Source organism: Companilactobacillus sp. HBUAS59699, from assembly GCF_036913575.1.
In the GTDB taxonomy this organism is placed as follows: domain Bacteria; phylum Bacillota; class Bacilli; order Lactobacillales; family Lactobacillaceae; genus Companilactobacillus.
In genome coordinates this window covers 230,686-330,536 of the sequence record NZ_JAYKTV010000002.1, presented here as the reverse complement: position 1 = coordinate 330,536, position 99,851 = coordinate 230,686, and the positions used below count along the sequence as shown (strand labels likewise).

The 99,851-nt window shown below is 37.6% G+C and carries 93 protein-coding genes, 1 tRNA gene and 1 other annotated feature (1 of these 95 running past the window's edge); of the genes, 67 read left to right on the top strand and 27 right to left on the bottom strand.

Annotation, left to right across the window (positions count from 1 at the left end; genetic code table 11):
- A partial coding sequence (locus U8519_RS05255; protein WP_334329258.1) for a hypothetical protein occupies window positions 1-2,226 on the bottom strand: 2,226 nt, incomplete at its 3' end.
- Window positions 2,227-2,620: 394 nt separating this feature from the next.
- Entirely contained in the window at window positions 2,621-3,700 is a 1,080-nt protein-coding gene (locus tag U8519_RS05250; RefSeq protein ID WP_334329257.1) for a GDSL-type esterase/lipase family protein, read from the bottom strand.
- Window positions 3,701-3,880: 180 nt separating this feature from the next.
- Between U8519_RS05250 and U8519_RS05245 the strand changes: the two genes are divergently transcribed.
- The gene (locus U8519_RS05245; RefSeq protein WP_334329256.1) at window positions 3,881-4,612 is read left to right on the top strand and encodes a GntR family transcriptional regulator; all 732 of its coding nucleotides are present in this window, start codon (window positions 3,881-3,883) and stop codon (window positions 4,610-4,612) included.
- On the opposite strand, the gene U8519_RS05240 is transcribed toward U8519_RS05245, so the two are convergent.
- A complete protein-coding gene (locus U8519_RS05240) occupies window positions 4,609-6,510 on the bottom strand; it encodes a glucose PTS transporter subunit IIA (protein ID WP_334329255.1) in 1,902 nt (633 codons plus the stop codon). The two genes, U8519_RS05245 and U8519_RS05240, sit on opposite strands and share 4 nt — an antisense overlap.
- Window positions 6,511-6,667: 157 nt before the next feature.
- A complete protein-coding gene (locus tag U8519_RS05235; RefSeq protein WP_334329254.1) occupies window positions 6,668-7,441 on the bottom strand; it encodes a WxL domain-containing protein in 774 nt (257 codons plus the stop codon).
- 208 nt (window positions 7,442-7,649) lie between these two features.
- On the opposite strand from U8519_RS05235, the gene U8519_RS05230 reads away from it, so the two are divergent.
- Entirely contained in the window at window positions 7,650-9,335 is a 1,686-nt protein-coding gene (locus U8519_RS05230) for an N-6 DNA methylase (RefSeq protein WP_334329253.1), read from the top strand.
- 24 nt (window positions 9,336-9,359) lie between these two features.
- On the top strand, window positions 9,360-10,871 hold the full coding sequence (locus U8519_RS05225) for an N-6 DNA methylase (RefSeq protein WP_334329252.1): 1,512 nt from the start codon (window positions 9,360-9,362) through the stop codon (window positions 10,869-10,871).
- A 12-nt stretch (window positions 10,872-10,883) separates the two neighbouring features.
- Here U8519_RS05225 and U8519_RS05220 read toward each other — a convergent pair whose 3' ends face one another.
- Window positions 10,884-11,606 carry a WxL domain-containing protein gene (locus tag U8519_RS05220; RefSeq protein ID WP_334329251.1) on the bottom strand — a complete coding sequence of 241 codons (723 nt, stop codon included), beginning with the start codon at window positions 11,604-11,606 and terminating at the stop codon, window positions 10,884-10,886.
- A gap of 169 nt (window positions 11,607-11,775) precedes the next feature.
- Here U8519_RS05220 and U8519_RS05215 point away from each other — a divergent pair, with 169 nt between their 5' ends.
- From U8519_RS05215 to U8519_RS05165, 11 genes are all read left to right on the top strand, one after another.
- Entirely contained in the window at window positions 11,776-12,402 is a 627-nt protein-coding gene (locus U8519_RS05215) for a GyrI-like domain-containing protein (protein WP_334329250.1), read from the top strand.
- 109 nt (window positions 12,403-12,511) lie between these two features.
- On the top strand, window positions 12,512-12,781 hold the full coding sequence (rpsN, locus tag U8519_RS05210) for a 30S ribosomal protein S14 (RefSeq protein WP_334329249.1): 270 nt from the start codon (window positions 12,512-12,514) through the stop codon (window positions 12,779-12,781).
- Between the two features lie 60 nt (window positions 12,782-12,841).
- On the top strand, window positions 12,842-13,555 hold the full coding sequence (locus U8519_RS05205; protein ID WP_334329248.1) for a hypothetical protein: 714 nt from the start codon (window positions 12,842-12,844) through the stop codon (window positions 13,553-13,555).
- Between the two features lie 1,191 nt (window positions 13,556-14,746).
- Complete coding sequence (locus U8519_RS05200; RefSeq protein WP_334329247.1) at window positions 14,747-14,893, top strand: teichoic acid D-Ala incorporation-associated protein DltX; 147 nt, start codon at window positions 14,747-14,749, stop codon at window positions 14,891-14,893.
- 26 nt (window positions 14,894-14,919) lie between these two features.
- Window positions 14,920-16,440, top strand: coding sequence for a D-alanine--poly(phosphoribitol) ligase subunit DltA (dltA, locus tag U8519_RS05195; RefSeq protein WP_334329246.1), 1,521 nt, complete (start codon window positions 14,920-14,922; stop codon window positions 16,438-16,440).
- Complete coding sequence (dltB, locus tag U8519_RS05190; protein WP_334329245.1) at window positions 16,433-17,644, top strand: D-alanyl-lipoteichoic acid biosynthesis protein DltB; 1,212 nt, start codon at window positions 16,433-16,435, stop codon at window positions 17,642-17,644. Before dltA ends, dltB begins: the two co-directional genes overlap by 8 nt.
- A gap of 19 nt (window positions 17,645-17,663) precedes the next feature.
- Window positions 17,664-17,900, top strand: coding sequence for a D-alanine--poly(phosphoribitol) ligase subunit DltC (dltC, locus tag U8519_RS05185; RefSeq protein ID WP_442892121.1), 237 nt, complete (start codon window positions 17,664-17,666; stop codon window positions 17,898-17,900).
- Window positions 17,901-17,903: 3 nt separating this feature from the next.
- Window positions 17,904-19,160, top strand: a complete 1,257-nt coding sequence (gene dltD, locus U8519_RS05180) for a D-alanyl-lipoteichoic acid biosynthesis protein DltD (RefSeq protein WP_334329244.1) — start codon at window positions 17,904-17,906, stop codon at window positions 19,158-19,160.
- Between the two features lie 492 nt (window positions 19,161-19,652).
- Window positions 19,653-20,852, top strand: coding sequence for a quaternary amine ABC transporter ATP-binding protein (locus tag U8519_RS05175; protein ID WP_334329243.1), 1,200 nt, complete (start codon window positions 19,653-19,655; stop codon window positions 20,850-20,852).
- Complete coding sequence (locus U8519_RS05170) at window positions 20,845-21,693, top strand: ABC transporter permease (RefSeq protein ID WP_334329242.1); 849 nt, start codon at window positions 20,845-20,847, stop codon at window positions 21,691-21,693. The genes U8519_RS05175 and U8519_RS05170 overlap by 8 nt, the downstream gene beginning before the upstream one ends.
- Before the next feature lie 10 nt (window positions 21,694-21,703).
- Window positions 21,704-22,612 carry a glycine betaine ABC transporter substrate-binding protein gene (locus tag U8519_RS05165; protein ID WP_334329241.1) on the top strand — a complete coding sequence of 303 codons (909 nt, stop codon included), beginning with the start codon at window positions 21,704-21,706 and terminating at the stop codon, window positions 22,610-22,612.
- Here the strand turns inward: U8519_RS05165 and U8519_RS05160 are convergent.
- Entirely contained in the window at window positions 22,581-22,781 is a 201-nt protein-coding gene (locus U8519_RS05160; protein WP_334329240.1) for a hypothetical protein, read from the bottom strand. The genes U8519_RS05165 and U8519_RS05160 overlap by 32 nt on opposite strands.
- 606 nt (window positions 22,782-23,387) lie before the next feature.
- On the opposite strand from U8519_RS05160, the gene U8519_RS05155 reads away from it, so the two are divergent.
- The 6 genes from U8519_RS05155 to U8519_RS05130 all read left to right on the top strand — a co-directional run bounded on the left by U8519_RS05155 (window position 23,388) and on the right by U8519_RS05130 (window position 29,599).
- A complete protein-coding gene (locus U8519_RS05155; RefSeq protein ID WP_334329239.1) occupies window positions 23,388-24,248 on the top strand; it encodes a helix-turn-helix domain-containing protein in 861 nt (286 codons plus the stop codon).
- An 11-nt stretch (window positions 24,249-24,259) separates the two neighbouring features.
- Complete coding sequence (locus U8519_RS05150; RefSeq protein ID WP_334329238.1) at window positions 24,260-26,557, top strand: nitric-oxide reductase large subunit; 2,298 nt, start codon at window positions 24,260-24,262, stop codon at window positions 26,555-26,557.
- 129 nt (window positions 26,558-26,686) lie between these two features.
- Window positions 26,687-27,265, top strand: a complete 579-nt coding sequence (locus U8519_RS05145) for a VIT1/CCC1 transporter family protein (protein ID WP_334329237.1) — start codon at window positions 26,687-26,689, stop codon at window positions 27,263-27,265.
- A 79-nt stretch (window positions 27,266-27,344) separates the two neighbouring features.
- Window positions 27,345-27,773: a CopY/TcrY family copper transport repressor gene (locus tag U8519_RS05140; RefSeq protein ID WP_334329236.1), complete on the top strand. Its 429-nt coding sequence runs from the start codon at window positions 27,345-27,347 to the stop codon at window positions 27,771-27,773.
- A gap of 68 nt (window positions 27,774-27,841) precedes the next feature.
- Window positions 27,842-28,582: a sulfite exporter TauE/SafE family protein gene (locus U8519_RS05135; RefSeq protein ID WP_334329235.1), complete on the top strand. Its 741-nt coding sequence runs from the start codon at window positions 27,842-27,844 to the stop codon at window positions 28,580-28,582.
- A 48-nt stretch (window positions 28,583-28,630) separates the two neighbouring features.
- Window positions 28,631-29,599, top strand: a complete 969-nt coding sequence (locus U8519_RS05130; RefSeq protein WP_334329234.1) for an alpha/beta hydrolase — start codon at window positions 28,631-28,633, stop codon at window positions 29,597-29,599.
- A gap of 687 nt (window positions 29,600-30,286) precedes the next feature.
- On the opposite strand, the gene U8519_RS05125 is transcribed toward U8519_RS05130, so the two are convergent.
- The 3 genes from U8519_RS05125 to U8519_RS05115 form a co-directional block, all read right to left on the bottom strand.
- Entirely contained in the window at window positions 30,287-31,504 is a 1,218-nt protein-coding gene (locus tag U8519_RS05125; protein WP_334329233.1) for an MFS transporter, read from the bottom strand.
- Window positions 31,505-31,652: 148 nt separating this feature from the next.
- Entirely contained in the window at window positions 31,653-32,828 is a 1,176-nt protein-coding gene (locus U8519_RS05120) for an MFS transporter (protein WP_334329232.1), read from the bottom strand.
- A gap of 79 nt (window positions 32,829-32,907) precedes the next feature.
- On the bottom strand, window positions 32,908-33,381 hold the full coding sequence (locus tag U8519_RS05115) for a nucleoside 2-deoxyribosyltransferase (RefSeq protein ID WP_334329231.1): 474 nt from the start codon (window positions 33,379-33,381) through the stop codon (window positions 32,908-32,910).
- 423 nt (window positions 33,382-33,804) lie between these two features.
- On the opposite strand from U8519_RS05115, the gene U8519_RS05110 reads away from it, so the two are divergent.
- The 3 genes from U8519_RS05110 to U8519_RS05100 all read left to right on the top strand — a co-directional run bounded on the left by U8519_RS05110 (window position 33,805) and on the right by U8519_RS05100 (window position 36,893).
- Window positions 33,805-33,957 carry a hypothetical protein gene (locus tag U8519_RS05110; protein WP_334329230.1) on the top strand — a complete coding sequence of 51 codons (153 nt, stop codon included), beginning with the start codon at window positions 33,805-33,807 and terminating at the stop codon, window positions 33,955-33,957.
- 258 nt (window positions 33,958-34,215) lie between these two features.
- Window positions 34,216-36,048 (top strand): ATP-binding cassette domain-containing protein, encoded by a 1,833-nt coding sequence (locus U8519_RS05105; RefSeq protein WP_334329507.1) that lies wholly within the window; start codon window positions 34,216-34,218, stop codon window positions 36,046-36,048.
- 71 nt (window positions 36,049-36,119) lie between these two features.
- Window positions 36,120-36,893 (top strand): PhzF family phenazine biosynthesis protein, encoded by a 774-nt coding sequence (locus U8519_RS05100; RefSeq protein ID WP_334329229.1) that lies wholly within the window; start codon window positions 36,120-36,122, stop codon window positions 36,891-36,893.
- Between the two features lie 33 nt (window positions 36,894-36,926).
- Here U8519_RS05100 and U8519_RS05095 read toward each other — a convergent pair whose 3' ends face one another.
- The 4 genes from U8519_RS05095 to U8519_RS05080 all read right to left on the bottom strand — a co-directional run bounded on the left by U8519_RS05095 (window position 36,927) and on the right by U8519_RS05080 (window position 40,841).
- Complete coding sequence (locus U8519_RS05095) at window positions 36,927-38,414, bottom strand: SLAP domain-containing protein (protein ID WP_334329228.1); 1,488 nt, start codon at window positions 38,412-38,414, stop codon at window positions 36,927-36,929.
- Window positions 38,415-38,650: 236 nt separating this feature from the next.
- Entirely contained in the window at window positions 38,651-39,511 is an 861-nt protein-coding gene (locus U8519_RS05090; protein WP_334329227.1) for an amino acid ABC transporter substrate-binding protein, read from the bottom strand.
- A 19-nt stretch (window positions 39,512-39,530) separates the two neighbouring features.
- Complete coding sequence (locus U8519_RS05085; RefSeq protein WP_334329226.1) at window positions 39,531-40,172, bottom strand: amino acid ABC transporter ATP-binding protein; 642 nt, start codon at window positions 40,170-40,172, stop codon at window positions 39,531-39,533.
- A gap of 15 nt (window positions 40,173-40,187) precedes the next feature.
- Window positions 40,188-40,841 (bottom strand): amino acid ABC transporter permease, encoded by a 654-nt coding sequence (locus U8519_RS05080; protein ID WP_334329225.1) that lies wholly within the window; start codon window positions 40,839-40,841, stop codon window positions 40,188-40,190.
- 195 nt (window positions 40,842-41,036) lie between these two features.
- Window positions 41,037-41,262, bottom strand: a binding site (T-box leader).
- Window positions 41,263-41,435: 173 nt separating this feature from the next.
- Between U8519_RS05080 and U8519_RS05075 the strand changes: the two genes are divergently transcribed.
- The 11 genes from U8519_RS05075 to U8519_RS05025 all read left to right on the top strand — a co-directional run bounded on the left by U8519_RS05075 (window position 41,436) and on the right by U8519_RS05025 (window position 51,038).
- Entirely contained in the window at window positions 41,436-41,753 is a 318-nt protein-coding gene (locus U8519_RS05075) for a PadR family transcriptional regulator (protein ID WP_334329224.1), read from the top strand.
- On the top strand, window positions 41,743-42,399 hold the full coding sequence (locus tag U8519_RS05070) for a DUF1700 domain-containing protein (protein ID WP_334329223.1): 657 nt from the start codon (window positions 41,743-41,745) through the stop codon (window positions 42,397-42,399). The genes U8519_RS05075 and U8519_RS05070 overlap by 11 nt, the downstream gene beginning before the upstream one ends.
- Window positions 42,399-43,322: a hypothetical protein gene (locus tag U8519_RS05065; RefSeq protein WP_334329222.1), complete on the top strand. Its 924-nt coding sequence runs from the start codon at window positions 42,399-42,401 to the stop codon at window positions 43,320-43,322. Before U8519_RS05070 ends, U8519_RS05065 begins: the two co-directional genes overlap by 1 nt.
- Before the next feature lie 58 nt (window positions 43,323-43,380).
- Window positions 43,381-44,187 carry a DUF975 family protein gene (locus tag U8519_RS05060; RefSeq protein WP_334329221.1) on the top strand — a complete coding sequence of 269 codons (807 nt, stop codon included), beginning with the start codon at window positions 43,381-43,383 and terminating at the stop codon, window positions 44,185-44,187.
- Window positions 44,188-44,439: 252 nt separating this feature from the next.
- Window positions 44,440-45,639 carry a Firmicu-CTERM sorting domain-containing protein gene (locus U8519_RS05055; protein WP_334329220.1) on the top strand — a complete coding sequence of 400 codons (1,200 nt, stop codon included), beginning with the start codon at window positions 44,440-44,442 and terminating at the stop codon, window positions 45,637-45,639.
- A gap of 45 nt (window positions 45,640-45,684) precedes the next feature.
- Complete coding sequence (gene xrtG / locus U8519_RS05050) at window positions 45,685-46,284, top strand: exosortase family protein XrtG (RefSeq protein ID WP_334329219.1); 600 nt, start codon at window positions 45,685-45,687, stop codon at window positions 46,282-46,284.
- Complete coding sequence (locus tag U8519_RS05045) at window positions 46,284-47,639, top strand: TIGR03111 family XrtG-associated glycosyltransferase (protein WP_334329218.1); 1,356 nt, start codon at window positions 46,284-46,286, stop codon at window positions 47,637-47,639. Before xrtG ends, U8519_RS05045 begins: the two co-directional genes overlap by 1 nt.
- A gap of 3 nt (window positions 47,640-47,642) precedes the next feature.
- On the top strand, window positions 47,643-48,077 hold the full coding sequence (locus U8519_RS05040; protein ID WP_334329217.1) for a 6-carboxytetrahydropterin synthase: 435 nt from the start codon (window positions 47,643-47,645) through the stop codon (window positions 48,075-48,077).
- Entirely contained in the window at window positions 48,070-49,668 is a 1,599-nt protein-coding gene (locus U8519_RS05035; RefSeq protein ID WP_334329216.1) for a TIGR03766 family XrtG-associated glycosyltransferase, read from the top strand. Before U8519_RS05040 ends, U8519_RS05035 begins: the two co-directional genes overlap by 8 nt.
- 126 nt (window positions 49,669-49,794) lie before the next feature.
- Window positions 49,795-50,154: a carboxymuconolactone decarboxylase family protein gene (locus tag U8519_RS05030; protein WP_334329215.1), complete on the top strand. Its 360-nt coding sequence runs from the start codon at window positions 49,795-49,797 to the stop codon at window positions 50,152-50,154.
- Window positions 50,154-51,038 carry an alpha/beta hydrolase gene (locus U8519_RS05025; protein WP_334329214.1) on the top strand — a complete coding sequence of 295 codons (885 nt, stop codon included), beginning with the start codon at window positions 50,154-50,156 and terminating at the stop codon, window positions 51,036-51,038. The genes U8519_RS05030 and U8519_RS05025 overlap by 1 nt, the downstream gene beginning before the upstream one ends.
- 459 nt (window positions 51,039-51,497) lie before the next feature.
- Here U8519_RS05025 and U8519_RS05020 read toward each other — a convergent pair whose 3' ends face one another.
- On the bottom strand, window positions 51,498-52,148 hold the full coding sequence (locus tag U8519_RS05020; RefSeq protein WP_334329213.1) for a metal-dependent transcriptional regulator: 651 nt from the start codon (window positions 52,146-52,148) through the stop codon (window positions 51,498-51,500).
- Window positions 52,149-52,277: 129 nt separating this feature from the next.
- Here U8519_RS05020 and U8519_RS05015 point away from each other — a divergent pair, with 129 nt between their 5' ends.
- Together U8519_RS05015 and U8519_RS05010 are read left to right on the top strand one after the other, a co-directional pair.
- Window positions 52,278-52,799, top strand: coding sequence for an HdeD family acid-resistance protein (locus tag U8519_RS05015; protein WP_334329212.1), 522 nt, complete (start codon window positions 52,278-52,280; stop codon window positions 52,797-52,799).
- Between the two features lie 51 nt (window positions 52,800-52,850).
- Window positions 52,851-52,924, top strand: a tRNA-Thr gene (locus U8519_RS05010).
- Between the two features lie 151 nt (window positions 52,925-53,075).
- On the opposite strand, the gene U8519_RS05005 is transcribed toward U8519_RS05010, so the two are convergent.
- Window positions 53,076-53,762, bottom strand: a complete 687-nt coding sequence (locus U8519_RS05005; protein WP_334329211.1) for a YjjG family noncanonical pyrimidine nucleotidase — start codon at window positions 53,760-53,762, stop codon at window positions 53,076-53,078.
- A 139-nt stretch (window positions 53,763-53,901) separates the two neighbouring features.
- On the opposite strand from U8519_RS05005, the gene U8519_RS05000 reads away from it, so the two are divergent.
- The 3 genes from U8519_RS05000 to U8519_RS04990 all read left to right on the top strand — a co-directional run bounded on the left by U8519_RS05000 (window position 53,902) and on the right by U8519_RS04990 (window position 59,986).
- A complete protein-coding gene (locus tag U8519_RS05000; protein WP_334329210.1) occupies window positions 53,902-55,833 on the top strand; it encodes a translation factor GTPase family protein in 1,932 nt (643 codons plus the stop codon).
- Between the two features lie 168 nt (window positions 55,834-56,001).
- A complete protein-coding gene (locus U8519_RS04995) occupies window positions 56,002-58,179 on the top strand; it encodes a collagen-binding domain-containing protein (protein WP_334329209.1) in 2,178 nt (725 codons plus the stop codon).
- A 133-nt stretch (window positions 58,180-58,312) separates the two neighbouring features.
- Window positions 58,313-59,986, top strand: a complete 1,674-nt coding sequence (locus tag U8519_RS04990; protein ID WP_334329208.1) for a collagen-binding domain-containing protein — start codon at window positions 58,313-58,315, stop codon at window positions 59,984-59,986.
- A gap of 34 nt (window positions 59,987-60,020) precedes the next feature.
- On the opposite strand, the gene U8519_RS04985 is transcribed toward U8519_RS04990, so the two are convergent.
- Window positions 60,021-61,088 (bottom strand): acyltransferase, encoded by a 1,068-nt coding sequence (locus U8519_RS04985; RefSeq protein WP_334329207.1) that lies wholly within the window; start codon window positions 61,086-61,088, stop codon window positions 60,021-60,023.
- Between the two features lie 112 nt (window positions 61,089-61,200).
- Here U8519_RS04985 and U8519_RS04980 point away from each other — a divergent pair, with 112 nt between their 5' ends.
- Window positions 61,201-61,866, top strand: coding sequence for a CPBP family glutamic-type intramembrane protease (locus U8519_RS04980; protein ID WP_334329206.1), 666 nt, complete (start codon window positions 61,201-61,203; stop codon window positions 61,864-61,866).
- A gap of 48 nt (window positions 61,867-61,914) precedes the next feature.
- Here the strand turns inward: U8519_RS04980 and U8519_RS04975 are convergent, their stop codons facing one another.
- From U8519_RS04975 to U8519_RS04965, 3 genes are read right to left on the bottom strand one after another with little or no spacing between them, the layout of a single operon-like run.
- Window positions 61,915-63,243 carry a glycosyltransferase gene (locus tag U8519_RS04975; RefSeq protein WP_334329205.1) on the bottom strand — a complete coding sequence of 443 codons (1,329 nt, stop codon included), beginning with the start codon at window positions 63,241-63,243 and terminating at the stop codon, window positions 61,915-61,917.
- A 9-nt stretch (window positions 63,244-63,252) separates the two neighbouring features.
- Entirely contained in the window at window positions 63,253-63,753 is a 501-nt protein-coding gene (locus U8519_RS04970) for a hypothetical protein (protein WP_334329204.1), read from the bottom strand.
- A complete protein-coding gene (locus U8519_RS04965) occupies window positions 63,750-64,559 on the bottom strand; it encodes an EAL domain-containing protein (RefSeq protein WP_334329203.1) in 810 nt (269 codons plus the stop codon). The genes U8519_RS04970 and U8519_RS04965 overlap by 4 nt, the downstream gene beginning before the upstream one ends.
- Window positions 64,560-64,770: 211 nt before the next feature.
- Here U8519_RS04965 and U8519_RS04960 point away from each other — a divergent pair, with 211 nt between their 5' ends.
- Window positions 64,771-65,076 (top strand): hypothetical protein, encoded by a 306-nt coding sequence (locus U8519_RS04960; RefSeq protein ID WP_334329202.1) that lies wholly within the window; start codon window positions 64,771-64,773, stop codon window positions 65,074-65,076.
- Here U8519_RS04960 and helD read toward each other — a convergent pair.
- Window positions 65,049-67,337 carry an RNA polymerase recycling motor HelD gene (gene helD, locus U8519_RS04955; protein WP_334329201.1) on the bottom strand — a complete coding sequence of 763 codons (2,289 nt, stop codon included), beginning with the start codon at window positions 67,335-67,337 and terminating at the stop codon, window positions 65,049-65,051. The genes U8519_RS04960 and helD overlap by 28 nt on opposite strands.
- Window positions 67,338-67,633: 296 nt before the next feature.
- Here helD and trpS point away from each other — a divergent pair, with 296 nt between their 5' ends.
- The 5 genes from trpS (at window position 67,634) to U8519_RS04930 (ending at window position 72,415) form a co-directional block, all read left to right on the top strand.
- On the top strand, window positions 67,634-68,659 hold the full coding sequence (gene trpS, locus U8519_RS04950) for a tryptophan--tRNA ligase (protein ID WP_334329200.1): 1,026 nt from the start codon (window positions 67,634-67,636) through the stop codon (window positions 68,657-68,659).
- A 704-nt stretch (window positions 68,660-69,363) separates the two neighbouring features.
- Window positions 69,364-69,807 carry a MarR family winged helix-turn-helix transcriptional regulator gene (locus U8519_RS04945; protein ID WP_334329199.1) on the top strand — a complete coding sequence of 148 codons (444 nt, stop codon included), beginning with the start codon at window positions 69,364-69,366 and terminating at the stop codon, window positions 69,805-69,807.
- Between the two features lie 28 nt (window positions 69,808-69,835).
- The gene (locus U8519_RS04940; protein ID WP_334329198.1) at window positions 69,836-71,335 is read left to right on the top strand and encodes an MDR family MFS transporter; all 1,500 of its coding nucleotides are present in this window, start codon (window positions 69,836-69,838) and stop codon (window positions 71,333-71,335) included.
- Window positions 71,335-72,057 carry a DUF4811 domain-containing protein gene (locus U8519_RS04935; protein ID WP_334329197.1) on the top strand — a complete coding sequence of 241 codons (723 nt, stop codon included), beginning with the start codon at window positions 71,335-71,337 and terminating at the stop codon, window positions 72,055-72,057. The genes U8519_RS04940 and U8519_RS04935 overlap by 1 nt, the downstream gene beginning before the upstream one ends.
- Before the next feature lie 142 nt (window positions 72,058-72,199).
- Window positions 72,200-72,415 carry a hypothetical protein gene (locus U8519_RS04930; protein ID WP_334329196.1) on the top strand — a complete coding sequence of 72 codons (216 nt, stop codon included), beginning with the start codon at window positions 72,200-72,202 and terminating at the stop codon, window positions 72,413-72,415.
- 113 nt (window positions 72,416-72,528) lie between these two features.
- Here the strand turns inward: U8519_RS04930 and U8519_RS04925 are convergent, their stop codons facing one another.
- A complete protein-coding gene (locus U8519_RS04925) occupies window positions 72,529-74,883 on the bottom strand; it encodes an isopeptide-forming domain-containing fimbrial protein (protein WP_334329195.1) in 2,355 nt (784 codons plus the stop codon).
- Window positions 74,884-75,207: 324 nt separating this feature from the next.
- Between U8519_RS04925 and U8519_RS04920 the strand changes: the two genes are divergently transcribed.
- The 5 genes from U8519_RS04920 to U8519_RS04900 all read left to right on the top strand — a co-directional run bounded on the left by U8519_RS04920 (window position 75,208) and on the right by U8519_RS04900 (window position 79,356).
- Window positions 75,208-75,846, top strand: coding sequence for an ABC transporter ATP-binding protein (locus U8519_RS04920; protein ID WP_334329194.1), 639 nt, complete (start codon window positions 75,208-75,210; stop codon window positions 75,844-75,846).
- Window positions 75,847-76,620 carry an ABC transporter permease gene (locus tag U8519_RS04915; protein WP_334329193.1) on the top strand — a complete coding sequence of 258 codons (774 nt, stop codon included), beginning with the start codon at window positions 75,847-75,849 and terminating at the stop codon, window positions 76,618-76,620.
- A 51-nt stretch (window positions 76,621-76,671) separates the two neighbouring features.
- Complete coding sequence (locus U8519_RS04910; protein ID WP_334329192.1) at window positions 76,672-77,634, top strand: aldo/keto reductase; 963 nt, start codon at window positions 76,672-76,674, stop codon at window positions 77,632-77,634.
- A gap of 151 nt (window positions 77,635-77,785) precedes the next feature.
- Window positions 77,786-78,343, top strand: coding sequence for a hypothetical protein (locus tag U8519_RS04905; protein WP_334329191.1), 558 nt, complete (start codon window positions 77,786-77,788; stop codon window positions 78,341-78,343).
- An 89-nt stretch (window positions 78,344-78,432) separates the two neighbouring features.
- Window positions 78,433-79,356: a Ppx/GppA phosphatase family protein gene (locus U8519_RS04900; RefSeq protein ID WP_334329190.1), complete on the top strand. Its 924-nt coding sequence runs from the start codon at window positions 78,433-78,435 to the stop codon at window positions 79,354-79,356.
- On the opposite strand, the gene U8519_RS04895 is transcribed toward U8519_RS04900, so the two are convergent.
- Window positions 79,353-79,865 (bottom strand): YbhB/YbcL family Raf kinase inhibitor-like protein, encoded by a 513-nt coding sequence (locus tag U8519_RS04895; protein ID WP_334329189.1) that lies wholly within the window; start codon window positions 79,863-79,865, stop codon window positions 79,353-79,355. The genes U8519_RS04900 and U8519_RS04895 overlap by 4 nt on opposite strands.
- A gap of 43 nt (window positions 79,866-79,908) precedes the next feature.
- On the opposite strand from U8519_RS04895, the gene U8519_RS04890 reads away from it, so the two are divergent.
- From U8519_RS04890 to U8519_RS04830, 13 genes are all read left to right on the top strand, one after another.
- Window positions 79,909-80,865 (top strand): hypothetical protein, encoded by a 957-nt coding sequence (locus U8519_RS04890; RefSeq protein ID WP_334329188.1) that lies wholly within the window; start codon window positions 79,909-79,911, stop codon window positions 80,863-80,865.
- 39 nt (window positions 80,866-80,904) lie between these two features.
- Entirely contained in the window at window positions 80,905-81,606 is a 702-nt protein-coding gene (locus U8519_RS04885; RefSeq protein WP_442892129.1) for an NAD-dependent protein deacylase, read from the top strand.
- A gap of 59 nt (window positions 81,607-81,665) precedes the next feature.
- Window positions 81,666-83,684: a methionine--tRNA ligase gene (metG, locus tag U8519_RS04880; protein ID WP_334329186.1), complete on the top strand. Its 2,019-nt coding sequence runs from the start codon at window positions 81,666-81,668 to the stop codon at window positions 83,682-83,684.
- Complete coding sequence (locus U8519_RS04875) at window positions 83,684-84,448, top strand: TatD family hydrolase (RefSeq protein ID WP_334329185.1); 765 nt, start codon at window positions 83,684-83,686, stop codon at window positions 84,446-84,448. Before metG ends, U8519_RS04875 begins: the two co-directional genes overlap by 1 nt.
- A 3-nt stretch (window positions 84,449-84,451) precedes the next feature.
- Window positions 84,452-85,018, top strand: coding sequence for a ribonuclease M5 (gene rnmV / locus U8519_RS04870; RefSeq protein ID WP_334329184.1), 567 nt, complete (start codon window positions 84,452-84,454; stop codon window positions 85,016-85,018).
- Window positions 85,008-85,898 carry a 16S rRNA (adenine(1518)-N(6)/adenine(1519)-N(6))-dimethyltransferase RsmA gene (gene rsmA, locus U8519_RS04865; protein WP_334329183.1) on the top strand — a complete coding sequence of 297 codons (891 nt, stop codon included), beginning with the start codon at window positions 85,008-85,010 and terminating at the stop codon, window positions 85,896-85,898. The genes rnmV and rsmA overlap by 11 nt, the downstream gene beginning before the upstream one ends.
- Window positions 85,899-85,977: 79 nt before the next feature.
- Window positions 85,978-86,265 carry a Veg family protein gene (locus U8519_RS04860; protein WP_334329182.1) on the top strand — a complete coding sequence of 96 codons (288 nt, stop codon included), beginning with the start codon at window positions 85,978-85,980 and terminating at the stop codon, window positions 86,263-86,265.
- A gap of 136 nt (window positions 86,266-86,401) precedes the next feature.
- Window positions 86,402-87,820 (top strand): leucine-rich repeat domain-containing protein, encoded by a 1,419-nt coding sequence (locus U8519_RS04855; protein ID WP_334329181.1) that lies wholly within the window; start codon window positions 86,402-86,404, stop codon window positions 87,818-87,820.
- Between the two features lie 158 nt (window positions 87,821-87,978).
- Window positions 87,979-88,821, top strand: coding sequence for a pur operon repressor (purR, locus tag U8519_RS04850; protein ID WP_334329180.1), 843 nt, complete (start codon window positions 87,979-87,981; stop codon window positions 88,819-88,821).
- A gap of 75 nt (window positions 88,822-88,896) precedes the next feature.
- Window positions 88,897-90,285, top strand: coding sequence for a bifunctional UDP-N-acetylglucosamine diphosphorylase/glucosamine-1-phosphate N-acetyltransferase GlmU (glmU, locus tag U8519_RS04845; protein WP_334329179.1), 1,389 nt, complete (start codon window positions 88,897-88,899; stop codon window positions 90,283-90,285).
- Between the two features lie 12 nt (window positions 90,286-90,297).
- Window positions 90,298-91,278, top strand: coding sequence for a ribose-phosphate diphosphokinase (locus tag U8519_RS04840; protein WP_334329178.1), 981 nt, complete (start codon window positions 90,298-90,300; stop codon window positions 91,276-91,278).
- 275 nt (window positions 91,279-91,553) lie between these two features.
- Complete coding sequence (locus tag U8519_RS04835; RefSeq protein ID WP_334329177.1) at window positions 91,554-91,745, top strand: hypothetical protein; 192 nt, start codon at window positions 91,554-91,556, stop codon at window positions 91,743-91,745.
- Window positions 91,746-91,840: 95 nt separating this feature from the next.
- Window positions 91,841-93,256 carry a DASS family sodium-coupled anion symporter gene (locus U8519_RS04830; RefSeq protein ID WP_334329176.1) on the top strand — a complete coding sequence of 472 codons (1,416 nt, stop codon included), beginning with the start codon at window positions 91,841-91,843 and terminating at the stop codon, window positions 93,254-93,256.
- Window positions 93,257-93,293: 37 nt separating this feature from the next.
- Here the strand turns inward: U8519_RS04830 and mscL are convergent, their stop codons facing one another.
- The 5 genes from mscL to U8519_RS04805 all read right to left on the bottom strand — a co-directional run bounded on the left by mscL (window position 93,294) and on the right by U8519_RS04805 (window position 98,042).
- A complete protein-coding gene (gene mscL / locus U8519_RS04825) occupies window positions 93,294-93,707 on the bottom strand; it encodes a large conductance mechanosensitive channel protein MscL (RefSeq protein WP_334329175.1) in 414 nt (137 codons plus the stop codon).
- A gap of 85 nt (window positions 93,708-93,792) precedes the next feature.
- The gene (locus tag U8519_RS04820; RefSeq protein ID WP_334329506.1) at window positions 93,793-93,954 is read right to left on the bottom strand and encodes an MmcQ/YjbR family DNA-binding protein; all 162 of its coding nucleotides are present in this window, start codon (window positions 93,952-93,954) and stop codon (window positions 93,793-93,795) included.
- Between the two features lie 101 nt (window positions 93,955-94,055).
- Window positions 94,056-95,756: a glycerol-3-phosphate dehydrogenase/oxidase gene (locus tag U8519_RS04815; RefSeq protein WP_334329174.1), complete on the bottom strand. Its 1,701-nt coding sequence runs from the start codon at window positions 95,754-95,756 to the stop codon at window positions 94,056-94,058.
- A 115-nt stretch (window positions 95,757-95,871) separates the two neighbouring features.
- On the bottom strand, window positions 95,872-97,212 hold the full coding sequence (locus tag U8519_RS04810) for an HD domain-containing protein (protein ID WP_334329173.1): 1,341 nt from the start codon (window positions 97,210-97,212) through the stop codon (window positions 95,872-95,874).
- Window positions 97,212-98,042, bottom strand: a complete 831-nt coding sequence (locus U8519_RS04805; RefSeq protein WP_334329172.1) for a lipoate--protein ligase family protein — start codon at window positions 98,040-98,042, stop codon at window positions 97,212-97,214. The genes U8519_RS04810 and U8519_RS04805 overlap by 1 nt, the downstream gene beginning before the upstream one ends.
- A gap of 64 nt (window positions 98,043-98,106) precedes the next feature.
- Between U8519_RS04805 and U8519_RS04800 the strand changes: the two genes are divergently transcribed.
- The 3 genes from U8519_RS04800 to U8519_RS04790 form a co-directional block, all read left to right on the top strand.
- Window positions 98,107-98,547, top strand: a complete 441-nt coding sequence (locus U8519_RS04800; protein ID WP_334329171.1) for a DUF1934 domain-containing protein — start codon at window positions 98,107-98,109, stop codon at window positions 98,545-98,547.
- Between the two features lie 46 nt (window positions 98,548-98,593).
- Window positions 98,594-99,238, top strand: a complete 645-nt coding sequence (rpoE, locus tag U8519_RS04795) for a DNA-directed RNA polymerase subunit delta (protein WP_334329170.1) — start codon at window positions 98,594-98,596, stop codon at window positions 99,236-99,238.
- Between the two features lie 162 nt (window positions 99,239-99,400).
- Window positions 99,401-99,851 carry the beginning of a CTP synthase gene (locus U8519_RS04790; RefSeq protein ID WP_334329169.1) on the top strand. 1,163 nt of this gene lie beyond the right edge of the window, so the window shows 451 of its 1,614 coding nt (coding positions 1-451); the start codon lies at window positions 99,401-99,403; its stop codon lies beyond the right edge, outside the window.

Below are 99,851 nucleotides of genomic sequence, written 5' to 3'. Positions count from 1 at the left end.
AGTATCGTAACCAGAAATAGGATCAGGATAAACAGTAGTTGAATTTCCGTAATTTCCTTCAGGAATAGTCAAATCAGAAGTAGAACCATCAGGATTAGTAACAGTCACTGTAGACTCATCGTTAGTAACACCAACTAGTTCTATCTCATTCGGTGAAAAGGTATAAGGAGAAGTATCCGAGTCGCCATTGTAAGTTACACTGATAGTATTTACTGATCCGTCTTTAATTTCATAACCAGTTGGTAAGTTATCACTTGTTAAGGTGATTTGTTTAGTAACACCAACTTCTCCGTCTGGTATATCAATTGTAATATTCTGATCGGTTATGTTTGTAGGAATAGAAACTCCTTTTTTACCAGTTGCCTTTTCACGGGAATAAGTTATAGTTTCATTTGCAGTTGCCATGGTTTGTCCCAATGTGGCTGATACAAGTTGATTTGGGTCTGTTGTATATTTTTTACCATCGAATGTAATTATTGATGGTACTTTAATATTGGTTACGGTCTGACCTACAGTTCCTGTGACTGGCACCGTGATTGTCATATTCGGTTGATTAGTTTTGATTGTTACCAAATTAGTTATGGTTTCATCTGTACTGGCGCCTTGAGGAGTATATTTCAATAAAATGCTATCAGATACTACATTACCGTTATATAGTGAGCTCAATCCACCAGTTGCGTTACCGGAATCATCAAATGTTGGAACACCTAGAAATTGTTTATTGTCTTGATCACTTACCCATTTAGAGCCCAAACTTGATGTTAATGCAGTTCCGGGACTAAAGTATAGTTTTTGAGGCATGGTAATACTATCTAGGTTGGTGCCATCAAACATTCCTTCACCGATAGAAGAATCCCCAGTGTTAGGCATACCATTTGTAGGAGTATTTGTTTTTCCGAAATTTATACTCCAATTTAAAACACCGAGAGACAATTTTTTTAATGAACTAGCGTTTTTAAACATTCCTCTTAAGTCAGTGGCATTGGAAGCTTGCCATTTTGTCATGGCATCCAGATTGACTAGAGAAGAACAATTTGCAAATGTAAAACTAGCATTAACTATATCTTTAAAACCGGTTGTATTAGAAAATTCAATTGTTTTTAACTTGTAATCATTTTCGAACATATGGCTGATATTTTCGGCTTTTATTAAATTAGCAGCAGATAAGTCTATATCTTCAATAGAATAGTCATTTTTAAACATTCCCTCTAAAATCTGAGGATGTTCTGCATCGGCCGTAAAAGTTAAATTGGAAAGATTATTAATTGTTTTCAGATTAGTCATATTAGCAAACATATAAGAAGAATCGATGGGTGCAGTAATCTGCTTGTTAATGTTAACGGTAGTAATATCGCTAGTATTACCACCCCAATGTTCTGTATCTCCACCTTTGAAGTCTGTTAAATCACCGTTGATATTCAAGGTAGTTGTATCACTATCATAAGTCCAACCAGCACCGGAATTTGTTTTAGTAACGACATCTTCAGCAACTGGAGCGACTACATCTTCAGCGGCTAATTGTGCGGCGGGATCAGTGGCGTCTAAGGCGTCAGCTGACACTTCAAGTTGTTCACCTGCTTTATCAGCGTCTGCAGCATCTTCTTTAGCTGCTGCATCAGATTGGCCGTCTACTTTTCCAGTATCAACTGATCCATCGATTGAGTCTGTATCACTTGCAGAGCCTTTGTCAGTAAGTGTTTCAGGTGCAGCTTCTTCACCTTCAACCGGAGTTGCTGTTGGGTCAGTATCTGTTGTACTTGCTGGAGCTGCGGCAGACAATGCACTGAGCTTTAGATTGCCAGTAACATCGCCACCTGCAACATCAGTTTTTTCTACAGTTGAATCTGGTTCGGCAACTTTATCAGTAGTGTCTGTGTCAGCTGTTTTATCGTCTACTGTGACAGTATCAGCACCTTTGTCAGTACTGCCATTCACAGGTGTATCATCTTGCTTAGGTGCCTCGTTAACTACAGCATTATCTGCAGGAGCGGCATCTTTTGATGGGGTAGTGGTCTCTGTACTTGCAGGAGAGGAACTAGCTACAACGGTTGATGGTGTTGTTGATTCGGTAGTTGTATCGGCCTTAGCGACATAACTTGGTGCCGACATCAGTAACAATCCTCCGGCAATTGAAAGGCTACTTACAACGATCCAATTCTTTTTTGATTTAACTAATTTTTTTCTCATTACAGCGTTTGGATCGCGTTTTAATTGTTGAAACCTCATAATTTTTACCCTCTATTCTTATATAATTTAGTAATCCCTAACATGATATGGATAAATTATAATATTTAAATATTCTATAAATATTTCAGATATTGTAAGAATTATTTTGTTAAAGTGGATACTTTTTGAAACTTATTCAAAATTAATTCGTTTTTTTTTGATAAATTAACAATATAAATATATTAGCGAAAAAAATCACAACTTGATTAAACAGCTTAATATAGGTGGATTTTACCTATATACGTCATGTATAGGCTATGTTATAGACGACGTTGTCACTTTATAATTGATGAATTATAATTTAATGATAAGTACAAAAAAGAGAGAATATCGAGTGTATTTCTACATTCAATATTCTCTCTTAGCCTATCTAATAGTAATAGTTAGTCTTAATCTAATAATTGATATACTCACCGTTCAAGCTATTCTCTAGAAATTGTGCGATCAAGTTACCACCTGATTCTGAGAAATGAGCGTGGTCGCCGCAATCAAATTCTTTGGCTAATTTTTTTTGCGAATCATCACAAACAAAGGTTGCCAAGTCGACAGTATTGGTTAAACTTAAGATGAAATCATTTATTTGGGTACGTAGTGCCTCTTTCTCTGAACTCCAAGCGTCGTGACCGTCAATGATAGTCCCTTGAAATGGCGGTATGGTCAGGCAGATCAGCTCGATATTATTAGCTTCACAGTATTGAGCAATTTTGTTATAACCGTCGATCATATCTTCTACGGTCGGTAATTCAGATGTAGGCGTTCCAGTACCTGGTAGTAGCAAATCATTTGTACCTTCGAGTAAAATAACTGTGTTAGGGTGAAATTCGTCGATCATCTTTTCGAAGCGATCAATTCCTGCTGGTCCAAAGCTGTTTGACCATTTGGAAGTACTATTTCCCTTATGCAATAGTCGATTACCTGAAATGCCGTAATTTGCTGTTACGGTATTTTCACCAGCCAATATTTTTGCCAGAGGGGAGGTAAATCTGCCCTGATTGGTCAGAGAATCTCCGAAAAAGGCAACTTTATTAGCAATTTGGTCGGTATCGGCTTGAATTGCAGAAACTCCATAGAAGAAGTGATTATCTCCATCTATGTAGTTGTCGGAATCAACTAGGTCAGTGCAGATGGTTGATCCCAGGGTATGAATTGAATGGTTAAATGATTTGATTTCAATAGTAAGAAGCGATTTACTGATCAAGTTGATCGGCAGCCAGTCACTCCAGAGGCTTTGCTTAGAAGCTACACTGAAACTGGTGTTGTTATTCATCGTTATATCATACGTTTTATCGTCAGCAATTACTTTAATGCTCTTTATTTCCAAGGGAATCTTGCCGTATTGATTGTTTACCAACAATCTAATGCGACTAGTAGCCAGTGGCTGAAAAACGGTAATGTTCTGAGTGCCACCGTGGTTGATATGTTTGATATTTGGGAAGTACGAGAATTCTTTGGTCCAAGTATTAATGATTGCCATAAAATAGTCACCACTCTCTGAGTTCAGTATGTAATAATATATTTATTATTATTCTATATAAGTTATGCTATATGATAGACTCGTATGTTATAATTCTAATGTAAAACACTTGTTTAAACACTTATTATACAGCATGTTTAAACATATACCACACAATTTGTTTATTGAGGAGAAGGTCCAATGCCTAAAAAATTATATTCGGATATTTATGATACATTAAAGCAAGAGATCAATAAGCAAGTCTACCAACCACGTAATACTTTACCAGGTGAAGAAGAACTAGCGTCACGTTTTGACGTGACTAGAAACACTGTTCGACGTGCTCTAAAAGAATTACAAAGTGATGGGCTTGTTTATGCTGTAAAGGGACGTGGTGTCGTTGTTTTAGAACCAATTCGCGACGACCGTGTTGTCTTTCAAGCGGAAAATACTGAGGGATTCGAGGCACTTAGAAATTTCCCTCAAAACAAGTTTATTCAACGCCTAGGTACTGATGTATTGACGTTTAAAGAAGTCGAGATCGATGAAGACTTGGAGAAGCTAACATCTTTCAATTCGGGCGATATCGCTTATTATATCGAACGTTTACGATTGTTTGACGGTAAGGCTCTAGCGGTCGACAATAGTTACTTCCGCAAGAGTTTGTTAGGTGATATGACTCGTGCAGATGCAGAGAATTCGATCTATGAATACATCCGTGAACATGAATTATTCAAGATTGCGGCTGAACGTTCAACTACCACGGTTGAATCAGCCACTAAGCGTGATCTGCAAGTCTTAGATGTCGGTGATATGAACTGTGTTGGAGCACTCACTAAGTTCGTTTACACTGACACGGGACGTTTGTTTGAACATACGCAGACTCGCTATGTGCCTAATCACTTCTCAATGGTCGATTTCAAATCATTCTAACTCACGATAGGATTGGCGTTGTCTTCGGCTTGATAGCCCCAGATCATTACCATAACGAAGGTAATTACTAGTGTGGTAATGTGTGCGACGACGTACCCTAATAGATTAGAAGTCACGCCTAAACTAGGATTGATAAAGGCTGGGAAGCCGATCAGAGATCCCGATAAGGCATAGGCATCGACCTTGAAGATGCCGGTTAATAAACCGCCAATGGCACTACCAATATTTGATAAGAAGAAGATTCGCTTATAGCGAAGTGTGATACCGTAGATTGCTGGTTCAGTAACGCCGCAGAAGGCTGAAATTGTTGCTGCCCAAGACAGATCACGGTATTTTTTGTCTCTAGTTTTTAGTGCTACTGCCATTGCGGCAGCACCTTGAGCGACCATCGTGACAGAAATCATGGCATTTAAGTAGCTGTGACCGCTGATCGCTAGGTCATTGACCACGATAGGAATGATTGCCCAGTGCAGACCGAAGACGACGGCTACTTGATACAATCCGGAGACTAAGAAGCCGGTCAAGGCTGGATTTACGAAGTAGATAGATTCGATGCCGTGTGACAAGAATTGACTGAGTGATAGTACGATCGGACCAACACCAACGTAGATCAAGAGACTGAGGATGATCACTTCTATGATCGGTAAGAAGATTGATCTTATCAGTGAGGGAATGATTTTTTTGAGCCATTTTTCTAAGTAACTACCGACCCAGGCGGCAAGGATGATCGGGAAGACTGACGAGCTATAGCTCATGATGTGCGTGGGAATTCTAAGCACGGTCAGTTGAATTGAGTTGTCACTTGCTGCGATCAGTGATGGATAGGTAAGGACGCTCCCTACGACGGCAATCGTGATTGGATTTGAGCCTAACTTTTTAGCTGCAGTGAATCCTAGAATGATCGGTAAGAAGTAATATAGTGAATCTGCAATCGATGAGAATAGCAGGTAAGTGCCACTGGCCTTGTCGAGAATTCCGTAACCTGTCAGTGCACCTAAGATTCCTTTCATAATACCTGATCCACCGAGCAATCCGATGATAGGAATCATTGAGCCGGTCAGAACACCAATAAAAGTATTGAAACTATCTTTGATTTTTTCGAAGATAGTTTTTTTGTTTTTATCGTCTAGAGTGGCAGTCGGAGTATTGTTGAAACTTGGTCCGAGTTTTTCCAGCACGGCATTGTATATCTCGGTCACCTTTGAACCGATCACGACTTGATATTGTCCCGAGGCTCTGGCAATGTTGATGATTCCATCGAGCTTACGAATAGCATTGTCATCCGGCAAGCGGTCGTTTTTTAAGTAAAATCTTAGTCTGGTAATACAGTGGATGACGGAATCAATGTTTTCTGATCCTCCGACATTTTTTATGATGGCAGCAGCTAATTGCTGATAATTATCGGATTCAGTTGGATCGGTATTTTCAGCGTAAGCTTTGGATGTAGCTGTTGCAGCAATTTGCCCACCTACGGTTTCACCAGTTTTGACGGTAATGCTTTTTAAGTAATCATCGGTGTTAGTAATGATCACCATGACTGTTGTATCCTTATCAGCGGCTTGGATCAATTTAAGATTCATGTTGCCTATCAATTGCCCGGCGGTAACTTCATCATGGATTTTGATTTTTAAATCAAATGGCAGACCATCTAGGGAAACAGTGTCTATTCCGAGATGTACTAGTATTTCAGCACCATCATCAGTTGTTATGCCTATGGCGTGCTTAGTCTTGGCGATAAGAGTCACAGTTCCAGATACTGGCGCATGGATTTCACCATTAGTAGGTTTGATCCCGAAGCCGTCACCCATCATTTTTTGGGAAAAGACCGGGTCGCTTACGGATGATAATTCAATGACGTTCCCAGAAACAGGGGCAAGAATATCTAATGAATGTGCCATAATAACCCTCCCATAAAATTTTTTGTCTAAAAATACAAAAACGTTTTCAATATTTTACTCTATTGTATAACCTTTATAAAAAAATTAATAGCAAAGTATGGAGTTGTGTTTAAACAAAAAAATACTCCAACGACTTAGTCGTTAGAGTATGGGATTTCTATTCAACTACTGGAGCAGCATTTAAAGTCCATGTAACTACAGCGTTATATTTTTTAACTGTACCACTTGTATTGTCGTTATCTTGGTTAGGAATCTCTAAAGTTGCGGAATCCGGTGTAGTGAACAATGCTTGAATAACACCTGTACGATATGATCCTGATTGGAGATTGATCAATGTTGGATTGCTACCAGTTGCACTGTCTAAATCACCAGCTTGTGTTTTTAGATCTTTTGAAGTTGATGAGATATTTTCTTTGTTTTGGTCAACCAATGGTAATGAACCCAAGTGCAAAATAGTATTTAGTGATTTTTCACCTGAATTGTAAGGATTGAGTTGTGAAATCGAAGCACTGAGTGAGAATCCAGGGCCAGTACCATCATTGTTTGTCTCTGTACGTGAATCGATCATCTTAAGGACACCCTCAGAATTACCATCTTCACCAGATGGAGTTGTACTTGGGATATCGTCTGAGGCAACTAAGTTAGATTGCAACTTAGCGGTTGAACCGAGCATCGTTGCACCGAAGGCGAAGTCTGGTACACGTTCGAGTGTTAAAATTCCTGACAAGATCTCAACTGAAACTGTAGAAGTAGCAGTGGGGATGGTGCCATCAGAAGCGGTAGCTGTTTGTGTGTCGCCTGTTGTATCTGTTACAGGTAAGGCGCTTTGAACGTCAGCAGCTTGGACGGGGGAAGCAGTTGTGCTTAGTGCACCGAAGAATATACTAGCAATGAGTAGAGATTTAGCAATCAAGCTTTTGTATGATATCATTCGTTTTCCCCCTTTATGTGTATTTGTATTCATAACTACAGCAATATTATCTAATAAAATAATAGCAAAAAACCTCTATGAATATATTTCTAAATTCATAAATCTTTCTTTCGAGATTTGGGATACAATACATTTAGTTGAACAAAAAATCGGGAAAATATTTTTTTTCATCCGAAAAATAATAAAAAAATGACAATGGAGATAGTAAATGAGATCAAAGCATGGTTTCGGAAATGTTAGTAGATTTCTTAATATAAAACTGATCTATCATGTAATAATGATACTTTTAGTCACACATGATGATCGAGAAAAAAATATTGAATATCTTCGATCTCATCCGAAAGAATTACCGACATTATTCAGAATTAAAGTTAAAGAGGCAAATTTGAACTTCTCAGATCATTTCCCACAGACGATCGATCTGCAGATGATCCGCGAATTGTGTGATGAGATCGAAAATCACAGTGCGGATGAAGATTATCGGAACTTGATGAATTTGGTCTGTCCACAAATGTATGATATGGACAAATCCTTAGTCATGGAATTGGCTAATATTCAAGCTGACGAGACTATTTGGAATGCAGATTTTTCGTATAGCTATTTATTGATTAGTATTTTAGAAAACAATAACGAGCAAGTAGTTTTTGAAAAAGCTGAAGATATCTTTTATGATTTTATGCTGGCAACAGTGTACTTGAAGGATGCTCCTAATGTTCATTTGTATTACGAACACGGCATTAATGAAGTTAAACGGCAATTCGATAAGGCTGTGGCGGCATTTTCAATAGATACGTTGACATTAAGAATTTTTTATCCGGATGATTTTCGTAAGTATGTACCGAGCCCTCACGATAATTTTTATAAGGATTACGAGAGTATAGGAACCAGTATGAACAAGTTAAAGTCTGATGGATGTGGTTTTTTCTCCGTTTCAGCAGATTGTCTGGCATTTAATAATTCTATAAAAAATGAATTGGTCAATAAAAATTGGGTTGAAACAGTCATTCAATTGGGAAAGACAGAGTATCGTAGGCGACCAGCAATATTGATATTGAATAAAAATAAAAAAACAAAAAAAATCCGATTTATTGATGCCTCTGAATTTGATTTTTGTTATAAGAGTAGTAGTGAAATCAATCCTATAAAGAAAAGAATAATTGATGCGGTACATCGAAAGACTAACTATGCTGGCTTTGTCCGCAATGTTGATGTAGATGAAGTTGTGGATAGAAATTATAATTTATTACCGATAAACTATGTTAATACTGTCAAAGTGGTAAATCCGTATCCAATAAATGGACGGAGTGAAAGAATCGACCTAACTGAACTGAATAGCATCGAGACGGTAAGGTTGGGAGAAATAGTTAAGATAAGTGAAAACTTTGTTCCCTTTACTATCAGTAAATATGGGAAGAGTTATCGAATAAGAAATGGTACTTTTGATTGGAAACATACTGGGCGATATAGAACCCTCCACGGATTCTCACCGGATGTCAATTTAGTAAAAAAATCAGATATTCTGGTAAGAATTCATTATGATACTTGGAGAATTTCATATGTGGATAAGGATAAGGATGATACTATCTATGATGGCATAACTCTTCGTGTTACGGATGCTAGATTTGATAGTGAATGGCTTAGTCGATACTTAAAGTCACCTATTGCACATGAGCAATATCTCGTAGGGAAAAACAATTTAAACGAGGTTGATAAAAAAGCACTTTTGAATATTAAAATTCCGCGAATACCACTCAAAAGACAAATATCCGCATTGAAGAATTACCAAAAAAAAATAAACATTATAAAAGCAACTCGTCAAGAGTTGTGGAAAGAACTGAATGAATCTCAATTGGAATTATATAGTGAGATGAATCTGGATCAATTTTTTAGATAACATAGATAATATGAGGGGTATTTGATGAATTGGAAATCTGATTATAGTAGACTTTCAGAATTGATAAAGAGTTTAAAAGACAAATATCATTTAGTAATGATACTATTCGTTATTCACAATGATAGACAAAAAATGTTGTCATATCTTGAGTCTAAACCAGAAGAATTGGTGTTGTTATTTAATAAAAAAGCTCAAAAACTGAACTTTGAGTTTACTGGTAATATTCTTAAAATCATCGATGTAGATAAAGTTCAAAAGATCTGTCAAGAATTGGAGAACATCCCCGATAGTAGGGATGCCGAAGTTGCATGGGATCAATTTGATGGCCTTGATGACCTTGATGATCTTAATTATCTTAATTATAGAGATATGATTGCTAGTATAATGTTGAAAATTGCAAATATTCAACCAACTGATACGGTTCTTGATGGTAATTTTTGGTATGGCAATATTCTGAAATCTATTCTGAAACAAAATAAAAATCAAGTGATTTATGGATATGAAAGTGGCCTGTTTTATGACTTTAGTCGTATTGCCACATACTGTATTGATAGTACTAATGCCAATTTAAAACATGAGAAATTGAAATCGAGTGAAACCAAGTTTGATAAAGCACTAACGATATTTCATTCCCCAGATAGTTACTATGAAGTAACAGATGTTGATTCTCCTATTACCAGCAAGATAGAATTTTTAAAAAAATCAAAGGAATCTAAAAAAGATATCTTTGAAGACATTTCCACTACCATGTCACAATTGAAGGATGATAGTCGTGGGATTTTTGGTATGGAGGAATACTTTTTAAAGGATAGTCAATTAAAGGACAAATATATTTCTAATGGTCAGATAGATACAATAATTCAACTAGGAATTGAGACCATAGAGCCAAATCTAATTTTAATTATAAAGAAATCTCAAGTTAGAACTGATAAAAGTATTCGAATGATCAATACTGTATCTAAATCTCATTCAATATTAGACAGATATAGGATTATTAAGTTAGACAGGCAGAAGATCGATAGAGTGGTTAGGACAGTAAATAAAGATAATGAATACGCTGGCTTTGTTCGTAACGTTCCTCTAACTGAAATTTCTAAAAATAACTATTCGTTGATACCTAGAAATTATATTCAAAACAGGACTTATAAATTGAAAAAGGGATATTCGGTCAGAGTTGATGATTCTAAGATAGACGATACAAAGGCATATGTTTTTTCGGATGTGGCAAAAATAGAACAGAAATCCTATAAGGCAGATCCTAAATACTTAAATCAACGTTGGTTAGAGGAGTTCATTGGCAGTCCTGTGGGAAGGGCTCAGTCTGAAAAAATGGATACTCATAATATCAGAATCCCTATTGTACCCTTGGAGCAACAAAATGCTTCAGTGCAGAAGTTTGATGATATTAAGAAAAAATTCGACAATGTTAATAATAATCTTGATGAAATGGCTGAAGAAGCGCTGCAACAATTCTATGATGATAGTGGAGTTGGCAATGTTATAAAAATAGAAAAAAATAAAAATCTTCCTGATTAGAGGAAGATTTTTTTAGTTTGTGGAAGGTGTTGGAGTTAGTGTCCAAACAATAGAACTGGAATATTTTTTGACTGATTTACTTGATACATCAGCATTCTTAGGTACGTAGAGGCTGGCGGAATCAGGAGTGGTGAAGCTAGTTCTAATGATTCCAGATTTGTAAGAACCGGCAGCGAGATTCATCACGCTAGTTTCTTGATCACTACCAGCATTTAAAGTGGCCTTGTTAGTAGAGAGCTTATTAGAACCAGTACTGATGTTGTCACCATCACCGTCAAATAATTCCTCAGAACTAAGATTCATTGAGAAACCATCGATATTAGTTCCATTAGAGCTGAAACTATTTAGACGAGCTGACAAGTTAAAACCGGGTGTTTGTCCATCAGAATTCTTACGTGATTCCGTAACTTGGAGAATACCTTGGGAATTACCGTCTACGATAATATTTCCGTCATCGGAATTATCCTTTAAATCGACTGTGGCACCAGAAGCACCGCTACCAAAGTTGAAATTTGGTACGGCATCAAGTGTTAATAAATCACTGACGACTGTTACGCTGACATTTGAAGTTTCTGACGATGTGGTTGTTGCGGTTCTATCGTTACTGTCAGCAATATCAACATCGCTGGAGCTTAAAGTATCATTATTGACTGTATCAGCTTGAACGTTGGCAGGATACATTAGTAGTGCACTTAAACCGATTATTACACTAGTAATGACATTTGATAATTTCATAATATATCCTCCCGCAGCTGAATCATTAGTTTAATGATATCACGAATCACAAAAATCGTCCTTTTTTATGTCAACTTTTGTAAAAACTTTTTACAAAATCTGGAAAATAACAAAATCGGTTGCTATTTTTGATGTGATATTATTAGAAATAAACCTCTGAGGTGGAAAAATGAAATACGAGTGGCGTAAACAAGAGAAGAATTTGTATTTACCTAAACAGAAACCAGTTTTAGTGTCGGCGCCAGAGCAGCGATTTGTTTCTTTACACGGGATAGGTGATCCGAATGGGGATGAATTCAAAGAAAGAATCACAACACTGTATCCTATCTCTTATGGAATCAAGGGAAAATATAAAAAATATTGTCAAAAGGCTGACAATATTGAGTTTGACGACTATGTTGTTTTTCCATTAGAAGGTGTTTGGTCTCTGACGGAGAAGGGACAACAACTAGATCATCTAGATAAGAAGGAATTTGAATATGATATTATGATGCGAATTCCGAAATTTGTTCCTAATGAGGTGATAGAAACAGCCATCGCTGAAGTAAAAGAGAAGAAATATCAACCGTTGATGGAAGAATTGAAGCTAATCACTCGTCCAGCTTATGATGCTATCGAAATATTGCACGTTGGTAAGTATGATGACGAACCAGCTAGTTTTGAATTAATGGATAACTATGCAGAGGAGATCGATCGCCAACGGAAATCAAAAATCCATCGAGAAATATATTTGTCAGATGCTAGAAGGGTTGAGCCCGAGCGTTTGAAGACGGTTTTGAGATATGAAGTCAAATAAGTTGCTGTGGAAAGATTAATCTGTTAATGTATAAGCCGATTCTAAAAATACTAGTATTGACTTCCTATATAAGTATCACAAAAATAGGAAAAGGTTAGGTATTATATTTATGGCACGTAAAGCAAAGATTGAACGTGAAAAAAGATTACAACGGACTGTTGAACGCTATGCAAACTTGCGTAGAGAATTAAAAGCAGCCGGAAATTATGAAGAACTCAGTAAATTACCAAGAGATTCATCGGCAACGAGATTACATTCTCGTGATTTGATCGATGGCCGTCCTCGAGGTTATATGGGCAAATTTAAGATGTCTCGCTTGAACTTTCGTAAGTTAGCTCATGCCGGACAGATCCCTGGTGTAAAAAAAGCTAGTTGGTAGAAAAGTCGTCGTTTATTCGGCGGCTTTTTTATGTACAATGGAAGTAAGGTGAATAGGAAAATGACAGAGATAACTTATTATTCAATTTTAGAAAATAATCAATTGAAATTGCCGTGGAGTAATGATGATAGGCTAGTTCAGCGACATTTAGAAAATGACAAGGGAGCGCAATTGGCAGCACTGGTCGGTGAGGAAATGCCAGTGGATAAATTATTTAATACTGGGGTAATAACTATTTATACACAGGATCTGTTGGAAAACTTTATCAACAAGCGCAAAAATAAAAGTTATTATCTTCAGAATGCCTTCTTCCTGATCGATGATTTGGATAAGAAATTCAAATTTAGAGGCGCTAGGTATCTACGCGTCATTTATTTAGTTGCGGCTATGTCGCAAAAGAATGCTTTTACACAAAAGATGAATTGGTTATTGAACTTTGTGTCTATTTTTGATGACATGGATGATATCAGATCTTTGATCAAAGAATACAATTTGAAGGGATGGTCGGACTTTGACTACAATTTCTTGGAGAATCTTCTAAAAGGTCCGCACGAAGCCCCAGTCTGGTCCAAACAAAAGATCAATCTTCAATTTACATCGATGCGCTATCAGTATTATTTTGAGGTGGCGCAGTCTTTTCAAGATATCAATGAGTTATTGAAGGTTGATGATGGTCATATAAAGTTGGACAGACTACAAAATGAACATTCGTTAGAATTGCTACACATGAATTATGAGTTATCTAAGTTTTTCCCGGATTCTGATGGTAAATAGAATTTTTTGCATTTCTATATCCGCTTCCGGACATCAGTAATTCCATCTGTAGCAGGACCGATCTGAGCCGAAAAGCGGTCTCAGATCTCGCCTTATTGCTTTGCAAAGACCGCAAATCAATAAGGACGTCCAGTGCTGTAAATGTGGGAAAACTACCCGCATTAACAGCACTTTTGCTACTGATTCCATTACTGCTGACCAGAAGCTAAATTATCTACTATATTTAAATAGCACGTACGATAGTATATTCAAATTATCGTACGTGCTATTTTAGTTCGTCTTAGTATCAAAGAGCTAAATAATCTACAAATTATACAAACTTAGCTGATGGTGGACAACAATGGAATCAGTCGTAAAAGTGTTCTTAGTAATTTATCGCTTAGAACATTGGATGACTTGGAAGACTACAGGCTTCCAAGTGAGGTCGAAGACGTTCCTCAGGCTGAGACCGGTCCAACGGCAGATGGAATTGTTGTCCACCATCAGCGGCATCCAACACAAAAAATTTAGTACAACCAAAAGAAGAATACGTAATTTATCTTATAAGGAGATAATCAAATGGCTAATTATCGTAAAACTACAATGGGAGACTTGGAAAGATTGCTATAACGCCAAGCTTACAAAAATGTAAGTTAGTTGTAAGAAAAAACAAGCGACTTACAGAAAATGGAAAACTATTATAGAAAACGTATCAAATCTTGGACGCAGATTTGTCTACCGCTCACGTATCGAGCAAATTATTTATTTGAACTTTACGCGAATGAAAAATAAGCCGTTAATTGTATCGTTTTAAATAGTGATAATTTTTTCGGTCATTTTATATAAAATTTGTATATATAAATTTAGAATATTTCGTTTTAGTGGGGAATTGAATCATTTTTATCGGTAATAATCGAGATGATTCAGATATTTTTTTAGAATTAACAGCAAAAAATAAACTTTTTTCAAAAAAGATGTTTAAACATATGGTGGATAAACCGACTGTGACAGTATGTTTTGGTCAAAAATGACAAAATATTTTTACAAAAATGCAGTTATATGTTTAAACAGGCGTTATTATAATACTTATAAAAGTTATATAGATAAAACGTTAATTCATAATTTCTATTAATTATTTTGTTTGACACTCTATATATCTGAATGGTTATATAAGTTTTACGTGGCGGAATTAAGGGAAAGGTGTAAATTATAATGAAAAATTTACTTATATTTTTAAAAAAACCAGTTAGTATGTTTGTAATTAAAACCATCGCTTTTTTCGCAATCTTTTTAGTTCTTCTATACATCTATGGGTATAACGGTGTAGGTAGCGTCAAATTTATTTACAATGACTTTTAAATCAAGATTGAGAGAAGGGAATAGTCATGAATTCAATTATTGAAAAGATTACGGATGTTATAAACGAATCACCCGATAAAGTCTGTTACCAAAACGGGTCAGTAACAGCAACTTATCGTGATTTAGGACAAAAATCTGATCGAATTGCTAATTTTTTACAAGATAAGTTCTTGCCTAAGAAGAGCCCAATCGTGATATATGGTGGGCAGCAGTTTGAAATGCTTGTGATGTTCCTTGGAGCAATCAAGGCCGGACACCCATATATTCCAGTTGATGACGGCTCAGATCCACAGCGTATTATCCAGATCGATTCAGTTGCACATCCATCATTAGTTCTAAATTGGAGTGATGTTGAAGATTTTGGAATTGAGACACCGATCGTTTCAAAAGAAGAATTGATCGAAGCAATGAATTCTGAAAATGATATCTACGATGCTAATAAGAGTATCGGTCCAGAAGATGATTTTTACATTATTTTTACTTCTGGTACGACTGGGACTCCTAAAGGAGTTCAAATTTCTACTAACAATTTAGCTGATTTTATCAATTGGGTAAATAGTAAGTTTGATTATACAAAAGATACCAATCTCATGTTACAGGCACCATTCTCGTTTGATCTTTCTGTCTTTGATATTTATCCGGGATTGACTAATGGGTCGACTTTGACAGTTATTGATAAAGATACAACTAAGAATTTTGGTAAACTACAAAACGCTATTACAGAATCAGATTTTGACACTTGGATCTCCACACCATCGTTCTTTGAAATGTGCTTATTATTCAGAGGCTTCGATGGATTGAATATGCCAAAACTGAAAAAATTCATTTTCTGTGGCGAAGAATTGACACATGCGACAGCAACTAAATTACTAAAGAAGTTTCCTAAGGCCAAGCTCTATAACACTTATGGACCAACTGAGAATACTGTCGCTATTACTTCGATCCTGATTGATCATGAGATGTTAGCAAAATACGATCGACTACCAATTGGATACTTGAAGTCCAACATGAATCACATTATTTATAATTTCGAAAAGGGTGACGATGGTTATCTAACCGGTGAATTGCTGGTAAGTGGGCCGGATGTTTCTAAAGGTTATTTGAATAATCCAGTTCAGACTGAGAAGGCTTTTGAAGTTATCAACGGTGAGACTTTCTATCACACGGGAGATATGGTCAGTGAAGCACCGGATGGATTGCTATTTTACAAGGGAAGAACCGACTTCCAAATCAAGATGCACGGTTATCGTATCGAACTAGAAGAAGTAGATTCGATGCTAGGTAATCTTGATCAAGTAAAGCAATCTTGTACAGTTCCGCTATATAACAATAAGAAGCAAGTAAGTAAGATGATTGCTCATATTGTTTTGGAAGACAAGTTCAAGACGGTTGACGAGCTTGAATTGAATTCTGAGATCAAGAATGAGTTAAAGACAACAACGATGGATTATATGATTCCGAACGTATTGAAGTTTGTAGAACAATTGCCGATCAGTAAAAATGGAAAGATTGATAGAAAGGCACTAATAGGCGAGATTAATGCATGACATCACACCTTACAGTTCGCCACATTATTTCATCTATCTATTTGTACTTCTACTTCCTATTATCATCGGTTTACTATACGGCAAACGTTTCAGAATCTATGATTTCTTTGCAACAGTAATAATTCTAGCCATCACATTCTTCGGAGGTGATGCTAGGCAAGGTATTTCGTTAATATTCTATGTGCTATTTGAAATGATTGTTGTCTTTGCATACAAGTTTTATCGAAAGAATCACAATAACTTTTGGGTATTCAGTTCGGCGGTAGTTTTAGCGATTATTCCACTGGTTTTTGTAAAGTTAGATCCGCTATTAAAGAATGCGACGATTTCCTTGTTCGCATTCATGGGAATAAGTTATTTAACTTTTAAAGTTGTCGAGATTATTATGGAACTTCGTGATGGCACGATCAAAGAGATCAAACCAACTGAGTTCGTTAGATTCATACTATTCTTCCCAACTATTTCATCTGGACCGATCGATCGTTTCCGTCGTTTTCAAAAAGATGTACTGAAAGTACCGAGTCGTGAAAAGTACTTGGAACTACTACACACTGGTACTAACAGATTGATGTTGGGATTAGTTTATAAGTTCATTTTGGGATACTTCTTCGGAACATTGTTATTACCGAAAGTTTCGATACTAGCACTGTCATACGGAGATCAAGCACCATTAGGAATTTCCTGGGCATTAGTAGCTTACATGTACACGTATAGTATGTATCTGTTCTTTGATTTCGCTGGTTATTCACTCTTTGCGGTTGCCATCAGTAATTTCATGGGTGTAGAAACACCTATGAACTTCAAACAGCCATTCAAATCAGTTAACATCAAGGACTTCTGGAATAGATGGCATATCACACTATCATTCTGGTTCAGAGATTTCATCTACATGCGTTTGATCTTCATGATGATGAAGAAAAAATGGATCAAGAATAGGATCACAATGGCCAATCTGGGCTATGTAACATTGTTCCTGATTATGGGATTCTGGCATGGTGAAACTTGGTACTACATCGTATATGGTATTTTTCACGCCTGTGCGATGATCATCAACGATGCTTGGTTGAGATACAAGAAGAGACATCGTCAACAGATCCCTAGCAACAAATTTACAAAGGCTCTAGCAATCTTCATAACTTTCAACGTAGTTTGCTTCAGTTTCCTAATTTTCTCAGGATTTTTAAACACATTATGGTTTAGCTAATTAAAGGAGAGTATTCATTATGGAAATCACACAAAAAATTATCGACATTCTAAAAGACGTAACAGGCTTGGACAATATTGGCAACGACGCTGATCAAGATCTATTCGCAACTGGCATCCTAGATTCAATGGCAACAGTTGAAGTTCTAGTATCATTACAGGACCAATTTGGAATTGAAGTCCCTGTTTCAGAATTTGATCGTTCACAATGGTCAACAATTAACAAAATTTCAGAACGTGTAAAAGAATTGGAATAAACTATGAAAAAAAAGTTATGGATGATTTTTGGACCTGTAATAGTTGCGATTGTTGCGTTGTTTATTCTTTTATGGACTCCGATTAATTTCAAAACAGTTACTTCACATAAGATAGATCAGGCTTCGACTTCACTCGATGTCAGAGTACTCAAAGGTGAAAGTGTTAAGAATGCGGCCGAAAAAGAAAATTACATTCCTATTATCGGATCATCTGAACTTTCTAGAATGGACCCATTCCATCCGTCTTCTATGGCACAAAAGTACCATTGGAAGAATAAGCCGTTTCTACTAGGTAATCCTGGTACGGCATCGCTGACACAGACATTGAATGTCAGTGGAATGAGTAATTTGAAGAATAAAAAAGCTGTCGTTATTATTTCACCACAGTGGTTTACGAAGAAAGGTGTACCTTCAGATGCATTCAAATACTTCCTATCACCACTACAGTTGACGGGATTCATCAGTAATTCTAACCATGGTGATAAGAAGATGAATAAGTATATTGCCAATCGAATTCTTAGTCTAGACAGTAGTTTAGGAACGATTGAGACCAATGCCTTGTTGAGAATTGCTGACGGTAAGCAGATCACTAGCTTCCAAAGATTGTATATTGGCAATCTAACTAGAAATAGTTTGAAGAATCAAGATGCCTTGTTCGGCACGATCTCCTTGAATGATCATCAAGACAAAATCGACAAAGCAGCCTCTAAATTGCCTGATGATTACGATTACAAGGATTTAAACAAACTAGCTGTGAAAATGGCGAAGAGACATTCGCGTGAGAATGATCTGCAAATCGGTGATTCCTTCTACAAAAAACAATTGTATAGAAGAATTCACAGATATAAGAATGCTCACACCAAAGTTAATTACAATCAGTCACCTGAATACAATGACTTTGAAGCCATGCTCTACATGTTCAATCAAAGTCACACTGAAGTAATGTTTGTTATTCAACCAGTAAATCCTAAGTGGATCAAATATACTGGTATGCCGAAGAATTCATTGGCTAACTTTAGTAAGAAGATAACTTATCAACTTAAATCTCAAGGTTTCAACAATGTAGTCGATTTGACTCACGAGAAGAATCCTAACTACATCGCTGAAGATACGATCCATATGGGATGGCGTGGTTGGTTACTCTTAGATAAGCATCTAGAACCTTACTATAAGGATAAGAATGCGGACCCAAGTAAGACTAACTATAAGATGAATAGTTACTTCTTAACTAAGAAGTGGGCTAATAATATGAATTTTTAAAACTTCCCAAGCCTGGCAGGTAAGGGAAGTAAACCGTAATACCTTTTCCGTAGTACTGTTTCCCCCCTCAAAAACAGTGCATGCCCGTGAGAAGATATTGAGATCTCCACACTAAAAGTGGAATCTCAGTATCTTCTTTTTTTTATTTTTTTTGATAACTAAATTGAAAGCCTTGTAAATCGTATTGTAGTAGTATATACACACTTGTGAAAAAAACTCTAAAATGCCCGTGTGCGGGCATTTTGAGTACACATAGTTTGCAAAAATCAACTGTGTTTGTTACGGTAATATGTGTGTTGCTATTATTTTTGCCTTATGAATAGTAGTGTTTTTAATTGAAAAATCAAAGAATTTAAGTAGTATTTTGACATTTAGCTCCTGAGTATAGCATTGCTTTACTCGAGAGCTGATTTTATCTAATGAGGTTACGCATAAATATTTTTATATGCGGGTGAAAAGAACTTTCACTCTATTCCAAGAATGGGGGATTTGATGACAGTAAAAGTTGAGGTTAAAAATTTAACTAAGATTTTTGGTAAGCATGTTGGTCGAGCAAAAGAACTAATTAAGCAAGGCAAGACCAAATCGGAAATTCTAAAAGAAGCGGGTGCCACTGTTGGTGTTGATCAAGCAAATTTTGAGATCAATGACGGTGAGATATTCGTAATTATGGGTCTGTCCGGTAGTGGTAAATCTACTATGGTTCGTATGATCAATCGTTTGATCGAACCGACAGACGGAGAAGTATTGATCGACGGTGAGAACTTGATGAAGATGGATAAGAAGTCACTTCGTGAAGTACGTCGTAAAAAAATGAGTATGGTTTTCCAAAACTTCGGATTACTTCCTAACCGAACAGTCTTGGAAAACGCTGAATATGGATTAGAAATTCAAGGTGTCGACAAAGAGACACGTGAGAAAAAAGCTAATGAGGCTTTGGAACAAGTTGGTATTACAGGTTATAACGATGAGTATCCTGATCAATTATCTGGTGGTATGCAACAACGTGTTGGTCTAGCTCGTGCTTTGGCAAATGATCCTGAAATATTATTGATGGATGAGGCCTTCTCAGCGCTTGATCCATTGAACAGAACTGATATGCAAGATCAGCTTTTGGATATTCAAGAGCGATTGCATAAGACAATTATCTTTATCAGTCATGATTTGAACGAAGCTTTGAAGTTGGGTGATCATATTATGATCATGCGTGATGGTGAAGTCGTTCAAACCGGAACGCCTGAAGATATTTTGACACATCCAGCTAATGAATATGTTGAAGAATTCATTGAGAACGTTGATCGTAGTAAGGTTCTTACTGCTGGTAATGTTATGATCCGTCCAGTTACGATCAATATTGATAAGGCTGGTCCAAGATTGACCTTGAAACGAATGAAGAATAATGAAGTTTCAACTGCTTACGTTGTTGATAATAAACGTAATTTGGTTGGTATTGTTGATGCTAATGATGTTATTGGCTTGGTACGTAAGGACAGCAGTGATCTTAGATCGATCGTTAAGTCTGACGTACCGACTGCTCACGTTGATACACCTATCAATGACTTGATGGATGATATTTCTCAAACGGGTATTCCATTTGCGGTAGTTAATGATGATGGACAACTCAAAGGTATTATTGTTCGTGGTGCCGTACTTGGTGCCCTTGCAGGAAATGAGGTGAGCGATTTTGAATAACATTCCACAAATACCATTAGCTCACTGGATCGACGGTTTCGTTGACTGGTTAGTTTCCTTCACAGGATTCTTTAATGGTGTAACTAATTTTATCGGTGGGATCAACAATGCCTTTCAATGGGTGTTTGATCTTATTCCAATCTGGCTATTTATCGTTTTGATCTTGGCATTAACTTATTATGTCAATCGAGATGACCAACGTTGGAGTCTACTAGGTTTTGAATTCTTTGGTTTATTATTGATTTGGAACTTGGATTTCTGGCGTGATATGACGCAAACTTTAACACTAGTTTTAACTTCTAGTTTGATTGCGTTAGTTATCGGTATTCCGTTAGGAATATTGATGTCGAAGAGTCGCATTGCTGAAATAATTTTGAAACCAATCCTTGATTTCATGCAAACAATGCCCGCCTTCGTTTACTTGATTCCTGCTGTTGCCCTATTCGGTATCGGTATGGTCCCAGGTATTGTTGCTTCAGTTATCTTCGCGATGCCACCAACAGTTAGAATGACTAATATGGGTATTCGTGAAGTTCCTAGTGAATTGATCGAAGCTGCGGATTCATTCGGTTCAACTGAATGGCAAAAATTATTTAAGGTTGAATTGCCATTAGCTAAGACTAGTTTGATGGCTGGTGTCAATCAAAGTATGATGCTTTCATTATCTATGGTTGTTACTGCATCAATGATCGGTGCTATGGGTCTTGGTACTAAGGTTTACTTTGCCGTGGGTAGAAACGATGCTGGTGGCGGTTTTGCTGCTGGTATTGCTGTTGTTATCTTGGCAATCATCTTGGACAGACTTACACAGTCATTGACACGTGATCATAAGAGAGGATAGGAGGGATTGTTTGAAGAAAAAATTAAAATATTTAAGTGTTTTCTTTGTAGCATTACTGATTATTCCATTAATCACCGCATGTAGTTCACAGACGCAACCATATGACAGTAGTAAGAAGCTTGGTGGACAGATCAACTATACGATCACTGGTATTGATGCCGGTGCTGGTATTATGTCATCTACTCAGACAGCTTTGAAAGACTATGGCTTGAGTGACAAGAACTGGCAATTACAGACTAGTTCAACTGCTGCTATGACAAGTACTCTGGACAAAGCTATCAAAGAGAAACGGCCAATCGTTGTTACCGGATGGCAACCACATTGGATGTTTACTAAGTTTCCCATTAAATTCTTAAAAGATCCTAAAAATGTTTATGGTAAAGCTGAAAGTATTCATACCATTGTACGATTAGGATTGAAGAAGGATGAACCTGAAGCATATACGATTTTGGACCGTTTCCACTGGAAACCAGCTCAAATGTCAGAAGTTATGTTGAAGGTCAATAATGGAATGGATCCTAAAAAAGCTGCTAAGGAATGGATCAAAGCCAATCCGAAGTTAGTTGATGAGTGGACTAAGGGTGTTAAGAAGGTTCACGGTAAGTCACTGAAGATGACTTACGTTGCCTGGGATTCTGAAATTGCTTCAACTAATGTTGTCGCACAGGTATTACGTGATCAAGGTTATAAAGTTACGATCCAAGCTATGGAACAACAACCGGTTTGGGCATCGATCGCTACGAAAGCTGCTGATGCACAAGTTAGTGCCTGGTTGCCCAAGACTTCAGGATTGTACTACAAAGATTACAAGGGACGCTTTGAAGATTTGGGACCTAATTTGAAGGGTGCTAAGGTTGGACTTGCAGTTCCTAAATATATGAAGAATATTAATTCGATTGAGGATTTGAAGAATAAGTAGGCTGATTAGTAGTTGGATGGTGATGCCGCTGAGGATGGACAACAATTCCATCTGCCGTGGGACCGGCCTTAGTCTTCGTCTTCGGCCTCGCTTGGAAGCCTGTAGTCTTCCAAGTCGTCCAGTTTACTAAGCGATGAATTGCTAAGTAAACTATCACGGCTGATTCCATTGTTATCCATCCTCAGCTAGTTTTTTGTTTGACTGCTAGTAGGTGGTAACATGGTAGTTATCAATTATTTATACTTTTAAACTCAATAGAGTGTCTCGTAATTTATGAGATACTCTATTTTTTTGTTTAATAGGCGAATTTAGCTGGAGGGCAGTAGTAATGGAATCAGTAGCAAAAGTGGTGTTAATGGGGGTGGTTTTCCCACATTTACAGCACTGGACGTCCTTATTGATTTGCGGTTTATGCAAAGCAAGAAGGCAAGATCTGAGACCGCTTTTTGGCTCAGATCGGTCCTGCTACAGATGGAATTACTGCTGACCGGAAGCGGAACACTAATTAGAATATTTTTTTATTTCACAATCTTATCAATTGAAAAACCAAAACATCTGGCATCGCTATCAAAGACACTTGTGAAAAAGCAACTATATATATTATTGGAATATTTTTTATATAAAATAGTATTTACAAAATTGATAAAGCCTATTAGTATAAGGGTATAATCAGTTTTGATACTTACCAGGGATTTTAGTTATTATGGCAAGGAGGGGTAGATGAGTATATAATTCTATTCATGAAGATATTTATATTTTATATAGAGGTGTTCTTATGAACATACAGAGTTTTGTGAATAGAAGAAAACAATTAGGTTTGTCACAGAAGGAATTGAGTAATGGTATTTGTACTCAAGCAACTTTAAGCAAATTTGAAAATAATGGAAAGATTCCGTCATTAAAGATCTTGATTCAGTTATGTAATCGTTTGGACTTGTCGTTAGACGATGTCATGGGCGTTAATGACAGTACTTCTAAGAAGCTTGTTAAGTCGATGAATAATGTCGAGTTTAATTTGATTACTAGTGAGTACAAGGAATCATGGAACATTATTAATAAGATCGATCAGAGTCTCCTTAAGGATGATAATGATGCGTTGATGCAATATTACTATCTCAAAGGTTACTTGAATGTTTTGGATAACGGTGACTTGTTTGAGGCTGTGTTCGATTTTAATCAAATTTTGACTAGTTTGGATTCAGATGGGAAGACTATCTTTACTTTTCTAGCATACACAGGTATGGGGATGGTGTACGCCAAACAAGAGGATTCCGCCAAAAGTGAATATTATTTCAGTAAGGTATTTAATGATATTTATGGGATGTCGATCGAGAATGTCACACAGATCTGGCGTTACATCAGTATTATTTTTTATTGTGCAATTTATTATTCCAATCAAAAAGATTATGAGACGGCCAACACGCTACTTAACTATGGTGTGAAGGTTTGTTCTGATAATCATGTGACATATTATATTGCTCGGTTATATGCTCAATTAGCCATTAATGATTGTGCCGTCAATGGTCCAAGTGATCAGACGTCAGAATTATTTACTAAAGCACGTGTCTTTTCAGAATTTAATAACAACCAAAATGAATTGGTAACGATCAAGGAGCTGATTAAAAACTGTAAGTAGGGGGAAATTTTATGACTTCTTACAAGAAGCTAAATAAGATTTTACTTTGGGTTTTAGTCATCGCTTTCTCGATTTTAATTGCCGGGGGACTTTTGATCTTCAAGAATGAAGCACCTCGTCCATCTAAGATTGTTAATGAATCTGGTAGTACAGTTGTCACTAAGGGTGAGCTGGTATCAGGTCAAGCTGTTTTTGAAAAATACGGTCTAACCGATTATGGTACTTATTTAGGAAATGGTACTTATTTTGGACCGGACTACACAGCTGAAGCACTACATATTTATTTAAAAGGTATGGATGAATTCTATGCCAAGAAGAACTTTGATAAAGATTTCAAAGCTCTTACGACGGAACAAAAATCTGGTATCAAAGGTGTTGTGAAGGAAGAAATTCGTAAGAATCGTTACAACGCCAAGACAAATCAGTTAGTTTTAACTGATGCACAGGTTTCTGGATTGAATTATTTAACGAAATACTATCGTCATGTTTTTAAGAACAATCCCGATGAAGCGGGCTTACCTGAAAACATGATCAAGAATATGACGAATGACTTCATGGAGAACGGGGACAAAGTCGATCAACTGACTTACTTCTTCTTCTGGGGTGCCTGGTTGTCATCAACTAATCGACCAGGACAACAATATTCTTACACTAATAATTGGCCATATGATCTTGATGCCGGCAACGTTATGACATCAGATGCGATGGTTTGGACTGCTATGTCAGTGGCACTGTTAGTCGCTGGAGTCGGTCTGGTGATCTACGTTTATAAGAAGTATCACTTTGATATGCAATATGCTGAAGATTTCACAGATATCAAGGGTATCAAGACAGATGAGCCTATTACTAGTTCACAGAGAAAGGCTGCGAAGTACTTCTTGATCGTTATGCTGATGTTCTTCGTACAAGTATTATTAGGTGAACTGCTAGCACACTATTATGTTGAGAATTCCTTCTTTGGGATTCCGCTACAAAACATCTGGCCATTTAACTTAGCTAAGACTTGGCACTTGCAACTAGTTATCTTCTGGATCGCTACGGCTTGGTTAGCTACGGGAATTTATATCACTCCCCGTATTATCGGTCGTGAACCTAAGCGTCAAGGATTATTAGTTGATATCTTGTTCTATGCATTGCTAGTTGTTGTCGGTGGTTCGATGCTTGGTGAGTGGGGTTCAACACTCGGTATCATCAACGACAAGTGGTGGTTGTTTGGTCACTACGGTTGGGAATACGCTGAAATGGGTAAGTTCTGGCAAGTTCTCTTCATCATCGGTATGGTTCTATGGGTCATTATTTTATTGCGTGGATTCTTGCCAGCAATTAAGATCAAAAAGAATCTCGACCGTTCACGATTACTACAATTATTACTTTGCGGATCGATCGCTATTCCAGCTTTCTACCTTGCATCATTATTTATTTTGCCTAATTCACACGTTACCTTTGCGGATTATTGGAGATGGTGGATCGTCCATCTATGGGTTGAAGGTATTTTCGAATCATTTGCGGTTATCTTGATCGGTTATTTGATGGTTGATATGAAGTTGACTACGATCAAATCGACAATTAGAGCTTTGTACTTCCAATTGATCCTCTTACTAGGAACTGGTGTTGTCGGAATGGGACATCATTATTTCTGGGAAGGTGATCATTCGATCTGGTTAGCACTAGGTTCATGTTTCTCAGCTCTAGAAGTTATCCCACTATGTCTCTTAGTTTGGGAAGCTTATACACATTACCGTGTGTACAAAGATTCTTCGATGGATTTCCCATACAAGGGTACATTCATGTTCCTAGTATCTACAGGATTGTGGAATGCTATCGGTGCGGGAGCATTAGGATTCTTGATCAATGCTCCAGCCATTAATTATTTCGAACACGGAACACAATGGACTTCAGCACACGCTCACGGTTCAATGGCTGGTGTCTATGGTTTCTTCTCAGTCGCTATTATGCTATTTGCCATGCGTCATTTGACGAAACCAGAGTTCTGGACGAAAAAAGTTGAGAAGTGGATCAAGTGGGCATGTATTGTTATGAATATCGGTTTAGCCGGTATGACCTTCATTACTCTAATGCCAATGGGCTTCTTGCAATTGAAAGATGCACTGGAACACGGATACTGGCATGCACGTTTGGCCAGCTTCTACCAAGATCCAGTTATCATGGGCTTGACGATCGCTCGTTCAGTTCCAGATATTATTTTTACAGCTGGAGTGGTAATCCTTCTCGTGGTCTTCTTCAGAGGAATGTTCCACTTGAAACCAGCTTCAAAAGAAATTAATCCAGTTGATTATGATATTAAATAATTATGTTGGCCCACGATTTTCGTGGGTCTTTTTTTGAAGGGGCATTAAAAAATTAAACAAATTAAATTGATATAAGTTAGTAATATTCCAATGGTGTATAGTGTAGTTAATACATAGGGGTACGGTTACATGAAAAAAATTATAAAAAGGTCATTTTTTAAAAATCATTTTTGGGACAGACTAAATGTTTTAAGAGCCGGAATTCTAGGCGCCAATGACGGAATCATCTCAGTGTCAGGAATCGTGCTGGGAGCTGCCGGTGCTAACTTTGACAACAATACTTTGTTGATAACTGGTATTTCAGGGATGCTAGCAGGAGCTTGCTCAATGGCTGGTGGCGAATGGATGTCTGTCAGTACACAACATGATGTGCAAGAGAAAAAAATCGAATCTCAATCGGAGAGGACTAAGACCAAAATCCAACGAGAAGATATGTTAGTACCGCTACACGCTGCGGCAGCTTCATTTTGTTCTTTTATTCTCGGGGCGATAATTCCGCTGATTGCAATGTGCGTGTCAACTGACAAGTGGCGTGTTGCTAATACGGCGGTAGCTATGGTCATCGCTTTGACATTGAATGCCATTGTCAGTACTGCCAATACTGATATTTCGACGAAAAAAACAGTATTACGGAATATCTGCATCGGTGTTGCCACAAGTGTCATCACATATGTTATCGGCAGTATATTTAATGTTTCAATCAGCTGAAATGACAATTTAGAGTAAGAATTTTTATTGTTGAAATATAATCTCACTGGTAGAATTAACTTTAAAGGTAGTGATAATTATGCTAGAGACGACAAATATCAACATTACAGATGCAGAATGGCGGATCATGCGTGTCATTTGGGCACTAGATACTGTTACATCACGGCAATTGATCAATGTTTTAGGCGAGTCAATGGATTGGAAGCCGGCTACGATCAAGACACTTTTGCACAGATTAACTGATAAGGGAATTATCAAGACGGAAAAAGATGGCAATAAGTTTATTTATTCAGCAGTCATGGATGAAAGTCGGACAGTTGATCTGGCATCTAAAAAGTTCTTCAATCAAGTCTGTGCTAAAAAGGTTGGTTCAGCAGTGGCTTATATCATTGATGAATCAGAATTGACTCAGGATGATATCGATAAGATCCAAGATAAGTTAGATCATAAACAGGCAGTTGCAGAAATCAATTGTAATTGTGTACCTGGAGAATGTGATTGTAATTAAGCGAATCTGTTTAGATTCGTTTTTTTTGTGTAAAATTAAATAGTGAGTAATGAGAAAGAAGGCATATTTTGAGTACGACCATTGTTATTGTGATTGCAGTAATGTTATTTGGTGCTTTTATCAGAACTGTTTTTGGATTTGGTGACGCCTTGGTAGCAATGCCAATGTTGGCGCTGATCTCGTTTGATCTGAAAACCTCAACGGCATTGATTGGCTTCATTGGATTGTTGGTGGCCATACCAGCGACATTTAAATATCGTTCTGAGATCAATTGGTCAGTTATTAAACGATTAGTCATCGGATCCTTATTCGGTGTGCCAGTGGGAATAATCTTGGTCAAATATATCGATGTCAGTACAGTGGGCCGTATTCTAGGTGTCTTCTTATTGATATATAGTAGCTACAGTTTGATTCGAACTATGCGAAGTCAGATGATTCAATTAAAACTGCACTCAAAAATTTGGGATTATCTTTTTGGATTATTCTCCGGAATTTTGGGCAGTGCTTTTGATAGTCATGGAGTTGCAGTGGCTATTTATGGAACCTTGAAAGATTGGTCTGCCAATGAATTCAGAGGAATTTTACAATCACACTTTATGTGCGTAAGTGTAATAGTTGTCTCCAGCCAGATGATCTCAGGATTTTGGAATATGGAAGTCGTTAAATTAGTCTTGATCACAATACCGTTTTTGTTTGTTCTAATACCATTTTCGAATTGGGTCAGCACTAAGATCGACAGTGCATCTATGGTCAAGTATGTTTATGGGTTGTTATTATTATTTGGAATTATGTTAACAATTAAGGGATAATTCTTAGTAACTAATATGTATAATGTAGTTGAAAAGCTGTACGGGGAGATGATCAATATCAAAAAAACGGGAAAGATTCTTGGAACTGCTGGTGCTGGATTCTTAGCACTGAAGGAATTTCAAGCAATCAAAGAAAAACGTAGTTTAAGAAGTTTGTTGATTGAAGAGTCATTAGACGCAGTGAATTTGTTTCCAACTATTCGTTCACAAGAAGAGATGGAACAATACATTGGTAAGTATTATAAGCCGTTTAAATTACCAGAAGAGGCTAAAGTACGATACAGGTTCAAGTATTTGAAGGGCTTCGATGATACTTTAGAGTATGTTCCTAAGGAACAGTCAAGTAAGGTTATCTTTTATGTGCATGGTGGCAGTTATTGGTTCCAACCAGTTAACTTCCAGTACGCAATGATGAACAAAGTTTCAAAAATGGCAGATGCCAGAGTGGTGATGCCAATTTATCCTAAAGCTCCGATTCATAATGCCCATGAGGCTACGGCAATGGTCTTATCTCGATATTTATATTTGATCAATGAAGAACTAGTTGATCCTAAGGACATTGTTATGTTAGGTGATTCAGCCGGTGGCGGGATGGTATTGTCACTATTGCAACTGATGCGCAATCGGAAATATCCGTTGCCAGAAAAAGCAATATTGATCTCACCTTGGTTGGATGTTTCTACTAGCAATCCAGAGATGGAGCAATTACAAGCAGTTGATCCAATGCTGCATATCAAGGATCTGCAATTTGAAGGTAAGGTTTATGCGGACGGGATGAGTGTTAAGGATCCACTGGTAAGTCCTATCTATGGTGATTTGACTAAGCTGCCACCGATTCATTTGTTTATTGGAACGCATGATATTTTTTATGCTGATGCTAAGAAGATAAACGAGATAGCATTCGAAGATAATGTTGATTTGACGATGTATACATATCCTAATATGGACCATGTTTTTCCAGCTTATCCGATTCCTGAAGCTAAGGAAGTTTTGAAGAAGATTGCTTCTTTGATTTAGGGGTTTGGGGGGCGTTCTATTGCCGTCTGCGGTAAAAAAAGAAAAATCCTGCTGTGGGACCGCCTGGAGCTAAGATCTCCAGGCTCGATTTCGAACTTCGCAAGGTTCGCGAATTTCGAAATACGTCCTGTGCTGTATGAACGAGAAGACCTCTCGTTCGACAGCACTTGCACAGCTGGATTTTTGCTTTTTTTACCTCCGACTCTGCTTTGAATTAATTTTTTTGTTGCACATTTGTGGTGTTCGTTCAACAATTGATCTTGCTTGTTTGCTTTGCAAACTTTGCAAATTTGTTAAAAGGCTGTATCTCAAAATTAGTTTGAGATACGGTCTTTTTTGATAAATTAAGACTAAACAAAAAAATCTCTTTGCATTTACCAAATGAAGTTACATTCGACAATCACAAAGAGAATATATTAAATACTATTTTAGTTTGCACATATGCTAATAATATTTAAGTAACTACTAACTATTAGATAAGTAAAACAATACTAGCTGGTGATGATCAATAATGGAATCCGCCGTAAAAGTGTACTTAGCGATTTATCGCTTAGTACACTGGACGACTCGGAAGACTACAGGCTTCCGAGCGAGGCTTAAGACGAAGACTTAAGCCGGTCCTTCGGCAGATGGAATTGTTGACCATCACCAGCGGCATTCGATCACTATCCCAATACCATCCAAGATCTAAGCTTTTTTATAATTAGCTTCTTTTAGATTGCTTACCGTCAACATTACTATCAAGCTGACAATGTATAGCGATGAAATAAACATCATAACTGTCATTACGTTGTAGTTATCCAAGATCCAACCGATGGCTAAACTTGAGAATCCACCGATACAGCGTCCAGTATTCATAATAACGTTGTTGGCCGTAGCACGAATCTCAGTTGGATACAATCTACTTACTACCGCACCATATCCGGCGAACATTCCGTTAGAGAAGTAGCCGACGATTGCTCCGACGATGATCAGTGAAATCATGTTAGTTGGTAAAGTCAATACGTAAACCCCGATAGCTGAACATACTAAGAAGATTCCAAAGGCCATGCGTGGTCCAAGTGTATCTAGGATCCAGCCGAAGGTTAACATTCCGGCACACATTCCGAGGATAGTAGCGATCATCCAAGTTGAACTAGCAACGGTTAGGTTTAATTGTTTTTGCATAATTGTTGGTAACCAGTTCATTAGTCCGAAGTATCCAGCAATTTGTACGATTGCCATGATCATTAAGGCAATTGTTTGGTGAGCAATTTTTGGTGTTGCGAATAATTCTTTGATACTGCCATGTTTTACTTTGGAGGATTTGATGAAGGTATCACTTTCTTTTAAGTGATGTCTGATGAAGAAGGTAATGATAACAGGCAAGATTCCGAATAAGAATAGTGCGTGCCAACCTAGAGTTGGAATGATGAAGGCGGCTAGTAGAGCGGCCATGATAGCACCGCCTTGTCCAGCCATGCCGACCCAACTTGATACACGTCCTAGTTTTTTCTTTGAGAAACTTTCGGCAAGAACCGTCATACCGATTCCGTACTCACCGCCACCACCGATTCCGGCGAAGAAGCGGCAGATGTAAACTGCAGTCAAGCTGTGGGCGAAGAACATTGCCCCAGTAGCGATAGCGAAGATGAAGATCGTGTAAGTAAATGTCTTGATACGGCCGACTCTGTCAGCTAAAATTCCAAAAAAAATACCACCTATTAACATACCGATATTAGTGATCGTGGAGATTAGTCCAGCTTGCGTTCCACTTAATCCGAATTTGGCAATGATTGAAGAGAGGGCGAATGATAAAAACATAACGTCCATATTCTCTAAACCGAATCCTGCTGCTGTGGAAGCAACCACTTTAGCTCGATAGCTATCTAGATGGTTTGAATTATTGTTTTCGACTATTTTCATAGTATATTTTCCTCCAAAATGAACGCTCTCTGTCGTTCCTTATTTTGCTTGACCGTATAATAGCACGTGAGAAAGATATAAACAAGTACATTATTTTTTTAAAAGCCTATCAAAATATTGATTTAATAGTATTTTGAGGCTTGAATATTTATTCTCTAATTAATTTTGATTTATTAATTATTATTCCTGTCAGTGTCAAAGCTGTTGCTAAAACCGCTAGAACGATCAGGATGATCGAACTCTGTTGTAAAAGTCCAAAGGCGACTGGTCCAAAAGCTGCGAGCAAGTATCCAGCTGACTGTGCCATACCTGATACTTCAGCTGTTTGATAGGGATTAGTTGTCTTGTTGGTGAAGAAGAAAATGGCTGTATTAAAGGCAATACCTTGAGCTATTCCGACAAAGATCGTCAAGATGACCAGATAAGCAGCCGAAGTCGTATTGACTAAGAATGCTAATGGTGCCACGACATAGCCTAGAAAGACGAATGTAGTGAGAGTTCCCATACCGATTTTTTTCGGAGCTAGCATTGGAACTATGAAGGACAATGGCAATCCGGCTAGCTGAAGAATCGTCAGCAAGTTACTAGAGAAGACAGTGGAAACACCATGTCCGCTGAGTACCTTTGGTAGCCAAGTTAAGATTGAATAATAAACGGTTGATTGAAGGCCGAAGTACAAGGTGATCAGCCATCCGATCGATTGTCCCCAGACGCTGCGATATTTAGGCACTTCCTTTTCTTTGGCGTCTTTATCTTTACGATTGCTGAGGATATTAGGGATCCAGAAGACTAGGGCAATAACGCCGACTAATGAGAGAATAGAAAGTGTAGAGTTGAGACTCATTTTGGTGATCAAAAAACCTGATAGAGCTGTACCAATTGCCGCAATCAGCAACATGGACATGGTATATAAAGCAGTACCCTTGGGAATGTCATTCGGCATGCGGTCCTTGATGACGGCTGGCAATAACACATTACCACTGTCGATACCGACACCTACGAGAGCAGTTCCTAGGAATAGTGCCCAGACGGCGGGAATGATTCGGAGATAACTTCCGAAGATCAGTAAAAGAAAGAATATGAAGATAGTTACTTCATTTCCACGATTCTTAGATACTTTGACGATTATCGGTGAAAAAATAGCAAAAGCAATCAGTGGAATTGAAGTTATTAAACCTGCCATGGAACCAGGAATATTAAGATTTTTTTCGATGCTATTTAATAATGGCGGCATGATCGTAATGGGAAGACGCAAGTTAGCGGCAATCAACATCATACTGAATAAAAAATAGTTCTTGGATATTTTGGGTGTTGAAGAATTCAAAATATGTTCCCCCTATAAAATAGTTACTATAACAGTGTAAAACAAAAAGAAGATTGAACCAAATCAATGGTTCGATCTTCTACAGAACTTCAACGTCTTCATAATGTGTCATAAGGGTATTGAAGTTATAATCTTTAATGAGTTTGATGTGATCTTCACCTTTGAAGAAAGCAGTGAAGCTACCGGCTAACATGAGGTTCAGCGGTTGGTCAGGTTCGAAGCGAATGCCGATAACGGGGATGTTATTTGCAAAGGCGTAGCCGCATTCCCAAACAGTTCCAGAGTCGGGTTCGAATTCACCCTTTTCATTCTTATAATCCAGCATGGCAATTACAAGGTCAGAAACATTGATGTTGTTGATATCATGTTTGAAGACAGCGGTCTGCCATTCGAATGTTCCCATTTTGGCGTCTTGATATTCATCATTTCCTGGTCGGAAAATATCACCAATAGTTGGATTGCTTTGAAGCAATTTTTCGATTTCATCCAGTCTGCTGATTTGTTCTTTACTAAAGAAAGGACCTGCTAAATATACACGATTTTTTTTATCCATTAAAATGTTGGTTTCTCCTTAATAATCTATATAATATATTATACGTTATAACGACTTGTTAATTCCATAATACCGTTATATAGATTATTATTTTCGGATGAAAATTATCTTCCAATTAAGTTCGAAAGATGATATAACAGTAGTAAGCACGGAGGACGATACCATGAAGAAACAAAAGAACTTACGTGATGATAAACGCAACGTAAGTTATCTTGCAATCGTGGGGATATTGATAGCATTTTTGCTATTGATCTTTTAGGTATATGACGTGCTATAGTTGGGTAAGATTAGGAAATTATTTTTTTAGTTCTGATTACAGGGAATGTGCGGAAACACATTCCTATTTATTTTGCATTTTTTATCAAATATTATGATATAATAAATTTCCTTTTTGGGAAAAATAAAATATATTGGGGGTTCCAAATGTCTAAAAAACAGTTCATCGAAATAGTTAATGACCGTGAGAACAATCTTAAGAACATTAGTTTGAAGATTCCTAAGAATAAGTTAACAGTCTTTACGGGTGTATCTGGATCTGGTAAATCGTCGATCGTTTTCGATACGATTGCTCAATAAGCTGGTCGTCAATTGAATAGTACTTATAACAGTTTCACAAGATTGTATCTTCCTAAGTACAAACGTCCTGATGCTGATGAGATTCACAATCTATCGACCGCAATTATTATCGATCAGAAGCCACTTGGTGGTAATGCTCGTTCTACGCTAGGTACCATTAGTGATATCAGTCCGCTATTTAGAATTTTGTTTTCCAGATTTGGAACACCTAAGTATGGCAATGCTAGTAATGCATTCTCGTTCAATGATCCAGAAGGTATGTGTCCACAATGTGAAGGGATCGGCCGTAGCTATGTCATCAAACTTGATGAAGCACTGGATTATGATAAGTCTTTGAATGACGGAGCAGTTTTATTACCAGGTTATAGTAGCAATTCCTTTTATTTACAGACCCTATTGAATTCTGGATTGTTTGATAATAATAAACCAGTTAAGGATTTCACTGATGACGAGATGGATAATTTACTCAATGGTGAAGCAGAGATCAAGGTTCAATACAAAGGTAACGAGTTGAAGACTAACTATGAGGGTATCGTTAAACGATTCTATCGGACGAACATCCAAGATAACAAGACCATGTCTGATGGTGCACGTAAGAAGATTGAAAAATTTGCGGAAATGTCTACTTGTACTATGTGTCATGGAACTAGATTCAATCAACAAGCTTTGGATTCTAAGATCAACGGATACAATATTTTTGATCTGACTGATATGCAATTAGATCAATTGGTCAATACACTAGACGAGTTCACGGATGAACGAATGGAATCAATCATTATCGACTTGAAAGCTAGAATTCAGGATCTGATCGATATTGGTTTGGACTATTTAAATTTGACACGTGAGACATCTACCTTATCTGGTGGTGAGAGCCAACGTGTTAAGACGGTTAAATACTTATCCAATAGTCTAACGGATCTTATTTATATTCTGGATGAACCTAGTACAGGATTGCACCCGAGGGATGTTCATCGCCTGAATAATTTATTACTGAAATTGCGTGATAATGGTAATACCGTTCTGGTCGTAGAGCACGATCCGGATGTTATCAAGATCGCTGATTACATAGTGGATGTTGGACCTCGTGCCGGTATTCATGGTGGCCAAATCAATTTTACTGGAACATATGCTGAATTGTTAGAATCAGATACTTTGACGGGTAAGTATTTGAATCATGATCTGCCGTTGAACCAGCAACCTAGAACTGCCAAGGATTTTGTCAGCAGTTCTAAATCATCACTTCATAATTTGAAAGATATTCAACTCAGCATTCCTAAAGGATTGTTCTCGGTCATTACCGGAGTAGCTGGATCAGGTAAGAGTACACTGGTAGAACAAGTCTTTGCACAAGAGAATCCTGATGCTGTCGTGATCGATCAAAGTCCGTTGCACGCTAATAGCCGTTCTAATTCAGCTACTTATACAGGGATCATGAATGAAATCAGAAAATTATTTGCTCAAGCAAACAACGTCGAGAGTGGTTTGTTCAGTTATAATTCCAAAGGTGCTTGTCCAGAGTGTAAAGGTAAAGGCGTGGTCGAATTAAATATGTCATTCATGGATAATTCGGAGATCGAGTGTCCAAAGTGTCATGGCGGTAGATTCGATCCAGCAGTTTTACAATACAAGTTTAAAGATAAGAACATAGTCGAAGTAATGGATATGACGATTGAAGAAGCATTCTCATTCTTTGATGATAAGAAGATCAGTTCTAAGTTAAAGAACATTCATAATGTCGGATTAGATTATTTATCGATGGGGCAGGCGCTGAATACCTTGTCAGGTGGCGAAAGTCAACGTTTGAAGATTGCTAAAGAGTTGAATAAAAAAGGTAATATTTTTATCTTAGACGAACCAACGACCGGCTTGCATATTTCAGATACAGAGAATTTGATTCGAATTATTAATGATATGGTCAATAAGGGTAATACCGTGGTAGTCATTGAGCATAATGTCGATGTCATGCGCAGTGCTGACTGGATCATTGATATTGGTCCAGACGGAGGATCTCGTGGTGGTGAGATCATGTATGAAGGTCCAGTTGCTGGAATTACTGAGATTAAGAAATCTGTTACAGGTAAATATATTTGATAACGAAAGGACAACGATGAGTTGTTCTTTTTTGCTATACTGGTAAACATATCAATAATAGGAAGTAAAAAATGAAAAGTTACATAGTAGATGCATTCACAGATGAGATTTTCAAAGGCAATCCGGCAGCAGTAGTGGTCATGGATCATTGGCCAACAGATGAAGTATTACAAAAGATAGCAATTGAAAATGGCGTGGCAGAAACTGCCTTTACGGTTAAAGAAGGTAATTCATACAAATTAAGATGGTTCACTCATAAATGTGAAATTGAACTCTGTGGCCACGCAACTTTAGCGACGGCATTTATCTTGATGAACTATTATGAAGCAAACGTTGATCTTCTAACGTTTCAAACCTTAGGTGGAAAATTAATTGTACGGAAAACTTCAGATGGTTATGAGATGGAGTTTCCTTCATTTGAATTCAAACCAGTTGAAGTCACGCGAGCGATGGAAGAGAGCATTGGCGCAAAGATTCAGGAAGCTTACTTAGGTAGAGACTTACTATGTGTTGTCGACAGTCCAGAAATCATTGCTAATCTGAAGCCAGATTTTGATAAAATTGTGGCATTGGACGGTGTGCTACTCAATGTAACTACTAAAGGTGAACAGTATGACTGTGTCTCAAGAACATTCACACCCAAGCACGGTGTTTTAGAAGATCAGGTCTGTGGCAGTGGTCATTGTCACATCATTCCTTATTGGGCTAAGAAATTAGGCAAGAAAAATATCACAGCTTTTCAAGCTTCGCAGAGAACCGGAATCTTATACGGTCGCTACGAAGGTGAGAAGACATTCTTAGCTGGCAAAGCAGTGTTGTACTCGAAGTCAGAAATCAATATCTAAAAAAATAATCGCAACCAAACGGCTGCGATTATTTTAGTATTCTGTAACATCATTGGCACTAACGAATTCATTAGTAGCAACGCGATAGTACTTGGTGTTGTTGATGTACATATAGCGATCACTGTACCAATCACTATTCTTTTGTAAAGCACGGTTAGTTACTTTTTTGCCACTCGATTTTAATAACAATGCGATATGGTCGCTGTTAACGTGGACATTATTTTTACGATTGTAGTAAATGTAAATATCGCTAGCTTTTATCCATTGATTAGTAGCAACACGATAATACTTGATACCGTTGATCGTCATTTGTTCATCTGCGTACCAGTTAGTTCCTGGTGCTAGCTTGCGATCTGCAATAGGTGAACCATAGTCATCGTAGATTTTAACAGCTGCTGCATCTTTGTAAGTTCCTAAGTGTAATTCGATACCTTCAATATTACGAGTTATACCAGAACTACCACTACTCGATCCGGAATTATTATGGTTAGTCTCTTTTTTTGGTTCATAGACCAGATGAATTGTTATAGTTTTACTTGAGTTACCACTACCTGAAATATAACTTTCATCATCGTTATTATACACTTGGTGATTGTATGTTCCTGTCAGTGCAAAACTTTTAGCTAGTAAATTGATAACTGCATTAGCATCTGTAATGGATACAGAATCTGTATCTGAATAATAATTTTTTAGAAGTTCTGCATCATTATTTAGAATGTCACTAGTAACAGTTGTAGTTTGATCATCATCTTGATAAGAAATATCTTTTAAAGACATATTGGAAGGAATGTTACCAGATAGATTATCTTTAACGATAGCATCAATATTATTCACTGTATTTCCTTGGTAAACATTATTATCGGTTTCTTCTGTACAGGAACCACCCGGATCTAATTCTAAGGTTATGGGATCCTTCAACTGTTTGCCTTCAGTATCAGTCTGATCTATTTGTATTTTAATTGGATCATAATAGTAAACTTTGAAGTATACTGAAGATCCTGGGTTTATATGATTAAGATTTTTGAGAGTATTTAATTCATCAGTTATAAAACTTATTGAATTTGTTTCATTAGTATCAGTACGTGATCCCGCAAGCTCTACGCCAAGCATAAGTGCTGTTGGAAAATATGTTTCACCGTCATAACTATAAGTTGTATAGATTGATTGAGGCATTGGTATCAACATACCATCAGTACTGGGACGAATAAGCTTATATTGATAATCTGCCAGTTCCGTTTTTAAATTAGCATCGATCGTATTGGACGTGATATTGTCATACGGTATTTGTATATCCTTTATGGCTGGAAGTTCTGTGTCACCCTCGTATTGAGTGATGTGAACGGTAACGTCACTATCAGCCGTTGAACCAGGTTGGGTGTCAGCCTTAACTGCAGTTTGAGAAAATCCGATAAAGATTAATAAAGCTGTTAAAAATAAAATTGATTTAATCAATCTATTTTTAGTACTAGATTTATTTTTGAAGAAAAAATTCTTACGATTCTTTATTTGTTCAAATCTCATAAAATCACCCCTTATTTGCCTCAAGTCTACCACGAAAAATATTAAAAAAATGATATATTTTCATTTAAAAGAGCATAAAAAATAATGTTGACTGATTGCCAATTTTGAAGCAACTTTTATAAATATAAATCAAATAAAAACAGCCTACCATGACAATACGTGATAGGCTGTTAACACTTAATAGTAATACAACTCTAGTTGGCCATCCTCAGCGGACATCCAAACCTTCAAATAAGCTATTTCTTTTCAGGCTTGATCAATGAATTATCATTAGTACCGAACCATTTCTGATTGATCTTTTGTAATTCACCATCGTTAGCCAATTGTTGTAAGGATGAATCAATCTTCTTCTTCAAAGTCTTATCACCTTTACGCATACCAACGGCGAAATCTTCACCATCGAATCCACCAACAGTAGTTTGATATGAATCTGGATCTTTTTCGTGTTGAATGTAATAACCAGAGTAGACACTATCAATCAACATTCCTTGAATTCGACCGGCATTCAGATCCATGAAGGCATTGTTGAAGGAATCGTACATGACTGGTGTCTTATCCTTGATGTAATTTTTCAACATTGCGGGATGTTCGTCCAACAGACTGGCACCGGAAGAACTAGTTTGAACTCCTAGAGTTTTGCCTTTCATGCCAGCGAAACTATTGATTCCTTCACTCTTCTTAGTTACTAAGACTTGTCTGTTAGCCATGTAAGGACGCGAGAAGGCAATTTGTTTGAGTCGCTCAGGTGTGATCGTATAACCATTCCAAATCAGATCAATGGTACGGTTACGTAATTCAGTTTCCTTCATATTCCAATCGATCGGTTGGAAGTCGGCCTCTATGCCGTATCGCTTGAAAACAGCTTTGGCTAGATCGATATCGTAACCGACTAGTTTACCGTTCTTTTCTCGGAATCCCATTGGTACGAAAGTATCGTCAAGTCCGATAATGACACGTTTACGTTTTTTGATAGCTGCCCAAGTGTCAGCGGTATTAGCTTCTTGAGCAACGGACTTCTTATCCCCACAACCGCTCAAACTAAGTACCATAATGAAACAGGCTAAGAGGGTAACGATTTTGATGATTTTTTTATTCATAATATTAATCCCCCTCTGTTTAATTATTTGCGATTGGTTTAACTTCTAGTAATTGATCAGCAATTTTTTTAGCGAATGCTGGATCGTGGGTAATGACGATTTGAGTGATACCAGTTTGTTTCAAGTTAAGAATAACTTCTGCCACAGCATCACGAAGACTAGGGTCAAGGGCTGAGGTTGGTTCATCGTAACAGAGAATCTTTGGTTGCATTGCCAAAGCGCGGGCGATAGCAACACGTTGTTTTTGACCACCTGATAATTCAAATGGATATTGTTTAGCTAGATCAGTCAATTCAAGTTGTTTGAGAATCTTTTCAGCATTTTGAATGGCTGTTTTTTTGTCTTGTTTGAGAACCATCATTGGAGCTAACGTGATGTTTTCAAGGACTGATAGATGAGGGAAGAGATTGAAGTCTTGGAAGACAACGCCGACAACACGTTCTTTGGCAGAATCGTCAGCTGGATCAAATGGTTGATCATTTAATAGGAAAGAACCCGAATCAACTGTTTCAAGACCAGCGATACAACGTAGCAAAGTTGTCTTACCAGCACCGGAAGGTCCAACGATACTTAGAATTGAATTGTCTTGAACCTCAAGATTGAGGTCATTTAGAATAGTTTTTCCATCGAAACTTTTAGTAATATTTTTGAGTTTAAGCATAATTTTTTCCCTCCATTAATCTCTATAATAACTGAAACGTTTTTCGAGTAGTCTGAGAACCCATGTACATATCAATGTTAATAGTAGGTAGATAACACCAACTAGGACTAGTGGTACTAATGTGACATCACGTGAACTGGCGATATTTCCGGCCCGAAGCAGGTCGCCTAATCCGATTACGTATACTAATGATGAATCTTTAACTAAGTTGATAACTTCGTTACCAATTGAAGGTAAAACGATTTTGACAACTTGTGGTACGACGATTTTTCTGATGGTTTGGAAGTAACTTAATCCCAATACCTTGGCACCTTCGAACTGTCCATCACTGATAGCACCAAAGCCACCACGGAAGATCTCAGCGAAGTAAGCTGTGTAGTTCAGAATAAAGGCAAATAGCGCTGCATCGTATCTTTCGAAAACGATATGTGCGAAAGGCATGTTTGGTAAACCGTAGAAGACGAAGATCAATTGCAAAAGAAGTGGAGTTCCACGCATTACCCAAATGTAAAATGAGATCAACCAACTCAGTGGTTTGAATTTAGAGTTTCTACCTAGAGAAACTAAGATTCCTAATGGAAGTGAACAGATCAACGTCCAAAAGAAAACTTTCAATGTCATAACGGTACCGCTCAATAGCGATGGTAAGATTTCAAAAATGTAGTTCATAATTATTTCCTCCCCTATACTCCAATACTTGTTTGAAACATGTTTGTTCTTGCACCTACAAAAAAATCCCCTTAGCAAAAAATTGCTAAGAGGACGACTTGTCGTGGTTCCACCTCTGATTCGTTAGTATCTTGCGACACTAACCTCAGGAAGTTATGTAATAGTGGTACAAAAAAGCCCTCTTAGTCAAAAGACTAAGAGGGCGACTTGTCGCGGTACCACCTCTGATTTCTAATACCTCACGATATTAGACTCAAAAAGTTATTACATAACTTCAGTGGTAACGGAACTACCGAAATAACTTACTTTGATTTCAGTTATTCAACTTACAGATGTGTTTCATTCACAAAGTGGATTGACTTGCACCACCGTCAACTCTCTGAACCAACTTAGCGAATTACTCTTCTGTCGTCGTTTTTTGTATGTGTTTGAATGTTGAGACCATAATATAGCCAAAATTATCGATTGTCAAGAATTAATTTGTGAAAATCTGATTGACATGGATTATAGAATGCGTTATATTATGTGTGCAATGATATTATACGTTGTATAGTATTGATGGCTCGTATAGTATTAAGAAATGAGGAAGATAATATGGCAATTCAAGTGTCAACTGAGATTCTTGAAGGATCTGTCCTATCATTATTAACTCGAGAGGATTACTACGGTTACGCAATCACTAGAGAAGTTCAGAAGGTATTTCCAATTTCTGAATCGACCATGTACCCGATCCTGAGACGGTTAAAGAAGGAAGGCTGGTTAGAAACATATGATCAGGCTTACGAAGGTAGGAACAGACGTTACTACAAAATCACAGCACAAGGAACCAATGAATTAGTACGGATACGTGAAAATTGGCGGGAATTGAAACAGGCGACAGATGCTATATTGGAGGGAAAAGATGGAAACTAAAGCTGTTGAATCATACATCGATGAGTTTGAAGTTTATTTAGGCCAACTAGATGACGATGAACGAAAAGATGTTCTAGAATTTTATCGAGAATTTATTATCGATGCTAATCTTGATACATCAGATAAGATCATCAATGAACTAGGGACACCGAAGCATTTGGCTCGAAAGGTGCTAACAGACTATTCGATCAAGATGTCTGAAGAAGACTATCAGAATATTGATAATGGTAATATTCCAACTGAACAAAAGGCCAAGAAGAATGTCCGTATGATCTGGTTGATCATTCTGGGATTATTCGCCACACCAGTAGCGATACCCGTAGCACTCGCATTGGTATTACTTTTGGTATCGGTTGTGGGAATCGGAATTATTTGTATTTTGTTGTTTGCCTTTTTAGTAGCACTATCAGTTCTCCTAGGAATCGGCGCTATCTTTATGGGAATAGCTGTTATTGCACAGTCCGTTGCCACCACTCTGTTCTATGTCGGAGTAGGTCTATTGATTTTAGGTGTCGACTTCTTCTTGATCCCAATCACGATAGCTATTTTCAAATGGCTGTTCCAACTAGTAGTTATCTTCTTCCGCTGGGTCGGCAAAAAACTCTTGTATGGAAGAAAAACACCAAGTAGAGGAGGTCAAAAATAATGCGTAAATATTTCGTAACGGGATTATATTTAATTATCATTGGCGGCCTGCTTCTAGGTGGTGGTTTGGTGATGAATGCCGAGAAGACGATCGTCTGGAATCATGGATTCCATATTTCTAAACAGATAGATAGAACCGAAGATGTCAAGAAGTTTGATAGGATCAAAGTCGATAGTGATGCCAATTCAGTAAATATTGAACGTGGCGATCGCTATAAGGTTCACATCGTTGGTGATAAGTTACGCAGCAGTGACTTCTATGTTTCTGATGGCACACTTCATATCACCGGCAATAAGCAACATAGTTACAGTGATATTGTTTCAGGCTACAAGAATCCCAATATTACCATCACTATTCCTCACGGAGTGACTCTGAAAGAGTTGAATCTAAACATGAATCAACTGAGCATGGATGTTAATGGCATCAAGGTCGGTAATTTGGTAATTGCCAATGGATCGAATGGAATGCTTAACTTTATTGATTCTGATATTAAAAATGCTAAGAATATTGAATTAGATGCGAGTGATATAGAGTTTGAACAGACAGATGTTGAGAACTTTGAATTGAAGAGTGCCACGAATTCTGATATTCAATTGGTCGAAAGCAACTTTAAGAACTCCAGTATTAAAACTACAAATATCAACTTCAATGCCTACAAAGGAATTCTGGAAAATTTAACTTTTGCAACAAGAAATGGTCACGCTGAAGTTAATGAGTCAACTTTGAGAGGTCACAATTCATTTGAGATGAAGAATGGTAGTTTTTCAGCTAGATCTACTAATGTCGATGGCTTAGATCTAACGACTGTAAATGGCAATGTAAGTTACTATGACGAGGGTCAAGGCAAGAGTTATCAACACAACGCTGACGAGGAGAACTTGCTCAAAGTCAATACCATAAATGGCTCGATCGAAATTAAGTAGTCTGGAATAGAAACTCACAATCGATATGTTATAATATTCGATACTGTGAGGGATTTTAATGAATAATAATAATCGTGTTAATTCTTTAGAAATCAGAAGAATAGCACACAAAGAATTTTTCAAAGATATCAAAGGTAATATTGCCTTAAATATTTTTCCAATCTTGATGCGTTTGGTAGCAATGTACTTCGGGACACAGATCTATAATTCATGGTTGGCACAGCTTGGTGTCAGCATGAGTAATCCCGAAGAAGCTAGTAAGCGACTGACTGAGATCACACAGCAGATGGCGACTGATCCCAGTACCGCAACTAAATACGCTCTAAGTCTTACGCCAGGAAGTAATGTGGTAGTGTATGCATTCTTATTCTTCTTTGTTTTGATCTGTGCCGGCGTTGGTTACACGATGGTCGACAAAATGCGTAATCCTGATTACGAGATCAATGCTTTTAAAGATAGTTTGCAAGTCTTTAGTAATCGATATTTCTTCCCCGTGTTGTTCATTACGGCGTTGTTAGGTATTTTCGTTGAAGCGGGATTATCATTTTATTTGATTCCAGGAATTTGGTTCTTCCTAATGTTCAGTCAGAGCTTCTATGTCTTCAAGGATGACGTGGATAAGACTGGTAAGTGGTCGTTGAGAATGGCATTTGCCAGCTTTAGCAGAAGTGCCCGTGTGATCCGTGGGCACAAGACAATGTTGTTATTCATCTGTATTGAATTCTTCCTATGGGAAATAGTTAATTTGATGACACATGAAATATTGTCGATCTGGTTACATCCATATGAACAATTGACTCTGGCAGCATTTTACACGAAAATTTCAGAGCTAGATAAGGCGCAGAGTAATAAAGCAGCGGCTTAAATTAGTAATTAAAGTAAACACATCGAAAGATGTGTTTTTTTATTTTTTTAAAATAACTATTGACTATCTCATGACAACTAATTAGAGTAGAAGGACTACGATATAAAATATATTAAATACAAAAATTATATTCTTTATACGAAATATAATTTGCGTTAAAATGATACTGAGTATAAATAAATATTTTTATAAGTATTGAATGACTTAAGATAACATGATAACTGAGGTCTCTGAGGGGAGGAATTTAATACTATGAAATTACGTAAAATGTTAGTAATTGGATTAGTGGCACTGGGTCTAGCAGGTTCGACAGCATTCATGAATCCTGCAGCAGTAAATGCGGATTCGACTAGTTCAGTAGCGATTGACGGTAAGTTTTCGGATTGGGATAATGCCAATTTAACTGAGGGTTATAACGGTTATACAGCAATCACTAGTGATGGTCAGTATGTCAATGTCTATGTCAAGATGAAGTATGCTGCAGTACCGGGACATGGTGATTATATCTTTACGATCAACGGTAAGGATTACCATGTTTGGTCTGGTGACATGCCAAATAGTGCCAGTGATGGCGATAAGCAAATTACAATGACCGGTGGTTCTGATTACGATGGAACACAATATGGAACCGTTGGTAATGGTTATGCTTCAACTGACAGTGACGGTCACAGTATCGCTGAATTCCAGATTGATTTGAGTAAATTCAACTTACCTGATTCCGACTTAGGCAAGCAGATCTCGATGAGAAACCCTAACATTGGTAATGATTCCGCAACTACTACAGTTAACTCGATCGGTGGTAGCGGAACTACTGCTACTGGAGCAATTGCTGATAAGGGTGATACGTCCGCAAAAGATGACACAACGACGGATGCCAATGCTGATAATTCTAATGATAATTTGAACATCAATATTGACGGTAAGTATCAAGATTGGAAGAATATGACTTTAACTGAAGGTTATAACGGTTATACAGCTATGGTCAGTGACGGTAACTATGTCTATGTTTACGTCAAGATGAAGTACGGTAACTTCCCAGGTTATGGTGATTACAACTTTGATATTGGCGGCAAGAAGATCTATGTTTGGTCAGACAATATTCCAAGTAATTTGAGCTCAGGTGAGACAAAGTCTGTAAGCTTTACGGCTGGTGATTACAGTGAAGGTCACCAATACGGTACTGTCGGTAACGGCTATGTTACTAATGATGGTCAACACAGCGTTGGTGAATTCAAGGTCGATCTAACTAAGCTCAAGCTATCTAATATGGCTGGACAAACTATTACAATGTACAACCCTAATATTGGTAATGAAAAAGTCACAACTGCCGGTGGTTCCACAGGCCCAATTTTGATTTCAGGCGTTGGAGCTTTAGTTGCTATTTTTGGCTACATCAAACTTAAGAAAGCCGGATACTTGAAGCATGAAGATCCACGTATCTCTGGTAAATAATTTGATGACGACATTCAAAAAAATAAATAATAGGACTGATATTAAATGAATATATATATCCTACTAGGTATTGTAGTATGGCTGTATATGTTATCAGTACTAAAGCGAGCCCAGCTTTCTGCTTTCTTCTTCATCGTTGGTAGTGCTGGACTTTTCTTTATTCTCACAGCTATTAGTAAACCTTATTGGGTCTGGTTTTTTACGCATGCGGTGATTCATGGTGTTGATCTCTTCAGCCGGATCACTGATTGGAGCACGGTCATGTTGAAGACGGGGTTAGTTTACATTGCTAATGGATCGAATCCAGTCGTTATGTCGATTGATTATGAATGCTCAGGAATCATTGAGACTTGCGCATTCATCTCATTAGTCGTGTTCTTTCCCATGTACAAACGCAAAGAAAAAGTATTCTATGGATTATTTGGATTGATCTTCATTTATTTAAGTAATGTTTTACGATTGATCGTAGTTATTTCAATTGTCCATTTTGGTGGTGGACAGGCATTCTTCTTAGCGCACTCAGTCATTGGGCGTTTAGTCTTTTATATACTGGTCATTGCACTTTATTACAATGTTTTCACGTACTCTCAATTGGCACGTGGAATTTATCGAGAGTTCATAGATTGGAGGGGTCATAAGGAGTGATGTACTGGATCAATTTGGCGCTGACCCGAATGGGTTTTTGGATCACATGGGCGCTTATTCCGATTGTAGTAGAAATAATCCCTGCAATCATTTCGACAATTAAGTTGATGCACATGCATCTGCATCAAAAAAAATTAATACCTCCAGGGAAATGGCCATACGTCTCAATCATCGTACCAGTTTATAACTCTGAAGATACATTATTTGATTGTATTCGTTCGATCAATAATCAGACTTATCCCAAAGATGCAATGCAAATAGTACTTGCTAACAATCAAAGTACAGATGATAGTTTTGGCGCATATGCTAAGGCTCAGAATACTTTTCCAGAGTTGATCTTACGGTATGTTAATACCGACAATGGGAAGGCTAAAGCCTTGAATACCGCCATTTATGAAAGTATCGGTACTTATATTATCAATATCGATAGTGATGGTGTGCTTGAACCGCATGCAATAGAGAATATGGTCTTGCGTTTTGAAAATGACTTGAGTATTGCCGCTATGACTGGTGCTATTTTGCCGAGAGAAGATTTGGTAAAAAATGTCAAAGGTTTCTGGCATCGAGTCTTAGCCAAGAACGAATATTATGAGTATGCACAAGCTTTCTTATCTGGACGAACGATCGAATCTTCAAAAGATCAGCTATTTACAATGTCAGGTGCTTTTTCCGCCTTTCGTCGAGAAGTGTTGATGGAAACATTCCTCTACGATATCGATACGATCGGCGAAGATACTGATATGACCTTTCAGATCAGAACGCGATTAGGTAAAAAAGTAGTTATTTGTGCTGATGCAATTTTTTATGTTGAACCGATATCAGGGTTCTCAGAACTCTATACTCAACGACAGCGTTGGCAGCGTGGTGAGATGGAAGTTACGGAGAATTATATGAATCAGACAGCTGGTTTGAATCGTTTCTTCAAGAACTTTTTAGTACGTCGTATGATTATCGATCATACTTTTAGTTTTCCTAGAATGATCTGGTTCTTTGCCAGTTTTGTTTTGATAGCATTCGGATATTCTCCGATAATAATGGTTTTGTCGTATCTATTGATATATGCGCTTTACGTCTTTGTCGCGATAATCAACTACTTGAGTGTGGGAGTTTTGTTGCGCAAATACCCTGAAGAACGAAGTTATTATTTGAAGCTTTGGTGGGTGACTTTGACACTGCCAATTTATATGTTTATCTGTTCTTGGATTCGCTTGATTGGTATTATTAATGGGATGACGACCAAGGCTTCTTGGAAGTTGCGTGGTATTAATACTGAGATGAATCAATTAAAGAACGTTGTCCAAGATGATGTAAAAACCGTTAAAGAACAACGCCGTAAGGACAAGGAAGGAAAATAATTCATGATAAAGCAACGATCATATAAGATCAAGTCGTATGTCAATGCTAGTCATGCGGTTCGTTGGAAGTCAGGTACAGGTAAGAAACACAACCATACTTGGGAGATAACTTGTGAGTTGCATGCGTTTGAAGGAATGGTTTCTTTTTTTGATATTGAAAAATCTTTACACAGGGCGATCGATGCGTTGTCTGGTAAGTATCTAAATGACTTGCCAGAATTCAAAGTTGTTAATCCGACGGTTGAAAATGTTACTGAATATCTCTTCAACGAGATCGATGCTATTTTGCGTGCTAATGGTGCTATGTTGATGCGGATCGAAGTCAGTGATTCGCCAACCAGAGCGTACTGTATCGATGTAACTGAACGACAATTGCCGACTGAAGCAGAAGTTAAGCAAGAACAAAAGAAAAAAAATCAGGAAAAATCAGATGCGTAGATTTTATAATTTTAGTCACACAGTTATTAATATTTTTTGGGGAGTCTTGTTTTGTTTGACTCTCTTTTTTGCGTTAATATCACCTAATATTATTATTGGCGATAATGATACCTTTGGAACCAGCACGACAATGGTGACGACTAGTTTAGTAATTGGCATCATCGCAATTGCCGTCATGAATTACGCTTATCCAAGAATTCACGCATTACTGTATAAGATATTCATTACGCATCAGATATTAACGGCAAGTATAATCTTAGGCATTGTGGTGATACTACAAATAGTTTTCGTTTATTATGTTCATCCGGAAGCAGGTTTTGATGCTGGAGCGTTGCACTATGCGGCCATCAGTGCGCAAAATGCCAAAGAGCCCAATATGACAGCCTATTACAGTTTGTATCCTAATAACTTGCTGACGACGTTAGTCATGCATTGGCTGACAGTGATCAGTGGACAAACATCCTGGCAGTTCTTCGACTATGCGACCTTATTTCTAGTCGATTTATCAGCGGCCTTTAACTTAGCCAGTGTGGCGATTGTAAAGAAACGTGCTTTAGGAACTGCTCTTTACATTCATAGTGCTTGGTTAGCAGTCTTTCCAAGTATTATTATGCCTTATACCGATGCTTGGGTTTTGCCATTTGTTTCGTTATACATACTGTGCTATTTCATCATGAAGAAAGTAGCCGGCTCGAATACGATGATTTCACAAATTGTCTTGGTATTAGCCGCAATCGGGTTTGGTGTCAGCGTAGTCTTGACATATTTTGTTAAACCATCAGCCATCGTCCCAGTTATCGCAATCGTGATAATTGAATTGCTATCGTGGTTAGTTCAGAAGAAACACTTTACGATGCGCCAAGTTATTTTGTCATTAGCGATGTTGATCTTGATCGGCGGCAGTGCTGGTTTAACGTATGAAGTAGCTAATAATCAAACTAGAAATCAAACTTACATGAAGATTGACAAGTCATTAGCCATTCCACCGATCCACTTCATGGCGATGGGCGTTTATGGTGAAGGTGGATACAATACCAAACAAGCTATTCAAATGTCAGTTTTAAGGACCAAAAAAGAAAAAACTGACTATTCGATCAAAATGTTAACGAAGCGTCTGAAACAATTAGGACCATTTGGTTATGCCAAGTTTTTGATTATGAAGCAACGCAATAATACTGCTGATGGAACCTTTGGCTGGTTGAAGGAAGGACATTTCTTCCGTGAGAATCAAAAGCCTAACAATAAGGGGATCAGTAATAAGATTAAGAATTATGTCTTCCTGTATGGGCGACACATTGCTGACTTCAGATTTGCGGCACAATTATGGTGGATCAGTTTGTTAGTTATCATCGCGTTAGGGTTCGGTCCTAGAACAGATACGATTCAGTTGTTGAAACTATCGTTAGTCGGCGGGTTCATGTTTCTACTGCTATTTGAAGGTGGACGGAGCCGTTACTTGATCCAATATTTGCCATGCATATTGTTATTGAGTACATTGTCATTTGAACGAATGATTGCTAATATTAAGCGACTGTTTGGATGGTATGAATTCAAAGTTGATGAAGCTGAAAAAGCAGATAATGATAAATAAAATTATTAAAGGGTGTCCAATTTGTGGAAATTGGACACCCTTTTTTGGATGAGAATTCTAAATGCGCTCGCTTAATTTTTTGGTAAGCGGTATCATAAATTCGTATAAAAAACTGGAGGTAAGATAATGTCACTATATAGCGAGAAGTTAGATTCAATTCACAAGAATTACGGATTATTAACAGAATTGTCAGGTGAACCAGGCAAGGACTTTTTGAGCTTGCACGTTTCAGCACTAAAAGATGGAGCCTTATCACACAAGAATAAGGAATTAATGTGCTTGTGTGTCGCAATTTCAGTTCGTTGTGAAGGTTGTATTCTAGATCATCTGAACAATGCTATTGAGGCTGGAGCTACCAAAGAAGAGATTACCGAAACAGTTAATACGGCATTAGTTATGAGCGGTGGGCCAGCTTATGTATATGGCGGAACAGCTCTAGAAGCAATGAATGAATTGTTTGATAAGAAAAAGGCAGATGATAAATAATGTCTGATGATGTTTTAGCTGAAATCAAGAAGATCAGTGCAGAGTGGAAGCACAATGATGACATTCGTGATTCCGGACTGCCGACTGATCCTTCGGATGTAATTCGGTATGATAATTTAAGTTATGGACCTTTTGGGAATGAAAATCTATTAGATATTTATGTTCCTAAGTCTGCTCAAGGTAAGGTTCCGGTCATAATCAGTTGTCACGGTGGTGGATTCTTCTACGGAACTAAAGAAACCTATCAAGCTTATGGATTGTATTGGGCACAACAAGGATTTGCCTTTGTTAACTTCAATTATCGTTTAGCACCAAAGACAGTCTTTCCAGGTGCATTAGTTGATACTGATGCAGCTATTCAATGGGTCGCTGAACACGGTGCAGACTATAATCTAGATTTAGATAAGGTCATATTGATCGGCGATAGTGCTGGTGGAACCTTGGCATTCCAATATATCACAGCTTATACACAAGAGGATTACCGCAAGCTATTTGGATTTAAGAAACCTAAATTGAATATTGTTGGTGTCTTAATGAATTGTGGAGCTTACTTCTTGGATCACAATGGCAAGATGAGTGGTGGTATGACGGCTTACTTCACTGATAAAGTACAACGTGAAATGCAACCGGAGTTATCTCCGGAAAACTATGTGGATAATTCTGTACCGCCATTAGCAATTGTTACTGCAAACCGGGATTTCTTGCATGATCAAGGTGTCAGAATGGATCAATTCTTGATCGATCACGGTATTGAACACGAATTTCATATTTATGGGGATGATGAAAATATTCGGACTCATAATTTTGAATTGAATGTTCGTGATAAAGTGGCTATGGAGTGTAACGCTGACGAGAAGAAATTTTTTGAAAGGGTTACTGGGTAGTTAGGGTAGGTAGTGGTGCCGCTTTCGGTCAGCAGTAATTCCATCTGTAGCGGGACCAGCTCGAGCCAAAAAGCGGTCTCGACCTTCGCTTTATTGCTTTGCACAAACCGCAAATCAATAAAGTCGTCCAGTGCTGTAAATGCGGAAAATCACCGCATTAACACCACTTTCGCTACTGATTCCATTACTGCTGACCGGAAGCTAATTTATTATTTTGTTTTAAATTAGATAATAAGATTACTACTTAGTAATAGAGGTTATTCTGGTACTATCACAAATCTAGCTGAGGATGGACAACAATGTAATCCGCCGTGATAGTGTTCTTAGCGATTTATCGCTTAGAACACTGGACGACTTTGAAGACTACAGGCTTCAAAGCGAGGTCGAAAACGTAGTTTGAGACCGGTCCTACGGCAGATGGAATTGTTGCCCATCCTCAGCGGCAACAGAACCTCAACCCTAACGTTCCTCGACAAAAATATAATCGATAGCCTTGGCTCCGATAGTTAACTTAGATCCGTCTTGTTTTTCCACAACCAAGGAATTGTCAAACTTCTCGTGCTTGATAATCTTGATAGTGTCGTCAATTTTGACATTAAGGCTGCTGAAATATTGTAGGAAGTCATAATTATCTGAAATACGAACGATTTGAACCTTATCGCCATCAGGTATCATGCTTAGTAACTTGTCGTCAGCATCAGTTTCACCTTGACCGTTACCTGGAATAATACCGCCGTGTGGGCAACGTTGAGGATGCCCTAAGAAGTCATTTAGGTGATCCATCAAATCCTTGTCAGATGAATGTTCTAGGGCATCAGCGTGATTGTGAACATTGTCAACTGGATAGTTGAGACATTGATTCAAGAACACTTCCCATAGTCGGTGTGTTTTGACCAATTTTTCTGAGACGTGATTTCCCTTTGGTGTAAGAGTTATTTTGTTGTAAGGTGAGTGCGTCAAGTAGCCATCAGCGGCTAGAGAATTAAGCATTTCTGTTACAGATGGAGCACTGACATTCATGATTTCCGCGATACGCTTGTTAGTGATCTTGGTGAAGTCATAATTCAGTTCATAGATAGTCTTGAGATAATTTTCTTTGTTAGGAGACAATTTTTTGACCTTTCGTTTAGACTAAGAAATATTAATAGTTATATTAACATTATAACGCATTTAATTAAAACTTGAGGATCAATAATGTTAAAATAAATAGTATAGATAAGTGTGAGAGGGGGTATGTATATGAATTATTCCAAGCGACGTTTCGATTGGTTTGGTTTTATTATCGGTTTGGTTTCACTATATGCTGGATATTTAGTCTTGTGGTATCCATTGAATAGTTTGTCCACCGTAGCAACAATTTTTGGAGTGTACGTCATTTTGCGAGGGGTCTACCAGTTATGGTTTGGTTCACAAATGACTAAGTATCTCGGTGTTCGTAGTGGTTGGACCATATTTGCATCAATTTTAGATATTATTATTGGTATTATTTTTATCGCCAACTTAAATGTCGGCGTTATGACGATTATTTATATGTTTGCCATTTGGTTTTTCGTTGATGCGGTGTTCCAATTAGTAACGTCTAGATTCTATCACTTCTTTGGCAAAAAATATTACTTGTTGATCGTTATATTGGCGATTCTAAACTTAGTTTTTGCCATCGTATTGCTGTTTAATCCGGTACTTGCTGGAGGAATCATTGTTTTCCTACTGGCATTCTTCTTCTTTGCCACAGGAGTTGCCGAAATAATCGAAGCATTTTAGTTTTAGATATTTCATCTGTATTGTGCTTTTGGTAGAATAATAGATGAAATTGCCATCTTAGCTCAGATAGGTAGAGCATCACCATGGTAAGGTGGGGGTCGTCGGTTCAAATCCGATAGATGGCTTACCAAGAGTTTTATATAGTTTCAAAAATTAAAAGACTTCAAAGTGTTAATATTTTAACGTTTAGAAGTCTTTTTTTGTTGAAAGCAAAAGAATTTGAGAATCTTAATTCACAAATATCAAAGTTATAAATACTCGGAATCATGGTTTTTTTTAATTATCTTTCAATATTTCCTCAATTTCCCGATAATTATGCACTTCAAAAGTAGGCTTAAAATCAAAATTATTTGCGGCATATTTAGGATTGAACCAAATATTTTTTAATCCAGCACTACGAGAACCGAGAATATCGGACTTCATGCTATCTCCAATCATGATAGTGTTGCCTTTAGACAAATCAGGATATGCTTTAAAAATTGGTACAAAGAAACGTTTGTCAGGTTTATTGAAGCCGATATCACCAGAAATGAAATAATGATCGAAATATTTATCTAGACCGGAGCCGTTCAGTCGATCGATTTGGGTATGTTTGATTCCGTTAGTACCGACTAGTAATGTTAAATTTTGTTTTTTCAAATCTTGGAGAAGTTTTTCAGCGCCATTTAAAGTATAAAAATTATGATTTAATATATTTCGATATTGCCGTTCAATTTTTTTACCATCGACTTTGATTCCTAATTTGTTAAAGGTCGATTCAAATCTAGTATCGACGAGTTTTTGACTGGGTTTGCCAGCTTCGATTTGTTCCCAAACGTGTTTATTGATAGATAGGTAGATTTGAAAGCCATGGTCGATATCTTTAATACCATGTTCTTTCAAGATTTTTTGTACACCTTCTCTTTCACCACGACTGAAGTCTAGTAAGGTGTCATCTAAGTCAAAAATTACATATTTGAACATTTATTTCCTCGCTATTAATTATTTTTGATTTGATTATATACTTGAATCAGTGAAGCTAAAAACCTTTTTCAACATGAATTACTAATATATACGTATAATATAATTTGTATCTATTATTTGAATCTAAGGAGATAAGAGAATGAAGCACATTGTAGCCGGAATAGTCGCCCATGTTGACGCTGGTAAAACTACACTTTCAGAGGCAATGCTCTATAAATCTGGGACGTTGAGAAAAATTGGTCGAGTTGACAACGGCGATGCTTTCTTAGATTCAGACAAGTTAGAGAAACAACGCGGAATTACGATTTTTTCTCATCAAGGTAGTTTAAAATACAACGATCTTGAACTAACTATGCTTGATACTCCGGGACACGTTGATTTTGCTTCTCAAACTGAACAGGTGCTGAGTGTTTTCGATTATGCAATTTTGGTTGTTTCTGCAACGGACGGGATTCAAGGTTATACCAGAACACTTTGGCGATTACTGCAACGTTATAATGTACCCACGTTTATTTTTGTTAATAAGACGGATGCGGTTGGCGCGGATAAGGAGCATGTGCTTCAACAATTAAAGAATAATTTAGCCGCAGGATGTGTGGATTTTAACGAACGATTCTCGGATGAATCATATGAAGAAATTGCGATGCAAGACGATGATGTTTTAGAGCACTTCTTAGATTCTGGTCAAATCACTGAAGCTGAAATAAGACAGATGATTAATGAGCGTAAAATTTTTCCGTGTTATTTTGGTTCGGCGCTTAAACTTGATGGAATCGATAATTTCTTGAATGGAATTGAACAATGGTCTGTTGAGAAAAAAAGAGGCACGGATTTTGGTGCACAAGTCTTCAAGATCTCTCATGATGAAAAAGGTGAACGTCTTACTTGGGTACGAGTAACCAGTGGTGTTCTACCAACTAAGTCAGTTGTTTTGAATGAACAAAAGGCCAATCAATTACGAATATACAATGGTGACAAATTCACTCTGAGCCAGGAAGTGGAAGCTGGTGGAGTCTGTGCCATTACTGGATTGACTGATACTTATCCAGGACAAGGGATAGGTGCACAGGCGGACGCTCAATCGCCAGAGATACAACCGGTTTTGAATTATGCATTGGATCCTAAAGGAAATGATATTCACAAATGCTTAACAGCACTTAGACAACTTGAAGATGAAGATCCACAACTGCATATCTCATGGTCCAGTCATCTGCAAGAGATTCGAGTTCAAATCATGGGAGAAGTTCAATTGGAGATATTACAACAATTAATGTTGGACCGTTTTGATTTGGATATTGGCTTCGGTGAAGGTAGTATTCTGTACAAGGAAACAATCACTAAGTCCGTTGAAGGAGTAGGACACTTCGAACCTTTGCGGCACTACGCTGAGGTCCATCTATTGCTTGAACCCTTGCAGCCAGGAAGTGGATTAGTTTTTGACTCTCAATGTAGTTTGGAAGTATTAGGTAAGAATTGGCAACATCAGGTAATAACTAATCTGGGCGCTAAGGAGCAACTTGGCGTATTGACAGGTTCGCCGTTAACTGATGTGAAGATCAGCTTGGTAAGCGGCAGATCAAGTAATGTACATTCTGTCGGCGGCGACTTTCGAGAAGCAACTTGGCGTGCTGTCAGACAAGGCTTGATGGAGTTGAAGCAGCGCCAATCTTGTCAACTATTAGAACCATGGTATCGTTTCAGATTAGAATTGGGACAAGATCAAGTTGGACGTGCAATGAGTGATATTCAGCGGATGAATGGAAGCTTTGATACTCCAAACACTGATTCTAATCGAACCGTGCTGACTGGCACAGCGCCGGTTTCTGAGATGAGGGACTATGCGCAAGAAGTTAATGCCTATACTCATGGTCAAGGATTGTTTGAATGTACAGTTGACAGTTATCGACCATGTCACAATGCTGAAGAAGTGATCCAAAGCTTTGACTACGATCCGGTTTCAGACTTGGATAACACACCAGGGTCAGTCTTCTGTGCACATGGTGCTGGTTATCCTGTGCATTGGGATGAAGTACCGCAAATGGCACACGTTCCTTATACTTATACTGATTAGTATCAAGTCAAGACACTACAACTACCAGTTGTGGTGTTTTTTTAATCTGAAATTGACGTGAAAAAAAATTAGCGTGATAATGAAAATATTAATAATATTATATATCTGGCATTAATGTGCTAGAACCGTTTAACGATTCAACGCGTTAGTGTTTCGAGGGGGATCTATATGAATAATAAAAAAGGAACAAAGTGGGCATTGTCGTGTGTGGCAACTAGCGCCGCTGTACTTTCATTTCTCGTCGTTTCAAATAACGTGTTAGCCGATGATACTGACGCTACACAGAATACGGATGGTAATAACCAAGTTGTTCAGACACAAGCTGCTAGTGGCCAGACTGCAGCCAGTTCAACTGCAACTTCAACTGATCCATCAGCACAACCTGATTATTCGGCTGTTTACGCTAAGATCAATAGCCAAAACAGTGGTCAAGACGCATCGAATACTACTGGTGCTACTCAACAAACAAGTGAGGCCCCAGTATCTTTTAAGTCTGTTCAGGGGCAACCATTGAGTCAATCAACTTCATCGGCTCCAGCTGCCAATACTGCTAGCGTTCAAGCAACAAGCACTAGAGCTGATAATTCAGAAGTAAAATATGGTGGTACTTTTGCTAACGATATTCATAGTTATAGTACAAGTCCTAGTACTGGATTAAATCTACATCCAAAGGACAACGAATTGGGTTATGCTGCTTATTTCCATATTTTTGCTAATGAAGCACATTTAAGTACTCATACTAATGGTAATGTTGCAACAGGTCTATTGGATGGAAAAGTAAATTTTGGTACCAATATTCAAGAAGAATTAGTTGATTATGATGTGTCATATATCCAAGAGATTGAGAACATTGCTGGAAGTTCATTTGTATCCGCCCAAAATAGTCGAAAAAATAAAATCGTATTTGGAAATGGAATTGAAATAGATGTTTCTAATCCGGATAGACCATTACTGACATATGATGATGATAAACAAGTTAATATTGATCATTTGAAATCTTCTGAAGTTTATCAGGATAAGTCAGGACAAGAGCCATATATTGATTTTAGTGATATTTTCAACAATTCTTTGGAACCTAAGTCACAGGATTTGGCAACCTTAGAACCAAGTACGATTATTAGTTCAGGTAATAAGGCGTTAATTACTAACGATCAATTTGGTGATAAAAACAATCGTATAATTGATTTAACTGATATGGAACCTAATGAAGATAATCAAATCGTTATCTACTTATCACCAGATGTTTTGCAAGAAAGTACTCCGTTAACAATTAGAGGATTATCTGGTGTTCCTGATGGTCCAACAGTTATTATTAATGTTGATACTCAGGGAGTTGATCCATACACTTCTGGTTCACAAATAAAAGTTATTTATGATGATGGTAGTGATAGAAATAATCATGAGACTGAATATTTTGGTGATAATCATTTATTGTGGAATTTCTATGATAGTAATGCATCAGATAAGTTATTTGATGGTGCATTGGACTTTAACCAAACTTTCCAAGGTAGTGTATTAGCACCAAAGGCTAATGTGACTGTTTATCATAATTTAGATGGTAATATTGTTGCTGATAAAGTAAACATTCAGGGTGAATCTCATAGATGGGATTTGCAAGATAATACTACTAAAGAAGAAGACGAAGAGAATCCTGAACGTGAAACCATCGCTCCATTACCAATAGAAGTCCCAGGTATCGGTATAGATCCAGATTCACCAGAATATCCTGATGGCGATGGTGATGAAGACGATAATGATTGGGAAGGAGTTCCAGACCCAGATCCCGAGGAACCTGGTGAAGATGGAGATTGGACTGATCCTGATGAAGGTAATAACGGTGGAGGATCTGGCAACGAAGACGGCGAAGATCCAAATGAAAACACCGAAGAACCTGGTGACGAAGACGGCGAAGATTCAGACGAGAACACTGAAGAACCAGGTAACGAAGACGGTGAAGAACCAGGTAATGAAACTGGAACCGACAAACCTGTAACTATCCCCGGAGAAGTACCTGGTATCCCTGATTATCCAGAAGTTGATACAGACGGTGACGGAATTCCTGATACTCCCGAGGTAGATACTGATGGTGACGGAATTCCTGATACTCCTGAGATCGATACAGATGGTGATGGAATCCCTGATACACCTATTACTTTGCCAGGTGTTGAAGCACCAGCCAAGGAAGTATCTACTGGTTCAACAAGTACAAATAATTCATCAGCTAATGCAGCTGGTGAAGGAACATTCCCACAAACAAGTTCATCAAATGGCGGAATCCTTAGCATGTTAGGATTAGTTCTAATGTCATTCCTAGGCTTGTTCGGATATAAACGTAAACAAAATTAATTATTAAAATCATCCAAAATAGGGCTCGCATATTAAATGTGGGCCCTATTTTTGTGTTTAAAAGTGACAAAGTAACCAGAAATTTTATACGATATTAGTAAGTTACATAAATCACAAAAGGAAGTGAATTATTATGAGGAGGGAAATAATTGTAACAGCAACCGGATTAACCATGGGATTGACGATGTCAAAATCAATTATTCATGTACCGTTTGTGTCAAATTTAATTGAAACGGAGGATGTTAGAGCTGCATTAGGAAACGATCCTAGTGATGTATTACAATATATCGGAATTAATGAGGATAATTCTGAAGTTAAAGATGGTAAGAATGTATCAAATGATTTTGAGGAGGGCCCTCATTATTTATTAAGTTACGCGGCATTCTTTCATATTTTTGCTAGATCGGCCACTTTAACAGCACATACAAATGGAAATTTAGCGGTCGGTAACCTAGATGGGAGGGTGAACTTTGGTACTGGCATTCATGAGGGGACCATGGAAAAAGATATTTCTTATATCCAGAATTTATCTAATATTGCTTGCAGTTCCTTTGTGGTGGCCAATGACTATAGGTATAATAAAATTATTTTTGGAAAGGATTTAGAATTAGATTTTTCGAATAACGAGATTCGCGTTGACGGAATAACATTAGATAATTTATCGTGGGATGAATTGCATCAAGATAAAGGTGATAATAAATACATTGATTTTGATGAGATGTTTGCCTTTTTAGATAAACAGTCTTCACAATTAGCTAGTCGTGAAAGCCATGCTTCGATAGACAACACTCATTTCATTGATGAGAATAACCGATTTATCGATCTACTGAGCTATGAACCGAATGAAGACAATGAAATAATTATTAAATTATCTGCTGAGGTTCTTCAGAAAGACCGTCCTCTAGAAATAATTGGATTAGATAAGGATAAAAATGGGACGACAATTATTATTAATGTTGATACTGGAGGAGTAGATACATATAATATGCGTTCTCAGATCAAGATCCAATATAATGACGGTACCACTAGGGGGAATAAAGAAACGGAACACTTTGATGATAATCATTTATTATGGAATTTCTATGATGAGTCAGCTGAAGACAACTTGTACCGTGGTGTCATCAGTATCGATTCAACTTTTCAAGGAAGTATTTTGGCTCCAGAAGCAACCATTGATGTCCATCATAATTTGGACGGAAATATTATCGCTAGTGACGTGAATATTTTAAGTGGTGAAACACATAGATGGGATCTTCAAAATAAGTCTGATGAAGAAACGGAGCCAGCGGAACCAGGGGATACAGAAGAACCAACGGAGCCAGAAGAACCGGGGGATATAGAGGACCCAACAGAACCAGAAGAACCAGCGGAACCAGTAGAACCAGAATATCCGAATCCAATAGACCCGACTCCTGATCCGGAACCGGAAGAGTTACCTGATACACCAGAAGTACCTGAACCGGATCTTCCAGAACCAGAAGACGTAGACTTATTACCTGAAACTGAAGCCAGTTCAGAAGGACCAAATATTGAGGAAATCGATAAACCCGAAGTGACTGAGAACCAGATGTCACCGCAAGAAAATATTACAACTACAAAAGAAAATACAGAGGTTTCTTCTGAACAGGTACAGGCCGCAAATAATGAATCTGAAGCTACAAGTCCTAAATTAGATACGAGATCAGTATCAGATAGTGAAAAGAAATTGCCACAGCTACGTTCATCGTCAGGATGGATTGCTAGTCTTTTAGGATTGATCTTAGTGTCAATCTTTGGATTGTTCACTTATGGACGCAAAAAAGAATAATTTTCAAAAAAAATAGAGCTGCAAGTTTGCAGTTCTATTTTTTGCGACTTCCTGTTAATAAATAATTGATTCCAGGAATCAAACTGATGATCCAAATAATCAAGGTCGATAATGCGGCAACAGCGATGTAGCGAATGAATGTTGCTGCTAAACCACCGAATGGCAAGACTGACATAAACCAAGGTTCTAAGTATAGGATCAATAAGTTATGGATCAAGTAAATTCCAAACACTAATGGTGATAAGAATTCGAATATCTTGATAACTCCATTTGAACTGATTCGTTCACCCCATTTTTGAAGTAGAACAAAGGCTGCAATTGACATAATAGGGATGAAGATTGAAGTTACATAATAACCGTTGTATGGATCGAAGATTTTTGGAAATACTTCTGAAACATAATTTCCAGCGAATCCGGCTACTAGTGCAACGATCCAGAGGGCAATATTATTAAGATCATGAATATCTATCTTAGTCAACAAGTATCCCAAGATGAAGTAACCTGTGAAACCACCTACCAAGTAGAACTGAGCTACTGGATAAATTGTCAGAGCTTCGACCCAATTCTTAGGTACAACATTGGCAATCGATGGTAACAGTGAATTAGTGACTAACCAGATCAACGTTACATACCAGAGCATCTGTCTATTGGCATTCTCTACAAAAGTCCGAATGATCGGTGAGAGGATATAAATCCCAATCAGTGGATACATGAACCAAAGTGTAGGTGAAGTTGGTTGATACAGCATCATCTTAACTGACGACAATACGTTGTGTGCTGACAGCGAGTGAGCATAGATACCAACTACTATCGGTGAAATAATTGACCAGAGTATGAATGGTATTACGACTCTAGGAATTCTGTGCTTCCAAGTATAAGCAATCGACTTAGTCTTTTTGCTGTTAAGCAGCAGTGAACCAGAAATCATGAAGAAGACAGGCACACTGATGTGGGCAAAGTAATTTAGAATCTTAGTGATTTGCCATTGAGTACTACCGACATGTAGAGTCGTATCAATGGCGGAAACGTGGATGAAGATAACTAGAAAAATTGCGATAACACGAATAAAGTCTAGATAAAAGATCCGCTTATTTTTGTTCATTATAAAAATCCCTCCATATACCTAATTAATAATAGATGAATTGCCGACAAAATTGAAGTATTCGTATATGATATAATAGCAAAGTAAAATTATTGATTGGAAGATATTAATTATGCGTGTAGGTGAATCTCCAGGAACAGATTTGGTCAGATATTTAATTTGGATCATTTTTTCTATAATTACTTTAAGTTTGAAAAATATTGCTGCCACTGATAAGGGCTTGAACATAATATTAACCGTGATATTCTTCGTGGTTGGAATTGTATTGTCATTCCTTATGCTGAGACGATATTTACGCGAAAGGCGTTCATTCTCTGACAATCCTAGAGGGTTCATGAGTTCATTAGTTTCAAACATTGGTTTAATAACTTTGATGGTCATTTTAGTTTGTGCTTTAAGAATTATGATCAGTTATTTACAGGTAACAGGTAAGTTACCAAGTTTCAAGAACGATGATGTGATCAGTTCGGACCAAAAGGTATTTATTTTTAACATGGTTGCTAATGTATTCATTATTACGGTTCAGCAACAGTTGGTTCAAACAGGATTTTTCTTTAACTATTTCTTTAGAAAGAGTACTTCATCTAATGCAATCATTGGAATAATTTTTAGTGGTCTTATTGCTGGTATCATTAGTTTGCCAGGTTCATTATTACAGTTCTTTATGATGATGGCATTGGGTTGGTGCTATGCATTGACTTATCTATATACTCAAGACGAAAAAATGGCAATATTAGTTGCAATTGTGAGTTCAATTGTCGGAACCGTTTTAATTTAAAGCATCCAAAAACCGCTTGGCTGGAGAAATCCAATCAAGCGGCTTTTTTTATTTATTTTTTTGTAATGAACTTCGCTTAGGACTGACCCATGTACCGGAGCCAAATCCCAAGATTGTTTTCATGGCGGGAATGAAAGTGGCCACCACGGTAATGGGATTGATCATCCAATAAAAGAGCATGTATAGTGGTGCAAAGAAGGCGTATTTCAATTTTGCACCATGATGATCCAGCAACAAGGCGGTGATCAGCTGCATACAGCCTGCGATCAATTCAAATGTTATGAAGATAAAGGAAATGACGAATCCATGAAAGACATTCTCATAGTTGCCTTGGAAAAGTGAGATCAATATGGCTCCTATAAACATTACTGACGTGATGGCGAAGAAGAATGACCAAATAATTGAAAGAGTTGAATCGATAAACATCGACATTTGGTAACGTCGTTGAATAGGATGGAAAATAAACTTCTTTAAATTAGTTAGCCAGACTTCGGTACCACCTTGAGCCCAGCGCTTGCGTTGTTTATAGAGATCACCGATCGTTTCAGGGACGTTCATGTGGAAGACAATGTTGGGAGCAAAGCGAGGGATGGCTCCAATAGTCTGGTGATCCCATGCAATGCTGATATCTTCGGTAGCACGATCTTGACGAAATCCACCAACATCGATCAAAAAGTCTTTTTTGTAGAGCGTGTTAGCACCACTGTAAGCATACATAGAATCATTGATCGATGTTTGACTTCGTTTGATCACGCCAACGATACTGGAGAATTCCACCGTCTGTGATTTACCCAACATCGTAGTTCGATTTTGGACATCCATATTGGCTGTAACAGCTGAGGTATTCATATCTTGAGCGTGAACGAAGAAGTTCATATACTTCATTAGTGCATCTGGCTCGGGAATTGTGTCAGCATCATTACTGAGAATATATTCACCCTTAGCGAAGTGCATGCCAATGTTGAAGGCGTGAGCCTTACCTTTATTCTTTATGATATTGATGGTTCGAAGTCGCGGATATTTAGTCATTAAGCGCTGGATTATTTCAGCAGTTTGATCAGTTGAACCGTCATTGGTTACTAGAACTTCGTAATTATCGTAATTTAAATTTTCAAAAAGATAAGTAATGGTTTCTTCGATAACGACTTCTTCATTGTGGGCCGGTATCATGATTGTGATCATTGGTTGTTTATTCTTAGGAATATTATGCCAGTCATCGTCATACTTGTTCTTCTTCAAGAAACGATAGCTCATCGCTCCACTGAACCAGAAGAAAGATCCAACGATTGGATAGAGGCAGAGGATCAGTAATAAGATATTGGCAACAGTACCCAATCCGGAAGATTCCAAAATGTGATCGATAAAAATATTTTTCATAGCTAACCTCTAATCGATATCGTCTAAATTATTTTTGGCATATAGTTTTTGGATTTGATGTGTTTCTAGGTTTTGTTCGGGTTGAACATCGTAGCTGCGAACATTCTCACGAAATTCTTGGTCTCCGAAGCGCTTGTCGATGAAGTTGTCGATAGTTTCCTTGCGCATTTTTTGATTGATCGGGTTGAAAGTTGGCCACTGTTCAACTACCCGGTCGCGCTTACGATTCTGAATGATCGTCATGCCAATGGAAAATATCATTGTCATGACCCAGGCAAACACTAAGATGATCCCGATAAACTTGATTTCGTAGATACCTTCTTTGAACGACCAAAGGTGAGGAATCTTAGGATCAAAGCTAGCCCAAAAGGAAGTCACGGTGATTACGATAGGGATGATGACCGCTAACCAGCCGATTATAGCAATTATTGTTTGGCGTATTTTTAAAAGCAAGTGTCCCTTTTCAAAGTATTCATCTGTGTAAAGTTGTTGACGATTTTTATCTTTCATTTTTCCTCGTTATTCTCCGGGTCTTCAGGATGACCGAAGAGGTATCCCTGGCGGGTTTTGATATTTAGCTGTTCAGCTAGGGCTTCATCATCTTGATTTTCGATGCCCATTAAGATTAAGTTGATGTTGTTTTCTTGAGATATACGATTCCAAGATTGTAAGTTCAAATCTAACCAGACGCTGGGATCTTCTTTTCGGAAGTCACGCATTGAGCATTTGATATTGTCGACAAATGGAAGCATCCATTCGATGTCTTTGAGATTCTGCATGTCAGAACCCACGTTATCAATACCGAATTGCATGCCGTAGTTTTGAGCTTCACGGATGCGTTTCTCGAACAAATATCTATTCTTAAAATGAGTGTTGTTAGCGGGGGTGTATTCAATTGATAATTTCATCGGCTCGATTTTGGAGATGGCCCAACGAACGAAGTACTGAAACTCAGGACTTATGATCTGGTTGTACTCTAGATTGATCGATAATGTGATCGGTTCTGTCGGTAGCGATTTGAAAGTATCTTCTAACAAAAAGATCACTCTCTGTAATGGCAATGAATCGAGATTCGACGGCAAACTCCAAGTTCCATCTGGATTTTGTTGTCGCAACAGGCATTCGTAGCCAATTACTTCGTCATGATAATCGACTTGCTTTTGAATGAAGTAACGAAGATTGAATTCTTTGTTCTCCAAATAATTATTGCTTGATTTTCGTGAGTGCCAGTATGTGCCAGCAATCGTGATTATAAAGAAGATGATCGTAATAATGACGATCCATAACAATACCCATTCTAATTTTAAAAGACTCATAATTTCCCCCAAAACATACGAATTATAATTATAATTATAAGTTTATACAAGTGCAAATTGAACTTTTTTCTAAATTTCAGTGCAACAAATCCCTACCAAGTAAAAAACATGCTGCCAGTCCAAGCTGGCAGCATGTTTTTTACATAAAATTTACAATAAATTTACTGAATATTTACATTGCTTAGCTATTCTTTTCGAAGAGGGTATAACAATGTTAGATTTATCAGCTATATCGATTGTTATTTTTTTATTTCAAATTTTTGAAGCGGTTCTAATTGTTAATATCTCCCGTTCACGGTCCATGATGACATTATTATTTTTATTAATGCTCGACTCACTTTTTGTAGATGACGTATTGATGCCATTGTTAGTTGTTTTTATTATGGGAGTAGTTCTGGTCTATCTTGGGTATACACGTCGTAGTAAATTACAATTGATTTTTGGACTAGCAACATGTGCGTCCTTGGCCAGCGTCTTATTGTACGAGACTTACTTGATTGCGGAAGAGGTGTCGTAATCATCGATCTTGATATTATCCAAGAGTGGTGAAGGAGTCTTTTCAATACAAATAGTTAGATTGTGCATGGCTCTGGTACAGATGGTGTACAGCGTATCACGACTTCTGGCGTCAGGATAATTCTTTGCTGAGACGTTGTGTCCAATCACAGCGTCGAATTCTAGTCCTTTAGCAAGATAGATCGGCATAACGATAATACCTTTAGGGATGGAACGAAAACCAGCATCAACGAGTGTGATAATCGATTCGTCACTAAAATGTGCATAGACTTGTTCAGCTTGAGCTTGATTTCTCGTTAGGATCGCGACTGTTTCATATTCTTTAGTCAGATCTTGGGCAGTTTTTTTCAAGCCTTGGTAATAGTCTGTTTCGTCATCAAAAACTTTGATAGTTGGCATTTCACCTTTTCTCGAGAATGATTTGACTTCATCAGCGTTTGGTAGAAGTGCCTTGGCAAAGTTAGTGATTTCAGCAGTGGAACGATAACTTTGGTTAAGAGTTATTGTAGTTACTTTCTTACCCTTATATAATTCACCAATTGCCGTGATGACGTCTTTATTACGATATGAACTGGTCAAGACATCTTGAGCACGGTCTCCTAACAAGGTCATCTTGGCATTTGGAAATGAATGTGAGATGTACTTCAACTGAGCCATCGTATAATCTTGAATTTCATCGATAAAAATATGCTGAATATTGTGATTGATGCCATTATCAGTAATGAAGTCACGAAGATACAAGATGGCGACAGCATCACTTAAGCCTAGTTTGTGAGTTTCGACAGCTTGGTCGATCGATTCGATCATAGTTTGCCAAACACTATCTGATACAAGATCTTGTTTCATATTAGATAGTAAGAAAACATATTCTTTGTATGGGTCGAAGAAGTAGTTGTTGATCAAGGCATTGTAAATTGGAGCATAGCGTTCTTTCAAGAACTCTTCAGCGATGATCGAACGTTGGTTAGTTGACTCTTCAATGTTGTGGTCAGTTATGATTTGTTGGAAGTCTTCGTCATCTAGGTTATCGATCTCGGCTTGAACCCAATCTTCGTCACGGTCGTTGTGGATACGTTTTTTGAGTTGTTTAATTAAGGTATTTTTTGTCTTCAAGAAGCGGTCAGGGATACTGAAAGCTGTATTTTGACGATCATAAATTGCAGAAATTTCTTCCTTAGTAAAGAATGGTTTACCTTCAAAGATAATATCTTCGAAATACAATGTATGGTCTTTATTTTCTTTTTCGGTTTGTTCCAGTGTATCTAAGAATTCAGCACTCTCTTTGAATAGACGGATATTGACGGTGGTTTGTGGTAAATTACGTTCGTCCTTTTCGTAGCGTTCAAACAAAGTTTCAACTTGAATACCGGTTAATCTGAGTGAAACGAATTCATTGAATGTTACCTGACGCATGTTTCTTTCACCTAAGCTCGGCAGCACTTCTGAAATGTAGTTACTGAAGAGTCTGTTTGGTGAGAACAACACGATCTTGTCGGCATCGAGCGTAGAACGACTGTGATACAGCAAGTAAGCAACTCGTTGTAAGATAGCAGAAGTCTTACCGCTACCGGCAACACCTTGTACTAACAATACATCCGAATGGGTATCACGAATAATCGTGTTCTGCTCATGTTGAATGGTTGCTACGATATTCTTCATATATTCATCACTGTATTCGCTCAGAACAGATTGAAGTATTTCGTCACCGACGGTCTCGTTGGTATCAAACATGTTCTTGATTTTGTTGTTGATAATTTGGAATTGGCGTTTTTTCTTCAAATCTACTTCAGCTTTGCCAGTTGGAGTGGGATAACTGACTTTACCGAGAACACCGTTGTAATAAATTCCAGAGATAGGTGCACGCCAGTCGTAGATCAAAAACTCACCATCGTCATCTTGTAAGGTCGATGTTCCGATGTAGAGAGTATCTTCTTCGCCATCCTCAACGATATCGATTCTGCCGAAGTAAGGTGAGCCTTGAAGGTTTTCTAATTTGAGTTTATTTGATTCAAGGATATTTTCGTTTTCAACGGCTAAGGCAACCAATTGTTTCTGCTGTTGAACAGAAGCGTTGGTTTCCATTTGGTCATCGACTTCAAAAGTATTAACTTTAGTATTTTCACCATAATTACGGTAAATATTATGAGTTTCAGTGTGAGCTTTTTGAAGATTTTCAGTCGCCCGATTGATTTTATCGTCGATTTTTTGAGCAATTTTATTAACTCTAATTTGTTCTTGTTCTTTAGTTTCGTTAACGGTCATTAAGTTACCTCTCGTTGACAATTTGGATGATTTTAATTATGCTTATAGCAATTGAGTACATTAAAGCATAAGCATTTTTGAGTACTAATTCAAGTAAGTTGAATCAGAGAATGGCTTCTAGGCTGAAAAAGTCATCGCTCTTGAATTGGGAACTGGTTATGGATTGCTACCTTACAGCTAATGAGTGGTAGAAAGACTTTCTACAAAACAGGTGGCACCACGTGTGAGCGTCCTATTATTGAAATATAATAGGACGCTTTTTATTTTGCTTTGATGACAATAATGGAGGAAAAAACATGAAAACTAATACAATTTTAACAGGTGATCGTCCAACCGGTAAGCTTCATATCGGACATTACTTAGGTTCGTTGAAGAACCGTGTGAAATTACAAAACGAAGGCAAGTATAACATGTTTATCATGATTGCGGACATGCAAGCTTTGACAGACAACGCTAGAAACCCTGAAAAGATTCGCAACAGTTTGATTCAAGTCGCCCTAGACTACTTGTCTGTAGGAATTGATCCGGCTAAGACAAACATTCTAGTACAATCACAAATTCCCGCATTGAACGAATTGACAATGTACTATTTGGATTTGGTCAACGTGTCTCGTTTGGAGAGAAACCCAACTGTTAAGTCAGAGATCAAGCAAAAGGGATTCGGTCAAAGTATCCCTGCTGGCTTCTTAACTTATCCAGTTAGTCAAGCAGCTGATATTACAGCCTTTAAAGCTGACACAGTGCCTGTTGGTGATGATCAAGAACCAATGCTTGAACAAACACGTGAGATCGTTCGTACATTTAATAATACTTACAACGCTGAAGTTTTGGTTGAGCCAGAAGGTGTCTTCCCACCTAAGGGTCAGGGACGTTTACCTGGTACAGACGGCAATGCCAAAATGAGCAAGTCATTAGGAAATGGTATTTATTTGTCAGATCCTGCCGATGTAGTAACAAAGAAAATCATGTCAATGTATACTGATCCTGATCATGTTCACGTTGAAGATCCTGGTAAGATCGAAGGCAATACCGTGTTCACATACCTTGATGCTTTCGCTGAAGATAAGGCAAAAGTCGCCGAATTGAAAGAACAATATCAAGCCGGTGGTTTAGGGGATGTCAAAGTAAAACGTTACTTAAACGATGTCATGCAAGGATTACTAGAACCTATCCGTGCACGTCGTGCAGAATACGAAAAGGATATTCCTGGAGTTTACCAAATTCTAAAAGATGGCAGTGACAAGGCTAATGAAATTGCTAACCAAACATTGGCTGAGGTAAGAGCAGCTATCGGAGTGGATTATTTTAAAGATTTAAAATAGTGTTGATTGGTGGTTGATTTGCCGCCTACAGGAACAAGAAATTTAGGTCGCTATGGGGAACGATTCGAGCCGGAGTGCGGTCTCGAATCTCGATTTTGAACCTCGCAAGGTACGCGAGTTTCAAAACTCGTCCCGTGGAGTAAGTGCTAAAGCACTAACTCCACCTTCATAGCGACCTAAATTTTTGTTCCTTCCGGCTAGTTTTTCTTCTTGTTTTTGTGATGGAGGATAAATTTGTTGTATTAATTACCACTTTTGTATTACGGATTGTTAGACAAATAATAAAAATACCTGTAGGAAACTAACATTAAAGTTTCTGCAGGTATTTTTTTTTACGTTTTTAGATGATTAAATTAATCTATCAAAATCCCACAGCTAGGGTAGTCGGAGGTCAAAAGTAAAAATTCCGCAGTGTCAGTAATATCTAAACGAGAGTTTCTCTCGTTTAGATATTACAGGACGCATTTTGAAATTCGCAAACCTTGCGAAGTTCAAAATCGAGTCTGGAGACCTTGGCTCCAGACGGTCCTAACAGCGGGATTTTTAACTTTTGACTGGAGACGGCAATAGAACCTCCCCCTCCAAAAACATGGAAACAGTTTCATAAAATATGACGAACTTAACTCTTGATTTTATCAACAGTTGGTTATATCATACTTTTTGTTGCTATTTAGAAATAAATTTTTAATTTTATGAGGAGAATAATGGACGACTACGATTTGATAGGCTTTGCAGTGAGATTCATGATGCAACGTAAGCGGATCTTATCAGCCTTTTTGAAGAATACTGATTTGAATTTAGCTGATTGCGTAATATTAATGATAGTAACCAAGCATTCTGGTTATAACCAGGAAAAAATCGGTGAAAAGACTCTGTTTGACGGAGCAATCATTGCCAGATCACTCAAGAAGTTAGAGAAACAAGGTTACGTAACTCGTGAGGTTGATGAAACCAATCGCCGTAGAAAAATTGTCCAGATTACTGAAGCGGGACGAAAGTTTGGCGATAAATTACGAGACTCATTTAAGGGTTCGAACGAAACGATTTACTCTGGCATCACGGAGGATGAACAAGAGCAATTGCACGTTATTTTGGCAAAAGTTTATGCCAATCTTGATAAGGTAAAAATCCCCGATAGTAATAAATAGAAATAAACGAAAGAAGGAAATTACTATTATGCAAAATAGTAGTGCACATTTGGATGTTAACGGCAAACCGTTTAATCGTAATTTGCTAGTTATGGTTTTGCTTGTTGGAACATTCTGTACTGTTTTGAACGGTACTATTTTAACTACCGCATTTCCAACTTTAATGAAGGAATTTAACGTTACCACATCAGCTGTTCAATGGTTGACAACTGGATTCTTGATGGTCAACGGTATTATGATTCCTGTTACTGCTTGGTTAAGTAACAACTTTAGTAATAAGATCTTGTATATCATTGCTATGTCCACATTTTTGATCGGAACGATCATGTGTTTTATAGCTCCTAACTTTGGAACTATCTTAGCTGGACGTTTGATCCAAGCTGTTGGTGTTGGTATTACAATGCCACTTATGCAAGTTATTATGTTATCGATTTTCCCAGCCAATCAACGTGGTACTGCCATGGGACTTGGTGGATTAGTTATCGGTCTTGCTCCAGCCATTGGACCTACTTTGTCAGGTTGGATCATCGATAACTTTACATGGCGTGATCTTTTTGGAATGATCATCCCAATCGTTGTGATCGTCTTGATTTTGGCTTTTATTTATATGAGACCAGTTATTCAAACTAAGAGATCAAAACTTGATGTCTTGTCATTGATCTTATCAACTGTTGGTTTCGGTGCAGTTCTATATGGATTTTCATCAGTTGGTGACGACGGATGGGGTTCACCGATCGTACTATCATCAATTATCGGTGGTGCCATTGTCGTAGTTCTCTTCGGTTATCGTCAATTGAAGATGGACACACCATTCTTGGAATTGCGTGTTTTCAAAGAAAAGAAATTCGCTATTGCAGCAGCTCTATCATCTGTAACTAACATGGCGATGGTCGGGGTCGAAATGATCTTGCCATTGTATCTCCAAATTGTTAAGGGTATGAGTGCTTTCCATTCTGGATTGACTTTACTACCTGGTGCTATTTTGATTGGTATCATGAGTCCTATCACTGGACGTGCTTTTGATAGATTCGGACCTAAGGACTTGGCTCGTATGGGTATGTTCTTGTTAACTGCTGGTACGGTTCCATTCTTATTCTTAACAAAGACAACACCAGTATTAGATATTGTAGTCTTGTACATGGTTCGTATGTTCGGTATTTCGATGGTCTTGATGCCAGTTACAACTGATGGTATGAATGCCTTACCATTGAACTTAATGAGTCACGGAACTGCTGTTAATAATACAGTCCGTCAGATCTTCAGTTCAATGGGTACAGCTATCTTGGTCAGTGTGCTAACTAATGTTACAAATAACTTAAAACCAGGTAAGAGTTTACTTGCTCAATCACCACTTAAGTATCAAGAAAATTACTTCAATGCAACATTGAGCGGATACCACGCCGCCTTTGCAGTTGCTATCTTATTCTGTGTGATCGCCTTGGCAATTACCTTTATGGTTAGAAATACTGCAAAATCAAAAGATGTTGATCTTGAAAAAATGAATGTTGAAATGGCAGGTGACAAATAATGGTTATTGTATCAATTCTTATTTGTGCCGTTCTCGCATATTACTTCGCAGTTTTTATCAAAAACAAAAAAGTCGGTTATAGCTTAACGGGAATCTTCATCGTTCTGTTCATCGGAAGTATCGTCTTGCTGGTTTCAAATGAATATAGTCATTTTGGAATGAAAGAAGTCACTAGTGAAAAGACAATGCAGATCCAAACGGTTCAAAAGGGTGCTAATGTCTTGCTGTACAAGGAGTTAGGGACTAATAGTAAGGAAGACGTATATGTTTACCGTACGCCTGAGACTGCAAAAGCTAAGAATCCTGATCATACTAAGGCCAATTTACACGTTTCTAACAAAGTCAAAAAAGGTGCAGATTCTAATACCTTGACTCAAAAGACAACACGTTGGGAATATAAGAATGGTTTCTATTCATTCTTGTTCGGTATCTCTGGTAATGATAAGGAATTCGTTAAACAAACTAATACTTTCCACATTGGTGATGATTGGTTAGTATTATCAACTACACAAGCCGCTAAATTGAGTAAAGAACTTAAGAGTAAAAAAGTTCAAGCTCAAATGAAGACGGAAGGTGAAGCCTTTGTCAAAGCTGCTCTAACAAAAGCAATGACGGTTAATCCTTCAATGAGTGCTTCTCAACAAAAACAAGTTATGCAACAAGCCCAAAAAGAGTTCAAAGCTCAAGCTATGGCAAAAGTTGTTGAAGAAATCACAAAATAGTCAGTAGACAAGTCGGAATTATCCGGCTTTTTTTGTCGACTAAATTAGCTGTGACGAGTATAACTTGGTTTGAAAATGGAAATCTGACAGGAATTGTTGAGGGAAATATTGATTAATAGATAACTCTAAGGAGATAACTATTATGAAAAAGAATATGAAAATGTTTTTGTACGGTGGAATTTTGTTGTCAGCTTTATCAACAGAATTAGTAACCACAGTTTCAGCTTCAACCATCACTCCGGCAGGTGAGACAGATACTAGTATTCCTACAGTACCAGTTAAACCCGGTAAGATAACAGTGGATACAGATGTTAACGTTGCTAACAACGCTATTCAAGCACTTAAAGATTGCAAGTAAATTATAATTGGGAGAGCCGAGTTATCGGCTCTTTTTTCAATTCATATTGTGATCAATTATAAATGCAAAAATACGCTTCGACATTTTGATGTCGAAACGTATTTTTTATTTTATCAATTGTTTGGAATTGAATCAGCCATTGACCACGTTAATGTACCAGTGTACTTTCCGGGCTGAGTGTCAGAAGCAATATTTAGCTTCCAATCACCGACACCAATATAGTTAGTTAAGTCTTGATTTCCGTTGAAAGTACCCGTTTGAATCGGTGTACCACTAGGAGATATCGGCGTCCAAGTACCTTTGTCATCAGGAGAACTGTTACGAGTTCTGATGAACATTAATCCGTCAGCAGATGGTGATAACGTGTCGCCATTGCCGTTCTTCATTTGCGTTGCACTGTCGTCATTATTGTAGGCTACTGAAACACTGTAATTGTTGTCAGTTGGGTGGTTGGCTATTAGTTGACCAGTTGTGGCAACGTTAGTAAGAGTTCTTGCTTGACCAGTGAAGTTGATGGATCCGAAATCGATAAGGGTAGGGGTCTGGGTGAATCCCACTACATTGCTGATGTTGATATCAGCTTGGTTGGAAACTATGTCTCCAGTTGAGGCTCCGGTGCTGGTTGTTCCTGTCATAACGGCATTACTACTTATTGTACCGACATTAGTTTTTGTGACTTTCGCTTGTATTTCAAGTAAAACAGAAGTACCTTTTGATATTCCACCAATATTGATACCTCCATCTAGAGTAGTGCTACCAGACCATCCATCTGATCCGTGAATGGTTGCTTTTACAAACTCTAAGCCATCGGGTAGAGGATTCTTCATAGTTCCACCAACAAATGATTCATCTGAAGTAACAGTAAATCTGATTTCATAATCGATGATATCTCCAGCTTTTGCTTTGGTTTGAGAGGAATAAGTAGTTTCACCCTCAGATTCATTCCGCAAATAATTTGTAAATGTATATGAAAAAGGTGATTTCTCCACCGGAATGTCAACTGAAGCAGTATATGATTTGTCATTACTGTTAGTGTTATTTAAATCTTTACCTGTAAAGGTACCAACATTAGTTAATGTTTGTCCAGAAGCATCAGGAGTAATTACCGCTTCGTAAGTTATAGTTGCACTTTGACCATCGGTTAATGTTGTGTTTGTCGGAACAGATAGTACGGAGTCACTGTAACCAGGCGTAACGGAAACAGTACCACCAGTTGGGGTCGTTAATTTAACGGAATTCAAATCAACTTTCAGACCTGCTGGAATTTTGTCTGTTAATTCTTTATAGTTCCATTTACTGTCGGAGCCATTATTTGTGATTTTTAAATTGAATTTTAATTTATCACCGACGTTGTTTTTACCGTTAGAACTGGTTTCATTTGTAAAAGTTTTTTCGGCGTCAGGCACAGCGTAAGTGGCCTCGGTTACTCCCATAGCAGTTGAGTAATGTTTAGTTTCACCAGGCTTTATTGTGGTATATGGCCACTTGACGGTATATGCGGAATCCGGAGAATTATAGATATTACTACCATAAACGTTAGATGGATCCTCAGCTCCAGTACCTGAAAAGTTTTCTGGAGAAAATCGTGTTAACCAATTGCTGTTGGTATTAGTAAAATATTGTGCTTGATAAGCTGTTGGTCCATCTTTGATATTGTTACTTACAACTAATTGATAGCCACCGTCTACCATGTATAATCCCTTGCCACCGCCTAAGTTCTTAAGCACTACGCTATCGTTTTTACTTAACTTAGTATCCTCTCCGTAAAGAACCCCATATGATTGTGATGTTGATTGGTTGTTCTTGAGATAAAGTTCTCGCTGAACGATTGGAGCACCACTGGGTGAACGTCTTAAGACAATTTCAGCTCTTAAGTTAAAATTACCAGTTGTTGAATCATTTCTTACAAAATCTCCTACGATTCTATAAGCTGGATTGCCATTAGAATCTTTACCGATATAGTATTGTTTGTTTTTCAAAGAGTTGACTAGAATAGAGTAGTCAGCGCCTTTTATAGCACCTGAATTTGCATTTGGAACAATCATGAAATCAGGCGATGTGGATGAAACACCTTGTGATGCAAACATAGGTTGTGTAGAAGTAGCATATGATTGATAGACCGAAGATTTATAGTTTCCATTGTCATTAAGAAATATATTGATCTTAGAATAGTATGTATTTACACCTGATCCGGTTGATGGTGCATCGACGTAAGAATCACCACCCGTTGTGACTTTCCCGTTTGAATCTTGAGCAAGTCCGAAAGCGTAACCTAACGACAACGTATTACTTATTGGAATTTCGCCAACCTTATTTACGGTAGAGGGAGATTCATCCCAAGTTATACCATCGTTAAATTCGTTTGTTGCCGCATGGGCGGTCTTAACCAATCCAAAAGATAAAATCAAACTCAAAAAACAGAATAACACTAAAAAGATCTTTCTAAAATTTTCTTTTCTCCTCATCATAATGTTGCCCCTTGTTCGCATTGTGGTAATGCGCTAATTAGTCTATTGATTGAAGGTAGTCTGTGGTATCCTTCAACAATCTAAATATCATTATATATATGTTAAGTGACTCATACGTTTCATTTTTCGTAAAAATATTTGTTGTATTTTATTAACCATTCATATATTTAGTGATAAATGCCTAATATAGCAATGATTTGATAAATTGAAATTTTTGGCAAATATAGATGAAGTTATTGGCAATTTGGCATCAAATGAAAGATAATTCTATAGAGTAACGTAAACAACGTTAAGGCTTTCAAAAATAATTATGGGGTGAGGGACTTGAATAACATTTTTGAATTAACGGATCTTTCTTATCAAGTCGGTGATAAGAAAATTTTGAAAAATATTAGTTTGAATATCGAGCAAGGGAAGTACATTACTTTTGTGGGACCTTCTGGTAGTGGGAAGAGCACGCTAATGAGGATATTAGCCTCGATGATCACTGCTACATCAGGTGAAGCTTTGTTTATGGGCAAAAAAATAAGCTCATACGAGCCCACTGATTATCGTCGCCGAGTTTCTTATGCTTTTCAGCAACCAACGTTATTCGGTAAGACAGTTAAGGATAACTTGGAGTTTCCATATATTGTGCGTGATAAGGAATTTGATCGAAGTCAGGTGATCAAATATCTGAATTACGTTAACTTGGATGAAAGTTATATCGACAAAAGTGTCAATGATGTTTCTGGCGGTGAGAAACAACGGATCGCCTTGTTGAGAAACTTGATTTTTCCACCAGAAGTGTTGATAACCGATGAAGTTACTACCGGGTTAGATGCTGACAACAAAGAAATCGTGCACAATATTCTGGATAAGTTCAATCAAGATGGATTGACGATTCTGCGTGTTACACACGATGATTCAGAAATCAAACACGCTACTGACAAAGTAACAATCAAGAACGGTGAGGTGATCTAGATGTCTAACTTAACAGTTTCAAACTCAACTTTGGCACTAGGCTTTGTTTTGGTAATCATTGCTTTAGTGATTGGCTATTGGCAAAAGCTACAGATCGATAAGGATATTATTATCGGTGTTGTTCGTGCAATCGTTCAACTGACGATTGTGGGATATATTTTGAAATTTGTTATTAAAGCTAATGATGTTTGGCTGACGATGGCTTTTTTTGTCGTTATTGTGATCAATGCTTCTTGGAATGCAGGTAAGCGTGGTAATGGTATCCCTAAGGCGTTTGAATTTTCTTTATTAGCAATCTCGGTCGGAACGGTTATTACTTTGGGTACGTTGGTTTGGACAGGTTCGATTCAATTTATTCCAGAACAGATAGTTCCATTCACAGGGATGATAGCTAGTAACATCATGGTGGCAATCGGCCTTTGTTACCGCAATATGAAGCAATCATTCACTGATCGGCACCAACAGATCCTAGAAAAACTGGCCTTGGGTGCTGATATTAAATTAGCTTCTGAAGATATTATTCGTGAGAGTATTAAAAGTGGGATGCAGCCAACGATTGATTCTATCAAGACTTTGGGCTTGGTCGCATTACCGGGTATGATGTCAGGTTTGATCATTGCCGGAGTTGATCCTGTGAAGGCCATCAAATACCAAATCATGGTTACGTTTATGTTATTGGCATCTACTAGTATTGGCTCATTTATCTCCTGCTATTTGGCCTATAAGCAATTTTATAATGAACAAAAACAGCTCAACTCTGATTTACTTTCTTAATAAATACTATAATTGATTTTATAAATATGTCAGTTAAGGAGAATAATCAGAATGGTTAAATTGGATAATGAATTAAGTATTCCACCGATTGCCCTAGGAACTTGGTCATGGGGTTCAGGTAATAATGGCGGTGATCAGATTTTTGGCAATCACTTGAATAAGGATAATTTAAAATCAGTGTTTGAAGCTGGTATGAAGAATGGCTTGAATTTGTGGGATACAGCTGCAGTTTATGCAATGGGGGACTCTGAAACAATTCTTGGTAGTTATTTACAAAATGTCGATCGTCAAGATGTGATCTTGTCGACTAAGTTCACACCGCGTATTGCTCAAGATGTGGAACATCCTATGGAAACAATGTTAGATGGTAGTTTGAAGAGATTACATACTGACTACACTGATATTTATTGGATCCATAATTCAGCTGATGTTAAAAAGTGGACGCCGCAACTAATTCCATTGGTTAAATCAGGCAAGATCAAGCATATCGGATTATCCAATCATAACTTGGATGATTTGAAATTGGCCGCAAATATTTTGGCAGATGCCGGATTGAAAATTTCAGCAGTTCAAAATCATTACAGCTTGTTGTATCGAGCTTCGGAGCAAGCTGGTATTATCGACTATTGTAAGAAGAATAATATTGTGTTTTTCTCATACATGGTTTTAGAGCAGGGAGCATTGTCAGGTAAGTATGATGTCGATCATCCCTTGCCAGAAGGCAGCCGCCGTGCTAAGGAATACAATCCGGTGCTTCCCAAGTTGGAGAAGTTGTTAACAACGATGAAAGAGATCGGTAAGAGTAATAACCTGTCAGTTGCACAAGTTGCAACCGCTTGGGCTATTGCTAAAGGAACCGTGCCAATTCTTGGTGTAACCAAGGCCAAGCACGTTGAAGATGCGGCTGGATCTACCAAGGCAACTTTATCTGAAGAAGAGATGTTGCTGATGGAAAAATTGGCTTATGAAACAAATATCGATACTCGTGGTGTTTGGGAGAAGCCAATGTTATAAAAATCGTTTTAAATAATTTCAGCTATATTTTAGTTGGAATTATTTTTTTATTTTCATAATCGAATTTGATATAAATAGAAAAATATATTGCAGCCATGCCTCATTGAGCATAGTATAAAATTAAAGATTTTTTGATTATGGGGGAATAATTATGAAAAATTTGAAGATAAATATTGCCACTGGAATTGTTGGTATTTTGAATTGTGTTCTCTTTGCAATTTCATGGCCAATGATTTTTGGTGCAGCCGTTAGTGATGGATTTACGGGAACGCATGTAACAGGTGGTACGGGCGCCTTTTTCTACGTTATGGCTGGAATTGGAGTTGTTCTGAATATAGTTGCATTGTTACAAAGTAAAAAAGTGGGAATCTCACTAGTAGGACCAATTTTAGGGATTATTGGTAATGGCTTGTTCTTAGCTTCAGCAATTATGGCATTCCCTGCAATCGTAGTATTGATTGTTGGAATAGTATTTATATTCTTACACCATCCTTCAAAAAATGGTTATGTTATGAATGATTCTTCGTATATGAGAAATAATTATAATCAACAAAATCAATATCAACCTGGAAATCAATACCGGGGACAAAATAATCAGCAATATGGTAATAATGTTCAACAAAATCAATACAATCAAAATTTTAGTAATCAACAAAACAATCAAAATTATGGAAACGTTGGAACTAGAATGAGTCGAAGAAATAAGTAGAAACGATCAATTTTTTTAACTTTGTGAAGATAGACCTACTATGTAGGTCTATTTTTTTATATAATTGACACAATGGGATGTGATGCAATGTGAAGTTAGCAGTGATAGAAATAGGATCTAACTCCATCAGAACATCAGTGTATAGATCTTCAAAGCGGAATCGTTTTAAGACTTTGGACCGATGGCGAGAGCCTGTCCGGTTAGGAAAATCGATTGCACAAAGTCGATTATTAACGAATGAACAAATTGAAGAAACAATTGATGTTCTTAAGAAGTTTCAAAATAGGATCCAAAGATACGAAGTAGATAGAATTAGTTTAATTGCCACGGCCGCTGTCCGGATGGCAAAAAATCAAGAACAATTAATTTTTGCGGTGTTAAAAGAAACCGGCTTACAACTGCATATTATCGATGAACAAGAAGAAGCCTTTTACGATTACGTAGCAGTTCGTAACACGATGAGAGTTAAAGACGCTTTGATCGTAGATGTTGGTGGTGGAAGCAGTGAAATCAGTTTGGCTAAGAAAGGTCGATTGAAGCATGGATTGAGTATTCCAATTGGTGCTATTTCGATTTCTGATTTATATTTAAAAAGTGACCCGATCACAGCAAGAGAATTGTCTGCCGCCAAACGTGAGATCAGTGAGCATTTAGATAGTTTACAGTGGATGAATGCCAAAGCATCATTTGTTGGCTTAGGTGGAACCTTACGTGCTGTCACTAGCATTTTGAATCGTGAAGGTAAGCGAAAGAAAACACTTCATAATTCAATCGTGACGATCGATCAAATCGACCAATTATTTAATCGCTTAGTCCATGCGTCAAATGAAGAACGCAGCCAAATCAAAGAATTGAGCGATGGCAGATATGAAGTAATACTCGGCGGTATTTTAATCATTTCAGAGATCATCAAAAAAACCCCCTCTAAAGAAATTCGCTTTTCGAATTTCGGCGTTAGAGAAGGTTATGTTTTTAACTATTTTCATAAGATGAATCTACAAGAAAAGGATTAATTTGCACGACTAGGTAGGGTTATTTGAGCTGAATCCAGAACTTTTCCTTCTATCTTGTGGAGAAGTTCATTCATCCAGAAGCCCTCTTTAATATCAAGAGTATCACTTAAGGCGTATACTTTTAGTACATAATCGTGTGTTTGATCAGGTGGGTTAGGTCCATTATATCCGACCTTTAAGTCCTCATCATTGTCACCAAGCAATGGACTAGCGGAGCTATTCTTACCTTGAACTACTGAAGATCCAGCTGAACGGCTGAAATCTTCAGGGATATCCAATTGTTCAGGTGAGATATTAGCAGCCGTCCAGTGGATCCATTCAAATCCACAAACTGGGATTGAATCTGGATCAGTGAATGTGAAGGCGAGTGATTTTGTGCTTGCGGGAATATTTGATAATTTAATCGGGAAACTAATGACGGGTTTCCCATTTTTAATATCGTTTGCGGGAGCGAACTTACCGTATTTGTCCGGCAACAATCCGTCAACCAAATGTACATTTATTTCCATAAACCCATCTCCTTAAAAATTTATTTATAACGAGGTAATAAAAATGGAACAAATAGATATAAAAGATCTATCTGATGTTATTGTAAATCAGATTCGAAAGATTGAACAATTAGTTGGAAGACCAGTGACGGTTTTTAGCGATTACTCTGATCATGAGTATTTGACCTTGGATCAAGCTAGTCATTCAACCAAAGATGGAAAGATCCAAGTTATCATAACTAATGAAAAGTACAAAGATTTTGTTTTATTGCATGAACTTTATCACATTGAATTAGAGAACTCTGGGGAACCACTTATTTCCTGTGCTGTGACAACTGGCAAGGAAGATGAAGACGGCCGAGTTTTATCAACGGCTAATTCATTATTTGAAACTTTGGAACACGCTGAGATCGTTAAGAAGCAAGTTGAAGATGGCAGCTATACTGATGAAGTCAAGGATGCTTACCTAAAGGGAATCGACCACGCTTTGAACCCTAACGTCCAATTGGATCTAGCTAATATGAGATTTTATCGTACTTTGATCATCTTTGACGGGATCGTCTTTGGTGAACACGCTAAGGATTCAGAATGGAAGATGGAATTCCCTGTTTCTTACAAAGTGGCATCTGACTTTGTTAAGCAAGTGGAGAATAATGATATGACCGTTCCTTTCCAATTTAGACGTGCTTTGATCCACGTTCTAGAAGGTTACAACAACTTGATCATTTCTAATGGATACGAAGGGATGCACTATCACGAATTCTTAAATGTGACACCAGTTGTCTCCGATCGTCAGTTAAGATTGACCTTGAATCAGTTGTTCCAGATCAAGCATTCACCATACACTAATCGTGCTACTAAGAAGGATGCCTTTATTCTGTTAGGTGTTAACGATGGTCAAAGTGTTGCTACTTTGAATATCGATCCCAAAAAAGTAACACCTGAATTTTACAAGGCATACTATCAACAAACAGTAGAAAAAGCATTTTCTCAAAGTGGGGTTCAATACATTATTAGATAGATTTTGAAAAATATAAGGAGGATTTTTATGTCAGACAAGATTTCAGAATTCAAAGATCTGCTTCAACAAGCCAAATTTGTAACTTTTTTGACTGGTGCCGGGGTTTCGACACCATCGGGGATACCTGATTATCGTTCCAAAAACGGTTTATATAAGCGTGAAAAGTATGATTTTCCACCTGAATATATGTTAAGTCATGATAATCTGATCGAACATCCTGATATTTTTCATGATTTTACAGTGCACAATATGTATTTTCCAGATGCTAAACCAAATATTATTCACAAGAAAATGGCTGAAATCAGTAATGAAAAGGGAGCAATCGTCACACAAAATGTCGACAAATTGCATACCAAAGCTGGTGCCAAAAATGTCGTGGAATTCCACGGTAACTTATACGATAATATTCATTGCTTAACTTGCGGTAAGGAATTTGATTACAAGTACTATCTCAAGGATTACCGTCACCACGAAGATAATGGAATAATTCGTCCTGGAACTACGGTCTTATACGGCGAGAGTATCAATCCTGACAATGTTGAACATGCGGTTGAAGATGTTGAACATGCTGATCTATTGGTCGTTGTAGGGACTAGCTTCAAGGTTTATCCATTTGCGGGTCTATTGAGATATGCACAACCGAATGCCAAGCTGGTTGTCATTAATAAGGAGAACTTGGAGTTAGACTCTGAAGTTTTAGCTATTTCTGATGACGCAGTTAATGTTTTTTCTCAAATTTAAAATGATATACTTATAACAATATTGCTTAACTATTTATTTGCGGAGGCTTAAAGATATAAATGACTAAAGATAATAAGACTTTTTACATAACTACTCCTATCTATTACCCATCAGGTAAATTAACGATCGGTAATTCATATACAACCATTGCGGCGGATACACTAGCTCGTTACAAGCGCAACGAAGGTTACGATGTATTCTTCCTAACTGGTACAGACGAACACGGTTTGAAGATCGAACAAAAAGCCGAAGCTAAGAACATGGAACCACAAGAATATGTTGATATGATGGCAGCTGATATCAAGAAGTTATGGAAGACACTTGAAATTTCTAATGACAAGTTCATTCGTACAACTGATGATTATCACGTTAAGGCTGTTCAAAAAATCGTTGAAAAATTAATTGCGCAAGGTGATATTTACTTGGGTGAATACACTGGCTGGTATTCAGTTGATGATGAAGAATACTTCACAGAATCACAATTGGCTGAAGTATTCCGTGACAAAGATGGCAAGGTCATCGGTGGTAAAGCTCCATCAGGACATGAAGTTACCCTAGTTAAGGAACCTTCATACTTCTTCAAGATGGGCAAGTACGCTGATCGTCTCTTGAAGTATTACGAAGATAATCCTACATTCATCGAACCAGAAATTCGTAAGAACGAAATGATCAATAACTTCATCAAGCCCGGTCTAGAAGACCTAGCTGTCTCAAGAACTAGTTTCAAGTGGGGTGTGCCGATCCCTAGTGATCCTAAGCACGTTGTTTATGTTTGGGTCGATGCTTTGTTGAACTATATCACGGCACTAGGTTATATGAGTGATGATGATTCACTATTCAAGAAGTTCTGGCCAGCTAATGTTCAATTCGTTGGTAAGGAAATCGTTCGTTTCCACACTATTTATTGGCCAATTATTCTTATGGCTCTAGGTATTGAATTGCCTAAGCAAGTCTTCGGACACGGCTGGTTGTTGATGAAGGACGGCAAGATGTCGAAGTCTAAGGGTAATGTTGTTTATCCTGAAATGTTAGTTAACCGTTATGGACTAGATTCACTACGTTACTACTTAATGCGTGCAATGCCATTCGGTAACGATGGTGTCTTCACTCCAGAAGATTACATTGATAAGATCAACTATGATCTCGCTAACGACCTTGGAAACTTATTGAATAGAACTATTTCTATGATCAATAAGTATGACGATGGCAAAATCGTATCTGTTGCAGCACTGACAGATCTAGACAAGGATCTTGAAAAATCATATGCGGATACTTTGACTGACTATCGTGATCACATGGACAAGTTTGAATTCCCAGAAGCACTTGCTAGTGTTTGGGCATTTATCAGCCATGCTAATAAGTATATCGATGAAACAAAACCTTGGGTTCTTGCTAAAGACGATGCTAAGAAAGCTGATTTACAATCAGTTCTTGGTCACTTAGCAGAATCATTGAGATTGATCGCACTATTGATCAGTCCTGTTATGACACAAGCACCAATTAAGATCTTTGCTCAATTGGGCTTAGATTATGATAACGACAAGAGCTTAGACTTCGGTGACACAGTTGTTGGTAAGACTGTAACTAGTGATCCTGAACCAATCTTCCCAAGACTTGATGCCAAAGAAGAAGTTGAATACATCAAGAGCAAGATGGCCGAAGAACAAGCTAAGAATGGTGGCGGCAAGTTGAGTAAGTCAGCTCAAGCCAAAGCTAAGGCTCAAAAGGAAGAGGAAGATGACTATCCAAAGGAAATCAGTTTTGATGACTTCTCAAAGGTTAAGATGGTCGTAACTGAGATCCTTGACGTTAAACGTGCCGCTAACGCTGATAAATTACTTCAATTTACTTTGGATGATGGTACAGGCGTTGATCGTCAAATTCTTTCAAGCATGTACGAATTCTATCCTAACTTCAAAGAATTAATCGGTAAGAAAGTAGTTGCCTGCATCAACTTGAAGCCAAGAAAGATCCGTGGTGAATGGAGTAACGGTATGTTGCTATCAACTGAAATGGGTGACGATGTTAAGTTAGTTATCGTTGATAATTCACACAAAAATGGAGCAATCCTCGGATAATGAAAATTTTTGATACACACACACATTTGAATGACCCAGCTTTTGCTGGCAAAACTCAAGAGTATATCGATCGTGCAGCTGAATTCGACGTTGATGAGATGGCAATTATTGGTCAAAACGAAGAGTACAACATTGAAGCTATTCGCTTGGCTCAAAATTATAAACCACTGCATGCAGTTATTGGTTGGCATCCTGAATTTGCCAAAGAATATAACGAAGAGCAACTGGTCAATCAGATCAAGTTACCAGAAGTTGTTGCTATTGGTGAAATCGGCTTGGACTATCACTGGGACGAGAATCCCGCCCCTGAAGTTCAAAAGGCCACTTTGTTGAAGCAATTAGATGTTGCTCAACAATATGATATGCCGGTGTCGATCCACTGTCGTGATGCCTTCTCCGACATGTATGAGATCTTGAAGCAACATGATATGTCTAAATCAGGTATTATCATGCACAGTTTCAATGGCGACATTAATTGGTTGAATAAGTTCTTGGACTTAGGTTTGATGATCTCATACAGTGGAGTTGTTTCATTTAAGAATGCTCCGGAAGTTCATGAATCAGCTAAGAATACGCCACTTGATCGACTACTAGTCGAAACAGACGCACCTTATCTAGCACCAGAACCATATCGTGGTCATCAAAATGAACCAGGATATACACGTTTTGTGCTTGATGCGATCGCAAAATATAAGGATATGGACCCAGATATTGTTGCCAAGCATACCTTTGACAATGCTCATCGGGTTTATAACATTAAGTAAAAAATGAAAATAAAAGAAATAATTGTAGTTGAAGGAAAATCTGATACTAATCGCTTGAAGGATTGTTTAGGTGATGTCGATACGATCGAGACAACTGGTTCGGCTCTGAATGACGAAACGATTCAAAGAATCAAAATTGCTCAACAAAAACGTGGTGTCATCATCTTTACGGATCCTGATTTCAATGGCAATCGATTACGTACTTTGATTTCCCAAGCGGTACCAGATGCTAAACAAGCATTTTTACCAAGGAACAAGGCAGTTCCTAAGAAGAGTGACGGCAGTTTGGGAATCGAACATGCTAAAGATGAAGATATAAAAAAGGCGTTGGCAGCTGTTTATACCACTTCAAATTTAGTTGATGATTATAGCACTGATGATATGATCGACCTCGGCTTGATCGGGGATGTTCGTTCTCAGAAGCGCCGTGAATTCGTGGGAGCTGAATTGAAACTTGGTTATACGAATGCTAAACAGTTTTTGAATCGTTTGAATATGTTACAAGTTGCACCACAAGATTTACTCGCTGCAGTCGAAAAATTTGATAAAGGAAGTTCCCATGACAATTAATAGATTAAGTATCGCTGATCCAATTCGCACCAATGATATTCTTCGCAAGTATAAGTTGCGTGCTAAAAAGAGTTTGGGACAAAATTTTTTAACAAGTGAAAAGGTCTTGGATGACATCGTTGATGCAAGTGATCTGCATTCTGATGAAATAGCAATTGAGATCGGACCTGGTATCGGTGCTTTAACTGAAAAGTTGGCACAGGTAGCTGAGAAGGTTTATGCGTTCGAGATCGATTCCAGTTTGATTCCAGTTTTGGAAGATACGTTGAGTTATTACGATAACATCGAAGTTTTTAACGAAGATATTTTAAAAGTTGACTTAGATAAGTTTGTTAAAGATCATCATTTGGAAGGTAAGACCATTAAGGTCGTCGCTAATTTACCTTATTACATTACGACACCGATCATGCTTAATTTGATCAATAGTGATTACCCATTCCAAGCACTAGTATTGATGATGCAAAAAGAAGTTGCTGAGCGAATCACCGCTAATCCGGGGCACCGTGAATATGGCTCACTAACAATTGCCGTCCAAACACAGATGGACGCCAAAATTGCTCGTATCGTTGGCAAGAATTCCTTCATTCCTAGACCTAAGGTTGATTCAGCCGTGGCTGTTTTGGAACGATTACCAAAAGACGAAGTAAATATTGAAGACCCAGTCTTTTTTAACAAAGTTATTCGTTCAGCTTTCGCTCAAAAGAGAAAGAGTTTGATGAACAATTTCTTAAATTGGTTAGGTCGAACAGATGAAAATCGTGCAATGATCAAAGAAGTTTTCAGTGACTGTGGAATCGCCGAGAATGCACGTGGCGAACAGGTTTCAATTGAACAATATAAAAAAATGGCGCGAGAATTGAAACAAAGAACTAAAAAATAATTAGTTTACAAAATGATAATCTGCTTGTAATTTTCATGAAACCGTGGTAAAATTGCACTCCTAAGGAGTGATTTATAATATGCCAACGTCATTGAAAACAATTAAGAGTCGTCTAGACGCTCACTTAGGCGAGAACTTAACGGTTGTAGCACAAGCAGGTCGTAAAAAAGTTATCCGCCGTCGCGGAACTTTAGCAGAAACATTCCATTCAGTTTTTGTAGTTGATTTGGATCAAAACGAAAATTCTTTTGAAAGAGTTTCATATAGTTATGCTGATCTACTAACAAAATCTATTGACATTACATTCGATAGTGAAGCAACAGAAGCAGATTCAAGCGCCGATGCAGAAGTAGCAGACGCTGAATAATAGATACGAAAAACAGGATTGCGAGTGACGCAATCCTGTTTTTTTGTGCTCTTTTGTGTTATTTCGTGACAAGAATACAGGTGATTTTATAACATGATATTACGTTAAAAAAATCACAATAAAGGAAGTGAGAATTATGAAGAGCAAGAATAAAATAATTTTGATAGCGAGTAGTTTGTCGGTGGGGGTTCTGCTTACTTCGACGGTAAGCAATATTCCGGAAGTTGCTAAGGTAGTTGCACATGAGAATGTGGTTAGGGCAGAAGGTGAAACAGAAAGTATTGACAGTTGGATGCCTGATCCGGAGTTACAAAAAATCATTGCTGGGAAATTAGGATTAGATAATGTTGGTGATATTACTAAAACTAAATTAAGTGAATTTAATAATTGGGCTGATACTGATTTAGAAATTTCTGGAGAAAAAATTCAGAGTTTAGAAGGTATTCAATATGCGTCCAATTTGGAAGGACTAGCTTTATTGGGCACCTCTGTGTCAGATATTTCACCAGTTAAAGGTTTGAAAAATCTTAAATCATTGTTTATCACGAATAATGCAATTACTAATTTTCAACCGTTACAAAATCTAAATCTTGATAAAGATGAAGTTTATATTGGTAATGGAGAATTGGTGACTATAAAAAATAAAATTGAAAATTTATCTGAAGAACAACTTGTAATTGACCTATCAGATTACATCGGTAATTACGAAGGACTAAGCGTTAATAATCTAACAATTTACAATGGCGAAAATGAAATATCTACAGATATGTATGCCTTTAATGACAAAACAAAACAATTGATAATTAATGATTGGATTAGTGAAGGTAAAGTATCGAATAATGGAGTTTATCAGGGAAGTTTAACTATTAGTTTTAAACAACAATTTACGATCCCTTGGTACTTGGGTAATCTTTTTAACCAATCAATTGTAATTGAACAACCATACAAAATTGGAAATAACAATATTGGAATTATCGATTCCAAAACAGTCATGACGGACAAAGATCAATTAACTATTTATGACAAGAACGGAAATGTTACAGGAAGTAAGAATCTATCTGGCATCACAATTTACAATGTTACTAAAGTTAATAAGATAAATAATGAAGAATACTACCAAATCGGTGATGATGAATGGATCAGTACTAAGGATGTCAGTGAATTTCATCGTAACGAAACGGTTATTCAGACTCATCATGATACTTACACAACTTTAAGCACTTTAAGTGGAAATACGATCGGCAACAGAGCTTTAGCAGCAAATAGTAATTGGTATTCAAATGGGTATGCATTTATCAATGGTGAAAAGTACCATAGAATCTCAACGAATGAGTGGATTCATGACGATCACGGTGTAGTGTATGAAAAAATCAGTGGGATTGTAGTAGCTAAGGAAAATGTTCAGTTGTATAACAGCAAGGGGAAAAAATCGAATCGAGCTTTGATGAACGGGGCAGAATTTTATACAGATAAAGTTGGAAAAATCAATGGTCAAGACATGTATCGAGTGGCTAGTGACGAATGGGTCCCAGCAGAGTTGGTAACATTAAAATAAATAATTCAAAACGAAGTTCTGACTAGTAATCAGAACTTTTTTACATCCAATTAAGCAAAAAGCCTTGAAAATCTTAACAAGTTAGTGGAAAATGAATTGATTGTTATGCTATTTACTTTATAATTTTAAATGAGACAGGTTTTTTAGGAGAGAGATATATGAAAACACGAAGAAGCGAACGATTGATTGATATGACTCGTTACTTGTTGGAGAGACCACACACGCTGATTTCTTTGGCTTTTTTCGCTGATAGATTTGAATCAGCCAAGTCATCAATTTCTGAGGATTTAAGTATTTTAAGACGGACCTTTATGATTCGTGGCATTGGTGCCTTAGAAACTTTGCCCGGAGCCGGTGGTGGAGTTATCTTTACACCTGGTATTTCGAAGAAAGAAGCTACTGATTTTGTCAACAACACGGTCAAGAGATTAGAAGAACCTGACAGAATCTTGCCTGGTGGTTATTTGTATCTGACTGATCTATTGGCAGATCCCGAGGTTTTGAGAACTATCGGAAGAATGATTGCAACGCAATATTCACAAAGTGCCATCGATGTGGTTATGACGGTCGCTACTAAGGGAATTCCTATCGCTCAGAGTGTAGCGAGTTTCTTAAACATCCCCTTTGTGATCGTACGTCGTGATTCGAAGATCACAGAAGGATCGACGATCAGTGTTAATTATGCTTCCGGTTCATCCGATCGAATCGAAAAGATGGAATTGTCTAAGCGCAGTTTACCAGAAGGTTCACGTGTCTTAGTAGTCGATGACTTCATGAAGGGTGGCGGTACTATCAACGGTATGCGCAGCCTTATTTCAGAATTCAATGCAATTTTTGCAGGAGCAACTGTCTTTGCTGAAAATATCAATGTAAAATCTGAGTTCAGAGATACCAAAGTTACTTCTATTTTTAAAGTCCAAGAAATCGACACAGTCAACCGTATTCTAAAGATGGAACCCGGTGATTATTTAGCAAAAACAGATTTCAGTTATTTTGAGTAAAAACATAATTGAGTAGAGTATGTGAATAATGCTATTATATATAAGGATATTTGAGTGACTGAAAGGGAGTTTCCAATGTCGAATCGTTATGTAATAATTCTTGCTGCCGGCAAGGGCACAAGAATGAAATCAAAATTGTACAAAGTATTGCATCCAGTAGCTGGTAGAGCTATGGTCGATCATGTTTTGACTCAAGTTGAAAAACTTGATCCAACCATCGTTGAAACAGTTATTGGTAGTGGTGCGGAAAAGGTCCGTGAATTACTCGGGGATCGTACTAAGTATGCCTTGCAAAAAGAACAATTGGGTACTGCCCATGCGGTATTACAAACTGAAGATGTTTTAGCTGGTAAAGAAGGAACAACTTTGATCATCAATGGTGATTGTCCATTGTTTACTGCTGAAACTTTCGAAAAACTATTTGCCTATCATGAAGAACAAAATGCGGCTGTTACTATTTTGACAGCTCATGCAGATAATCCATTCGGTTACGGTCGTATGGTTCGTGATTCTGATGGTAATGTTGTGAAGATCGTCGAACAAAAAGATGCTTCTGAAACTGAGAAGAAGATCCAAGAAATAAATACTGGTGTATTTTGTTTCGACAATGAACTATTGTTCAGCAATTTGCACAATGTAAACAATGATAATGCTCAAGGCGAGTATTATCTACCAGATTTGATTTCTATGCTCAAAGACCAAGGTAAGAAAGTTGCTGCTTATCAAATGGCAGACTTATCTGAATCAATGGGTGTAAATGATCGTGTGGCATTATCACACGCTGAAAAATTGATGCAAACACGTATCAACGAAGCACACATGCGTGATGGTGTAACGATTATCGATCCTGATAACACTTATATCGATGTCGATGTAAAAATTGGCAATGATACAATTATTGAACCAAATACTAAGATTTTTGGTAAGACGACTATTGGCTCAGATTGCTTAATTGGTTCAGGTTCAAGACTTGAAGATGCTACAATTGAAGACAACGTTAAGATTATCAGCTCTACTGTTGAGAGTGCTGTTATGCATACAGGCAGTGATCTAGGACCAAATTCTCATTTGCGTCCTAAGGCTGAGATCGGCAAAGACGTCCATGTTGGTAACTTCTGTGAGATCAAGAATGCCAAGATCGGCGATCGTACTAAGGTCGGTCACTTAACGTATGTTGGTGATGCTACACTTGGTAGTGATATCAATGTTGGTTGTGGTGTGGTATTCGTTAACTACGATGGTGTAAAGAAGTGGCACAGTAATATTGGTGATCACTCATTCATCGGCAGCAATTCAAATATCATTGCTCCAGTTGAGATGGAAGATCACTCATTCATTGCTGCTGGTTCAACCATTACTAGTGATATTCCTAAGCACGCCATGGCAATTGCTAGACAAAGACAGACTAACAAAGAAGATTTTTGGAATAGATTACCATTATCAAAAAGTGAAGATTGGAAATAAAGGTGGAAATTAATGTCATATCAAAATAACGAACGACCAATGAAAATTTTTGCGTTGAACTCTAACAAACCTTTGGCAGAAAAAATTGCTAAAGAAGTTGGGATTCCGCTAGGAAAGTCATCAGTTACACGTTTTAGTGACGGTGAAATCCAAATCAATATTGAAGAGAGTATTCGTGGTGCCGAAGTATTCTTAATTCAATCAACTTCAGCTCCTGTTAACGATAACTTGATGGAATTATTGATCATGGTCGATGCTTTGAAGCGTGCTTCAGCACACTTGATCAACGTAGTTATTCCTTATTATGGCTATGCTAGACAAGATAGAAAGTCACGTTCACGTGAACCTATCACTGCTAAATTAGTTGCTAATATGTTGCAACGTGCCGGTGTTGATCGTGTACTTGCACTTGATTTACATGCTGCTCAAATTCAAGGTTTCTTCGATATTCCTGTTGATCACTTGATGGGTGCACCACTTCTAGCTGATTACTTCTTAACAAATCATCTAGAAGAAGATGCCGTAGTTGTTTCACCTGACCACGGTGGTGTGACTCGTGCTAGAAAATTAGCAGAATTCTTGAAGACACCAATTGCCATTATTGATAAACGTAGACCTCGTGCTAATGTTGCCGAAGTTATGAATATCATTGGTAATGTGAAGGGCAAACGTGCAATCATCATTGATGATATGATCGATACTGCCGGTACAATTACTTTGGCATCACAAGCATTGATCGATGCTGGTGCAACTGAAGTATACGCATGTTGTACACACCCAATTCTTTCAGGTCCTGCTATCGAAAGAATTGAAGCTTCACCAATCAAGAAGTTGATCGTTACAGATTCAATTAATCTACCTAAAGAAAAAGTTATCGATCGTATGGTTCAGGTTTCAGTTGGACCACTTATCGGTGATGCAATTCGTCGTATTCATGATAATGAACCAGTTAGCCCATTATTTGATACACGTTTCAAACGTAATAAAAAATAATTTATATTAAAAAACAGAGCGTGACAAAACACGGTTAATTTCTGAGTATAACCGAAAAAGATTTAGTATTTACGTAGTAAATGCTAAATCTTTTTTTGTTAAACGGAAGAAATTGTGTTTTGACGCGCGTTTACGCTGTAAATTCATACGGTGACCGAGTTATGTCACGGCCTCTTTTTTGTCCATTAAGTACATTGTGAGTTAATCTTTTGACTAACCAATCTAAAAATTGTATTTTGTTAAAAAATAAAAAACTTTTATTGGTGGTGTAAACGATGATTCCAATGTTCTGGACTTTCATAATGATCGTGGTCATCCTGATTTTCTGTTTAAAGAATGATCGCTATGCGCGCAATATAAAAACTTATAAATCTGATTTGGTAACGATTGGTGTCGCTATCGGAGTAACAGCTGTTATCTGTTTGAGCTTCGTTATCGTCAGCGGACATGCATATATGTTCTTTTAAATATATAAATAAGTTATAATTTTGTATATCGAATTTTATAAATTTTCTATCCCTTTTTTTGATATAATAAAAGAAATTAATTAAGGGGAGAAACAATGAAAGAACGTAATAAAAAAATAATTTATTCGATTCTTATCGTCGCCGTGGTACTAGCCATTTGGTTTTTACCAGTGCCGACTGGAGTAAAAGTTACTGGATGGCGAACATTTGCTATTTTTGTTGGCTTTATTTTGGGGTGTCTATTGAATGTTGCACCTTTAGCAATTTTATCGATCGTAATGATGGCGGTTTTGACTATCTCACAAGTAATGCCAGCTGAGTTGGTTTATGCTGGTTTTGGTAATAGTGCTGTTTGGCTGATCATGTTTGCTTTTTTTGTGGCGATCGGCTTTCGTACAACCAAGCTGGGATTTAGAATTGCTTACTATTTGATTTATCGGTTCGGCCACAGTTCACTAGCATTATCATATGTCCTAACGATTTGTGATGTAATTATGGCACCATTTGTTCCTAATACGAATGCACGTGGTGCCGGAGTTTTATATCCGATTACCATGTCATTATCCAAATCACTAGGTTCAGAACCGGATGACGGAACGCAGGACAAGATTGGATCCTTTTTATTGTTGACTAGTTTTCATCAGAACTTGATTGCCGGATCCTTATTCTTCACAGCCATGGCAACTAATCCATTGGCTATCAGTATGGGAAAGAGTGTTTTCCACGTGTCGATTTCTTGGCTCGATTGGTTCAAGTACACCTCGGTTCCCAGCATCTTAGCACTGATCATCGTGCCATTAGTGATTTATGTCATTCACAAACCAGAATTAAAAAAAATCCCTAATGCGCAGAGCTTTGCAAAAAGAGAATTAGATAAGATGGGTCAAATGTCGATCAAAGAGGACATTATGATCGGAGTATTCGTATTGATGATCGTTCTTTGGGCAACGACTCAATTCACTAAGTTGGACAATACAAGTATCGCTCTATTAGGCTTAGCTATTTTAATTATTACAGGAATTATTGGATTAGAAGACATTTTAGCAGAGAAAAAAGTTTGGAATATCTTCTTATGGTTGCCACCATTGATGGCAATTACACCTTATTTGGCACAAACAGGTGTGATCAAATGGTTCAAAGATATTATGCAAGATAGTGTCAAAGGAATGAGTTTGACACTAGCATTTATTGTTTTGGCATTAGTATATCTGTATATTCATTATTTCTTTACCAGTGTTTTGGTTCATATGCAGGCATTGTACATCCCATTTGCCACTGTCTTAGTGAGTTTGGGTGCAAATCCAACTATGGTTATTATGATGTTTGCCATTTTGACATGTATTTCACCAAGTACTACACATTACGGTACAGGTACAGCGTCGATTTATTTTGCGACTGGTTACGTTACTCAAAGAGAGTGGTGGAAAGTTGGATTCATTGTTTCATTAGTAGAATTCTTGATCTTCATGATCATCGGATTAGGCTGGTGGAAGTTATTAGGTATGTTTTAGAGCATGAAAAAAGCCGATGAATTTCATCGGCTTTTTGTTATCTTCTTCTATCTTTTTCTTGATCTCGCAATTGTTGATATCTCAATAAATCACGGATCTGTTGTAGATATTCTAGTTGAGGATCGAGTTCTTCAACACTCTCATCGAACTTACTCTTAGAACCGTCACGACGCATCTTATTCATTAGCTTGACGATTGTAAAGACCACGAACATGATGATCAAGAAGTTGATCAAGGCATTGACGAAATCACCAATCAAAAAACTTGCTCCGAATAGTTCAAACTTCATTTCGGACAAGTTGATTTGACCAATTAAAATACCAAGTAATGGGTTGATGATGTAAGTAGTCAACGCTGATACCAAACTATTAAAGGCAGCACCAACGATAACACCTACGGCCAAGTCGACGACACTACCACGAGAGATAAACTCTTGAAATTCTTTAAACATTTATGTGGCTCTCCTTTACAGCTTTCGATATACAGACTACTTTACTATATTTTGATGAATTTGTAAGTCTGTGACATTAATTTAATTATTTATTAGCCAAAGCGTAACTTTTATCGATCAGATCAAATAATTCATTATTAGGAATTGTTTCGTTCAAATATACCGTGTACCAAGACTTTTTACTCATGTGATATCCAGGGAAGAACTTCTGATTGTCGATGATGTTCTCGAGTTGGTCACCTTCGATTCTTAAATCAAGAATCTCGATTTTTTTATAATTGTTGTATTCAAAATATTACTTTCCCCCAAAAATAAAAAGCCTGTCCAAAAAGACAGACTTTGAAAAAATTAAACTTCTTTAGCAATGTGATTATGATAAGCATTCTTGATGTCGCTTAAGTCGGTTAACTTAAGTTTCTCGTTGACCTCATCAGTCATTGCTTGCTTAGTATCTTCATCCCAGCCGTAGTATTCACTTATGTAGTCGATCACAGCATCTTCGATATCCTTCATATGATTGATGTCGAAGAGCATTTGACTGCTACGACGTAATAAATAGTCGATTGGATGTTCAACCATCTCTGCTTTTAAACCATATTGTAACATTGCCCAGTCAACACGTGGCAAGCCATCTTTAGTTTCCTCTTCAGGTAAGAGGTCATAAATATCAGCAACGTTTGAACCGTATCTTTGGACTAACTTTTCAGCGTCTTCGCGGTCCAGGTCATAGTTGACGATTCCTTGTTCGGACATCTCGTCGAAGAAATTCTTCCAACCTTCATCTCCGCCAACTTCACCACCTGAAAGAGTTAAGTTCTCAGTTTGTTGTGGTTGATATTCATAGTCAGTTTCATTGGAGAGTTCAAAGGCAACTTCGTTGACGATCTTTTCCGCCATCTTACGGTAACCAGTTAATTTACCACCGGCGATCGATAATAATCCTGAATCGGATTTGAAGATCTCATCTTTACGTGAGATTTCAGAAGGTGATTTACCTTCTTCTTGAATCAATGGACGAACACCTGACCAGCCTGCTTCTACATCATCTGGTGTTAGTTTGGCCGGCAGATCGAACATTTGATTAGCAGCTGCTAAGATGTAAGTTACGTCCTTGACAGTGATATTTGGTTCCTTAGGATCTTCAGTCCAAGTCGTGTCAGTTGTTCCAATGTAAGTTTTACCTTCACGTGGAATGGCGAACATCATACGGCCATCATGGAATGGCGTGTCAAAATAAATTGAGTTGGTGATGGGGAATTTTTCATGATCGATCACTAAGTGAACACCCTTTGTTAAGTGAAGATGTTTACCTTCGTTAGATCCATCCATATCTCTGATTTCATCAACCCATGGTCCACATGAATTAACGACTTTTTTAGCGTAGATTTCACCAGTTTTACCAGTGATCATATCTTCGAAACTTACACCGCAAACTTTGTTTTCCGCATTGTATAGCAATCCGGTAACTTTGGTGTAATTAGCAATCAGAGCGCCTAATTCGTTAGCTTTTTTAACCACTTCAAGTGTTAAACGGGCGTCGTCCGTTCGATATTCAACATAGACTCCAGAGCCCTTGAGGTTTTCACTCTTGATGAAAGGCTCACGGTCGATCGTTTTTTGTGGATCAAGCATGTATTTACGTTCGGATGATTTGACTTGTGCTAAGCGGTCATAAACATCTAGTCCGATGGCAGTTGTAAATGGTCCGAAGGTTCCACCGTTGTAGAAGGGGAGCATCATTTTTAAGGGAGTGGTGATCTGAGGAGCATTGTTATAGACAATAGCACGTTCACTACCGACTTCATGGACTTCGTTAATAGCAGCTTGTTTCAAATAACGCAAACCACCGTGGACTAACTTAGTTGAGCGACTGGATGTACCAGAGGCAAAATCACGCATCTCAACTAAACCAGTCTTAAGACCACGACTTTGGGCATCGAGTGTGATTCCTGAACCTGTGATACCACCACCGATAACTAAAAGATCCAATTCATTATCTTGCATAGCTTGTAGGTTATCTAATCTGGTTTTTTCTGAGAATTCTTTCATTGAGTGTTCCTCCTAAAAAAGTTCATTATGTTTACATTTTAGTAAATTACCGAAAAAACTGAAAGCGTTTCACCTTGAAACCAGATAAATGTTTTTATTCATCAAAAAAGATAATTTAAATAATGGAATCGTTATGAATATGGCTTTGAAATTCAATATAAGCATCACTGAAAATATCACTAGGATGTTCGATCAACATTGACTTAGGGAAGTAAAAACGTTCATCTCCAGAGATCTTACCAGTCAGTGCATTGACTAGATTGCTGACAGTGGATAATTCAATCAATGATCCGTCGTCATTCATGATTTCGATCTGAGTGCGGCTCTTGTTGCTATGGGGACTATAAATATCGTAAGGCAAGTCGTAACTCGTATTAGTAGCTGTGTAGTAATTCTTATCGAATCCAGCACTCTCAACGATATTAGCTAGATCAGGCAGGATCTTTTCGGTGTCTTGATTGTATTCGGCTGACTTGAAAGGTTTACGATTCAAGAATCTATAGGCCAGATCTTTAAGAATCTCATCAGGATAATCTTGCCAGAGAGTGAAGTAGGTATTTAGTACGCCATCGTCTAGTAATAGATAGTCGCTGATAGTCACGTTGTTTTCAAAAAATGGTATCAATAAACTAGGCATTTCGAAGTCGTTCATGTGATTGTGTTCGTACAGATCTTTGGCACGTTGTAATAATTTAGTCAGAACTACTTCCATACCACGAGATACTGGGTGGAAATAGACTTGTTGATACATTTGAAATCTTGATAGTACGTAGTCTTCAACTGCATGCATACCATCGTTATCGAAGGCGATGCCGCCTTTGTATGGACGCATAACACGTAGGATTCTTGTTAGGTCAAACATTCCATACTTAGTGCCAGTGAAGTAAGCATCACGTAATAAGTAATCCATTCGGTCGGCATCGATCTGACTGGAGATCATTTGTACAACTTGAGGATTTTGGTAAGTATGAGCAATTACACTAGCGACTTTTTCGGGGAAGTCAGCAGATACTTTGCGGAGAACTTGGTTGATCTCTGTCTCAGGAGAAGTGATGATCTCACGTGTCCAAGCTTCATGGTCAGTATTGAAGATATGTTCAAAAGTGTGCGAGTAAGGACCATGTCCCACGTCGTGAAGTAAAGCAGCACATAAGGCTACGATACGTTCGTTGTCATCCCACAATCCGTCCCCAGGTTCTTTGGTAGGATAGTTTCGTTGGAAGTTGTCGCAGATCTGGCGAGTTATTTCATAGACACCCATACAGTGAGTGAAGCGAGAGTGTTCAGCTCCTTGGAAGGTAAAGGAGGCCGTGCCTAGTTGTTTAACTCGACGCAGACGCTGGAATTCCTTAGTATTGATCAAATCGAGGATCACTCGATGCTGTACGTGAATGTAGTTGTGAATTGGATCGCGAAAAACTTTTTCCCGAGGTAACATTTCTAGATTGTAAGTCATTATTTTTCTCCCAAGAGTAATTTTTTATTCTTATAGATAAGATCATCCATTGTTTGAGCATAGGCGTCTTTATATGGTAATGATTCTTTAACGATATTGAAGTTGCTTTTGTCGACTACATAATTATCTGATGATAATGTATCCAAGATTTTTTGTTTGGCGTCGTCGATCGTCAAAGCTTGATCGAGCATTTTATCCAAATCGGTCATGCAATGTACATCGATGTCGGGGTATTCAATATTTTCATGTTTTGGATAATTACTAATTTCATAAAAATCTTTCATTAATTGCGAGCGTTTCTTTTGATCACCTGTTACACTGATATAGGCCATAATTGCGACGGCATTTCCGGCACGTCGTTGAGATATGCCAGCAATTTTTTTGCCATCGATGCTCAGGTCATAAGTACCCGGACAATATGAACGAGTTATTTCACCAGTTTCGATTTTTTCGGAAAAAGTTTTTTGCATAATTTGGTGCATCTGTTCATATGCTTCGTCAATTGTGATATTGTTTTTATTTGGTAAAAATAAAGTAAAATTGAGAATTCCTGAATCGGTGACGACTCCCAGACCACCAGAATTTCTGACGTAGTAGATATATCTTTTCTCTTCGAGTCGTTTCATACCACCCTCAATATTCTTGAGTCGTTGATCTTGTAACCCTAGAATAACGGTAGGCGGGGTAGTCCAGAAGTGGGCTACGGGGATGGAATTTTCAGAGACGAATTTTAAGATCGCTCCGGTATCCGCAAAAGGTACGAGCATATCTTCGTCTTTGGTGATTTTTTGATTGTATAATAGAATTGTGTTGTCTAATGAATTGTTCATTTAATTAATCACTTCTTTAAAATTAATTGTTATTCTAATTTTATCATGTAGAGGCATCGGATTTATGGAAAATAACAGTATAGATATAAATGTAGAACTAAATATGGAAACTCTTCAATCGGGAGAGTTAACTCATACTAAGATTGCTGAGCCTGGTAAATTTACCATGATCGGTAAGTCGATGTATTTAAGATTTAATGAGAGTCTAGAAAATAATGATAAAGCATCGATCTTAGTCAAAGTTACTGACAGTGGTGAGATCCACGTCAGACGAGTAGCTAAGTCAACTAATTTAGCTTCATTACTATATTTTACTCATAAAAATCATAATAGTGGACAGTTGGAAACTGAATACGGAATTATGCCGTTGAAGACTTTTACCAAAGATTCAGCAGTAGAAATTGTCAATCAACCTCTGTCTGGCAAAATAAATATTGATTATGATTTGATTTATGACAATAATATAGTAGGTAATTACAAGTTTCGATTGATTTTTAATGCTTGACAATCTATCATTATAAATAAGACGCTGCGAAAGGACGTGTACCCGTTTGGAATTTGAAAAATTCAAGAACCAAAACAAAGATGAGCTTTCTCTAATCGAGGTTGCTTACGAAATTCTTGATACAAACAAGAAAGAGGCAATGAACTTTTCTGACATTGTCAATAAGATTCAGGACTACTTAGGTAGATCCGATGATGATGTTAAGGAATCACTTCCTCAATTTTACACAGATTTAAATAATGACGGAAGTTTTCTTTCACTTGGTGAGAACGTTTGGGGATTACGTAAATGGTATCCATTCGATTCCGTTGATGAAGAAGTAAACCATCCAGAAGATAATGGTACTGAGAATACTCACAAGGCAGCTCAAAAGGTTAATGCCTTCATGAGTGATGACGCTGAGGACGATGATGTTGTCGACTACGATGATGACACTGACTTAGACGTTTCAGATATGGACGACGATGATGACAGCGATGGCTCATCAAGTAATGGCCCAGATCTTTCTAAGTTTACAAATGCTGATCTTTCAGTAGATGATGACAGTGATGATGAACAAGACACTGGCTTAGATGATGGTATTGAAGGCCAATTGTCAGAGTTTGACGCTGATGATGACGAAGATGCTGATATCGATCTTGATGACGAAGATGACGATGATTCAGATGATGATGAAGACGACGATATTTAAATTTATGAATTTAAAGTTTGACGATTTGGATAGATAACAGTATTATATTGTTTGGGCTCTATTAGATTGTCTAATTACAAGTTCCCTGTTCAATATGAATAGGGAACTTTTTTATTTTTGGTTGAGTAGGAAATCCCTAGAAAGAATATGTGGAGGAAAGCTATGACTAAGTACATTTTTATTACAGGTGGAGTTGTTTCATCTCTTGGTAAGGGTATTGTTGCTGCATCCCTTGGTAGATTATTAAAGAATCGTGGATTAAAAGTAACAATGCAAAAATTTGACCCTTATATTAATGTGGATCCAGGAACTATGAGTCCATATCAACACGGTGAGGTTTACGTTACTAATGATGGTACAGAAACTGACCTTGACTTAGGACACTATGAAAGATTTATTGATAACGATTTGAACAAGTATTCAAACGTTACAACAGGTAAGATTTACTCTGAAGTTATTCGCCGCGAGCGTCGTGGTGATTATAACGGAGCTACAGTACAAGTTATTCCACATATTACAGATATGATTAAGCAAAAAATAATGCGCGCTGCTACAACAACTGATTCTGACGTTATCATTACAGAAGTCGGTGGTACAGTTGGTGATATCGAAT

Bases quoted from the DNA above. Each gene is read 5' to 3' on its own strand.
- U8519_RS05250 (WP_334329257.1), bottom strand. From the start codon at position 3,700: ATGGCAATCATTAATACTTGGACCAAAGAATTCTCGTACTTCCCAAAT.
- U8519_RS05245 (WP_334329256.1), top strand. From the start codon at position 3,881: ATGCCTAAAAAATTATATTCGGATATTTATGATACATTAAAGCAAGAG.
- U8519_RS05240 (WP_334329255.1), bottom strand. From the start codon at position 6,510: ATGGCACATTCATTAGATATTCTTGCCCCTGTTTCTGGGAACGTCATT.
- U8519_RS05235 (WP_334329254.1), bottom strand. From the start codon at position 7,441: ATGATATCATACAAAAGCTTGATTGCTAAATCTCTACTCATTGCTAGT.
- U8519_RS05230 (WP_334329253.1), top strand. From the start codon at position 7,650: ATGAGATCAAAGCATGGTTTCGGAAATGTTAGTAGATTTCTTAATATA.
- U8519_RS05225 (WP_334329252.1), top strand. From the start codon at position 9,360: ATGAATTGGAAATCTGATTATAGTAGACTTTCAGAATTGATAAAGAGT.
- U8519_RS05220 (WP_334329251.1), bottom strand. From the start codon at position 11,606: ATGAAATTATCAAATGTCATTACTAGTGTAATAATCGGTTTAAGTGCA.
- U8519_RS05215 (WP_334329250.1), top strand. From the start codon at position 11,776: ATGAAATACGAGTGGCGTAAACAAGAGAAGAATTTGTATTTACCTAAA.
- rpsN (WP_334329249.1), top strand. From the start codon at position 12,512: ATGGCACGTAAAGCAAAGATTGAACGTGAAAAAAGATTACAACGGACT.
- U8519_RS05205 (WP_334329248.1), top strand. From the start codon at position 12,842: ATGACAGAGATAACTTATTATTCAATTTTAGAAAATAATCAATTGAAA.
- U8519_RS05200 (WP_334329247.1), top strand. From the start codon at position 14,747: ATGAAAAATTTACTTATATTTTTAAAAAAACCAGTTAGTATGTTTGTA.
- dltA (WP_334329246.1), top strand. From the start codon at position 14,920: ATGAATTCAATTATTGAAAAGATTACGGATGTTATAAACGAATCACCC.
- dltB (WP_334329245.1), top strand. From the start codon at position 16,433: ATGCATGACATCACACCTTACAGTTCGCCACATTATTTCATCTATCTA.
- dltC (WP_442892121.1), top strand. From the start codon at position 17,664: ATGGAAATCACACAAAAAATTATCGACATTCTAAAAGACGTAACAGGC.
- dltD (WP_334329244.1), top strand. From the start codon at position 17,904: ATGAAAAAAAAGTTATGGATGATTTTTGGACCTGTAATAGTTGCGATT.
- U8519_RS05175 (WP_334329243.1), top strand. From the start codon at position 19,653: ATGACAGTAAAAGTTGAGGTTAAAAATTTAACTAAGATTTTTGGTAAG.
- U8519_RS05160 (WP_334329240.1), bottom strand. From the start codon at position 22,781: ATGGAATCAGCCGTGATAGTTTACTTAGCAATTCATCGCTTAGTAAAC.
- U8519_RS05155 (WP_334329239.1), top strand. From the start codon at position 23,388: ATGAACATACAGAGTTTTGTGAATAGAAGAAAACAATTAGGTTTGTCA.
- U8519_RS05150 (WP_334329238.1), top strand. From the start codon at position 24,260: ATGACTTCTTACAAGAAGCTAAATAAGATTTTACTTTGGGTTTTAGTC.
- U8519_RS05145 (WP_334329237.1), top strand. From the start codon at position 26,687: ATGAAAAAAATTATAAAAAGGTCATTTTTTAAAAATCATTTTTGGGAC.
- U8519_RS05140 (WP_334329236.1), top strand. From the start codon at position 27,345: ATGCTAGAGACGACAAATATCAACATTACAGATGCAGAATGGCGGATC.
- U8519_RS05130 (WP_334329234.1), top strand. From the start codon at position 28,631: ATGATCAATATCAAAAAAACGGGAAAGATTCTTGGAACTGCTGGTGCT.
- U8519_RS05125 (WP_334329233.1), bottom strand. From the start codon at position 31,504: ATGAAAATAGTCGAAAACAATAATTCAAACCATCTAGATAGCTATCGA.
- U8519_RS05115 (WP_334329231.1), bottom strand. From the start codon at position 33,381: ATGGATAAAAAAAATCGTGTATATTTAGCAGGTCCTTTCTTTAGTAAA.
- U8519_RS05110 (WP_334329230.1), top strand. From the start codon at position 33,805: ATGTCTAAAAAACAGTTCATCGAAATAGTTAATGACCGTGAGAACAAT.
- U8519_RS05105 (WP_334329507.1), top strand. From the start codon at position 34,216: ATGTGTCCACAATGTGAAGGGATCGGCCGTAGCTATGTCATCAAACTT.
- U8519_RS05100 (WP_334329229.1), top strand. From the start codon at position 36,120: ATGAAAAGTTACATAGTAGATGCATTCACAGATGAGATTTTCAAAGGC.
- U8519_RS05095 (WP_334329228.1), bottom strand. From the start codon at position 38,414: ATGAGATTTGAACAAATAAAGAATCGTAAGAATTTTTTCTTCAAAAAT.
- U8519_RS05090 (WP_334329227.1), bottom strand. From the start codon at position 39,511: ATGAATAAAAAAATCATCAAAATCGTTACCCTCTTAGCCTGTTTCATT.
- U8519_RS05085 (WP_334329226.1), bottom strand. From the start codon at position 40,172: ATGCTTAAACTCAAAAATATTACTAAAAGTTTCGATGGAAAAACTATT.
- U8519_RS05080 (WP_334329225.1), bottom strand. From the start codon at position 40,841: ATGAACTACATTTTTGAAATCTTACCATCGCTATTGAGCGGTACCGTT.
- U8519_RS05075 (WP_334329224.1), top strand. From the start codon at position 41,436: ATGGCAATTCAAGTGTCAACTGAGATTCTTGAAGGATCTGTCCTATCA.
- U8519_RS05070 (WP_334329223.1), top strand. From the start codon at position 41,743: ATGGAAACTAAAGCTGTTGAATCATACATCGATGAGTTTGAAGTTTAT.
- U8519_RS05065 (WP_334329222.1), top strand. From the start codon at position 42,399: ATGCGTAAATATTTCGTAACGGGATTATATTTAATTATCATTGGCGGC.
- U8519_RS05060 (WP_334329221.1), top strand. From the start codon at position 43,381: ATGAATAATAATAATCGTGTTAATTCTTTAGAAATCAGAAGAATAGCA.
- U8519_RS05055 (WP_334329220.1), top strand. From the start codon at position 44,440: ATGAAATTACGTAAAATGTTAGTAATTGGATTAGTGGCACTGGGTCTA.
- xrtG (WP_334329219.1), top strand. From the start codon at position 45,685: ATGAATATATATATCCTACTAGGTATTGTAGTATGGCTGTATATGTTA.
- U8519_RS05045 (WP_334329218.1), top strand. From the start codon at position 46,284: ATGTACTGGATCAATTTGGCGCTGACCCGAATGGGTTTTTGGATCACA.
- U8519_RS05040 (WP_334329217.1), top strand. From the start codon at position 47,643: ATGATAAAGCAACGATCATATAAGATCAAGTCGTATGTCAATGCTAGT.
- U8519_RS05035 (WP_334329216.1), top strand. From the start codon at position 48,070: ATGCGTAGATTTTATAATTTTAGTCACACAGTTATTAATATTTTTTGG.
- U8519_RS05030 (WP_334329215.1), top strand. From the start codon at position 49,795: ATGTCACTATATAGCGAGAAGTTAGATTCAATTCACAAGAATTACGGA.
- U8519_RS05025 (WP_334329214.1), top strand. From the start codon at position 50,154: ATGTCTGATGATGTTTTAGCTGAAATCAAGAAGATCAGTGCAGAGTGG.
- U8519_RS05015 (WP_334329212.1), top strand. From the start codon at position 52,278: ATGAATTATTCCAAGCGACGTTTCGATTGGTTTGGTTTTATTATCGGT.
- U8519_RS05005 (WP_334329211.1), bottom strand. From the start codon at position 53,762: ATGTTCAAATATGTAATTTTTGACTTAGATGACACCTTACTAGACTTC.
- U8519_RS05000 (WP_334329210.1), top strand. From the start codon at position 53,902: ATGAAGCACATTGTAGCCGGAATAGTCGCCCATGTTGACGCTGGTAAA.
- U8519_RS04995 (WP_334329209.1), top strand. From the start codon at position 56,002: ATGAATAATAAAAAAGGAACAAAGTGGGCATTGTCGTGTGTGGCAACT.
- U8519_RS04990 (WP_334329208.1), top strand. From the start codon at position 58,313: ATGAGGAGGGAAATAATTGTAACAGCAACCGGATTAACCATGGGATTG.
- U8519_RS04985 (WP_334329207.1), bottom strand. From the start codon at position 61,088: ATGAACAAAAATAAGCGGATCTTTTATCTAGACTTTATTCGTGTTATC.
- U8519_RS04980 (WP_334329206.1), top strand. From the start codon at position 61,201: ATGCGTGTAGGTGAATCTCCAGGAACAGATTTGGTCAGATATTTAATT.
- U8519_RS04975 (WP_334329205.1), bottom strand. From the start codon at position 63,243: ATGAAAAATATTTTTATCGATCACATTTTGGAATCTTCCGGATTGGGT.
- U8519_RS04970 (WP_334329204.1), bottom strand. From the start codon at position 63,753: ATGAAAGATAAAAATCGTCAACAACTTTACACAGATGAATACTTTGAA.
- U8519_RS04965 (WP_334329203.1), bottom strand. From the start codon at position 64,559: ATGAGTCTTTTAAAATTAGAATGGGTATTGTTATGGATCGTCATTATT.
- U8519_RS04960 (WP_334329202.1), top strand. From the start codon at position 64,771: ATGTTAGATTTATCAGCTATATCGATTGTTATTTTTTTATTTCAAATT.
- helD (WP_334329201.1), bottom strand. From the start codon at position 67,337: ATGACCGTTAACGAAACTAAAGAACAAGAACAAATTAGAGTTAATAAA.
- trpS (WP_334329200.1), top strand. From the start codon at position 67,634: ATGAAAACTAATACAATTTTAACAGGTGATCGTCCAACCGGTAAGCTT.
- U8519_RS04945 (WP_334329199.1), top strand. From the start codon at position 69,364: ATGGACGACTACGATTTGATAGGCTTTGCAGTGAGATTCATGATGCAA.
- U8519_RS04940 (WP_334329198.1), top strand. From the start codon at position 69,836: ATGCAAAATAGTAGTGCACATTTGGATGTTAACGGCAAACCGTTTAAT.
- U8519_RS04935 (WP_334329197.1), top strand. From the start codon at position 71,335: ATGGTTATTGTATCAATTCTTATTTGTGCCGTTCTCGCATATTACTTC.
- U8519_RS04930 (WP_334329196.1), top strand. From the start codon at position 72,200: ATGAAAAAGAATATGAAAATGTTTTTGTACGGTGGAATTTTGTTGTCA.
- U8519_RS04925 (WP_334329195.1), bottom strand. From the start codon at position 74,883: ATGATGAGGAGAAAAGAAAATTTTAGAAAGATCTTTTTAGTGTTATTC.
- U8519_RS04915 (WP_334329193.1), top strand. From the start codon at position 75,847: ATGTCTAACTTAACAGTTTCAAACTCAACTTTGGCACTAGGCTTTGTT.
- U8519_RS04910 (WP_334329192.1), top strand. From the start codon at position 76,672: ATGGTTAAATTGGATAATGAATTAAGTATTCCACCGATTGCCCTAGGA.
- U8519_RS04905 (WP_334329191.1), top strand. From the start codon at position 77,786: ATGAAAAATTTGAAGATAAATATTGCCACTGGAATTGTTGGTATTTTG.
- U8519_RS04895 (WP_334329189.1), bottom strand. From the start codon at position 79,865: ATGGAAATAAATGTACATTTGGTTGACGGATTGTTGCCGGACAAATAC.
- U8519_RS04890 (WP_334329188.1), top strand. From the start codon at position 79,909: ATGGAACAAATAGATATAAAAGATCTATCTGATGTTATTGTAAATCAG.
- metG (WP_334329186.1), top strand. From the start codon at position 81,666: ATGACTAAAGATAATAAGACTTTTTACATAACTACTCCTATCTATTAC.
- U8519_RS04875 (WP_334329185.1), top strand. From the start codon at position 83,684: ATGAAAATTTTTGATACACACACACATTTGAATGACCCAGCTTTTGCT.
- rnmV (WP_334329184.1), top strand. From the start codon at position 84,452: ATGAAAATAAAAGAAATAATTGTAGTTGAAGGAAAATCTGATACTAAT.
- rsmA (WP_334329183.1), top strand. From the start codon at position 85,008: ATGACAATTAATAGATTAAGTATCGCTGATCCAATTCGCACCAATGAT.
- U8519_RS04860 (WP_334329182.1), top strand. From the start codon at position 85,978: ATGCCAACGTCATTGAAAACAATTAAGAGTCGTCTAGACGCTCACTTA.
- U8519_RS04855 (WP_334329181.1), top strand. From the start codon at position 86,402: ATGAAGAGCAAGAATAAAATAATTTTGATAGCGAGTAGTTTGTCGGTG.
- purR (WP_334329180.1), top strand. From the start codon at position 87,979: ATGAAAACACGAAGAAGCGAACGATTGATTGATATGACTCGTTACTTG.
- glmU (WP_334329179.1), top strand. From the start codon at position 88,897: ATGTCGAATCGTTATGTAATAATTCTTGCTGCCGGCAAGGGCACAAGA.
- U8519_RS04840 (WP_334329178.1), top strand. From the start codon at position 90,298: ATGTCATATCAAAATAACGAACGACCAATGAAAATTTTTGCGTTGAAC.
- U8519_RS04835 (WP_334329177.1), top strand. From the start codon at position 91,554: ATGATTCCAATGTTCTGGACTTTCATAATGATCGTGGTCATCCTGATT.
- U8519_RS04830 (WP_334329176.1), top strand. From the start codon at position 91,841: ATGAAAGAACGTAATAAAAAAATAATTTATTCGATTCTTATCGTCGCC.
- mscL (WP_334329175.1), bottom strand. From the start codon at position 93,707: ATGTTTAAAGAATTTCAAGAGTTTATCTCTCGTGGTAGTGTCGTCGAC.
- U8519_RS04815 (WP_334329174.1), bottom strand. From the start codon at position 95,756: ATGAAAGAATTCTCAGAAAAAACCAGATTAGATAACCTACAAGCTATG.
- U8519_RS04810 (WP_334329173.1), bottom strand. From the start codon at position 97,212: ATGACTTACAATCTAGAAATGTTACCTCGGGAAAAAGTTTTTCGCGAT.
- U8519_RS04805 (WP_334329172.1), bottom strand. From the start codon at position 98,042: ATGAACAATTCATTAGACAACACAATTCTATTATACAATCAAAAAATC.
- U8519_RS04800 (WP_334329171.1), top strand. From the start codon at position 98,107: ATGGAAAATAACAGTATAGATATAAATGTAGAACTAAATATGGAAACT.